Annotated in this window: 87 protein-coding genes; 37 read left to right on the top strand and 50 right to left on the bottom strand. The window is 36.9% G+C overall.

Translation table 11 applies throughout. The features are described 5' to 3' along the window. The 5 genes from CY0110_RS13475 to hpf form a co-directional block, all read right to left on the bottom strand. On the bottom strand, positions 1–512 hold a 512-nt coding region (locus CY0110_RS13475), incomplete at its 3' end, for a CAP family protein (protein WP_008275999.1). 4 nt (positions 513–516) lie between these two features. Beyond that, positions 517–762, bottom strand: coding sequence for a hypothetical protein (locus CY0110_RS13470; RefSeq protein ID WP_008275998.1), 246 nt, complete (start codon positions 760–762; stop codon positions 517–519). 237 nt (positions 763–999) lie between these two features. Further along, the gene (locus CY0110_RS13465; protein ID WP_008275997.1) at positions 1,000–1,698 is read right to left on the bottom strand and encodes an HAD-IA family hydrolase; all 699 of its coding nucleotides are present in this window, start codon (positions 1,696–1,698) and stop codon (positions 1,000–1,002) included. A 33-nt stretch (positions 1,699–1,731) separates the two neighbouring features. Beyond that, positions 1,732–2,922, bottom strand: coding sequence for an NAD(P)/FAD-dependent oxidoreductase (locus tag CY0110_RS13460; protein ID WP_008275996.1), 1,191 nt, complete (start codon positions 2,920–2,922; stop codon positions 1,732–1,734). 248 nt (positions 2,923–3,170) lie between these two features. Beyond that, complete coding sequence (hpf, locus tag CY0110_RS13455) at positions 3,171–3,770, bottom strand: ribosome hibernation-promoting factor, HPF/YfiA family (protein WP_008275995.1); 600 nt, start codon at positions 3,768–3,770, stop codon at positions 3,171–3,173. 536 nt (positions 3,771–4,306) lie between these two features. Between hpf and lipB the strand changes: the two genes are divergently transcribed. After that, positions 4,307–4,966: a lipoyl(octanoyl) transferase LipB gene (lipB, locus tag CY0110_RS13450; RefSeq protein ID WP_035799380.1), complete on the top strand. Its 660-nt coding sequence runs from the start codon at positions 4,307–4,309 to the stop codon at positions 4,964–4,966. A gap of 151 nt (positions 4,967–5,117) precedes the next feature. Further along, the gene (locus CY0110_RS13445) at positions 5,118–6,950 is read left to right on the top strand and encodes a vWA domain-containing protein (RefSeq protein ID WP_008275993.1); all 1,833 of its coding nucleotides are present in this window, start codon (positions 5,118–5,120) and stop codon (positions 6,948–6,950) included. 13 nt (positions 6,951–6,963) lie between these two features. Here the strand turns inward: CY0110_RS13445 and tgt are convergent, their stop codons facing one another. After that, entirely contained in the window at positions 6,964–8,076 is a 1,113-nt protein-coding gene (gene tgt / locus CY0110_RS13440; protein ID WP_008275992.1) for a tRNA guanosine(34) transglycosylase Tgt, read from the bottom strand. A 26-nt stretch (positions 8,077–8,102) separates the two neighbouring features. Next, positions 8,103–8,897, bottom strand: a complete 795-nt coding sequence (locus CY0110_RS13435; RefSeq protein ID WP_008275991.1) for an MOSC domain-containing protein — start codon at positions 8,895–8,897, stop codon at positions 8,103–8,105. Between the two features lie 381 nt (positions 8,898–9,278). Here CY0110_RS13435 and CY0110_RS13430 point away from each other — a divergent pair, with 381 nt between their 5' ends. The 4 genes from CY0110_RS13430 to CY0110_RS13415 all read left to right on the top strand — a co-directional run bounded on the left by CY0110_RS13430 (position 9,279) and on the right by CY0110_RS13415 (position 13,749). Next, the gene (locus CY0110_RS13430) at positions 9,279–10,052 is read left to right on the top strand and encodes an ABC transporter permease (RefSeq protein WP_008275989.1); all 774 of its coding nucleotides are present in this window, start codon (positions 9,279–9,281) and stop codon (positions 10,050–10,052) included. 341 nt (positions 10,053–10,393) lie between these two features. Continuing rightward, the gene (locus CY0110_RS13425) at positions 10,394–11,596 is read left to right on the top strand and encodes a sensor histidine kinase (RefSeq protein WP_008275988.1); all 1,203 of its coding nucleotides are present in this window, start codon (positions 10,394–10,396) and stop codon (positions 11,594–11,596) included. A gap of 234 nt (positions 11,597–11,830) precedes the next feature. Further along, complete coding sequence (larE, locus tag CY0110_RS13420) at positions 11,831–12,661, top strand: ATP-dependent sacrificial sulfur transferase LarE (protein WP_008275987.1); 831 nt, start codon at positions 11,831–11,833, stop codon at positions 12,659–12,661. A 203-nt stretch (positions 12,662–12,864) separates the two neighbouring features. Continuing rightward, the gene (locus CY0110_RS13415) at positions 12,865–13,749 is read left to right on the top strand and encodes a lipid kinase (RefSeq protein ID WP_008275986.1); all 885 of its coding nucleotides are present in this window, start codon (positions 12,865–12,867) and stop codon (positions 13,747–13,749) included. Positions 13,750–13,781: 32 nt separating this feature from the next. On the opposite strand, the gene CY0110_RS13410 is transcribed toward CY0110_RS13415, so the two are convergent. Next, positions 13,782–14,000: a Calvin cycle protein CP12 gene (locus tag CY0110_RS13410; protein WP_008275985.1), complete on the bottom strand. Its 219-nt coding sequence runs from the start codon at positions 13,998–14,000 to the stop codon at positions 13,782–13,784. Between the two features lie 210 nt (positions 14,001–14,210). Between CY0110_RS13410 and CY0110_RS13405 the strand changes: the two genes are divergently transcribed. The 3 genes from CY0110_RS13405 (at position 14,211) to hemL (ending at position 18,270) form a co-directional block, all read left to right on the top strand. After that, on the top strand, positions 14,211–15,017 hold the full coding sequence (locus tag CY0110_RS13405; RefSeq protein WP_008275984.1) for an EI24 domain-containing protein: 807 nt from the start codon (positions 14,211–14,213) through the stop codon (positions 15,015–15,017). A 79-nt stretch (positions 15,018–15,096) separates the two neighbouring features. Continuing rightward, positions 15,097–16,629: a bifunctional aminoglycoside phosphotransferase/ATP-binding protein gene (locus CY0110_RS13400; RefSeq protein WP_008275983.1), complete on the top strand. Its 1,533-nt coding sequence runs from the start codon at positions 15,097–15,099 to the stop codon at positions 16,627–16,629. A gap of 339 nt (positions 16,630–16,968) precedes the next feature. Continuing rightward, positions 16,969–18,270: a glutamate-1-semialdehyde 2,1-aminomutase gene (gene hemL / locus CY0110_RS13395; protein ID WP_035799368.1), complete on the top strand. Its 1,302-nt coding sequence runs from the start codon at positions 16,969–16,971 to the stop codon at positions 18,268–18,270. Between the two features lie 54 nt (positions 18,271–18,324). On the opposite strand, the gene msrB is transcribed toward hemL, so the two are convergent. Beyond that, entirely contained in the window at positions 18,325–18,741 is a 417-nt protein-coding gene (msrB, locus tag CY0110_RS13390; protein ID WP_008275981.1) for a peptide-methionine (R)-S-oxide reductase MsrB, read from the bottom strand. 81 nt (positions 18,742–18,822) lie between these two features. Continuing rightward, positions 18,823–19,614, bottom strand: coding sequence for a glutathione S-transferase (locus CY0110_RS13385; protein ID WP_008275980.1), 792 nt, complete (start codon positions 19,612–19,614; stop codon positions 18,823–18,825). 268 nt (positions 19,615–19,882) lie between these two features. Between CY0110_RS13385 and CY0110_RS13380 the strand changes: the two genes are divergently transcribed. Next, the gene (locus tag CY0110_RS13380; protein WP_008275979.1) at positions 19,883–21,241 is read left to right on the top strand and encodes a cyclic 2,3-diphosphoglycerate synthase; all 1,359 of its coding nucleotides are present in this window, start codon (positions 19,883–19,885) and stop codon (positions 21,239–21,241) included. Positions 21,242–21,296: 55 nt separating this feature from the next. On the opposite strand, the gene CY0110_RS13375 is transcribed toward CY0110_RS13380, so the two are convergent. Further along, positions 21,297–21,677 (bottom strand): CsbD family protein, encoded by a 381-nt coding sequence (locus CY0110_RS13375; protein WP_008275978.1) that lies wholly within the window; start codon positions 21,675–21,677, stop codon positions 21,297–21,299. Positions 21,678–21,809: 132 nt separating this feature from the next. Then, entirely contained in the window at positions 21,810–21,992 is a 183-nt protein-coding gene (locus CY0110_RS13370) for a CsbD family protein (protein WP_008275977.1), read from the bottom strand. A gap of 438 nt (positions 21,993–22,430) precedes the next feature. On the opposite strand from CY0110_RS13370, the gene CY0110_RS13365 reads away from it, so the two are divergent. The 4 genes from CY0110_RS13365 to CY0110_RS13350 all read left to right on the top strand — a co-directional run bounded on the left by CY0110_RS13365 (position 22,431) and on the right by CY0110_RS13350 (position 26,270). Then, entirely contained in the window at positions 22,431–23,243 is an 813-nt protein-coding gene (locus CY0110_RS13365) for an SH3 domain-containing protein (protein ID WP_008275976.1), read from the top strand. Between the two features lie 72 nt (positions 23,244–23,315). Further along, the gene (locus tag CY0110_RS13360) at positions 23,316–24,587 is read left to right on the top strand and encodes a phospholipase D-like domain-containing protein (protein WP_008275975.1); all 1,272 of its coding nucleotides are present in this window, start codon (positions 23,316–23,318) and stop codon (positions 24,585–24,587) included. Further along, positions 24,587–25,027, top strand: coding sequence for a hypothetical protein (locus CY0110_RS13355; RefSeq protein WP_008275974.1), 441 nt, complete (start codon positions 24,587–24,589; stop codon positions 25,025–25,027). The genes CY0110_RS13360 and CY0110_RS13355 overlap by 1 nt, the downstream gene beginning before the upstream one ends. Before the next feature lie 94 nt (positions 25,028–25,121). After that, positions 25,122–26,270, top strand: coding sequence for a SpoIID/LytB domain-containing protein (locus CY0110_RS13350; protein ID WP_008275973.1), 1,149 nt, complete (start codon positions 25,122–25,124; stop codon positions 26,268–26,270). A 233-nt stretch (positions 26,271–26,503) separates the two neighbouring features. Here the strand turns inward: CY0110_RS13350 and CY0110_RS30895 are convergent, their stop codons facing one another. The 3 genes from CY0110_RS30895 to crcB all read right to left on the bottom strand — a co-directional run bounded on the left by CY0110_RS30895 (position 26,504) and on the right by crcB (position 27,466). Next, on the bottom strand, positions 26,504–26,779 hold the full coding sequence (locus tag CY0110_RS30895) for a toxin-antitoxin system TumE family protein (protein ID WP_232285719.1): 276 nt from the start codon (positions 26,777–26,779) through the stop codon (positions 26,504–26,506). Beyond that, positions 26,722–27,012, bottom strand: a complete 291-nt coding sequence (locus tag CY0110_RS13340; RefSeq protein WP_008275972.1) for a hypothetical protein — start codon at positions 27,010–27,012, stop codon at positions 26,722–26,724. Before CY0110_RS13340 ends, CY0110_RS30895 begins: the two co-directional genes overlap by 58 nt. A gap of 76 nt (positions 27,013–27,088) precedes the next feature. Beyond that, positions 27,089–27,466, bottom strand: coding sequence for a fluoride efflux transporter CrcB (gene crcB, locus CY0110_RS13335; RefSeq protein WP_008275971.1), 378 nt, complete (start codon positions 27,464–27,466; stop codon positions 27,089–27,091). A 111-nt stretch (positions 27,467–27,577) separates the two neighbouring features. Here crcB and CY0110_RS13330 point away from each other — a divergent pair, with 111 nt between their 5' ends. After that, entirely contained in the window at positions 27,578–28,537 is a 960-nt protein-coding gene (locus tag CY0110_RS13330) for a LysR family transcriptional regulator (RefSeq protein WP_008275970.1), read from the top strand. 478 nt (positions 28,538–29,015) lie between these two features. Continuing rightward, complete coding sequence (locus CY0110_RS13325; protein WP_008275969.1) at positions 29,016–29,171, top strand: hypothetical protein; 156 nt, start codon at positions 29,016–29,018, stop codon at positions 29,169–29,171. Positions 29,172–29,294: 123 nt separating this feature from the next. Here the strand turns inward: CY0110_RS13325 and CY0110_RS13320 are convergent, their stop codons facing one another. After that, entirely contained in the window at positions 29,295–29,477 is a 183-nt protein-coding gene (locus tag CY0110_RS13320; protein ID WP_008275968.1) for a hypothetical protein, read from the bottom strand. 457 nt (positions 29,478–29,934) lie between these two features. On the opposite strand from CY0110_RS13320, the gene CY0110_RS13315 reads away from it, so the two are divergent. From CY0110_RS13315 to CY0110_RS13305, 3 genes are read left to right on the top strand one after another with little or no spacing between them, the layout of a single operon-like run. Continuing rightward, positions 29,935–30,255, top strand: coding sequence for a DsrE family protein (locus tag CY0110_RS13315; protein WP_008275967.1), 321 nt, complete (start codon positions 29,935–29,937; stop codon positions 30,253–30,255). Between the two features lie 21 nt (positions 30,256–30,276). Further along, positions 30,277–30,687, top strand: coding sequence for a DsrE/DsrF/TusD sulfur relay family protein (locus tag CY0110_RS13310; RefSeq protein WP_008275966.1), 411 nt, complete (start codon positions 30,277–30,279; stop codon positions 30,685–30,687). Positions 30,688–30,696: 9 nt separating this feature from the next. Beyond that, positions 30,697–31,077: a DsrE family protein gene (locus CY0110_RS13305; RefSeq protein WP_008275965.1), complete on the top strand. Its 381-nt coding sequence runs from the start codon at positions 30,697–30,699 to the stop codon at positions 31,075–31,077. A 36-nt stretch (positions 31,078–31,113) separates the two neighbouring features. On the opposite strand, the gene CY0110_RS13300 is transcribed toward CY0110_RS13305, so the two are convergent. Further along, a complete protein-coding gene (locus CY0110_RS13300; RefSeq protein ID WP_008275964.1) occupies positions 31,114–33,210 on the bottom strand; it encodes an Ig-like domain-containing protein in 2,097 nt (698 codons plus the stop codon). A gap of 254 nt (positions 33,211–33,464) precedes the next feature. Between CY0110_RS13300 and CY0110_RS29275 the strand changes: the two genes are divergently transcribed. Further along, positions 33,465–34,413, top strand: a protein-coding gene (locus tag CY0110_RS29275; protein ID WP_085961785.1) for an IS630 family transposase whose coding sequence is annotated in 2 segments (ribosomal slippage) — positions 33,465–33,805 and positions 33,804–34,413 — 951 coding nt in all. Because the reading frame shifts where the segments join, the coding sequence is not laid out codon by codon here. Here CY0110_RS29275 and CY0110_RS13280 read toward each other — a convergent pair. The 5 genes from CY0110_RS13280 to thrC form a co-directional block, all read right to left on the bottom strand. Continuing rightward, the gene (locus tag CY0110_RS13280) at positions 34,398–37,004 is read right to left on the bottom strand and encodes a beta strand repeat-containing protein (RefSeq protein ID WP_008275963.1); all 2,607 of its coding nucleotides are present in this window, start codon (positions 37,002–37,004) and stop codon (positions 34,398–34,400) included. The genes CY0110_RS29275 and CY0110_RS13280 overlap by 16 nt on opposite strands. A 462-nt stretch (positions 37,005–37,466) precedes the next feature. Further along, positions 37,467–39,140 carry an alpha-glucosidase gene (locus CY0110_RS13275; RefSeq protein ID WP_008275962.1) on the bottom strand — a complete coding sequence of 558 codons (1,674 nt, stop codon included), beginning with the start codon at positions 39,138–39,140 and terminating at the stop codon, positions 37,467–37,469. 101 nt (positions 39,141–39,241) lie between these two features. Further along, a complete protein-coding gene (locus CY0110_RS13270; protein ID WP_008275961.1) occupies positions 39,242–40,966 on the bottom strand; it encodes an alpha-glucosidase in 1,725 nt (574 codons plus the stop codon). 82 nt (positions 40,967–41,048) lie between these two features. Next, positions 41,049–42,800: an alpha-glucosidase family protein gene (locus CY0110_RS13265; protein ID WP_008275960.1), complete on the bottom strand. Its 1,752-nt coding sequence runs from the start codon at positions 42,798–42,800 to the stop codon at positions 41,049–41,051. 406 nt (positions 42,801–43,206) lie between these two features. Next, entirely contained in the window at positions 43,207–44,337 is a 1,131-nt protein-coding gene (gene thrC / locus CY0110_RS13260) for a threonine synthase (protein ID WP_035799355.1), read from the bottom strand. A gap of 106 nt (positions 44,338–44,443) precedes the next feature. Between thrC and CY0110_RS13255 the strand changes: the two genes are divergently transcribed. Further along, positions 44,444–45,946, top strand: a complete 1,503-nt coding sequence (locus CY0110_RS13255) for a UDP-N-acetylmuramoyl-L-alanyl-D-glutamate--2,6-diaminopimelate ligase (protein WP_035799394.1) — start codon at positions 44,444–44,446, stop codon at positions 45,944–45,946. 168 nt (positions 45,947–46,114) lie between these two features. Here CY0110_RS13255 and CY0110_RS13250 read toward each other — a convergent pair whose 3' ends face one another. From CY0110_RS13250 to CY0110_RS13205, 11 genes are all read right to left on the bottom strand, one after another. Further along, positions 46,115–46,687: a hypothetical protein gene (locus CY0110_RS13250; protein ID WP_008275957.1), complete on the bottom strand. Its 573-nt coding sequence runs from the start codon at positions 46,685–46,687 to the stop codon at positions 46,115–46,117. Positions 46,688–46,775: 88 nt separating this feature from the next. Further along, the gene (locus CY0110_RS13245) at positions 46,776–47,990 is read right to left on the bottom strand and encodes a type II secretion system F family protein (RefSeq protein WP_008275956.1); all 1,215 of its coding nucleotides are present in this window, start codon (positions 47,988–47,990) and stop codon (positions 46,776–46,778) included. A gap of 39 nt (positions 47,991–48,029) precedes the next feature. Then, positions 48,030–49,136 (bottom strand): type IV pilus twitching motility protein PilT, encoded by a 1,107-nt coding sequence (locus tag CY0110_RS13240; RefSeq protein WP_008275955.1) that lies wholly within the window; start codon positions 49,134–49,136, stop codon positions 48,030–48,032. 30 nt (positions 49,137–49,166) lie between these two features. Next, positions 49,167–51,200 (bottom strand): GspE/PulE family protein, encoded by a 2,034-nt coding sequence (locus tag CY0110_RS13235; RefSeq protein ID WP_008275954.1) that lies wholly within the window; start codon positions 51,198–51,200, stop codon positions 49,167–49,169. A 135-nt stretch (positions 51,201–51,335) separates the two neighbouring features. Continuing rightward, on the bottom strand, positions 51,336–51,506 hold the full coding sequence (locus tag CY0110_RS30420; protein ID WP_008275953.1) for a hypothetical protein: 171 nt from the start codon (positions 51,504–51,506) through the stop codon (positions 51,336–51,338). Positions 51,507–51,698: 192 nt separating this feature from the next. After that, positions 51,699–53,186: a circadian clock protein KaiC gene (gene kaiC, locus CY0110_RS13230; RefSeq protein WP_008275952.1), complete on the bottom strand. Its 1,488-nt coding sequence runs from the start codon at positions 53,184–53,186 to the stop codon at positions 51,699–51,701. Positions 53,187–53,348: 162 nt separating this feature from the next. Next, entirely contained in the window at positions 53,349–53,663 is a 315-nt protein-coding gene (gene kaiB / locus CY0110_RS13225) for a circadian clock protein KaiB (protein ID WP_007304489.1), read from the bottom strand. A 93-nt stretch (positions 53,664–53,756) separates the two neighbouring features. Continuing rightward, positions 53,757–54,662 carry a circadian clock protein KaiA gene (locus tag CY0110_RS13220; protein ID WP_035799393.1) on the bottom strand — a complete coding sequence of 302 codons (906 nt, stop codon included), beginning with the start codon at positions 54,660–54,662 and terminating at the stop codon, positions 53,757–53,759. A gap of 115 nt (positions 54,663–54,777) precedes the next feature. Continuing rightward, on the bottom strand, positions 54,778–55,695 hold the full coding sequence (locus tag CY0110_RS13215; RefSeq protein WP_008275950.1) for an alpha/beta hydrolase: 918 nt from the start codon (positions 55,693–55,695) through the stop codon (positions 54,778–54,780). A gap of 14 nt (positions 55,696–55,709) precedes the next feature. Continuing rightward, positions 55,710–56,348, bottom strand: coding sequence for a phosphoribosylglycinamide formyltransferase (gene purN, locus CY0110_RS13210; protein WP_008275949.1), 639 nt, complete (start codon positions 56,346–56,348; stop codon positions 55,710–55,712). A 105-nt stretch (positions 56,349–56,453) separates the two neighbouring features. Further along, a complete protein-coding gene (locus CY0110_RS13205; protein WP_008275948.1) occupies positions 56,454–57,488 on the bottom strand; it encodes an aromatic ring-hydroxylating dioxygenase subunit alpha in 1,035 nt (344 codons plus the stop codon). A 40-nt stretch (positions 57,489–57,528) separates the two neighbouring features. On the opposite strand from CY0110_RS13205, the gene CY0110_RS13200 reads away from it, so the two are divergent. The 3 genes from CY0110_RS13200 (at position 57,529) to CY0110_RS13190 (ending at position 58,924) form a co-directional block, all read left to right on the top strand. Beyond that, positions 57,529–57,990 carry a hypothetical protein gene (locus CY0110_RS13200; RefSeq protein WP_008275947.1) on the top strand — a complete coding sequence of 154 codons (462 nt, stop codon included), beginning with the start codon at positions 57,529–57,531 and terminating at the stop codon, positions 57,988–57,990. Positions 57,991–58,004: 14 nt separating this feature from the next. Then, the gene (gene scpB / locus CY0110_RS13195; protein ID WP_008275946.1) at positions 58,005–58,481 is read left to right on the top strand and encodes an SMC-Scp complex subunit ScpB; all 477 of its coding nucleotides are present in this window, start codon (positions 58,005–58,007) and stop codon (positions 58,479–58,481) included. A gap of 83 nt (positions 58,482–58,564) precedes the next feature. After that, positions 58,565–58,924, top strand: a complete 360-nt coding sequence (locus tag CY0110_RS13190) for a DUF760 domain-containing protein (protein WP_008275945.1) — start codon at positions 58,565–58,567, stop codon at positions 58,922–58,924. Between the two features lie 87 nt (positions 58,925–59,011). On the opposite strand, the gene CY0110_RS31395 is transcribed toward CY0110_RS13190, so the two are convergent. Further along, entirely contained in the window at positions 59,012–59,143 is a 132-nt protein-coding gene (locus tag CY0110_RS31395) for a hypothetical protein (protein ID WP_008275944.1), read from the bottom strand. Positions 59,144–59,475: 332 nt separating this feature from the next. Further along, complete coding sequence (locus tag CY0110_RS13185) at positions 59,476–59,850, bottom strand: hypothetical protein (protein ID WP_008275943.1); 375 nt, start codon at positions 59,848–59,850, stop codon at positions 59,476–59,478. A 481-nt stretch (positions 59,851–60,331) separates the two neighbouring features. On the opposite strand from CY0110_RS13185, the gene CY0110_RS13180 reads away from it, so the two are divergent. The 3 genes from CY0110_RS13180 to CY0110_RS13170 all read left to right on the top strand — a co-directional run bounded on the left by CY0110_RS13180 (position 60,332) and on the right by CY0110_RS13170 (position 62,920). Then, positions 60,332–61,675 (top strand): type IV pilus twitching motility protein PilT, encoded by a 1,344-nt coding sequence (locus CY0110_RS13180; RefSeq protein WP_008275942.1) that lies wholly within the window; start codon positions 60,332–60,334, stop codon positions 61,673–61,675. A gap of 99 nt (positions 61,676–61,774) precedes the next feature. Next, a complete protein-coding gene (locus CY0110_RS13175) occupies positions 61,775–62,536 on the top strand; it encodes a circadian clock KaiB family protein (RefSeq protein ID WP_008275941.1) in 762 nt (253 codons plus the stop codon). A gap of 63 nt (positions 62,537–62,599) precedes the next feature. Then, on the top strand, positions 62,600–62,920 hold the full coding sequence (locus CY0110_RS13170) for a TMEM14 family protein (RefSeq protein ID WP_008275940.1): 321 nt from the start codon (positions 62,600–62,602) through the stop codon (positions 62,918–62,920). Here CY0110_RS13170 and CY0110_RS13165 read toward each other — a convergent pair. Further along, a complete protein-coding gene (locus CY0110_RS13165) occupies positions 62,917–63,306 on the bottom strand; it encodes a hypothetical protein (protein WP_008275939.1) in 390 nt (129 codons plus the stop codon). The genes CY0110_RS13170 and CY0110_RS13165 overlap by 4 nt on opposite strands. 276 nt (positions 63,307–63,582) lie before the next feature. On the opposite strand from CY0110_RS13165, the gene queA reads away from it, so the two are divergent. Continuing rightward, positions 63,583–64,665, top strand: a complete 1,083-nt coding sequence (gene queA / locus CY0110_RS13160; protein ID WP_008275938.1) for a tRNA preQ1(34) S-adenosylmethionine ribosyltransferase-isomerase QueA — start codon at positions 63,583–63,585, stop codon at positions 64,663–64,665. 73 nt (positions 64,666–64,738) lie between these two features. On the opposite strand, the gene CY0110_RS13155 is transcribed toward queA, so the two are convergent. Then, positions 64,739–65,869 (bottom strand): SUMF1/EgtB/PvdO family nonheme iron enzyme, encoded by a 1,131-nt coding sequence (locus CY0110_RS13155; protein ID WP_008275937.1) that lies wholly within the window; start codon positions 65,867–65,869, stop codon positions 64,739–64,741. A gap of 182 nt (positions 65,870–66,051) precedes the next feature. Here CY0110_RS13155 and CY0110_RS13150 point away from each other — a divergent pair, with 182 nt between their 5' ends. The 3 genes from CY0110_RS13150 to CY0110_RS13140 are packed head-to-tail and all read left to right on the top strand — an operon-like array spanning position 66,052 to position 67,790. Beyond that, positions 66,052–66,999 (top strand): undecaprenyl-diphosphate phosphatase, encoded by a 948-nt coding sequence (locus CY0110_RS13150; protein ID WP_035799353.1) that lies wholly within the window; start codon positions 66,052–66,054, stop codon positions 66,997–66,999. Between the two features lie 31 nt (positions 67,000–67,030). Continuing rightward, a complete protein-coding gene (locus tag CY0110_RS13145) occupies positions 67,031–67,282 on the top strand; it encodes a CopG family antitoxin (RefSeq protein ID WP_008275935.1) in 252 nt (83 codons plus the stop codon). Positions 67,283–67,298: 16 nt separating this feature from the next. Next, entirely contained in the window at positions 67,299–67,790 is a 492-nt protein-coding gene (locus tag CY0110_RS13140) for a YcxB family protein (RefSeq protein WP_008275934.1), read from the top strand. Positions 67,791–67,950: 160 nt separating this feature from the next. On the opposite strand, the gene psb29 is transcribed toward CY0110_RS13140, so the two are convergent. The 6 genes from psb29 to CY0110_RS13110 all read right to left on the bottom strand — a co-directional run bounded on the left by psb29 (position 67,951) and on the right by CY0110_RS13110 (position 74,870). Then, a complete protein-coding gene (gene psb29 / locus CY0110_RS13135) occupies positions 67,951–68,691 on the bottom strand; it encodes a photosystem II biogenesis protein Psp29 (RefSeq protein WP_008275933.1) in 741 nt (246 codons plus the stop codon). A gap of 171 nt (positions 68,692–68,862) precedes the next feature. Further along, positions 68,863–69,561 carry an LmeA family phospholipid-binding protein gene (locus CY0110_RS13130; RefSeq protein ID WP_008275932.1) on the bottom strand — a complete coding sequence of 233 codons (699 nt, stop codon included), beginning with the start codon at positions 69,559–69,561 and terminating at the stop codon, positions 68,863–68,865. Between the two features lie 104 nt (positions 69,562–69,665). Further along, entirely contained in the window at positions 69,666–72,362 is a 2,697-nt protein-coding gene (locus CY0110_RS13125) for a methyl-accepting chemotaxis protein (protein ID WP_008275931.1), read from the bottom strand. Between the two features lie 99 nt (positions 72,363–72,461). Continuing rightward, on the bottom strand, positions 72,462–72,992 hold the full coding sequence (locus tag CY0110_RS13120; protein WP_008275930.1) for a chemotaxis protein CheW: 531 nt from the start codon (positions 72,990–72,992) through the stop codon (positions 72,462–72,464). Positions 72,993–73,026: 34 nt separating this feature from the next. Continuing rightward, on the bottom strand, positions 73,027–73,392 hold the full coding sequence (locus CY0110_RS13115; RefSeq protein ID WP_008275929.1) for a response regulator: 366 nt from the start codon (positions 73,390–73,392) through the stop codon (positions 73,027–73,029). A gap of 257 nt (positions 73,393–73,649) precedes the next feature. Beyond that, on the bottom strand, positions 73,650–74,870 hold the full coding sequence (locus tag CY0110_RS13110) for a response regulator (RefSeq protein WP_008275928.1): 1,221 nt from the start codon (positions 74,868–74,870) through the stop codon (positions 73,650–73,652). A gap of 857 nt (positions 74,871–75,727) precedes the next feature. On the opposite strand from CY0110_RS13110, the gene hmpF reads away from it, so the two are divergent. Further along, positions 75,728–77,335 (top strand): pilus motility taxis protein HmpF, encoded by a 1,608-nt coding sequence (gene hmpF, locus CY0110_RS13105; protein WP_008275927.1) that lies wholly within the window; start codon positions 75,728–75,730, stop codon positions 77,333–77,335. A 104-nt stretch (positions 77,336–77,439) separates the two neighbouring features. Here the strand turns inward: hmpF and cbiB are convergent, their stop codons facing one another. The 3 genes from cbiB to CY0110_RS13090 are packed head-to-tail and all read right to left on the bottom strand — an operon-like array spanning position 77,440 to position 79,302. After that, complete coding sequence (gene cbiB / locus CY0110_RS13100; RefSeq protein ID WP_008275926.1) at positions 77,440–78,411, bottom strand: adenosylcobinamide-phosphate synthase CbiB; 972 nt, start codon at positions 78,409–78,411, stop codon at positions 77,440–77,442. Positions 78,412–78,441: 30 nt separating this feature from the next. Next, entirely contained in the window at positions 78,442–78,846 is a 405-nt protein-coding gene (locus CY0110_RS13095) for a GFA family protein (RefSeq protein WP_008275925.1), read from the bottom strand. Positions 78,847–78,858: 12 nt separating this feature from the next. Beyond that, on the bottom strand, positions 78,859–79,302 hold the full coding sequence (locus CY0110_RS13090; protein WP_008275924.1) for an Rrf2 family transcriptional regulator: 444 nt from the start codon (positions 79,300–79,302) through the stop codon (positions 78,859–78,861). A 314-nt stretch (positions 79,303–79,616) separates the two neighbouring features. Between CY0110_RS13090 and CY0110_RS13085 the strand changes: the two genes are divergently transcribed. Beyond that, complete coding sequence (locus CY0110_RS13085; protein WP_008275923.1) at positions 79,617–80,000, top strand: AbrB family transcriptional regulator; 384 nt, start codon at positions 79,617–79,619, stop codon at positions 79,998–80,000. Positions 80,001–80,229: 229 nt separating this feature from the next. Here CY0110_RS13085 and CY0110_RS13080 read toward each other — a convergent pair whose 3' ends face one another. Together CY0110_RS13080 and CY0110_RS13075 are read right to left on the bottom strand one after the other, a co-directional pair. After that, the gene (locus CY0110_RS13080; protein WP_008275922.1) at positions 80,230–80,502 is read right to left on the bottom strand and encodes a DUF3143 domain-containing protein; all 273 of its coding nucleotides are present in this window, start codon (positions 80,500–80,502) and stop codon (positions 80,230–80,232) included. Continuing rightward, on the bottom strand, positions 80,499–81,074 hold the full coding sequence (locus CY0110_RS13075) for a J domain-containing protein (RefSeq protein ID WP_408605574.1): 576 nt from the start codon (positions 81,072–81,074) through the stop codon (positions 80,499–80,501). Before CY0110_RS13075 ends, CY0110_RS13080 begins: the two co-directional genes overlap by 4 nt. Before the next feature lie 67 nt (positions 81,075–81,141). On the opposite strand from CY0110_RS13075, the gene CY0110_RS13070 reads away from it, so the two are divergent. Beyond that, positions 81,142–81,777 (top strand): thylakoid membrane photosystem I accumulation factor, encoded by a 636-nt coding sequence (locus CY0110_RS13070; RefSeq protein WP_008275920.1) that lies wholly within the window; start codon positions 81,142–81,144, stop codon positions 81,775–81,777. Between the two features lie 95 nt (positions 81,778–81,872). Here the strand turns inward: CY0110_RS13070 and CY0110_RS13065 are convergent, their stop codons facing one another. Then, positions 81,873–82,250: a hypothetical protein gene (locus CY0110_RS13065; protein ID WP_008275919.1), complete on the bottom strand. Its 378-nt coding sequence runs from the start codon at positions 82,248–82,250 to the stop codon at positions 81,873–81,875. Between the two features lie 193 nt (positions 82,251–82,443). Between CY0110_RS13065 and CY0110_RS13060 the strand changes: the two genes are divergently transcribed. Beyond that, on the top strand, positions 82,444–83,208 hold the full coding sequence (locus tag CY0110_RS13060; protein ID WP_008275918.1) for a chitin deacetylase family protein: 765 nt from the start codon (positions 82,444–82,446) through the stop codon (positions 83,206–83,208). Between the two features lie 31 nt (positions 83,209–83,239). Here the strand turns inward: CY0110_RS13060 and CY0110_RS13055 are convergent, their stop codons facing one another. After that, entirely contained in the window at positions 83,240–83,992 is a 753-nt protein-coding gene (locus CY0110_RS13055) for a class I SAM-dependent methyltransferase (protein WP_008275917.1), read from the bottom strand. A 147-nt stretch (positions 83,993–84,139) separates the two neighbouring features. Here CY0110_RS13055 and CY0110_RS13050 point away from each other — a divergent pair, with 147 nt between their 5' ends. Both CY0110_RS13050 and CY0110_RS13045 read left to right on the top strand, forming a co-directional pair. Next, positions 84,140–84,694, top strand: a complete 555-nt coding sequence (locus CY0110_RS13050; RefSeq protein ID WP_035799383.1) for a DUF2808 domain-containing protein — start codon at positions 84,140–84,142, stop codon at positions 84,692–84,694. Between the two features lie 16 nt (positions 84,695–84,710). Continuing rightward, positions 84,711–85,087: DUF6629 family protein (locus CY0110_RS13045; protein ID WP_008275915.1), on the top strand; the 377-nt coding region annotated here is incomplete at its 3' end.

Genomic DNA, 85,087 nt, shown 5'->3' with positions numbered 1-85,087 from the left:
TAAATTCGTTGACCAGTAATATTCCCTGGAGGACTATAACGACAGACTAAAATATCATTATTTCCTGCCGTTGAGACAGCACATCCTACTTGTTTAGTATTCTTCCAAACCATTTGAGTATAATGAGCAACATCAGACCAATTTCCTGTAGAACTAACAGTTTCGAGGTTAAATTGTGTTGAATTCAAATATTGCTTTTCTTGTCCCCAATAGTCAACCATTTGCTTATAAGTAAAGCGGTTTGACGTACCTAACCAGAGATTTTCTCCTTGTCTTTTTATGTTAGGATCATGTTGTAATTGATTACCTCCTAAACTAGCTAAATGATTAGACCAAGTTTGAGCATCATTCGCTAATTGATCAGACCAACTTAAAGAAGTAATATTAACTTGTTGGCGATATTGATTATGAGCAGTTAAAATCTGTTCCTTAAAGTTAGTTTGACTAACAACAGATTCCCTAACAGTTAATAATGAAGTAAAGATAATAAGTGATGTTAAAATCGGTTTCATTTGTTTAATTAATAGCTTTTACAATTAATCCTTGAGTCTTTTCTATCATAGCTATAGGTTGAGTCCAGATGATTGTCCAAGTATCACCAGTTCCCATCATTTCCATATCATTATCAATTCCAGGTTTTCCCAATAAATCAATCATTAATCTAGCTAAAATACATTGAGAGGAAACTTGATTAATAATAACAGTAGTTAAAACATTATCAGTACCTTCAATAGGTTCATGAGAGATAGATTTAATATTCATAAAAATTAATATACTTTCTTAATATTATGGAGTCAAGTCGAACAATTAGCGAACTTACAATATTAGTAAATTTCAAATTCCATGTTAATATATATTTTAATGGTCATGAACTAAATCTATTGATAACTATATAATTTTTCTATGAAACTCATGTTTATTCATGTATAAAGCAATCACTAGATCAAGAAGTTTTTCAACTAACACAAGAATTGTATCTTTAGCATTAGTGAATAATTTTCAGTTAATCAACCTTTCCATAGAATTAACAATAAACTTTGATTGAATTTGATCATTATTTCTTTCTAACAAAAAAGGATTAAGTCCAGCAGACTTTGCCCCTTCATAATCTTCTTTTTTGCTATCTCCAATATGCCAAGCTTCTTCCGGCTTACATTGATGTTTTTTTAACGCTTCAATAAAAATATTAGGATCAGGTTTAGCTATTCCTGTTGTAGAAGAAATTGTGATAGTTTGAAAAAAATTGGTTAACCCAAAAATATCCAGTACCTCATAAATTCTGCTATCGAAATTTGAGATAATTCCCAAGGGAATACCTTGTTTTTGCCAATGTTGTAAAGCAGGAAAAACATCTTTATAGAGAAACCAAGGATGAGGGGTGGCAAAATAATTATAAAGTTGACGAAAAAAGCCAGCAAAATCTTTAAATTGATCGATAACTTCAGCTTCTTTATAAGTATCATAAGCCACTCGATACCACCATTCATATTCTAAGTCTGGAATAGCCATGATCTCAACCCCAGGAAAAGCTAAAGGTTCCGCTTTTTTAAACTGCTTAAAAAATGAGGTTTCTAATGTCTGTGGATCACATTTTATACCCACTTGTGAAGCAAGATAGCTATAGACTTCTCCGACAGATCCCTTAACGCCAAATAATGTACCAACAGCATCAAAAAAAATAACTTTAGGTTGTTTCATAAATCTCTAATATTTTATTTTCTTTGGTAATAGCTATGAAAAAAATTCAGTTAATGGTTTAGTAATCCAATTAATTCCTACATTGATTTGATGTTTTAGAGTAGGTAAACGATATAGATAAATTAATCGTCTGGCCATATAACCAAATGGGCCATCTAAATTAACGCCTAACCCTGATAAAGTTGCATTATCTACTCCTAAAGCCATCATTTCTCCTAAAGGTTGATAAGCAAAAGGTAATAGAGGACGATGGGTTATAGAAGCCCAAAGATTCCAAGCACAATAATCAGATTGTTGAAAAGCAGTTTGCGCGGTTGCAGGAATTAAGTTTTTTGATTCATCGTAACAAGCAGCTAAATCACCAACTGCAAAAATTTCAGGATGATCGATTACTTGTAGATGGGAGTTTATCTTTAAGAGTTCTTTAGATGTTTTTTCTAGCGGTAACTCTTTAACCATGTCTATAACTTGAGTTCCCACAGTCCACAATACCAAATCGACAGGAATTGTATCAATTTTTCCTTTGTAAGCTAAAGAAATACTATCAGAAGTAACTTGAGTAACTTCTGTTTCTAAATCGATAAATACTCGTCTCGATTCTAAAGCTGTTTGAGCAACTTCTTGATTAAATTCAGGAGAACTACTTAAGATTTTTTCTCCTCTTTCCACTAATCTGATACGTCCTTTATCTCCTAAGCGATCCGCTAATTTGCATCCTAACTCAACTCCACTATACCCCCCACCAACGATGGCAATACGGATTTTTTCTGCTTCTTTTTCCTCTAATAATCGTAATCTTTCTTTGATGCGATAAGCATCTTCTAACGTGCGAAAAGGAATGGCATAATCTTTAACTCCACTAAAATTATCTAAGGGAGTTTTACCACCCATTGCTAACACTAAGCGATCGTAATGTAAGCTATGATGATTATCTAATTGTAATTGTTGGTTTTCAATATCAATGTTAGTAACACATCCTTGATGGAAACGAATAGCTGTGCCTGCCAAGAGTTCTTCATAAGGTGGGGCAATTTCCCAAGTTTGCATCTCCTCGGTAATTAATTCATAAAGAAGAGGGGTAAATAAAAAGCGATCGCTTTTATCAATTAAGATGATTTCAGGCGTTTGATCCCCCTCCCAAGGGAACTGGGTAAGACGTAAAGCAGTGTATAGTCCCCCAAACCCTCCCCCGACAATGCAAATGCGTAATGGTTGTTCACTCATAAGTTGGGTTAATGATGCGGTTCATAATATATCTTAACATTTTAGAGAAGAAATCATTAATAATTGATAGTTAATCAGGGTATTTGTCTCTCATCTTTTTTTTAGTTTTGAAAGCAAATATTTTAGTCTTAAGCAACAGGTAGCCAAACAATAGATAGTGATAAGGTTTAATGAGCAAAAAAGGGGAATCAATGACTTCATTCCCCAAAAATATTTACGCTAAGTCCCACTGAAAAGTCTGTTAGTCATTAAGCACTTGTGTTATTATTTTCATGAGTTTCACGAGGTTGTATAACACCAAAACCACCATGATTTCTCATATAGATGACGTTAATTTCATCGGTGTCTTGATTGCGAAACATATAAAAGTCATGATCCACTAATTCGAGTTGATGTTTTGCTTCTTCAATAGACATAGGAGGCATAGCAAAATATTTCATTCTGATCACTTCTGGCGGTAACTCAACTTCGCGATCGCCGATCAAATCTTCTTTCACTTCTGTCTCAGGAAGAACATCGGGACTCTTGACAGATGACTGAGGTTTATGATTATTGATTTTCTCTTTATATTTACGAAGCTGACGGGCAATTTTATCAGAAACTAAGTCAATACTTGCATAGAGGTTTTCACTACCTTCTTGGGCGCGAATCACTGTCCCATTAGCATAAACTGTCACTTCTGCCTTATGCTTATCGGTAATTCGTGCATTCTTGGCTACGGATAAATGAACATCAACTTTTGTTGTGAAAGTTTGATAATGTTTCACTGCTTTTTCTAATTTTTGTGTGACGTAATCATTAATCGATTCGGTTACATCAATATTATTGCCTTGAATTAAAAGCTTCATACTTAATACTCCATTTTTTGTGTCATTGTTGTAGAATTAAAAGAGAAAAATGAGGATATTTCTTATCCTTATTAATGAGATATATAAATCTCTATCATTGAATTAATTCAATAACAATGGAGTTGGATATCTTTGTTTATTCATAAAATTCCTTGACCTCTTTTTAATTATCTCAACGGGGGTTAATTTATTTCTTAATGTCCCCTCGATTAAGATATTCTAATGATAGAAGGGCGAGAGTTTAACACTAGCTTAAATATTCTTATTTCTCTCCCTACTGAATCGATCATTTTTACTATGATCTTATTTCCCAATCTTTACCCTACAGGATTCATTACTGGTTTCAGGGAAGAATTGGCGAGAAAAATCTGTTTTTGGGTGGAGTTTCTTTCAATCCTTTTCTCCAAGATAAACTCTGTATACTTTTAGACTAACACTTTGTATTGCTCTAAACATCGGTCTTTGTCTTCTTTTTATTTTCCTTAGTATCTCTTCATATTTCTTAAACATTTTGTCTTAAAACTTTGTTATTGATCATGTCAAGTTCACCTTTATTGCAACATAGACAGTGTATACTGCAAAATTTAGGAATAATACCTTATCATACCGCTTGGGAGATGCAGCGATCGCTGGTTAACCAACGTTTAGAGAATCCTAACCTGGAGGATACCCTATTATTATTAGAACATCCTCCCGTTTATACATTAGGAACAGGGTCTCATATTAAGTTTATTAAATTTGATCCTGAACACAGTTCTATCCCAGTTTATCGTACAGAAAGAGGAGGAGAAGTAACCCATCATTGTCCAGGTCAATTAGTCGGTTATCCTATTCTTAATTTACGTTATCATCAACAGGATTTACACTGGTATTTAAGGCAGCTTGAAGCGGTTATCATTGAAGTGTTAAACGATTATAAACTTCCAGGAAAAAGAATTCCAGGATTAACAGGGGTTTGGGTTAATAATTATAAAGTAGCAGCCATTGGTATTAAAGTTAAACGTTGGGTTACTATGCACGGGTTTTCTATCAATATTTGCCCTGATCTCAAAGGGTTTGATAAGATTATTCCTTGTGGTATTGAAGATAAACCTGTTGGTACTTTACAGCAGTTTTTACCTGAAATCACCCTAGAAGAAATCAGACAAAAAGTTACCGAAAAGTTTGCCCAAGTTTTTCAGTTGATATACGTTTGATTGGCAAACGATAGAAGATAAATATAATCATATCTACATTGAAGATCATGGGATACCCCATGAGTTATTTAACCGTATCAAAGACAAACTGTAATTTCAGAAGTAATCGGGGTATTCTAAGAAAGTAAATAAGAATATAGAAACAGTTTAGATGAAAGTTAGCTACACCCTAAGTCAGTCTTTAATACCTATACAAACACCTACAACTGTAGACCTACTGGTTAACTTTAAACCAGAAAGCTCTGTTGAACTTGTACCCCGTCGTCCTCTTAATCTTAGCGTTGTTTTAGATCGTTCAGGATCGATGGCTGGTTACGCCTTGAGTAATGCCATCCAAGCCACAGAAAAATTAGTCGATTTTCTCTCACCTGATGACCTTTTGTCCGTCATTATTTATGATGATGTAGCTGAGGTAATTGTTCCTCATCAAGCTGTCACTAATAAACAAGAAATAAAAGCTAAAATAAAAAAAATACGGGCTAGAGGATGTACTAATTTAAGTGGTGGTTGGTTGCTGGGATGTTCTCAAGTGAAATCTCACTTATCTACTGATAAATTAAATCGAGTTTTATTATTAACAGATGGTTTAGCTAATATTGGGGAAAGAAAACCAGAAATTTTGCTGAAAACGGCAGCAGAAAAAGCTCAACAAGGTATTGTTACTACTACTTTGGGCTTTGGCAGTAATTTTAACGAAGACTTATTAATAGGAATGGCAGATGCTGCTGGTGGTAACTTTTATTTTATTCAATCCCCAGATGATTCTGCTGATGTTTTTCACATTGAAATGGAAAGTTTATTATCCTTAGTTACTCAAAATTTAATAGTTACTTTACATCCGCAAAAAAACGTAACCATAAAAGAAGTTTTAAACAATTATTCCACAACAATCAAAAAAGAAAAAACTGAAGTTATTTTAGGGGACGTATATCACACTGAAAATAAACCTTTAGCACTATCATTATCTATTGAACCGCAGAAGAAAATTGGTAAATCTGAAATTCTAACCCTTTCTTATCGTTATGATACTGTAATTAATGATAGTATTAAAACCTTAGACGGTGAGATTCCTATTACGATTGCAGTTGACGACGAAGAAGCATCCAAAAATTTACAACCTAATCCAGAAGTTATCGAAAAAACCAGTCAGTTTCGGATTGCACAAGTGAAAGATGAGGCTATTCAATTAGCTGATCAGGGAAAATATCAAGAAGCTTCCAAAAAATTACAAGAGATTATCGAAGGATTAAAAGAAAAAGCCTTAATCGAATTTTTTGAAATAGCTGAAGAAATCAGTCAATTAGAATATTATTCTCAACAATTAAACCAGGGTTATTTTAACCGTTCAATTCGCAAAGAAATGCGGGATCAATCCTATCAAACTCGCAATCGAAGCCGAAACGATTTACAATTGAGAGGAACAACAGCAGGAAATGCTGATAGTTTAGAAGCTATTTCAGATTCTGGTAATGGTATTTTATTACAATGTATAAGAGTCGGTGGAAAATTACGAATCAAGGTTATTTCTGAGGGTTATGATCCTAACTTAAATGTCCAGTTTCCCCGTAGCATTCGAGAGGAAGGAGTAACTTATATTGTCGATGAAATTACCTTATCCGCTAATCAATCATTTTATCGAGTCTCAGGCAATATCCGACGATTAGTTAAACCTGGAGAAGAAAGACAACCAAGGCAAACTTATGAAAAACCCCAAAACTTAAAGGCGGTTAAATCCTCCTTAACTTTAGCTGATTTAGAAACCACTGATACCGTAGGAGATGGGGTATTAATTCAATGTGTACAAGAGGGAAAAAAACTCAGAGCAAGGGTCGTTTCTGACGGTTATAATCCCGATTTTAATGTTCGTTTTCCTCGCAGTATTCGCCAAGAAGGAATACTGTTTGTCGTGGATGGAATTAAAGAAACAGCAAAGGGAGACTCCTACATCGCTTTAGGGAAAGTTCGCCGTTTTCTTCAAACATAATTAATAACAAAAATTAAGGAGAATCTTCTTTCAACCAAGTAGCAAACTCCTGGGTAAAATTATCCCTTAAAATGCTTTCTCGGATACGTTGCGTAAACCTGACCAATTCCGTCACATTGTGCAACGATAGAAGAATATAACCGAGCATTTCCTGCGATCGCACTAAATGATTCAAATAGGCCCTCGAAAACGTTTGACAGGTATAACAAGGGCATTCAGGGTCTAAAGGGGTAAAATCTTCCCGAAATTGAGCATTCTTCAAGTTCCATCTTTCCCCTGCCACCAATGCCGTCCCATGACGACCAAAACGAGTAGGAATGACACAATCAAATAAATCAATCCCAGAGGCGATGGCCATCACCATTTCTTTATAAGTCCCTACTCCCATCAAATAACGAGGTTTAGACTCAGGAAGTAAGGGAGTGGTCAATTTAACGATATCCCGTACTAACGCAGGTTCTTCTCCCACACTTACCCCACCGATAGCGTAACCTGGCAAATCTAAAGGAATTAAAGCTGAAACTGCATCCGATCGCAACTTAGGATAAATCCCCCCTTGAACAATACCAAATAACGCTTGATCGTGGGGTCTTTGATGGGCTTTAATACACCTTTCTAACCAGCGATACGTCCGATCTGTTGCTGCGGCTACCGTGTCATAATCAGCGTTTCCTGGGGGACATTCATCAAAGGCCATAATTACATCCGCACCCAAAGCATTTTGGATATGGATGGACCGTTCAGGGGTTAACTCAATAATGCGGCCATCCCTGGGAGAACGAAACGTAACACCGATTTCTCGAACTTTTCGCAGTTCACTAAGACTGAATACTTGAAAACCTCCAGAATCAGTCAACATCGGTCCATTCCACCCCATGAACTGATGAAGTCCTCCGACTGCTTCGACAATAGGTTCCCCTGGTTGTAAATGGAGGTGATAGGTATTGGCTAAAATCATTTGTGCGCCGGTGGTTTCGAGTTGCGCTGGAGTTAACCCTTTTACCGTTGCGAGGGTTCCTACAGGCATAAATCTAGGGGTTTCTACGATTCCATGAGGCGTTGACCAAGTTCCAGCCCTAGCTTTGGTATGACAGCATTTTTTTTCTAGTTGAAAGGAAAAGACCACAATGTTTAATTATCAATTATCCATTTTTAATTATCCATTATTTCAAGTTTATCTCCAACTTTTATGGGAGTTTCTTGTGTTAAGTTGGTCACTTTTGTATTGACACTAACACGATAAAAATGATTAAACTGACTAGGATTAACCCAAGAAGGTAAGGTTTCTTTTCTTTTATTGATAAATTGTTGTTGAAAGTTATTCGTTTTTTCTCCTGTATAAGAATCTTTCGTAGGAACAATACATCTTTGACAGGGCTTGATTCCTTGAAAATCCACATCCCCAATACGAAAGTCAACCTTTTGCCATTTCTTTGCAAATAATTTATCTTCCCAAAAAGCGGGAACTCCGTTGATTTCTAAGTTAGCTCGAAATCTTCTTCTTATTTCTTCTACTGTAAGATCGGGAAACCATTGAGCAATCATTTCTAAAGTTCCTTGACTAATAATAGTTGGACCTGACGCTCTAGGATCATCAGGAAACCCAGTTTTTAGGTTTTCTTTTAAAGTAACGAAACGCCCAAAATACTCACTTAAAAATACTTCTAGCTCTTTTATTTCTCCTTGTAAATTAAAAGTATTTTTAAAATTATTTTTCTCATCACTTAAGGTTACTTGAGTCAAGGTATCATTATAAGTTGCTCTTAGCTGATAAATTTGGTTATTACTTTTGCCATTAATCAATCTCTGATTCTTATCAAAAATTGCCCATTGTCTATCATATTTTAACGCACCACTTTTAAGAAGACTTCCTTGAGACAGAGATAACCCATCTAAAGATTTAATAGGATAAACAAAAATTTGACTAAGACAAGGTTTTAGATTCATTTTTATCTCTCTATTAATTAGTATGAAAAATTTATAAATTTAGTTGATCAATTTCAACAATGAAAAATGAACAAGGAATAAGTGAAATGGATAAAAAAACTATAATTGACTTCTCTTTTGCCTTTTGCCTTTTGACTTTTGCCTTGCTAAAACGCACTTAAAATGCGTTTTAGCCTATTATCCCTGAGTTTGCCATCCTACTAAACAAATAGCTGTAATTAAACTTAAAATGGGTAAAATGATCCAGGGCTTTATTTTGTATCTTTTCATGACAATTATTGCTAAAGGGTTATCAATTTCTTGTAAGCTTATGATAACAGTCAGGGGATACTGGGGAATAATAAGAAAGTTAACAGCAGTAAGAAAGATATTGTAAAAACAATGAATTTAATCAGAATCTGGATCATTGCTAGTAATGGATTTCGAGAAGTTATCCGCGATCGCATTCTCTATGTGATTGGATTTTTTGCCGTTGTTTTAGCCCTATCTTTGCGCTTACTTCCTGAAATTTCAGTGGGAGCAGATGGTAAAATTTTCCTTGATGTTGGTTTAGGACTGACTTCTTTTTTAGGGGCGATCGTTGCTATTTTTGTGGGAACGGCTTTAATTAATAAAGAAATTGAAAAAAGAACAGTTTTGATTTTAATTCCTAAACCCATTAGTCGCAGCGAATTAATCATCGGTAAACATCTAGGTTTATGTGGGGTCTTAGCGGTTGTAATTGCTATTATGACTGTGCTTTATTTTGGAGCATTAACTTGGGCTAATATTACCTTTTCTCCTGTTAGTTTATTAGTTTCGCAAGTTTATTTACTCTTAGAATTAGCGGTTTTAACGGCAGTTGCTATAACCTTTGGGGTGTTTACCAGTTCAATTTTAGCTACCTTACTCAGCTTTGGTATTTATATTATTGGACATCTGAGTAGCGATTTACTAGAATTAGCAAAATTGAGTCAAAATCCTAGTATCACTGCCTTAACAGAAAGTATCTATTTAGTTGTCCCAAATCTGGAGAGATTTAATCTCAAGAATACAGCCGTTTATGGCATTCTTCCTAGTAGTTCAGAGTTATTGATTGATGCCGTTTATGGCATCATTTATATTGTATTATTGTTGACGATTTCTAGCTTTATTTTTTCCCGTCGGCAATTTTAAGAAATGAGTGAAGAGACATCCTTAATTAGATTAACAATGGGATGTTCTCTTGATTCAATAGTTTTCATTGAGAATTTTACAGAAAGAAATTTATCTATATAATTAGATAGAGGTAATTTTACCTGTATAATTGAATAGAAGTAGCTAGTGAAACCTAGCGAGTCGGTCATTAATCTCCGTGTCTGTGTTAAAAAGCATTACACAAATTTCTACTCCTTTACGACTTTCCATTCTTTGATTTCACAGGTAACTCTCAATGTGTCCGATCATCAAACAAAGTAATAAGACTGATGTATACTTCGACCGACCGATATTTAGAGATTTTTCCACAAGAGACAACAATGTCTAAACCCGTATACCATCAACATTGGTCACAACAGTTAATTCGACAAATTTATTGTCTCTTAAACTCTGATCTTGATCTTAAAGAAAAAATTGTTGATGTATTAGCACTCATTGGGGAAGCATACTACATTGATAATGTGGTTTTGTTAAGCATAGAATCATCAGTGTGCCAAATTTACAAGAGTTGGGGAGTCAGAGATCAAAAGTGGCTGGAAAGCTTTATTTATCAGCAATGGTTTCCTTTAGTTAATTGTAAGCATCAACATCAAATTTATCAATTTCGTCAATTTCACTGTTGTCTTCTAAGTCTTCCTTTATATATAAGTCAGAAATTTTTTGGTTATTTGATTTTACAAACTGAACAATCTGAGAGAAACTTTAGCCCAGAAGAAATAGGTAGCTTAGAAATTGTGACTCATCAAATTGCTATTGCTATTCAACAAATTCAATTAATAGAAAAATTAGATAAAATTCAATCAGATAATCAGAAATTGCAATCTTATAGCGATCATAAAAGCGATTATCTTTCCCATGTTAGTCACGAATTGAGGACTCCTCTAGCAGGGATTTTAGGATTTTCTAAGATGTTAAGAGAAGAAATTTATGGAACTTTAAATGACAAGCAAAAACAGTATGTTAATGGAATTAGGATATCAGGAGAACATTTATTAGCATTAGTTAATGACTTTTTGGATCTCTCAAAAATTGAAGCTAATAAAGAAGAATTATTTTTAGAAACTGTTGCAGTTGAAGATATTTGTTTAGCAGCAATATCGATGGTTCAACCCAAAGCAGATGAACAAAATCTAAACCTCCTTTTAAAGTTAAGTGATCAAGTTGATTTTTGTAAAGTTGATCAAAGAAAAATCAAACAAATTCTGATTAATTTGCTTTCTAATGCCATTAAATTTACAGAAAAAGGTTCAGTGACTTTAGAAGTTGACAAAATCGACTGTTTGCTTACTTTTTGTGTAGTTGATACTGGTATTGGAATTAAAGAAGAAGATCAACAGAAATTATTTCAACCTTTTCAACAAATTCATAGTAACCTCAGTCGCAAGCATAAAGGGACAGGGTTAGGGTTAGCATTATCGAAGAAACTTGCTCAACTTCATCAAGGAGACCTTACCTTGCAATCAGAATATGGCAAAGGGAGTTGTTTTACTTTAGAATTACCCCTTAGAGAAGTCAAAAATTAGCTTTATCTAGTTTCTAATTCTAATCTTTCTTTGACTCAGTTGTTTGAAATCAAACTTGATCTACTATTAGTTGATATAAATGACAGTTATTAATAAATATTTCCGCAATTAATTAAGTTTTTTCGTCATACAGATAGTAGGGGTTAACAGTGGTTAAACCCTATCATTGTTTAGGGATGATTACCTGATTTGCTAAAATGACAGTAAGAGCTTAAAAGATGATCTTAAAATTAAATGCTGACGGATAAACTAAACCAATTAAAAACAATATTTGCAGAAATGGAAAGGGCATTAATTGCCTATTCTGGAGGAATTGATAGTACCTTAGTGGCTAAAGTAGCCTATGATGTCTTGGGCGATCGCGCTTTAGCTGTAACTGCCGTTTCCCCGTCTTTACTCCCCGAAGAATTAGAAGACGCAAAAATTCAAGCAGCAACCATCGGTATTCCCCATGAGTTGGTCAATACCCATGAAATGGATAACCCTAATTACACCTCAAACCCTATCAATCGGTGTTATTTTTGTAAAAGTGAACTGCATGATACTCTCAAACCCTTAGCCTTGAAACGAGGTTATCCCTACGTTGTGGATGGAGTCAACGCCGACGACTTACAAGACTATCGGCCTGGTATTCAAGCAGCCAAAGAGAGGAGCGCGCGATCGCCTTTAGCAGAAGTGGGGATCACTAAATTAGAAGTCCGTCAACTGTCCCAAGCATTAGGGTTATCCTGGTGGGATAAACCGGCACAACCTTGCTTAAGTTCCCGTTTTCCTTATGGTGAAGAGATTACTATCGAAAAGTTACAACGAGTGGGACGGGCTGAAATTTACCTACGAAACTTAGGTTATCATAACTTAAGGGTTCGGTCTCAAAAAGATACTGCGAGAATTGAATTACCCCCTGAAAAGATTAAAGAGTTTGTCGCGACCACAGATTTAGATAAATTAGTCGCTAAATTGCAAAAATTAGGATTTATCTATGTCACCCTTGATTTAGAAGGCTATCGCAGTGGTAAATTAAATCAGGATATTTTAGGAAAAGACGTGGTAAACACGCTAAGCTAACGAGTAACTAAGTCAGAAGTTCCTCGCTACGCTCCGGCGCTATCGCACAGAAGTCAGAAGTTCCTCACTCCGTTCCGGCGCTATCGCACAGAAGTTGTTTTTGTCACAAGGTTATATACCTCGCGCCAAAAACTTTTTGCTTATGATAGCCAGGTTTTTGCTCCTGTTATCTGGATAATTATTGGTCATAAACGAATCCTATTATGACAAAGAAGGCCCTCCTTTTAATTAACCGCCACTCCCGCAGGGGTCAACATAGTTTTGCCCAAGCGGTGGATATTCTTAACGATCTGGGTTTTGAATTAATTGTTGCTCCTATCAAATCCTCTGAAGAATTACCCCGACTGGTACGCCAACATGGCCACAAAGTTGATCTCGTCATTGTGGGAGGAGGGGACGGAACCCTTAACGGGGTGGTTGATAGTTTAATGGATATGCACCTTCCTTTAGGCATTTTACCCCTAGGAACAGCCAATGATTTAGCCCGTACCCTCAAAATTCCTTTTGGTATTCCTCAAGCGTGTCAGGTGATTGCAGAGGGACATCTTAAATATATTGATCTCGGTTGGGTTAATGGGAAATACTTTTTCAACGTGGCCAGTTTAGGATTAAGTGTGGATATTACAGAAAAATTATCCAAAGGGGCCAAACGTCGTTGGGGTGTTTTAGCTTATGCGATGACAGCTTTACAAGTGATGAGTCAAACTCGCCCTTTTCACGCCCGTATTATTATGAATGGGGAACGAATTGACGTAAAAACCATCCAAATTGCAGTAGGAAATGGACGGTTTTATGGGGGAGGAATGGCAGTAGCAGAAGATGCAACTATCGATGATCAAAGATTAGATTTATACAGTTTAGAATTGCAATATTGGTGGCAAATTTTTCCTCTTTTATGGCGACTTCCCCAAGGACAACATGGAGACTTACATTGGGTAAGGACTCTAGAAGGGGAACACTTTGAAATTAATACCCGCAAAGTCCAAGAAATTAATACAGATGGGGAAATTGTGACAGGAACCCCTGCTGTTTTTCGAGTTATTCCCCAAAGTTTAGGGGTTTTTGTGCCGAAAATTGTCAATCCTTGAACCAGTTATCAATTACTGTTCACTGTAAAGGATTATACGTCATAAATTCTGCATTCTTTTGCGTCGGGATTGTCTTGACAATATTGTTGGAAGTTCGTACGCTGTTTTTTATGAGACGCTTCGGCAAAGAGTTCTTCTACTTCATCCCAGGCTTCTGCTGCTTGTGTCGTCTTGCCTTCAGAAGATAGTTTACGCGCTTCTTTGATAGCTTCGTCGATACGTTCTTGTAGTTCAATGTTAGTAGTAGTCATAATTGTTTTTTAGATTCACACCAATTCAATTAACTTACTTTTACCCTAACGTGGACAACCTTGATGTTACCTCGCTTAACTGGTTCACCCAGTTGAGTGAAGTTTGTTTCCTACTGATTAATTAAATAAGTTTTTCGTTCTTTTCTCAATACTATTTTATAATTGATTGTACTTACACAATATTCCTGTGAAACAAAATAAAAAATAATTATGTTACAAATTCTCACAGGTTTCGGTTTTCTTTCGGGAATGAGTTATCCTTTTCGTTTATTACGACTATTTAAGTCTAATCCTGGTCTCTTATCTTATATTATTGTTCCTATTTTAGTTAATATTGTTATCGGAGTTTTTCTTTATATTGGTTTATTTTTCTTTGGTTGGCAAGTTACCCAACTGTTAACGAATAGTCTCATTAATCGCCTTGACTTACTATTAGCTGATCTTCCAACTTGGTTGAATAGTTTGGATTATGTTGTGATAATTTTAGGTTGGTTAATTAGAATTATTTTAAGCTTATTATTATTAATTTTAACGGGGTTTATTTTAGTTCAATTCGGTGTACTTTTGGCTGCCCCTTGGTACGGTAATTTATCAGAAAAAATAGAGAAAATAAGAACTAATAAAGTAGAAATCGTAGAAGTGGGAATGGTTCGAGATATTTGGCGAGCAATTTTATTTGAATTAAAAAAAATAGTCTTAATTTTGGGTTGCGCTGTCTCAATCTTTTTGTTGAGTTTTCTTCCTGTTATTGGTGCAATTATTTCTACAGTAGGCGGTATTACAATTACAGGAACAATTATCTGTTTAGACTTTTTTGATGGTGCATTAGAAAGAAGACGACTAAAATTTAGAAAAAAAGTTAACCTCGTTTGGAAATGTTTTCCAGCAAGTGCAGGGTTTGCTATTATTTGTTTATTATTGATTAGTGTTCCTTTTATCAACTTAATTACTATTCCTTTTTGTGTAGGAAGTGGCACGTTATTTGTTTGCGATCGCATTCTTCCAAAGTATTTATAAAGGGAAGTTACTGATCAATTAAAACAACTACAAACATTTCAATTTTCTGATTATATTAGAGTAAGCTAAAGAAAGAATTATGGATATTTCAAACCTTATTAAACAACTACAAAATCCGAATAGTTATTCCCATACTGTACAAAATTCAATCAAAGTAATTCAAACCCATGCGTCAGCTATTTTCTTAACAGGAAACTATGCTTATAAAATAAAAAAGCCTGTTGATTTTGGTTTTTTGGACTATTCGACTCTCGAAAAGCGTCAACATTTTTTAAATCAAGAGTTGACCATGAATCAAGCGATCGCTCCTGATATTTATCTAGAAGTTTTACCCATTACTCTAGACAATAATCAAGTCAATATAGGAGGAAAAGGAGAAATTATCGATTATGTTCTCAAAATGAATCAGTTTCCTCAAGATTGTTTATTTATCAATCTATTTAAAGCAGGAAAACTAGAAAAATATCACTTAGAAGACTTAGGAAAAGTAGTTTCAGAGTTTCACAAAAACACAATAACAAATGATTATATTCGTGGTTTTGGTGATATAGAAGTTATTAAAAAGTCTATTGATGAAAATTATGAAAGAACAGAAAAATATATCGGTATTGCTCAAACAGAGAAACAATATAAAGAAACAAAACAGTTTACTGATCGCTATTTTGAACTCAAACAAAGCTATTTTAAACAACGACAACAAGCAGATAAAATAAGAGAATGTCACGGCGACTTACACTTAAAAAATGTTTGCCTATGGAATAATAAAATACAGTTATTTGATCGCATTGAATTTAATGAGGAATTTCGCTACGTTGATGTGATGTTTGATGTAGCATTTACTGTCATGGACTTAGATGCCAGAAACCGCCAAGACTTTAGTAATATTTTCCTCAATACTTATTTAGAATATACGGGAGATTGGCAAGGATTACAAGTATTACCCGTTTATCTTTCCCGTCAAGCTTATGTTAGAGCAAAAGTTAATTCGATGGTACTTGATGATGCTAATATTTCTGATGAAGAACATAAAAAAGCCCAAGAAGAAGCTAAAAATTATTATCATTTAGCCTGGAAATATACCCAACAACATCAAGGAAAAATTATCCTGATGTCAGGGTTATCAGGATCAGGAAAAACTACTATAGCAAAATATCTTGCTCAACAAATAAATGGAATTCTAATTCGCTCTGATGCTGTCCGAAAACACATAGGAAATATTCCCTTAGATGAAACTGGAGACAGTGAACTTTATAGTGAAGAAATGAATAAAAAAACTTACGAAACTTTGATATATTTAGGGGAAATAATTGTAAAAGAAGGATTTTCAGTGATTTTAGACGCTAAATTTGATCGTCATCAATGGAGAGAAACTGTAATAGAAATAGCTAAAAAAAATAACATTTCCTTGACAATTTTGTATTGTCACGCACCATTAGAGATTTTAAGCGATCGCCTCTCAAACCGCCAAGGAGACATTTCTGATGCAACCGCCAACTTATTGCAACAACAACAAAACAACGCCCAAGATTTTAATCAACACGAAATGAGTTATGTTAAGACAATCGACACCACAAACAACTGGGAAGAAAAACTTAAGGAGATCAGATGGTGAAAAGAGGATAAAAAAGCAACCATCATCGTATAATAAAACCAATAAGGATTTGATCTTTAGTCCCAAAAGAAAAAGAATCCTAGACATTTCGACAGAATCATCAAAAGTCGATACACAACTGAGATGTCAAGCCAAAAGAAGGGGGATAGACACATTTTAAATAGATATAGCTTGCATCCTCTCAACAGAGACGGTTAAAGACGGTTTTTTGGGGACGCAGAACAGACCATACTTGATGCACTAAGGGGATCATCTAACCTCATTTATAGACAAAAAAGCCCCCATTGTGTCCTATAGAAACCTCATCAGAAGTACGTCACGAACAATAAGGAGATTAATTTGGTTAGTACAACATCATTGAAAACCACAAAGTCAGAAGACATTTTTTCTGCTGCTCAAAAATTAATGCCAGGGGGCGTAAGTTCTCCCGTGAGGGCGTTCAAGTCCGTTGGAGGGCAACCTATCGTCTTTGATCACGTCAAAGGGGCTTATATTTGGGACGTAGACGGCAACCAATACATTGATTATGTGGGAACCTGGGGTCCGGCGATTTGTGGCCATGCTCATCCTGATGTTATTGGGGCCCTTCATAATGCTTTAGACAAAGGAACCAGTTTCGGCGCACCTTGTTTATTAGAGAATGTTTTAGCAGAAATGGTCATTGATGCGGTTCCTAGCATCGAAATGGTTCGGTTTGTTAACTCCGGTACCGAAGCTTGTATGTCAGTGTTACGGTTAATGCGGGCGTTTACAGGCCGAGACAAAATCATCAAATTTGAAGGCTGTTATCATGGCCATGCAGATATGTTCCTGGTTAAAGCGGGGTCTGGCGTTGCTACCCTCGGTTTACCAGACTCTCCTGGGGTTCCCAAAACCACTACTGCTAACACCTTAACCGCCCCTTACAACGATTTAGAAGCAGTCAAAGCTCTCTTCAAAGAAAATCCTGATGAGATTGCAGGAGTTATTTTAGAGCCTGTAGTCGGTAATTCTGGTTTTGTTGTGCCAGATGGCGGATTTTTACAAGGATTACGCGAATTAACTCAAGAAAACGGTGCTTTGTTAGTATTTGATGAAGTCATGACAGGTTTCCGTCTCTCCTATGGTGGGGCTCAAGAAAAATTTGGAGTGACTCCCGACTTAACCACATTGGGCAAAGTCATCGGCGGTGGTTTACCTGTCGGGGCTTATGGTGGCCGTAAAGATATTATGTCAATGGTTGCTCCGGCAGGTCCGATGTATCAAGCAGGAACCCTATCTGGTAATCCCTTGGCTATGACTGCAGGCATCAAAACCCTGGAATTACTGCAAAAACCAGGAACCTATGACCAATTAGAAGAAATCACTAAACAGTTAAGCGAAGGCTTATTAAAGATAGCTAATGATGCTGGTCATAAGGTATGTGGTGGCCATATCGGTGCAATGTTCGGTCTATTCTTCACAGAAGGACCGGTACGAAGCTACGATGATGCGAAAAAGTCTGATTTAGCTAAATTTGGGCGTTTTCATCGCGGGATGTTAGAAAAGGGTGTTTATCTGGCTCCTTCTCAGTTTGAAGCTGGTTTTACCTCTTTAGCCCATACCTCAGAAGATATTGAGAAGACTTTGGCTGCAGCGAAAGACGTACTTTCTAGTCTGTAGGTTTATTTCTTTTGATGGAAATTGTAAGGTGGGCATTGCCCACCCTACTATTAATTATTCCTCGGTTTCTGAATTAAAATCCAAAGAAACCCCATTCATACAATAGCGTTGTCCCGTGGGTTTGGGTCCATCAGGAAAGACATGACCTAAATGACTACCGCAACGACTACAATGTACCTCGGTTCTGGTCATAAATAAGGAACGATCCACTGAGGTTTCAATGGCACCCTCGATGGGTTTATAGAAGCTTGGCCACCCCGTACCACTATCGTATTTAGTTTCAGAGGTAAATAAAGGTTGTCCGCAAGCAGCGCATTTATAAACCCCTTCTCCATATTCTTTATCTAGGGGACTGGTTCCGGCTCTTTCGGTGCCATGTTTTCGTAAAACGTTAAACTGTTCTTGGGTTAACGTTTCTTTCCATTCTTGTTCGCTTTTATTAACTTCAAATTGTTTGTCTGATGTTTTCATGATGTTTTGTTCCTAAATAACTAACAACAAATATTTAAGGGTGGTGAAGGTTAAATAACCAGTCACTGTTCACTGTTTCAACTACTCTATATCTATGGTAGTGGGAGAGTCCCCTGAAGAGGGTTTAAAAGAAAGGGGTTTTCTATAGTCCATATATAAGCGATCGCGCCATAAGAAGAAAGCATCATAAGTGGTGTTATCCGCTAACCCAGGAATACCTTTTCCTTTTAGGGTATCAGGAATGTCTAAATAATCCCCTGCTGGTTGCTTTAAAATAATACTTAATCCGGCAACCGCTAGATCCGCTAACGTGATTTCATCCCCCACTAAATAGGGTTGATGTTCTAAGATAAGACTAAGAGCTTCTAAGTCTTGTTTGAGGGCTTTTGTTGCTTCTTTTACCGCATCCGGACCAAAACCAACACCAGTCCCTAATGCACTTAACACATCTCCAGGAACCGCACCAATTAACGTTTTTAAAAAATCAGGAACTTCTTTTGGTAACACCGAAGTCCGAAAGTTTGGGTTTTGGTTTAAAGCACCAATTAAAGCAATTCTTCCTTTGGTTCCGATGGATTCATCTGCCCATTCTTCGATTAATAAACATTGTCCTCTTTTAACGGGATCGGTAGGAATAATAGGCTTTTCTGGATATTTTCTATCTAAATAAAAGGCGATATCAGTTGAGTCAGCAATGATAGTATCCCCATCTTTTAAAACAGGAACTTGTCGCTGTCCTGACATTTTATAAAGATCCATTTGACCCACTCCTGGGGTAACTTCTATTTTACGATATTCTAAGCCTTTATAGTCAAGAATTAAACGCACTTTCTCAGAATACTGAGAAACCTCAAATTGATACAGTTCTATCATTCGCTGTTCTCTCCCCAACAGTCTTTTTAATCTGTTTATACTGTAACGTTTTTTTACAATTTTGTCATAATTTTCTTGGTAATTAAGTTATTAATCTTTTGCAAATAATAGAATTAAAAATAAAAAATTTGTTATAATAAAAAGATCAGGTTTATAGATTATAAACTATTCGTGAACTTGATTGAGTTGCTGTTAGTAAAAAAGTATTGTTTTTTTACAAAACTAATATTAATTACCATCAAATTATTGATAATCGGAGGCTAAAAAAATGAAATCAGAGCGATCTCGAAGAGATCCGCATGGCGGTGCGCAAACTCGCATCATCATTATGGGGGCAGCAGGACGAGACTTTCATAATTTTAACCAAGTTTATCGTCATAATTCAAACGTGCAAGTGGTGGCTTTCACCGCAGCCCAAATATCGGGCATTGCTAACCGCTTTTATCCTCCTTCCTTAGCTGGTCCTCTTTATCCTGACGGTATCCCTATCGTGGATGAAACGGAACTAGATAGCCTCTGCCAAGAAAAAGAGATTGATCAAGTCATTTTTGCTTATAGCGATGTAACTCACCGTCAAGTGATGCACCTTGCCTCTCGCGCGTTGGCTTCAGGGACTGACTTTTTATTACTCGGCCCACAACAAACCATGTTAAAGGCAACTGTTCCCGTCATTGCTGTGTCCGCAGTACGAACAGGGTGCGGAAAATCTCAAACAAGCCGGTGGTTATCCAAATTATTGCAAAAAAAGGGTTTAACTGTAGCAGTGATTCGTCATCCCATGCCCTACGGAGACTTGGAAAAACAAGCGGTGCAAAGATTTGCAACCCTCGATGACTTAACTCAAGCTAATTGTACCGTAGAAGAACGGGAAGAATACGAACCCCATATTAATGTTGGTAACATCGTTTATGCAGGGGTAGATTACAAAAAAATTGTCAAACAAGCTCAACAAGAAGCCGATATTATTCTCTGGGACGGAGGAAATAACGATTTTCCCTTTATTTGTCCCGACTTACACCTGGTTTTAGTCGATCCTTTGCGGACTGGGGACGAAACTACCCACCATCCAGGAGAGGTAGTATTAAGGATGGCTGATATTGTCATCATTGCCAAGGTAGATGCAGCAGAAGATGCCAATATTCAAAAGGTTAAGGAAACAGTGCAGCAGGTGAACCCCAAAGCGTTAATTATTCGAGGAAAATCTCCTATTTTTTTAGACCAACCCGAATCAGTTCGCGATCGCCGTGTTTTAGTGGTAGAAGATGGACCGACTACGACTCATGGAGGAATGGCTTATGGGGCCGGTTATATCGCAGCCACTCGCGCACAGGCTAAAGAAATTGTCGATCCTCGCCCCTATGCGGTTCCTGAAATTAGCAAAATTTACGAAACCTATCCCCATATTGGGTCTGTTTTGCCGGCCATGGGTTACTTTTCCGAACAATTAAAGGCATTAGAAACAACTATTAATCAAGCAGAAGTTGATGTCGTAGTGGCAGCAACCCCCAGCAACTTAGGAGAATTAATTCAGGTTAATAAACCTATTATTCGTGCGAGTTACGAGTTTGCTGAAGCTCAAAGTCCAGGATTAACCGAACAAATAGAAAAGTTCTTAGAAAAAGTCTAAAATATAAACAAAGTAGAAAACCTTAGTATTAAGATTTTCTACTTTATCAACAATATTAAGAACCAAAGAAATCCTTAACTGCATCAACAACATTATCAGAAGTTTCTTCTATATTAGATTTAGCTTCTTCGACCCCTCTTTTTGTTCTGCCAATGTCTTGTTTAGCACGGCCTTTAACTTGGTTAGTTGTTCCTTCAATATTATCCTCTAAGTCGTCGCCCACTTTCTTTTGAACAGTTCCTGCATCTTCTTGGGCTTTACCTTTTATTTGATCAACAATTCCTTCTGCTCCAGCGCTGTTAACTGCTAGATATTGGTTAGTAACAGCATAAGAGGAAGGAACATTATAAGTTAGTGTTCCTAGAAAGAGTCCAGAAACTAATAATAAAATAGCTAATACTCGATTGATTTTCGATAACATAGATTGAATTGTCATAATTACAATTAATTATTGCGTATTGCAGAAGTGATGAATGTAGATGGAACTCGATAAACAAAACTTTTATCAAAGAAAAGAAGATTATAAGTTAGTTTTCCTCTCTTTGATAATAATCAAATTATTTATCTATTAGTCAATAGCTTGCTTGACTTTCTCTTTAGCATCTTCCACAGAATGTTTTGCTTCTGCTTCTGCTTGCTTCATTTTTCCTTCTGCTTTGTCTTCAGGATCGCCTGTAACTTCTCCGACCATTTCCTGAGCTTTTCCCTCAAGATTTTTCATAGTCGCATCCACTCTATCTTCTGTACTCATGGTATTTCGTGCCTCTTAAATTTATGATAGATAAATAATTTAATTTACCTATCAAAGATTCTACATAAAACAATCCTCATAGTACGTCTCTCAAAGGATAGATTGTTATTAATAGTATAAACAAGTTATCTATTTCTTTGGATATACTTCAATTAGGTCTATCTTGCGACAGATGTTTTTTTAGCTAGTTTTTAGTAATTTTGTGAGTAAGTCTGGATTATAAAAAACAGATATTTTTATTGCACATAATGTTTAAAAAGATAATAAAGTATCTAAGTATAGAAGAAATGCAGACGATAAAAAAACCACCATAAGAGCCACGCTTTATGTTATAGAAATGGCTCTTATCGCTGGAGTTAACAAGAGTTAAATAATTCAAAAATTTATTAAAAAAGTAAACAGATTTATAGCTTTATAATAGTTACGAGGTAACAACTAATGATATTAAGAAAATTATCAGCTTTCGCTAGTATACTACCACTTTTACTAACCCAAAGTTTAGTTAATCCCCTGAAAGCGTTAGAAACAAAGCCAATATTAATAAGTCAAAACAAAACTTGTCGGCAAGTAAACTCTGATACATCTATTAATGTTAGAAATGCACCTACTGGCTTGATTGTGGGTCGTTTAGAAAATGCGGATCAAGTTTATATTATAGATGAAGTTGAAGATGGATGGGTACAAATCAGTTATCCTATTGCCGGATATGTTGATGCAGGTAATTTAACATATTGTGCTGGTGATAGCTCTAGTAATCAGCCTAGTGATTATGATAACCCAACAGCAGCAAACCCTACTACAGTTTCAGGAAGTAACTGTCGACAAGTGAATAGGGATCAATTATTAGTTAGACAAAAACCAAACGGTGAAATCGTTGGACAGTTAACAGATGAACAACAAGTTATGATTGCCAATGAAGGGTTCAATGGTTGGGTTCCCATTGAATATCCTATCAATGGTTATGTTGCGTCTCAATATTTAACCAATTGCGAGAATACTGCTAACCTTCCCACTTCAATTAGAGAAGGAAATGTTTCTACAGTATCCGGTAGTAATTGTCGTCAAGTTATGTCACCTGATGTTCCTGTTAGATCAAAACCTATGGGAGATATAATTGGAAAATTAGAGCAAAATAATCAAGTTTCTATTGCCAATGAAGGTTACGATGGTTGGGTTCCCATTGAAAGTCCTGTTAGTGGTTATGTAACATCAGCTAATCTCGGCAATTGTACCTCTTTAAATAATCAATAAAAACTTAACGAAACTATATACAAGTGGGATCTTAACTGTGTTAAGATCCCATTTTAATTAATAGGACTAAATATGGTCATTATTATTCAGATTCTGTGCATCATTATTATTGTTATTTTAGTAAGTTTATATTTGCAAGGCTATTTTCAACCTGAAAAAAACTATTATTTCGAGAATTTTCCACCATCAGACTCAGAGTATTTTGGCTTGACTGTAGCTAATTTTTCTGATTCATTTATTGTCTCAGGTAATATTATTAACTTTTGGGTAGGAGCAAACGAAATTTACTCAGCTAGACTAAAAGCTATCGAAAAAGCTGAAGAGTTTATCCAACTTGAAACCTATATCATGACCCCAGGAAATCGCGCTGATGAATTTGCCCAAGCCATTATTAATAAAGCTAAAACAGGGGTAAAAGTTCAATTGGTGGTGGATAATTATGGTGTTAAATCTATGCCAGATTCTTACTGGAATAATTTTAAAAAGGAAGGGATAGAAGTGTGGAAATTTAATAAATTTCAGTGGCGAAATCCTCTAAAGAATTTAAGACGAAATCACCGTAAACTATTAATTGTTGATAATAAAATTGCGCTAATTGGAGGTGCAGGAATTTCTGATCGGTGGGATGGTTGGCCAGAAATTGGAGATCAAGAACCTTGGTTAGATTATGAAATAGCTATAGAAGGTAATGTCTTAACAAGACTTTCTGGCTTTTTTTGGCAGCATTGGTTAGATACCAAAGGAGTGATCAATTTTGTTGATATTCCCTCTCAGCAAAAAGAAGAAAATTTGCCCAAAATATTGGTCACAGCTAATGATTATCCTAGTTATAAAGATTCATCTATTCGTTCTCTATTTCAAACCTTAATTTTAGGTTCAACACAAAGACTTTGGATCGCAACTCCTTACTTTTTACCTAATTCTAATTCTTGTCGAATGTTACGGGATGCCAAAGCAAGAGGCGTTGATGTTAAAATTCTCACTATGGGCAAACATTGTGATAAACCTTTTGTCCGTAAAGTTGCCCGCGAACGTTATGATAAATTATTCAAGGGAGAAATACCGATTTATGAATATCAACCCAGTATGATTCATGCAAAAATGATTTTAGTTGATGATCAATGGGTTAGTTTCGGGAGTGCTAACTTTGATCCTCGTAGCTTTTTTCAAAATGATGAATTAAATTTGTCTCTTAAAAATTCTGACTTTGCTGCTCAAGTTGAGGCATTTTTTATTAAAGCTTTTGAAAAAAGTCATCTAATTACATTAAAAGAGTGGCATAAAAGGCCTTTAGGCGATCGCTTAATTGGTTCATTCTGGTTGTTGTTTTATTGGCAACTCTAATGATGAATTGGCTTCTAACTCTTCTCTGTTTGATTTTTCTAGTAACTAGCGTTTGCTTCGGAGTGTATAACTATCAATTTTTGCAAAAGTCTATCCCCATTGAAGGCAAAGTTATTGGTGTCGATAAAAGCATTACCAGAAACCATGACGGAGGTTTTAGCAAAAATAGTTATCCCATCATCGAATATATCCCTCCTCATACTAAGGAAAAACAGACATTTAAAGCATCAGTCGCAGCTTTAAACGTCAAAACACGAAGCAAAGTATGGGTAGCTTATCATCAAAAAAAGCAAACAGCAAAAATCATTTCTTTTGGTGAAATTTTCTTACTTTTTACGCTATTTAGCTTATTTGGTTTAACCTTGCTTTTAATTCTGGTTCCTTTATCAAAAAGTAGTCAAATGCTTTACACCCTTTTAAAACTATTACATATTTTTTAGATATTATAATTTTTTAAACCCCTTAGCCCACCCCAAAATCATCTAAGATGCGATAAGATTTTTCTATCGATAAAGGTGTGTGAGGAAAATAGTAATGACAGCGCAGAATAAAGTCAATACTCAAAGGAAAATTACCCAGACATTTTGGCTAATCTTAGGACGATATGGTGGATTAATTGGGTTAATTTGGCTTATTCTTTGTTTACCGGCACAAGCAACCAAAGAACTGCGTATTGCTGTGAAAAAAGGTGTTAGCGCAGTACAAGTAGGCAGTTCAACCCCCGCTATTGTTAGAGATGCTGGAGGACGGCCAATTGGAAATTTAGCTGCACTGGATGGCTTTACGGTTAAACCGAGAGGCAGTGGTGTTAATCTCAATCAATGGAACTCTAGTTATCTGATTATTGAACCAAAAGATGACGGAGTGGTTTGGATCGGCGATCGCTGGTATCGGGGAAAAGTTCGGGTTATCCGTCAAGGTAGTGGGGTAACAGCCCTTAATTTAGTGGATATCGAAGAGTATTTATACAGTGTCGTCGGGGCTGAAGCTTATCCCACTTGGCCCCAAGAAGCCCTAAAATCTCAAGCAGTGGTTGCTCGTACCTATGCCCTCTACCAAGCTTCTAAGGCTAGTAACCGTTATTATGACTTGGATACCACCACAAACACCCAAGTGTATAAAGGGTTAGAAACTGAGTTTGTGACTACCCACGACGCAGTTAAAGCCACTTTAGGGCAAGTTTTGACTTATGACGGTAAAGTGATTTTATCCGCCTTTCATTCCTCTTCTGGAGGTCATACAGAAAACGTTGAGGACGTTTGGAGTTCTCCCTTACCTTATTTACGGGGTGTGGTAGATTACGATCAAACAGCCCCTGTGTTTCAATGGAGTCGGTCTTTTAGTGCTTGGGAAATGGGCCGTCTCATTGGCAGTGTGGGTTCAGTGCGATCGCTCGTTCCGGAAAAAACCACACCTCACGGACGAATTATTACTTTAAAAGTCGTAGGTAGTGCCGGATCTCGTCGTATTACGGATGATCAACTCCGCAAGGCATTAAAGCTTAAAAGTACCCTATTTACTGTCTCCAATAATAATGGAACTTTTACGATTCAAGGAAGAGGTTATGGTCATGGTATCGGTTTAAGTCAATGGGGAACCCATTACCTAGCTGAACAAGGTATTCCTTATCATCAAATTTTAAGTCATTATTATAAAAATGCTCGCTTAAGCAGCTTAAATTAATGAACAGCGAATAGTTACTTAATGGCTTAGTGACTGTTCGCTGATAAAAGGAAAAAAACTCAGAAAAAGCTAAAATAATGAGGTATAGTTTTTACATGATTTAAGAGGTTTAAATTCCTACAGGATCATTGTGTTTTAAATTTCTTGTAAAATATCAGATAGTTTAGGTACATTTGACGCAATAATATTATCTTCACTTCCATCCTGTTTATGGTGAGGAAAGCTGTATAAATTTAACTTTTTTTTTGATGATGAGGTGCGTTATCATACCGAAAAATCAACTTATTCTTTTCATTCATGTATTGATATGAATATTTGCCCCGATTAATTTTATATTCTACTTCAATGTATTCAGTTAGATAAAGACAACATTTATTGAGAAACTGAATTTTACCTTTAATATAACCTAAAAATTGATCTCGTCTTTGATAAATTATATTGTGGGATTGAATTAACTGGTTAGAGTTAATAATTTGCTGAATTTTGATAAAATAATCTTCAAGTAGCATAACTCTATTTCTTGTAATTCTTGATACTTATTTTGTAACTTATCTAACATCCAAGCTTCTCCCATCCATTCATCAAAATCCATATTTAATTGATGTTCTAATTGCTCAGTTTCAAAGTGATTAAGAAATTCTTCTGTCGAAATTTTATATTTTTCTTCAAACCCTTGTAATCTCTCTTGAGTCTCTAAAATACTGTTTTTAATTTCCTGTAATCTATCAGTTGTTTTAACCATAACAATACCTATTTTGTGAATTCTTCAATTCTATTATATTGCTTTTTCTGTGATCGCCCTCTCTCTGCTCGAAATTTTAAATCTTTTTTACTACCATTAAACCGATAAAAGTGCCAGCAAAACCCCACAATAAACTCATAAATGTATAAATGAATAATAAACAATATTCTTGATTTCTTAATAATAAATTATTTTCTAAAGAAAAAGATGAAAACGTTGTAAACCCTCCACAAAAGCCTGTCACTAATAATAGTCCCCAATAAGGATGAATGGGAAATCTTTCAATTAAACCAATGATTACACCAATCACTAAACAACCAATTAAATTAACCGTCAATGTTCCCCAAGGAAACATTATATCAATTTGTTCATTAATGATTTTACTAATTAAATAACGTCCACAACTACCTAAACCTCCTCCGAGAAAGACCATTAACCAAGACAAAAACTCCATGTCAAAAAACTATTAATTGTTAATTATTAATTAGTTTAGTATCAATTTCTACGAAATCGATAGCAAAAATAAGATAAGGTTAAGATAAATAAGATATTCACAGCCTTATCAATGCGAATTGAGCAACTACAAGCATTTTTAGCGATCGCAGACACGGGCAGTTTTGGCCAGGCAGCGAGTCAGTGTGGTATCACTCAATCGACCATTAGCCGACAAATACAGGCCCTAGAAGGGAATTTAGGAGCATTATTGTTTCATCGCTCCACTCAGGCTAAATTGACGGTAGCCGGGGAAAAATTGTTGCCAAGGGCGAAAAAAATTTGTCAAGAATGGGCAACGGTTGGGCAAGAAATTAAAGATTTACAAGCAGGAAAACAACCAGAATTATGTGTGGCCGCCATTCATTCGGTTTGCTCCCATTTTTTGCCCCCAATATTACAACAATTTTGTTTAGATTATCCTCAAGTCCAGTTACGAGTCACCGCGTTAGGCAGCGATCGCGCCTTAAAGGTATTACGAGATGGTTTAGTGGATATTGCGATCGTCATGAATAATCGTTTTTTGACCACTAGCCCTGAGATGACTGTCGATTTATTATATGAAGAAAAAATTGATGTTTTAATGTCCGTTAATCATCCGTTAACTGACTATGATCAGGTTCCTCATACAGAGTTGATTAAGTATCCTCAAGTCGTGTTTAAAGATGGTTATGGAATGCAAAGATTACTACAAGAATGGTGTTCTATTCATAATTTAAGTATTAATGCAGTGATGGAATTGAATACATTAGATGCGTTTCGTGGAGTGGTTAGACAAGGAGAAATTATTGCATTATTACCAGAAACGGCATTAATTGAAACCAAAAAAGATAATAGCTTAACTGTTCGTTCTTTAGCCCCTATTTCTGATGAATTTAATCAAAAATCTCCTACACTTTTAACCCGTCAAGTGGTTTTAGTTTCAACTAGCGATCGCATTAACATTCCTCCCATTGCTCATTTTTGTCATCTTGTTCGTCAGGGAGTGACTCGGTTTAATGAACAAACTATCGGCAACTCTCTTTCTGCTTAATCTAAATTGTTAACTGGTATTTTGTTTATTTTGTCAAGACCAGCTTTACATTGCTTTACTTTTGTTTAGTATATTTGCTCAAAATTTTTTAAATTTATGGACTTTAAGAGCTTATTTTTGGCTGTTGCGCTTCCTTGGTTAAAATAATACTGGGAATACTTAGGGTTATTTTTGCGATCGCCTTTAAAAGATAATCTTTACTCAAAACTGTTGCCAAATTTCTGAAAAATGGGATAATAATTAATAGGTATTTTCACTATAGTTTATCGACAAGACATATTTCTTTATACAAGTTCAAATGATCCCTCATGGTTAGCAAAGTATTATAAAGAAAATTAAATATTTATTACTAACATAGCTAAACATTAATCATCTTATTACATAATCGGAATAGAGAGGAGGAAAATTTTACTCTCTTTGAATTGAAAAGTAGTAAACAAATTCATAATTCATTTAATGAAGTTTGGAGGCAGATGGTATGAAACTGAATAATATCTTACAAGAATTTGTCCAGTATTTGGCAGAAGGCTTTGCTAAAATTTTTAGTCCGGCTAAAGACGACTATCAAGATATGGGAATACAGCCTTATGACTGTAAACCTTATATTAAAGCAAAAGCTAATAAAATCCTTTAGAGAGAATCACTCATCTTTTTTGTCATTAATTAAGGGGCAAACAAAAGTTTGCCCCTGTTATTCTGTTGTAAAATTTTTGGTGTGTGAGGTAAGTATAAGCATTTTAGGCTTCAAGCATAATCCTTATTTTTGAGCAACGGTAAAATCGCCAAAGTTAGGATCATGAGAAGGGGTTTCTGACTGTTCAACGGGAACATGAGTCGCTGTTTGATTCATTGTGTTAGGAGTCATGGGAGACTGGCCTAATTGCAATGATATATAAAGCAGCCACGTTACCGTACTAGCTAATAAAAAACGTTCTAACATCTCACACCACCTAGAATCAATTGCGCTTAATAGAGAAGATCCATTGAATTAGAGTTTGGCTGCCGAAGGCTAGAGATATCAGACCATTTCCCTAAATTATGACAGTGAATACTGCTTATTATCTTTACTCTATTAACATCGATTGTCTTTTAAGATTTTCTAGACGACCTTGCTGCTAAATAAGCTCAAGGTGTTTAACATCTAGGGAATCAACCTCCGTAAGACATCTCAATTGTAGCAAACCATCACAAAAATTATGAGCAAAGCTTGAGTAATTTGGAAATATTAACACTTATCCTTAAAGTTAGTGATAGGGTTGTAGGAGAAGTCGCCGGTCTGAAGAAAGTATCGTGATAACCCTAGACTTCAATAATTTTGAGAACAAGAAATGTTCTTAATTATCTCACTCTGAGATGAACGATGATCACTCCTCAAATCAGTTACAATCTAGCAATCAATGGCTAAATATTTCCTAATTGAATCACAAAGTCCCTTTGATTATCCAGAGGTAAATAATAATTATAATCTCGCCTCTGATCTCGCTGATGCTGGTAACGAAGTTACCTTATTTTTAATCGAAAATGGTGTATTAGCAGCCCGTTCTACTGTAGCGTCTCAAGGATTAACAAGTCTGGAAAAAGTCAAGTTATTGGCGGACGAATTTTCCTTAGATGAACGAGGCATTGATACCACAGAGTTAGGAACTAAAATAGAAGTTTCTAACGTTGCATCTATCGTGGATGCCATGAGTCAAGGACAAAAAATGATGTGGTTATAATTAATAGGAGAATTTAAAAAAATGAGTAAGACAGTTTTAAGTTTTTTGTTGATGGACGGACCTTTTGAACAGGCCAGAACCACCACAGCTTTTCGTATGATTGATGCTGCTTTAGAAAAGGGATACGATGTTAAAGTATTTACCTATGAAGGGGGTGTTTCTTTAGCCTTTGCCCATCAAAAACCCCATGCCAATAGTGTTCATGGTCGTACTTTTGACGAAGAAAATCACCCTTTAACTAAAGATTGGATCACAGCTTTATTTGATAAAGCAAAAAATAAAGGTTGTGAATTAGAATGGGTTAATTGTGGGCTTTGCGTCGATGAAAGAGGAGTTAATGATGCGGTAGAAGGCTGTCGTCGTGGCGCACCTAAAGATTTTTGGGAATGGTCTAAAGAAGCAAACGGAACCTTAGTTATTGGCACAAAATAAGGAGCAAATATGAAAGTATTACAAGTGATTCAGTCCGCTTATCGTTGCACCATTGAAGAACAAGATGATCCCGTGGTTTGGTTTATTCAAGTGTTAGAAACCATTGGCGGTGACGTTGATATTGTCTTACGAGCAAATGCGGTTAATTACGCTGTTAAAGGTCAAGTTATCGAAGGGCTGTCTTTTGGTGAATGGAAACAAAGTTTTCCTGCTAAACTTGATGACGATTTGCAACAATGTCTTGACAAAGGCATTAAAGTTTATGCAATTAGTGAAGATATTTCTAAACGAGGGATTCCTGAAGATAAATTATTAGGAGGAATTGAGAAAATATCTTTTAAAGAATTGCCTAAATTGTTTGATAATTATGAACAAGTTTGGCATTGGTAATTCTATCGGTAGGGTAGGCATTGCCTACCTTACTAACTATGTCACTTCGGATAAAACAAGATTTCGGAATTGACTAGAACTGCCCAAATTGTTAATTGTATCATTATCATTCATAAAGACTAAACGGTCAAAATTGCCCGTAAAATATTGACCAAGATTAATAGAATAATCTTTCCAACCATTAACGGCTTGGGAATCATTTAATCCTTGATAATCATTGAATGCTTGATTAGCAAAGGTTTGGGTTCCATACAATTGAAAGAGGGTATTAGTATTATTAAACAAATCATCATCATTATCAAAACCAATTCCTTGTATTTCCCCTTCATCTACGCTACGGAATTGGAAACTTAGACGGGTATTGGCTGTAATATTATAGTTGCCTAAGTCCCAAGATTTCCAAGCATTATTTTCAACTTTTACTTGATTTCCATGATCGAGATAAGTGACAGTTGCTTCTGAGGTATCTTGCGGTAAATTGTTACCATTTAAAACAGAAGCATCACCATAGGTTTGAAGAGATTTACTAATGGTTGTTCCGTTAATGGTTAGGTTGAGTTGATTAGTAGGAGGTGGGGGTGTATTTTCTGATAAAATTAAATTACGAAACTGACTAGAACTGCCTAAATTATTAGGAGTATCGTTATCATTCATGAACACTAAACGGTTATAGGTTCCTGTTAAAAAGTCTCCGACATTAATGGTATAACTTTTCCAACCCTCAACCGTATTGTAATTATTGAAAGTTTGATTGCCAAAGCTTTGTGTTCCAAACAGTTGAAAGAGAGTATTGGTATTATCAAATACGTTGTCATTATTATCAAAACCAATTCCTTGTATTTCTCCTTCACTATCGCTACGGAATTCAAAGGTTAAAACCGTATCACTGGTAATGTTATAGTTACCTAAATCCCAAGATTTCCAAGCATTATTTTCAACTTCAACTTGATTTCCATTATCAAGATAAGTAACAGTTGCTTCTGGGGTATCTTGCGGTAAATTATTACCATTTAAAACAGACGCATCACCGTAGGTTTGAAGGGATTTACTTTGATTGGTTCCGTTAATAGTTAGGTTAAGTTGATTGGTGGTTGGTGGCGAAGATAGACCATTAATTGTTACAGTAACAGTACCATTATCACTATCTTGTCCATCACTGATAGTATAAGTAAAGGTATCGGTTGCTGTTTCTCCTGCTAATAAATAATCAAACTGACTATTAGGATTATAGCTGAATGTTTGATCATTATTAATGGTTAATAATGCACCTGATGATAAAGTAATGGGATTACCTTCTGTAAAGATTGAACCATTAATTTGAGTGATGATTAATGGATCATTATCTGTATCTTCATCATTAATTACGAAGTTTTCATTAAGAATTGTCGCTTCATCAGTGGTGTAAGAATCGTTGTTAGCAACGGGTGGATTATTCGTAGGAGGTGGAGGTGTATTTTCCGATAAAATGATGTTCCGAAACTGACTAGAACTGCCTAAATTATTAGGAGTATCGTTATCATTCATGAACACTAAATGATTATAGGTTCCTGTAAAATAGTCTCCTACATTAATCGTGTAACTTTTCCAACCCTCAACCGTATTGTAATTATTGAAGGTTTGATTACCAAAGGTTTGTGTTCCAAACAGTTGAAAGAGAGTATTGGTATTATCAAATACGTTGTCATTATTATCAAAACCAATTCCTTGTATTTCTCCTTCACTATCGCTACGAAATTCAAAGGTTAAAACCGTATCACTGGTAATGTTATAGTTACCTAAATCCCAGGATTTCCAAGCATTATTTTCAACTTGAACTTGATTTCCATTATCGAGATAAGTGACAGTTGCTTCTGAGGTATCTTGCGGTAAATTATTACCATTTAAAATAGAAGCATCACCATAGGTTTGAAGAGATTTACTAATGGTTGTTCCATTAATGGTTAAATTCAGTTGATTGGTTGTTGGTGGCGGTGTGGTTTCGCTTAAAACAAGATTACGAAACTGACTCGAACTGCCTAAATTATTAGGAGTATCATTATCATTCATGAAGATTAAACGATTGTAACTTCCCGTAAAATAATCCCCTACATTAATGGTATAAGTTTTCCAACCATCAGCAGAATTATATAGCATTTCCCATACCCATGAGGTACACTAAGGGAGAAACTATATTATGCGATCGCTTAAAAAATGAGACCTTACTCAATAGACCTAAGAAATAAGATTATAGAAATTTGGAAAAAAGAGAAAATTTCTATAAGAAAACTAGCTCAACACTTTGGAGTATCGAAAAGTTTTATTCAAAAATTAATTAAAAAATATATAGCATTTCCCTGACTCATGAGGTACATTATAGATTGTAATATCTATTACTGATGTACTAAAAAATGAAGCCTTATTCTATAGACTTTAGAGAAAAAATCATAGAAGTGTGGAAAAAAGAAAACCTCTCTATCAGGAATCTAGCTAAGCGTTTTGGAGTAGCGAAAAGCTTTATTCAAAAATTGCTTAAACAATATCAACAAACTGGAGATATTAGACCTTTACCGCAAGGAGGAAGCCCATCTCCTAAGCTTAATAGTGAGCAATTGGTTATTTTAGTGGAAATCATGGAAAAAAATAATGATGCAACTCTCGAAGAATTATGTGAGTTACTCTATAAAGAAACAGGAGTGCAAGTCAAAAAAACCACAATGGGAAGAATCAGCCAAAGATTGAATTATAGTGTCAAAAAAAACTTTATATGCACCTGAAAAAGACAATGAAAAAGTCCATCAAAAAAGAGTGAAGTTTTGGGAAACCATTCGAGATGTAAAGACAAATAATTTAATTTTTATAGACGAATCAGGAGTGAATTTAGCAATGCTGAGACTATACGCTAGGTCGCTAAAAGGCACGAGAGCTAGGGGAGAAAAACCCCAGAAGCGAGGCAAAAATATTTCTATTATTAGTGCATTATCCTTAGATAAAGTTCTGGCAACAAAGAATATTTACGGGTCAGTAGACGGAATTACATTTGAAGCTTTTATCCTCACAGAATTAGTACCAAAGCTATGGAAAGATGCTTGTGTTGTTATGGATAATGCTAGAATTCATCTGGGAGAAATGGTCAAAGAATCTATTGAAAAAGTCGGGGCTAATGTAATTTACCTACCTCCTTATTCTCCTGAATTTTCTCCGATTGAAAATTTCTGGTCAAAAGTCAAAGCTATTTTGAGAAAAATCAAAGCAAGAAACTATAAAGACCTAATAGAAGGTATTACATCAGCTATGTTACAAGTTACCAAACAAGATATTCGTAACTGGTTTACTCATTGCTGCTACTGTACCTCATGACTATGGGAATTGCTATAATTATTGAAGGTTTGATTACTGACGTTCCAGGTTTGGGTTCCAAACAGTTGGAATAAAGTGTTAGGAGTATCAAAAACATTGTCATTATTATCAAAACCAATTCCTTGTATTTCTCCTTCACTATCACTGCGAAATTGGAAGGTTAACACTGTATTGTCAGTAATGTTGTAGTTACCTAAATCCCAAGATTTCCAAGCATTGTTATTAAGTTGGACTTGATTCCCATTATCGAGATAAGTGACCACAGCTTGTGAAGTATCTTGAGGCAGAGAGTTACCATTATTGACAGAAGCATCACCATAGGTTTGAAGGGGTTTACTTTGAGGTGTTTCATTCAGATTAATAATTAATTCGTCTACTAAATCATTAATATTGATAGTGAAAGCTTCCGAATAAGTATTGTTAGCGGAATCTCTCGTTTGTACCCGAATACTGTAACTATTTTGTGCTTCAAAATCAAAGATACTGTTGGTTTTTAAAGTATTCCCATCAATGGTAAATAAGTTATTATCAGTATCTCCCGTTCCTGAAACTAAACTATAAGTAAATGTTTCCCCAGTATCGGGATCTGTAGTGGTGAACGTTCCTACTGTCGTGTTAATGGGTTCATTTTCATCAACATTGTTATTGCTTAGGGAAATATCTGTCGGTGCTTCATTATTTTCATCGACAAAAACGAAGACATTTGAGTTAATATCGAGTCCTGTAATGCCCTGTAATAAAGCAATTAATTCGTTAGGTTCACCATTAGGTTTGTTGAGATAGATACCTGTGCCTGAAATGCTACCAATGGTGGTATCCACGAGAGAATAATCTGCTGTTGTCCCGTTAAGTTGTATGGTATCTTCAACAACATTAAGATCCGTAATTAGGGCATAATCGGTTAAGCCTGATGTGGTATTGTTGTCATCATCATAGTAAGGGTTAGCAATGTCCCCTAAAATAAAAGCATCTGCGCCTATTCCCCCTGTTAAGCGATCAATTTCGTTAATTCCAGGTAAAGCATTGCCTGCGTTTACCCCAGAAATGCGATCGTTTCCGTCACCACCGTTTAAAGCATCATTACCTTCTCCTCCATTTAAAGTATCGTTGCCAGCAAAGCCTCGTAAATCATCATTTAAGTTTGTTCCTGTAATATTTAATTGTTCAAAGTTAGAGTAACTTAGAAGAAATGAATTGCCAGAACGGGTGAAGATTTGAGTATTAGAGGGATTATCAATCCCAAATCCATTGACGAAATTAGGATGAGTTGCATTGGTGTAGTCAAGGTTGAGGGTATCGTTTCCTTCTCCTCCATTAACACTTCCAGTAATAACGCCACCATCATGAATGAGGGTAACAGTATCATTTCCTAATCCAGTGTTGATGGTGACAGCATCGTCTTCTCCACTCAAAATTATATTGTCATCGCCATCTCCTGTGGTAATTGAACCAATCAGTTCAAAATTTTTGGCTTGAGTATTACTATCTCCTTGCAGTTGAGAATCAGTATTGCTTAAATCTAATGTCCAGTTAATTGTATTGGTTGCGTTACTGAGGTTAAGATCAAGGCTATCTTCCCCTGCACCACCATCAAGAACATCTCCTGCTTCTCCCCTGAGAGTGTCATTTCCTTGACCACCATTCAAAGAAGAATTGCCACTACGATCAATTCCTGTAAGAACATCGTTTAAACTTGTACCCGTAATATTAATTTGTTCAAAGTTGGCATAACTTAGAAGAAATAAATTGCCAGAACGGGTGAAGATTTGAGTATTAGAGGGATTATCAATCCCAAATCCATTGACGAAATTAGGATGAGTTGCATTGGTGTAGTCAAGGTTGAGGGTATCGTTTCCTTCTCCTCCATTAACACTTCCAAAAATATTAATAATAACATCGTCTCCATCTCCCCCTCTAATGGTATTACTACCCCCCGCACCATCTAAGGTATCATTTCCCCCCAACCCGTCAATCACATCATTCTCTGCCGTCCCCGTAATATTATCATCGCCCGCAGTTCCCGTAAACGTCGCCATTTCTACCGCAACCATCTCCCCGTCAATATTTACCACCCCGTGATCATCTTCTGCTTTCAACTGTGCCAACCCTTCAGTTGATAAATCTTCACCCATTACCAACGCCGAAAAAATAGCCCCTTCATCTCCCTCACTGTCTTCACTACCATTCAGCAAAACATCTACATGATGACCATATTCTTCTAAAAATAACCTTGCTAACCCTTCAACACTACGAACTTGCTGTAGATATTTATAAGCAAGATAGATCACCCCATTAGAGGCACTATAAGCTCCCACTGCTCCATTTAACTCAGATTGATAACGCACCTCAATAGTAGGAAAACTACTAAAATCACCCTCAGACCAAGCTAACTGTAAATTAGAAAGTTTTGTCAAATTTTGTGAATAATTTCCAAAAGGAACCACCATTTTTTCCTGAAATTCTGACTCCGAAGCAAACTCCTGTAACTGAGTTTGACTCAAAAGAATAGCTTGCTCTAAAGAAGCTAAAAGTTCTTGATTTCCTAGTTCAGCAATCACACCAATAATAGAAACAAAATAATTAGAAGACATGAAAATTATTCCAACCTTGCTAGATTTCGCAGTTAGCTATTAGAGAAAAACTAAAAATTTTTCTCTTAATCAAAAATTAAGTTTTAAGAAAATAAAAAATTAGGGAACTTTATACATAAAGAAAACTGGAAAGAATAGAAAGATCCAAATCTTTATAATTGTTAAAGAGCTATCTTTTACTCGCTAAATTTCCAGTCACTTTAAAGTTAGCATACATATCAAAATAGGTGTGTTATTTTTAATGTATAACTTCACGTATATCTTCGTGTATATTTTTTAAACAAAAATTTATCACTTTTGTCAGTTAACAATAAATAAAAGCTTTTCTGGTCGCCAAATTTATCTTAACCTAAGTAAATAACCTTTAAACTTAGATAAATTCACGGTTTTAGCGTTTACAAAGTAGAACTACCAGTCATAATAATAAGTATAGGGTGAGCATTACCCACCCTACTAACTTGATTAACTCAAACAATCCCCAAAAAAGACCCCATAACCAGGAATTTCAATGGTATGGTCATATCTACGATTGGTAAAATCCGATTCATCAGACTCTTTACAATTAGGATAATTAGACAAGTCGTGACGAAGTGCCACAGGACTTAAATTGAATAAACAGATTAGATGTTGTTCTTTGCATTTACGAGCGAAACCTAATAACGGTTCCGGCGTATCAAGTAACGTTAGATCCCCATTGCGTAAAGCCGGTTGTCGGTTACGCCAACTAAATAAGCGACGGTATTTATTCAATAATGACATTGCTTCCTTTTCTTGGATATCTACCGCCATCGGACAATGTTCAGCAGGAATAGGTAACCAGGGTTCTTTGGCTGTGGTAAAACCAGCTTGATGGGAAGAAGGTTCCCAAGGCATGGGAGTTCGACAACCATCTCGGCCTAAAATATCGGGATAACCTTGTAACCCATAGGGATCTTGCATTTTTTCATAGGGAATGTCTGCTTGAGTTAACCCCAACTCATCCCCTTGATAAATACAGCAACTGCCTTTGAGAGCGAGAATTAAAGCAACTAATAAATGCTCAAACGCTTCTTCGGTAAAGTGATCAATTTCTTGATGTTTTTGCCAACGACTCTTCAGACGAGGGAAATCATGGGTTCCGGCTGTCCAACAAATGACCCCGTCTTGAAAATGGGTTTCGATGCGTTGAATCATTTCTCGGAGTCTAGAGTAACTAAACGGCTCATCTTTCATTAATTCCGAGTTATAAGCCATGTGAAGTTTATCATCACCCGAAACATATTCACTGGCCAATAGCAGGGGATCTTCTGCGCTACTAATTTCAGCTAAAGTCGTGGTTCCAGGATATTCATCCATTACCTGACGAATGGATGTAAGAAGATCGGTGATTTCCGGTTGACAGAAATTATGGACATTTAAGAAATCAAAAAACGGATCTTTAGGATCAGCACCAGCCGGCCGTTTCATTTCTGGGGGACGGGGAGGATTATCCCGTAATTGGCGATCGTGGAGATAAAAATTAACCACATCGAGTCGAAACCCATCCACCCCCATATCTAACCAAAACCGAGCCACATCAAAGATAGCTTCTTTCACCTCTGGGTTATACCAATTCAGATCCGGTTGAGATACTAAAAAACTGTGTAAATAATATTGCTGTCGGGTTTCGTCCCATTCCCAAGCACTACCCCCAAAGGTGGCACGCCAATTATTGGGTGGGGAACCATCGGGTTTAGGATCTTCCCAAACATACCAGTCAGCTTTAGCATTATCCCAACTACTCCGACTTTCAATAAACCAAGGATGTTGATCAGAGGTATGATTCCATACTTGATCGATTAAAATTCTTAAGTTGCGATCGTGAGCTTCTTTAAGCAATAATTGGAAATCTTCCATCGTGCCAAACATCGGTTCAATGGCTCGATAGTCAGAAATATCGTAGCCAAAATCCTTCATTGGCGATTTAAAAAAAGGAGAAATCCAAACCGCATCCACTTCGAGTTGAGCAATATAGTCTAATTTGTGAATAATCCCTGGTAAATCTCCAATACCATCTCCATTACTATCGAAAAAGCTTCGAGGATACACTTGATAAATGGCAGCACTCCGCCACCAATCTTGTGCTTGAGATTGTTTTGATGCAACAGATAAATTCATACAGTCATGCTATTTAAGGTTTACTGAAAATATTGTTTAGTCGGAAGTGATAGGGATGACGAGATAACTTTCCTTACTCCCTACTCCCTCATCAACCCTAACTAAGAGGATATCGCCTCTTTAGCAACAGGAGGACTAAAGGGTAAGCGATCGCTTTGCTCGCTCACAGAGAGTAAACTACCAAAAAATACACCATACCCTGGTAGATGAACTTTTCCATCTTTGATGGTCAACTTTTGTAGGTAAGGAGTCCGAAAAGGACGACAAGGATCATAAGCCGATAAATCGTAATCAACGGGTTCATTACTCATATTGAATAAACAGAGTAACTTTTGTTCTTCGGTTTCCCGAATAAATCCAAACAATGGGTCTGGAGTTTCCATAATTTCGCAGTTACCGTGCATCATTGCCGGTTGTCCTTTGCGCCAGTGTAACAGTCTGCGCCAGGTATTCAGCAGGGAATTGGGTTGATTATCTTCTATATTCACTGCTCGTTCTAAGTGACCTTTAGGAATGGGTAACCAAGATTGTTCTCCTGTGGTAAATCCAGCATTAGGAGCATCAGCCACCCAAGGAATGGGGGTACGGGAGCCATCTCGGCCTTGAATAGCGGGATAAAGTTCTTTACCGAAGGGATCTTGCATCGCTTCAACGGGAATATCTTCTGGAATGCGAGCCACAGGTAACCCCAATTCATCCCCTTGGTAGAGACAAAATGCCCCTGGTAAGCTCACTAACACACCAGCCATCATCTGATAAAACTCATCCGAATAAGGATTCCCTTCTTCATCTTTCCCTGTCCAACAAGAGCGTAACCGTCCATAGTCGTGGTTTCCCACCATCCAACACATACCGTCGTCTTCTTGGAACTTGTCAATAACCCGTTCTAGGGCATGACGAATGCGACTGGCTGTCATCGGTTCTTCAAATAAAAGTGCGCTATTGTAAGCTAAATGGAGTTTTTCATCGCCAGCCGTATATTCAGCAGCCAGGGCGACGGAATCTTCGCAGAGGGTGACTTCTCCCAGGGTAATGACACTGTATTCAGCCACCAGTTGACGAATGCGGTTTAAATAGTCGAGGGTTTCGGGACGACAAAAATTATAGACGAACAATTGACGAGCAAAAGGATTTCGCATTGATACCCCTTCTGGAATAGGATCATCAGGCGATCGCACGGGATTATTCCGTAGTTCAGGATCATGGATGTAAAAATTAACTGCATCGAGACGAAATCCATCAACCCCTCGCTCTAGCCAAAAACGGGCTTCTTCAAACACCGCATCGATCACTTCAGGGTTGTGCCAGTTAAGATCCGGTTGACTCTTCAAAAAATTGTGCATATAAAATTGTTCTCGTTCAGGACACCAGGCCCAAGCACTACCCCCAAACGCAGATAGCCAGTTGTTGGGAGGGGTTCCGTCTGGATTAGGATCAGCCCAAATATACCAGTCTGCTTTAGCATTGGTTCTATTTTCACGACTTTCTAAGAACCAGGGATGTTTATGGGAAGTATGACTCCAAATCTGGTCAAGAAAGACTTTTAACCCTCTTGCCTGTGCTAAACTGACTAGACGATCAAAATCGTCTAAACTGCCATAAACGGGATCGATATTTCTTAAGTCCGTTGGGTCATAGCCTAAATCTTCTCTGGGAGATTCATAAATGGGACACATCCAGATGGCATCTACTCCCAAAGCACAAATATAATCTAATTTGCTAATAATGCCATTGAGATCCCCTTCTCCATCTCCAGTGGTGTCCATAAAACTACGGGGCAAGATATGATAAATTACGGCGTTTTGCCACCATTTAACAGTTTGCATAGGTATTGACTCAGTTTATTGTCTCTCTGGTTTTTGGATGATTAGGATAAAAGTCTTGACTTATGTTCGACTCGTCCCTTTGCTACAAGGATAAATTAGCAAAAAATATCCCATAGCTTTGCAATTTTAGGGTATCTCCTTCTAAGTCAAATTCAAAACCTAAATCTGTTTCTGCTAAATAGTTCCCGTGCATGGATAAGTCATATGTTGTTGGGTTATGACTGAGATTAAATACACAAAGTAACTGTTGAAATTTGCATTGGCGGATAAATACGAGCAGGGGTTCTTCGGTGTCTAATAATTTAACATCTCCTTTGACTAGAGCAGGTTGTCGTTTACGCCAGTGTAGCATTCTGCGCCAAGTATTGAGCAAGGATTTAGGGTCAGCATTTTGACGATCAACTGCTTGCCGTAGATGCTTTTGAGGAATCGGTAACCAAGGTTCATCCCCATCGCTAAAGCCAGCATTAGGTGCATTTTCTGACCAAGGCATAGGAGTCCGAGAACCATCTCGCCCTGGTACTGTTGGATAGAGTGCTTGACCAAAGGGATCTTGAATTTTGTCTTCAGGAATATCTTTGGGAATTTTGGCTTCTTCTAACCCCAGTTCGTCCCCTTGGTACAGACATAATGCTCCTGGTAAACAGATCAAAAGAGCAGCAATGGCATGATAAAATTCGTCAGGATAGGGTTGACCTTCGGCATTTACCCCTGTCCAACGCGATCGCAAACGTCCATAATCATGATTGCCCACCATCCAACATTGACCCCCATCGGGAAAATGGGTCTGAACTTTTTGGAGGATTTGGCGCATTAAAGTAGCACTAATGGGTTCATCCACTAATAACGCACTGTTATAAGCTAGATTTAGGCGATTTTCTCCTGTAACGTATTCACCCGACAGAGCAATGGAGTCTTCGCATAAAGTGACTTCTCCTAGGGTGACTGCATCGCCATAATGTTCACACAACTCTCGAATAGGGTTAATTGCCTCCAAGTTTTCAGGACGGCAGAAATTATATTGAAACATATGATCAACCATAGGATTATTGGGATCAACCCCATCAGGAAAAATGCCATTATCAGGACGAATGGGATTATCTCGCAGATGTTTATCGTGAATATAAAAGTTGACTGCATCTAAGCGAAAACCGTCAATGCCTAAGTCCAGCCAAAACTCAGCTTGTCGCAGCAGTTCGGCGACAACATCTCGATTATGCCAGTTTAATTCTGGTTGACTGGGTAAAAAGTTATAAAAATAATACTGTTGTCGAACGTCGTCCCATTGCCAAGCACTTTCCCCCATAAATGCCGATAGCCAATTATTGGGAGGGGAACCATCTTCTTTAGCATCAGCCCACACATACCAATCTGCTTTAGGATTATCCCGATTTTTTCGACTTTCTACAAACCAAGGATGTTGATCAGAGGTATGATTCCAAACTCCATCCACTAATACTTTAATGCCAAAACCGTGAGCAATTTCTAACAGACGTTTAAAATCTTCTATTTCCCCAAAAGTCGGATCAACTTCTCGCATATCAGTAATGTCATAACCCATATCTTCCAAGGGAGATTCAAAGAATGGCGATAACCAAATGGCATCCACTCCTAAAGAGGCGATGTAATCCATTTTGGCAATAATGCCATCAAGATCACCCATGCCGTTGCTGGTGGTATCTTTGAAGCTAGAAACGTAGATTTGATAGATTATTGCGTGTTGCCACCAATGATGATCCGATTGTTGATTATTGGTTTCTTCTAACGTTTGAACATATCCATCAATTATGAAATTCTTCCACCATTTTGTATCAGTATTTTTTTGAATTATCATATTCGTTATAGAGATTTTAAGACATTTTGAGACAGTAGGAATTGCACAGTTAGTCTCAATATGAATGGTTTGACGTGAGATTCGACCGATATATATAGCAACAGATATCGACTCTATGCCCATCCTACTGAATGATATTCCAATATTACCATCTTAATTTCTGCCTCTTAATCTATCTAGGGATGTAGGTTTTTTTATCAAAATTTTTCTTCTGAGATGGTTTTATACTGAAATAGAATGATATTTACATTCTCTATTTTTAAGTGATCACTTGATTACGATAGTCAATATTACCCAGTTTTTTTAAAGCATTGATCTCGATTATTATATTTATTATCTTGATATTTTTCTTGATTTTTAAGCAGGAAGGTGAGCATTGCCCACCCTACAGTTTTTTTATCGTTCCTCAAAAACCCATTACTTTAGCGACTTGCGATAATTCAGGTTTAATGCCAGACTTAACTTGATTATCGCTATGCTTGATGGCACAGTCAGGATCTTTTAAACCATTACCTGTCAAGACACAAACTATAGTAGACTCAGCCGGAACCTGATCTTTAACTTTCAATAACCCGGCCACCGAGGCAGCACTAGCTGGTTCGCAAAATACCCCTTCATGGGCAGCCAAAATACGATAAGCTTCTAATATTTCCTCATCGGTAACCGCATTAAACTCTCCTTGACTAGCATCTTTTGCTCCCCAAGCTTTGTCCCAGTTGGCCGGGTTACCGATACGAATAGCAGTAGCGAGGGTTTCCGGTTTTGCTACTGGTTGGCCACCAATAAATGGGGCTGCTCCAGCTGCTTGAAAGCCCATCATTTTTGGCAATTTACTGGTTTTCCCTAAACTATGATATTGACAAAATCCCATCCAATAAGCACTAATATTCCCTGCGTTGCCCACTGGGATACATAACCAGTCGGGGGCATTTCCCAACACATCTACTACCTCAAAAGCTGCGGTTTTTTGTCCTTCTAAACGGTAAGGGTTAACTGAGTTAACTAGGGTAACAGGATAATTCTCGGCCATCTGTTTAACTACCGTCAACGCATCATCAAAGTTCCCGTCAATGGCAATCACTTCCGCACCGTATAATAAGGCTTGTGCTAGTTTTCCTAAGGCGACATAACCGTCGGGAATAATCACAAAGGCTCGCATTCCGGCGCGTCTAGCGTAAGCAGCAGCAGCAGCAGAAGTGTTGCCGGTACTGGCGCAAATAACTGCTTTTGCCCCGTCTTCTTTGGCCTTAGAAATCGCCATAGTCATACCCCGATCTTTAAAACTGCCAGTAGGGTTTAAACCATCATATTTAACAAAAACTTTAACTCCTTTGCCCACTTGTTGAGAAATGTAGGGGGCAGGAATAAGAGGGGTATTGCCTTCTAAGAGGGTCACAACTGGGGTGCTTTCCGTAACGGGAAGATAAGGGCGATAGGTTTCTATTAACCCCGGCCAAGGTTTAACGTCTGATGAAGGTACGATCACTTTTGTCGAGGGGGAGACTGAAGGGAACGACGTTAACGATTGAACAGCCATAGGGTTCTAGGTGACAGATTTTGATAAGTTAAGCCAAAGATGCTTATATTATCTATTGTACCTTATCTATTTCAAGCACGGATCAGTGACCAGTTATATGCCTAATATGTTTACTACAAGGAAACTCTACGACTTGTTGAATAACGTTCCAAGTATTTCTACGCTTCCTCAACATCCTGCTTTAGAAAGGGACGTTAAGGGAATCTCAACCAATTCTCATGCTTGCCAAACAGGAGACATCTTTATTGGTATGCCGGGGACTCGTGTCGATGGGGGTGAGTTCTGGCAAAGTGCGATGGAGGTGGGGGCAACGGCAGCTATTATTAGTCCTCAAGCAGCGGAGAAATTTCCTCCTAATGACGACCAATGTGTAATCATTGTGGATGATTTAATTACGGTTGCTGCTGAAATAGCGGCTGCTTTTTATGGGCATCCGGCACAACAACTAAAGATGATCGGGGTAACCGGAACTAACGGCAAAACGACTACAACTCATTTAATTGAGTATTTTCTGGGCCAATCTCAAAAACCTACGGCTTTAATTGGCACATTATATACTCGTTGGCCAGGGTTTGAACAAACAGCTATCCATACCACACCCTTTGCCCCTGAATTACAAGAACAACTGGCCCAAGCAGTGGCAGCGAATAATGAATATTGCGTCATGGAAGTTAGTTCCCATGCGTTAGCTCAAGGGCGAGTTAAACAATGTCCTTTTAAAGTGAGTGTGTTTACCAACTTAACGCAAGATCATCTTGACTTTCATAAGGATATGGAAGATTATTTTTCAGCAAAACAGTTATTATTTACGCCAGATTATTTACAAGAAAAAGCGATTATTAATTTAGATGATCCCTATGGTAAACGATTAATTGAAAGTTTCAAGCCTGAGCAAGTTTGGAGTTACAGTGTTAGCAATGCTGAGGCGGATTTTTATACCAGTGATTTAACCTATCGAGGTAATGGAGTAACAGGAACGTTATATACACCTTTAGGAAGCGTTGAGTTTAGCTCTCCGCTAGTGGGACAATTCAATTTATCTAACGTTTTAGCAGCCGTTTCAGCAGTCTTACATTTTGGCTTAGACTTAACAGAAACTATAGAAAGTTTACCTCACTTTTTGGGAGTTCCTGGACGCATGGAACGGGTACAAATTAACGAAAAACAAGATATTAGTGTCATTGTTGATTATGCCCATACTCCTGATAGTTTAGAAAACTCTTTAAAAGCAGCCCGTCCTTTTGTTAAAGGTAAACTGATTTGTGTGTTTGGTTGTGGGGGCGATCGCGATCGCACAAAACGTCCCTTGATGGGTCAAGCGTCTGCCCAATTAGCTGATGTTTCTGTTGTCACTTCTGATAACCCCAGAACTGAAGATCCCCAGCGAATTTTAGAGGATATTTTAACAGGAATTTCTCAAAGTGTGGAGCCTTTAGTGATTAGCGATCGTGCCGAAGCCATTAAAACAGCTATTTTACAAGCTAAGCCAGGTGATGGAGTTTTAATAGCAGGAAAAGGCCACGAAGATTATCAAATTTTAGGGACAGAAAAAATCCATTTTGATGACCGAGAAGAGGCGAGAAAAGCCTTAGAAATGCGATTTGAATAATCAAAAATGGATAATTGATTATTGAGCGTTAATTATCCATTATTTTCTAATAACGACCAACAAAACTAAATATTTTGTTGCAATTTTGAGATTCTTGAGCAGATTATTGTCTTTGAGTATTATTTTAAGTTGAAAAGCTTAAGAAAAAGAGAATTGCTATTTAAAATTCTAAATTTTCAAAGATTCTACATTTTCCTCAATTTCTTCAGGAATAGACTGTTGAACAATATAAGGTAAACAAGCACCTTTTAATCCTTTTTTGATTCTATCTAAGGTATGTTCAAAGACTACAAATAAAGGATAAACTTTCTCGCCCCCTTCACTTAACATATGAGCTTCTTTCATCGGCATTAACCATTCATAATCTTTATCTAAATGAATTTGCGTTTGTCGCCAACGGCCCAATAAATGGGAAAAATCTTCGTGGGGACGATGAATAAAAATGATAATTTCTGACCCTAGTTTAATTTTCCATTCTGGATCACACATAATAATAGCAAGATCACAAGGTAATTGAATTGCTTCTTGAATATTAGGAGATGTAAAACGACTTTCGCTTAAAGGTTTTGGTTGGCGAACTTTAACAACAGGTAAAGGCAGCGTAATCAAACTTTCTTCAGGACGACGTAAACTAGGAACCATTTCTAAATAAGAACGATGCTGCTTTAAAAGGGAAATAGCGGATAAGCGATCGCTATATTCACATAAAAGTTGTTCGTAATGAGAGGGTTTAATCGACATAACACAGTTAATAATAAAATAAGCCCTAAAACTATTATAGAGACGTTAGGGAAAACGCCTCTACAAATTTGAAAAATTGACCAATTTTTTACACCAGTTGGTCGAAAATTGAGAACATAGGTAAATACATAGATAAGAGAATCACCCCTACCATACCAGCAATACCAACCATCATTAATGGTTCAATAATACTGGTTAACGCTTTTACCGCTTGTTCAACTTCATCCTCATAAAAATCTGCTACTTTCATCATCATGGCATCGAGTTCCCCTGTTTCTTCCCCGATACAAATCATTTGAATGGCTAACTGAGGAAAAACGTTAGCATTTTGTAGAGCTAAACTCATCATACCCCCTTGTTGAATTTCCGCCTGAGCTCCGGCTACTGCATTGGAAATAACCTTATTTCCAACGGTATTACAAACAATTTCTAAAGAAGTTAAAATAGGAACACCAGAACGAGTTAACGTTCCAAAAACCCGACAAAAACGAGCAACTGCAGACTTTTCATTTAAGTCCCCAAATAGAGGCATTTTTAGAAGAAATTTATCAATTTGTAAGCGTCCGACGGGAGTCTTATAATATTGTTTGATACCAAAAACTAATCCCATAGAACCTACAATTGGAATCAAAATTTTCCAACTCCTCATAATACTACTGAGATAGAGCATAAATTGCGTTAAAGCCGGTAATTCTGCCCCTAAATCTTCAAAAATTCCTGCAAAGACAGGAATTAAAAAGATAGTCATAGCAAAGAAAACAATCACCGCCAAAATACCTACTGTTACAGGATAAGCCATAGCAGATTTAATTTGGTTTTGGAGTCGGGCCATATCTTCTAAAAGTTTCGCCAAACGGTTTAATACTTCATCGAGTACCCCCCCAGTTTCTCCTGCTTCGACCATACTGACATACAGTTGGTCAAAACAGCTAGGATGTTTTTCTAAAGCTTCCGATAAACTAATCCCTTGTTGTACTTCTGCGCTAATAGCTGATAAAGCTTTTTTTAGTTTAGGATTTGTCGCTTGCTCTGACAAAACGCCTAAGCAACGAACGATGGCAACACCAGCATTAATCATTACAGAAAATTGGCGTGAAAAGACTGCTTTATCTTTAACACTAACATTATTTAAAGCTCCTCCGATACCTGAAAAATCAAATTGCATTCCAGCTTCACTGATTTTTCCAATAGCAGGATATTGCTGTCTAAGCATTGCCCGCGCTTGTTCAGGGGAAGTGGCTTCCACTTTTTGCTTAGAAATTTTTCCTTTTAAGTCTTTAACTTGAGCAATGTAAGTAGGCATTTTTTTTCATAAAAAGTAAACAGTAATGAACGATGTAATTTAACGGCGAGATTTCGATTTTGTATTCATACTTGCACCACCGATTAAGCGTTGTAACTCATCGGGTCTAGCACTTTTAGAAACGGCTTCTTCAAAGGAAACTGAACCGCTAACAACTAAGTTAGCTAACGCTTGCTCCATGGTTTGCATTCCTAATTTCATTCCTGTTTGAATCGCTGAATAAACTTGCCCGGCTTTTCCTTCTCGCATTAAGTTAGCAATAGCAGGGGTAACAACCATAATTTCTTGGGCCATTGCCCGACCAAATTCTCCGGGTTTAGGGTTCTTTTTCTTCACTAAACATTGACTAAAAACGGCGATCAAAGAGTTAGATAACATCGCCCGAATTTGAGCTTGTTGGTTAGCTGGAAATACATCAACAATACGATCAATAGTACCGGCAGCTGAATTGGTGTGTAACGTACCAAAAACTAAGTGTCCTGTTTCTGCTGCAGTGATGGCTAAACTAATGGTTTCTAAGTCCCGCATTTCCCCTACTAGAATGATGTCAGGATCTTCCCGTAAAGAAGCTTTTAAGGCATTAGCAAAGGATTTAGTATCTTCTCCTTTTTGTCGTTGGTGAAAGAGGCTTTTAACATTAGGAAAAACGTATTCAATCGGATCTTCAACGGTTAAAATATGTTCTTGTCTAGTGCGATTAATTAAGTCTAAAATCGCTGCTAAGGTGGTAGTTTTCCCCGATCCCGTTTGACCCGTAACCAACACCATCCCCCGTGGTCGTTCGGCCATTTCTCGTACAATATTGGGTAGTCCTAACTGTTCAAAGTTAGGAATTTTCGAGGATAAAGCCCGTAAACAAGCAGCGTAACAACCCCGTTCTTTATAAACATTGACCCGAAACCGTGCCAACCCTTTGACCCCATAGGAACAGTCTAATTCCCAGGTTTGCTCTAACTCTTTACGTTGACTATTATTGAGCATACTGAAAATTAATTTTTGACTTTCTTGAGGAGAAAGGGGTTCTTCATCAATCGGGGCTAATTTACCACTAATACGAAAATAAATGGGCGCACCAGCTTGAATGTGCATATCGGAACCCCCCATTTCCACAAGTTGTTCCATTAAGTCTTCAATCATCATATCCATTGGATGTTTGCTCCTTAAAATAAAATTGAATTAGGTAAATCTGGGAGTCATACAATAGGGACAGTCAACCCACTCCGGTTCGAGGCCTGCAGAACAGGTTTTACACTCAAGAGAACTCTTGCGCTTGGCTTTTAATTCTGCTTCGAGTCCGGTATCGGTAAACGTCACCCGTTCCACTTCTTCAAGGGTGGTATGACCTTCTTGAACCAGTTGTAAACTGTAAGCGAGGATGGTGATCATTCCTTCTTCCACTGCTGCTTCTTTGATGCGATCGGTCGTTGCACCTTCGTTAATAAGGGTTTGAATGCGCTCTGTATTCCGCATGACTTCATACACCCCAACCCTTCCCTTGTAGCCACTACCGCCACATTTTTCGCAAAGGTCTCCCGTTTGTTTCGCTTCGGTGATTTCCTCTGCCGTTAATTTATTAGCCTTATAAATGGTCATTTCATCGTCACTCGAAGCAGATAAGCCAAAACGAGCTAATTCTGCTTTAGTAGGGTTGTAAGGAACACGACATTCACTACATACCCGACGCATTAACCGTTGTGCTAATACACCTAATAACGCTCCAGAAATCATAAAGGGTTCAACCCCCATTTCATCAAGACGAGCAACAGCCCCAGGGGCATCGTTCGTATGTAGGGTGGTTAAAACAAGGTGTCCCGTTAAGGCTGCTTCGATCGCCGTTTTTGCTGTTTCTACGTCCCTGGTTTCCCCGACTAGAATAACGTCAGGATCTTGTCGCATGAAGGCCCGTAAAATTGAGGCAAAATTCATCCCTTTTTCTCGAATCACCTGTACTTGAGTAATACCGGGTAACGAGTATTCAATGGGATCTTCGGCGGTGCTAATATTCACCCCTGGATTGTTTCGTTCGGCTAGGACAGAATATAAACTGGTAGATTTACCTGAACCGGTTGGTCCCGTCACCAACAATAATCCAAAGGGACGACTGGCTAAGTCTCGGACAATTTGTAAGGTTTCTTGGTTAGTAATTAATTTATCTAATCCTAACTGAGTGGCCGAGTTGTCTAAAATCCGTAAACAGACCTTTTCCCCATAACGACTGGGTAAGGTATTTACCCGAAAATCCACTTTTCGACCTTGATAAATGCGTCGAATTTTACCATCTTGAGGAAGACGGCGTTCTGCAATATCGAGATCAGCCATAATTTTGAACCGCGCTACCACCGCAGGGGTTACTTTTCGGGGGAGGGGATCGAAAGCTTGTTGAAGAACCCCATCTTTACGGAAACGAACTCTTAAGGTTTCTTCTTGGGGTTCAATATGAATATCTGAAGTGCCTTCTTGGAGGGCTTTGGCGAGAATTTTATTGACTAAATTAATAACTGGGGCTTGACCTGCATCATTGGCATCAAGAGCATCATGACTTTCATCCTCTGCTTCAGACATTGTGGCATCTAAGTTACCCACAATATCGGTCAGATCAGCCATCTTGTTCATGGCTGCTTCTTGATTAAGCCGTTCATTTTCTGCGTCAATTTGCCCTTGAAGTTCATGATACTGTTCTAATAAACGATCATAATCTTCTTGAGTAATGACCATACGCCGTAACTCTAGGTTTCTCGCCCTCAAGATGCGGTTTAAATCATCTTGGGCTGCTAGGTTATCGGGATCAACCATGGCCACTAAGACGGATGGTGGTTCCCCGCTATGCTCGGATAAAGGTAAAATTTTATGACGACGACAAATATCAAACGGAATTAAGGAATTTATTAATTCAGCCATCTGGCGATCCGCGACGGGGGAAACTTGGGGATCGATAGAGTCGACACCATAAAGAATTTTGAGTTCAAATAAATGGTGTTTTTTATATTGTCGTAATAAATCGGGGGATAAGGGTTCCCCAGTCATCACCTGTAACACTTCTGTTATGGGACGACCGCTTTTACGGGTTTCGACCAGGGCTTGTTTCATCTGATCAGGGCCTACATAACCCGCTTCGATCAGTTTGTTGCCAAAGGGTGAAAAATAATTACGCAGGGCAACCGCCCGACTGCGTTTGGAAGAAGACAAATTGGAAGAAGACAAAGAGGACATAAGGCAGTAGATATAAGCTGCTTACCTTGTTATTATTCCCAAAGCTGTGATTAAAATTACCACGCTGAGAAAAATTCTTTTTGTTAAAGTCTAAATCAATTAAAAATATGTATTATCTCTTCGTCAATGATCGCTTTAACTAACCACAAGATAGGCGATCACTGTTGTCATAAAAATAGTTTCTTTTTGTTTAAAAATAAATTCACTATAATCAGCCAGATTATCCAGTCCAATTAAATTGAGTAAAATTTCGCTGGCTATCCAAATAGAGGTTTGTAGGAATAGTTTTTTCCAAGACACTTTCATTGTTTTCCTCTCACATCAGAACGATCACCTAAATCAGTCATACTTTACGGTAGTGTGAAGTAAGGGGTTATGTCAGTCCCAAAATGATTAGAATTTTAACAGATTTGCTATTTTCTTGTTAAAGATTAAAGTAGAAAAAAATAGAAACTACGGGAAAAATATAGTAGTTTCCAAAAGTTTCTAAGACCTCAATTACTCTTCTGTTTTATCCTTTACCCCTCGAACAATACGGGATAATTCACTTTTCTCATCTATCGTAATACGACTAGGAGAACCACTAATAATCCGTTCATAATTACGGAAAGAATCTTGAATAATGGGACCATCTTGATTAATCATATATTCTCGGATACCTTTATCGTGCCAAGAGCCTCGCATTTTAAATACATTGATCGCCCGCGACATTTCCCCACGAATTTCTACATATTGCAGCATTAAAATGGTATCTGTAATCGTAGAAATATGGGATTCAGTGATAGAATGACCCCCCATAAATTGATCAGTAGTATTGGTAAAAAATCCTGTAATTTCTTCTTGTTTGGCATATCCTGTGACCCCAATCACAAACTGACGAAAGGCATTATTAGTCACACCTCTGGCTAAAGCCGATAAAGAATCAATAGCAATTCTAGAGGGTTTAAATTCAGAAATTTCTGATTTAATAATTTGTAAATGATCTTCTAAACCGGCTGATTCTGGATAGGTACATAATAATTTTAAGAGTCCTTTTCTTTCCATTTCTTCAAAGTCAATGCCCCAAGAAAAAGCATTACGAGATAACTGGGCCCGAGACTCTTCATAAGCAAACAAAATCGCCCTTTCTCCTTGACGACAACCCTCTTCTAAAAATTTACTGACTAATAAGGTTTTACCGGTTCCGGTTGCCCCCGTGGCTAGAATAATAGAGTCTTTAAAGAACCCACCACCACACATTTCATCTAAGGTTGCAACACCAGAAGAAACTCGCGCATTGGATGAGCGTTGCGTCAATCTCATTGCTCCTAATGGGAAGATATTAATTCCATCATTAGTGATAGTAAAAGGATATTCTCCTTTCATATGAGTTGTCCCCCGTAATTTAAGAATTTCAATGGTACGGCGACGACGTTCCCATTCTAAAACATTACGGACAATAATAACATTATCAGAAACGAATTCTTCTACTCCAAATCGGGCAATTTGTCCATATTCTTCTACTCTTTCCGTGGTTAAAATTGAGGTAACTCCTAATAGTTTTAAACGGGCAACAAGGCGAAAAATTTCCCGTCTTACCACAGAAGCAGCGTCGTATTGTTGAAAGACTGCGGTGACAGAATCAATGGAAACTAGCTTAGCTTTATATTTATTAATGGCATATTGTATCCGTTCAATTAAAGCCGATAAATCAAAATTTCCAACAACTTCTTGACCTTCTGGATCTGGGGACGCATCTAAAATAAACAATTGACCTTCATCGATTAATGCTTGTAAATCCCAACCAAAACTATAAGCATTTTCGATAATATCATGGGGAGATTCTTCAAAGGTAACAAACAGTCCAGGATAATCAAAATATTTAATACCATGATATAAAAATTGGACTGCTAAAAGGGTTTTTCCTGTTCCCGATGTTCCACTGGCTAATGTTGTTCTTCCTAAAGGTAATCCTCCATGAGTAATTTCGTCTAATCCTTCAATCATTGTGCGAATTTTACGAACACTTTAGGGGCTAATGGTTGTGGTCTATTTTCACGGGGAAGAGGTTGATTCATGACTGCTTTATAATCGTTTTATAATTAAATTAAAAGTGTGAAAGTTTATGGAAAATTGAAAGCGAAACCTTGAATCGAGTCCTACTATTTTTTAGGGATCATTTTCCCTTTCTCTAATTTCTTCATACAAAAGATCCAAGCCAATTAAGACTTTTTCTCTATCAGAAAGATCCCCAATAATTTTACGGACAGGGGGTGGTAAAATTTTTGCTAGGGTTGGGGTAGCCAAAATTTTGTCTTCTTCGGCCAGTTGAGGATTTTTTAAAACATCAATAACTTTCAAGGCATAAACCCCCTTAAATTCATCTTCGAGAATATTTTTTAAGGTTTTTAAAGCTCGCACGGAGTTAGGGGTATTACCTGCGACATAGAGTTTGAGAACATAGGTTTTTTTGAAGTCAATCATGGCTATCTATAGAGGAAGATCCTTTAAAAATATATCTCAGGTTTAAAGAATAGCAAGATTTATCTTAGTAGTATTTTATAATCTTTAACTACTTTAATCGATTTGATTTAATAAATCAAAAAGTAAGTCTCCTCTAGGAATGCAGCGACGATACATTTCTCCTAAGTGTGCTAAAATGTCAATAATGGTTAAGCGATAGTCTAAAAGAATTTCCTCGCTTCGTCCTTCCAATTTTAGTTGTTGAGAAAATTCGTCCATTAGTTCCATATGTATTTCTAACACGCGAGAAACGGAAATATCTGAGAAAAAAGCTTGGTTCACAAATTGATCAATGGCTTGATTAATGTCTGTTTCTTCGTCAAAATAATTCAAAATGATCTCCCGATAACTTGCCATTAATTGTTTCAGTAACTCCTGTTTATCTTCTGGAGAGAGATTTCGATAAAAATACTTAGGATTACGTTTATAATAAACCCCTAAATAGCCTAATCTTTCTTTGAGTTTCTCTGCTAAACGGCGTTGTTGAAGGAGTAAAAAACTTTGATTATTTTCTACTCTTATATCCCGTTGAGAAGATGAGGGTTCCTCACTAAGAAAACAACTCGGCCCTAAGTGTAAAAATTTGGTAATGGCACGATCAATAATCACTTGAATGTCATCCCACTCCTTCGCTTGATGATGCACTTCCGCACTATGATACAAAAAAGTGGGGGAGTCAACATTAACTGAAGATGCTGATGAGTCTTCTTCCTCCTCAAAAATAATGATGGGTAAGAGGGTTCCTTGTTCATACAGTTGGTTAAATAAAGGAAAAATAGAGGGTTCTTGTCTAACAATCAAACAATCTATGGTTTCACTATGCTCCTTTAGGAAAGGTACTAAGTCTTGTAGTTGATCGATGATATGTAAACGATAGCGATCGCTACTCAGATGATGGGTCAACAACTGAGTGAGATGTTTATCGCTGCTATAAAGACAAATTGATAGTCTGGTTTGCAATGGTCTGTCGATAGATAAAAACAAAGAGTGAGAGTAAAACTACTCTATAAGAAGTTAGCATAAATGTCTCTAGCTTGTAATTCTATTAGTCAAATTTCTCTACCCTACCATATTCTTAATCTAGTCCGTGGATTACTAATTCATAATAGTCTTGATGAATGGCTTCTAAAGCTTGATATAATCCTTCTGAATGTATCCATCCCACAAACCCGGCGTATAAACAGTCTTGTTGTTCACTGGCCACAAAAACATGAAGAATATTTAAGGGATTTTTCCACAATTTAATAGAAATTCCTCTTTCAAAATTTAGATAAGCTTTGGCTTTTTCAAAATCTCTGGAATGACCATCTGTCATCCCAGGAATCAATTGCAGTCTTTCAATCAAAACTGTGGGAAAATCTTTTTCAAATAAGGCAGGTGTTGGAGATGTTTTCCAAAATTTTTGAATAACATCTACTAAGATAGGATGATTCTTTAATTGACTATGAGAAATATTTGGTAAACAAACAAAATGACTATAGGATAATTTGGTCGATGAAATGGGAATAGTGCCATCACTACCATTATCAGTATTACCTGCTATTACCAATGTAGGCACAATCTTTGTGATTCTGTCTGCTTTTGAACGGCGACTTTTTCCTAAGTCTGAAGCAATACCAACTCCGATGGCCAACGGATCAATAATTCTGGCTAAATCCGCCCCACCCACGGGACAAGCAATTAATACTAAAGAGTGTATTTTTTCCCACCATTGAGGATTTTTGTGCAGCACTTCGAGCCAAATTAATCCCCCCATTGAATGACCAATAATTCGCCAAGGAGTTTGGGGATATTTTTCGATAATTTCTTCTGCTTTTTGGCTAACGATTTCAATTAATGGATCTATACTTAACCAAGTTTTTACCCATCCTAAATTGGGACTAATCATGATTGTTTTGTCATTGCCTAGTGTAGTGGCTAATTGACTTATTTCTTCATTGGTATCAGCCCATCCATGTTGGGTAAAAAGAATAAATTCAGGCAAATTATTCATAATTTATATATTTTTTATGGATATAGTTTTGCAGCTAAGGCAATAGCAAGGGGAAAAATTTTATGTTCTTGTTGTTGAATTCTAATGTGTAATGTTTCTGGGGTGTCGTTAGGTAAGATGGGGACAGCAGCTTGTAATAAAATAGGACCACTATCTACTGCTAAACTAGCTAAATGAACGGTACATCCTGTTATTTTAACCCCTGCTTCTAAAGCTTGTTCAACTGCTTTAATTCCCTTAAAACTGGGTAATAAACTAGGATGAATATTAATAACATGATGGGGAAATGCTTCTAGTAAGACAGGGGTGACGATTCTCATCCAACCTGCCATAATCACCCAATTAACTTGATAAGATTTAAACTGGTCTACAATGGCTTGATCTAAGTTTTCTCTACGCTTAAATTCTCGATGATTGAGTAATTTAGATTCAATATTGAAAGCTACTGCTTTTTCTTTGACTTTAGCTTGAGGATTATTATAAATCACAAGAGGTATTGTCGCGTTTAATTGTTGTTGATCAATAGCTTTAGCGATCGCTTCAAAGTTTGTCCCACTTCCTGATGCTAATATCCCTAATCTTAATGGCTTTTCTAGTTTCATATCTTCGCTATTTATTTGAGGAGAAATAAAACTAGGAGTGCTATTTTCCATAGTTGATTAATATTTAAAATTAAATTCTCTTTTTTTATATTACCATTTTTATTTTCCTTATTTTGCTCTTGATGTACATTTTTTTAAAATTCCATTAATGTTATTTTATTCTTGTTGTTCGACTTGTTTTTTGATCATTCTTTGAACAGCAGAAATTGTTGGATTAATTTCATACGTTGGTTTTAGTACTTGTTGAGTATACGCTTGTTGTTCTTGTTCTATCATGATAATATCTTGTTTCACTAATCCATCTAACATACTTTGTGCTGTTCCTGAGAGTTTATCTTTGATAAATTGTCGAAACCATCGCGGTAATTTATGTAATCGTCGAAAGGTATTTAAAGAAGTAAAATGAACTAAATAAGCTTTTGTATGGGTTAGACTGATAGGACAGAATAAACAATAAAGGGTAAAATCTTCTCCCAAAGTTGAACGCCAATGGGGATAATAATAAGTCACTATTAAAGGTTCAGGATGTAAAGAACGAAATTGAGTAAAAAATAATTGAGAAATCGACCAAATCTTATCAATTTTATAATAACTTTTAGCTTCATAAATGACTTTTACTTTTTCTTCATCAGTTGTTAATGTTTTTAGTTTGGCTTCTGTCCAAGCTTGATAATCGTTATGGAGATGACCATGATACATATCCATTAAATTTTCAATTAGAAAAGAAAAATGAGCCTGACAGTCAATGACAGAAATCGTATTAATATAATTAAGCTGTTCCCATTCAGGAATTCGTATTGGTTCAATTTTTTGTAATCCTAAAATTTGTTGACTTCCTAAATAAATCCAAATAAATCCATAACATTCTTTGACTGGATAAGCACTAATTTTACAATTAGGCAAGACTTGATTATCTAATAGATAAGGAATAAAAGTGCAGACACCCTTACTATCAAATTGCCATCCATGATAAGCGCATTCTAAAGAATTTTCAACGACTTTTCCCTCACTCAGTTTAACCTGACGATGAGGACAACGGTTATCTAATCCATGAATCTTTCCTTTACTATCTCGATAAAGTACAATGGAATGATACCATAACCTAACTTCAATTGGTTTGTTAGTCACTTCTATACTTTGTGCTACTACATACCAATGGTTTAAGTTAATTTCGCAAGTTCTAACATCCATGATTCAAGCAATATTAAACAATTAAACTGACTATAAAATTATGATTCAGGAGTGGATAAACGTTACAGGAATTATCACGAAAGGCCATCAAGTTGCATCGGGAATGACCAAAGATAGTCCTTATCCTCTAGGAACCATTGAGATGCAAACCCCTTGCTTTAAACAATTGGGGTTAGATATTTCTCGTTTCTTTCGAGGAACCTTAAACATTAATATTCGTCCTTATAAGTTTAAATTGTACAATCCTCAATATACCTTTGAAACTGTAAAATGGAATCCTAACTCTCCTTCTGAAACCTTTTCTTTTTCTTATTGTCAGGTTATTTATTACAAAGCAAAATATATCGGACTCCTTTACTATCCTCATCCTGAAACAAAACCCACTCATTTTCAAGATGATTCAACCCTAGAGATTTTAACCCACCCTCTTGATGGTATTAAATATGGTCAATCCATACAACTCAATTTGAATCCTAATGAAATTGATATTTTCTCTAATTAGAGGTAAATTAAAATATGATGAAATTAGCAACAAAAATTGAAGCAATTCTCTATCTCAAAGGTCAACCCTTAACCTTAATAGATATTGCTCAATGGGCTAACTGTGAAGTTGATACCGCGCAAGAAGCAGTGATGGAATTAATCTCTGATTATTCTTATCGTGATAGTGCCTTAGAAGTGGTAGAAACTGAAGCAGGATATAGTTTGCAATTACGTTCACTTTTTGATGACCTTACTGATAATATTATTCCAGCAGAACTAAGTAAAGGCGTTCTCAGAACTTTAGCAGCCATCGCTCTGAAAAATCCTATCGTCCAAACTGAATTAATCGAACTCAGAGGCAGCACAGCCTATCAGCACGTTCAAGAATTAGTTGAACTAGGTTTTGTCCGTAAACGTCGCCAAGAAAGCGGACGCTCTTACCTTTTAGAAGTTACCACAAAATTCCATCAATATTTTGAAATTGACCAATTTCCCCAATCTACAGATTAATTTTTAGCGATTTTTCCCAGTAGGGTTTATAGTGGGAAATATATAATAGTGGAACATAAGTCAACCCCAATTTTGGAGTTCTAATGGTATTCAACTTTGATTTTTTCGCTTCTGAACCAGAAGAACAAAACCCTAACACCCTAATTCAATACCTACAGCAACAGCATCCTGACACACTTTCTCGCATTGCTCAATCAGCTAGTCCTGAAATTCAACAAATTATCACACAAAATGTACAGGGATTAGTGGGAATGTTACCCTCAGGAGATTTTAACATTCAAGTCACCACTGATCGAGAAAATTTAGCTAATCTTCTTGCTTCGGCTATGATGACAGGGTATTTCCTCAGTCAAATGGAACAACGGAAAAACCTAGAAGCTAATCTATCTAATGTAGATTCTGTATCCTCTCATCCATCTGATGACTACAAAGACAAGGATTAATGGTGAGAGATGATCAACTTAGAGAGACAAGAAGTGAAGTTATAGCCTATCAGCTTCTTGTCCCCCGAAACAACCCCTGAACAGGGGTTAACCCCCTTTAGCAAAGCTTCCCATCACTAAGGCAGATAATAAAATTCCGGGGCTTAATAAAGCAATAAGTAAAAGTAGTTGGTCAATGGTCATAGTATACATCCAAACGTCAATAAGTTCTCCTGTCACGGTAACCTATTTTTCAACAAAATCTCCCTAATTAACTAAGTTTTAATATCAATCGGTGAAATATAATATTAGTATCAATAAAGTTATCAATTTAAGAATAAACGTAAACAAATGTAAAAAAAATGATTCAATGTAAACAAGTTATTCCCCTAATAACTAGCTTACTCAGTGTAGCTGTTATTACCTAGATACTATATCTTGAAAAAAACAATATTGACTCAACGACAAATGACAAATAATGATCATGAAAAAACCCGGTTGATAACCGGGCTGCACTAGCTTTTGGCTATAAAAAACGAAATCACTATCTAACAGATATTGCTATCCAATTCCTATTTAGCTAAATTACAAGTCAAGGGACAAGCAGCATAAATAGAAGTGTGAGAGGGAGTTGCGTCGCCGTGCAGCCATCTCAACCAATCAACCTCTTGGGGGTGAATTCCTTTAGCTGTCAATAGTGCTGCTCCCAAGAAAATCACTAATAAATTAATACCAACTAACGAGCCAACCACTAATAAAACGGCACTTACCGGTAAAACAGATTGTAAAACAACTGATGCTAATGCCCCAAATGTTGCCATTAAAACAACGAGGGGAAAGCCAACAACCAATAAGCAAACGATTAACGTAAAACTCCAAAGTAAGAAGCTCTTAACGAATGTTAAAGAGTCAACTTTTCCTAATCCAGTTTTTTGTGCAATTTCCATATCTTCCTCCAAAGCAAACCAGTAACTTTATCTATTTTTGTAGATAACGCTGTGTCAATCAGTATAGATAATCTCAGAGATAAAATGAGCTTATCGAAAAAAAAATTTACATTCAAAGGTTACTTTATGGGTTAAAGATTGCAAAATGTTGCAAACACATTTGATCTCAACGAAATTATCGGGGATCAAGCTTATCTTTATAGAATTGAATGTAATCTTTTGTAATAGTCATTGATATTGAAAGAACTGTAGCTAATGCTACAACAGTCATTTTTTCTTTTCAATCATTCAATCAAAGGACTAAATTAATATTTCTTAAAGTTGAGCAGGAATTTTTTCAGAAATAAAAGAAAGATTGAGCAAAAAACAGCCCTGACCTAACTTTTTTCAGAAATTTTGGGAATACTATCTATACCAGATCACCTGACACAAGATTGTAAAGAACTGTTCAACCTAACGTATTTTTAAGCAAAAAAAGATCATGACCCAATCTCAACGTCCTTCCTTACCCCCTTTGCCTCCGCCTCCCATGCCTCCCGTTAAAGATTTGGCAGAACCTAACATGGACATGATGGAAATAGGAGAAGCCTCAGATGATATAGGCACCCAATTTATGCCAGCTTCTCCTATGACTCCAGATGTACCAAGTCCGGCAGCAGTGGCTACAGCCCCTAAAACCCCAACAGAAACACCTCCGCCCCCTGCGATGCCATCACCACCTCCCTTACCAACAACCCCCCCAAAAAGTTTTGGTCGTTCTCCTGGCCAACCCAGTTTGGCTGAATTAGTTCGTCATGCTTTTGATGAAGGATTTTCCGATGTTCACCTAGGAGTCGGAGAAAAACCCCGAATGCGCGATCGCGGTGAAATGGTGATTCTCGAATATCCAGAAATTGACGAAAATACCTTTATGAGTTGGTTACGAGAAATTCTCAAAGAAGATGAAATTCAACGCTTTAAAAAGGAATTAGAGTTTGATGGGGCAACCCAGTATGACTTTGCTAGGGTTCGGATCAATATCTTTGATAGTTTACGGGGAGCAGCGATGGTACTGCGTTTAATTCCCCTGAAAATCCTCACCATGGAACAATTACGTTTGCCTATGGTATTTCAGGATATTTCTGATTCTCATAAAGGGTTAATTCTAGTAACGGGGCCAACCGGTTCAGGTAAATCTACCACCATGGCTGCGATGGTGGACTACATTAACAAAGAACATCCTAAAAATATCATTACTATTGAAGATCCGGTGGAATTTGTCCATCAAAGTCGTCGCTCATTGATTAAACAACGGGAAGTAGGGATGCACACCCTCAAGTTTGATAATGCCCTTAAAGCAGCCTTACGGGAAGATCCAGACATCATCCTGGTGGGGGAAATGCGAGATAAAGAAACGGTCAATACAGCACTCAAAGCAGCCCAAACAGGTCACTTAGTCATGGGAACCCTCCATACGAATAGTGCGGTGAAAACTTTAGAACGGATTTTAAGTTTATATAATGCTGAAGAACGGGAAGCGATGCGAGTGGCGATCGCAGAATCTTTGGTGGCTATTATTGCTCAAGGGTTATGTCGGACAACTGACGGAAAACGGGCTGCTTACCATGATATTTTGATTAACACAGAAACAGTTAAAGACTACATTATTCAAGGGAAAAACGACGAAATCCTTGAGTTAATGAAGGATGGTGAATTTGATGGCATGATTACCACTAATCAGGCTCTATTCAATCTCTATCAAGAGGGACGAATTACTGAAGAAACCGCTTTAGAATTATCTCCAACCCCCAACGAAATTGCTATGATGTTAAGGGGTCGAATCTAGAAAAAACCCTAAAGAAATTGGGATGAAGGATAAATATGGGTTATAAAAGAATCAAGTCTTCCTTCATCCTATCTGTAATTCCTCTAGAAAATAACGAGCATGGCCGAAACAACAAAAGTTGTACCGGACTTGTTTAAAGGTATTGCTCTTTTTACCCCAGGTGGTGATCTCGTTTATTGTCTCGATAGCAACAAACAAGTTCATTGGCATTCTCAATTATGCCTAGTTTTACAAGAATTATTGAAGTTACCAGAGCCACCTCATTTCCTTGTTCCTGGCTATACGGCTACTGTTGACCGTTGGTTTTGTACCAGGGAAAAGAAGATAAAAACAGTTGCAGAGCTTTATCCTGCAGTCCGTCGGTACGAACCGTTATTAAATGTTCTTTTTAATCTCAAGAACGTGACTTGGCAAACAGCAGATTGGCAAGAAGAAGCGTGTAATCCTGTTGTTGTTGAAACCTATTGTTCTCGCTTCCCTCAACTTTGGGAAAACCATGATTTGTTGGTGCGTTTAGACGAACGTTGGGAAAAGGAGCTAAAAAACCAATTTAAGCCTGTCAATATTCAGCAAAAAGATCAATTTGAAAACAATCAAGGCTATATATTGCGCCTTTTTGTGTCAGGTAATCATCCTTCTACTAAGCAAACCTTAAGAAAGATTCATCGTTTACTTGAAACACAATTAAGCCATCCTTACACTCTAAAAGTCATCGATATTGCTAAACACCCGGAAATAGCAGAAACCCATAATGTTTCTGCAACACCTACTTTGGTGCGTGTTTGGCCGCAACCAACAAGACGTATTGTCGGAGAATTAAACAATTTATCTAGGATTTTACAATTAATTACCACCAATTAGCTTAGGTCAGCTATTATTTATCGGTTCTAAACGATTAGAAGAACTCTATCCCACCATTATTTGATGGATAATCTAAATTTGACAACAATAGCCACCTTAATTTACGGAATTTTGTTATTTATCGGTGGCATTATCGGTTATATCAAGGCTAGGAGCAAACCTTCTTTAATTTCTGGTGTTCTAAGCAGTTTACTCTTATTGCTAAGTGCTTTTCTTCAATGGCAACAAGTAGCAGTAGGATTGATTCTGGCTCAAATTATCACCATTCTCCTAGCGATTGTCTTTCTCATTAGGCTATGGAAAACGCGAAAATTGATGCCAGCCGGATTAATGGTGATGATTAGTGTAGCTGTGTTAATTATTTTGTTTCAAACAACGAGTTAAGCTAAGGTTTCGGGACAATAACCTAATCCTCTGGTAAATTGCTGGCGAAACGCTTCAATATCACTGCTATCTGGTGAACCATGAGAGACAATCGCCACTTGATAACGACTCATAACATCAATAGGAGATTGGCCAGTTTCTAAACTCCAGAACACCATTTGTAAGCGAATTTCCAACTCGTAAGGAATGCCTAATTCATTCATAAAAGCTTTGAAGTCACCGTGTTGTTGCGGAGTCAAAGGTTGTTTAAACTTAATTTTGATAATCCAACCATTAATTTGATGGATAACCGTCATTAAGCAAAGAGACGAATCATACTTTCGTTGTAAATATTCAATCACTCGTAGCGTTAGACTCGCATTGGCTAAAAAATAAATATAGTCCATTATTTTCCCCCTTAATTTTTCTGCTAAACAATTCCTCTAGCTCTAGTGTGCCAATGATCGTTCGATTTGTTATAGGGGAGTCCCCCCCTATTTTCCTTATATTCTATGGGGGAAACTACCCAACTAGGTAACAATTCCCATAGGTATATGTAGATAGTGATAGGAAGATTAGCTTATTATGGGGAAAACACCGAATGGATTCCCAAATTGTGTATCTTATTTTACATATTCCTTTTAGCATATAACACATGAACCTGTTTTGGGAACTGTCATTTTATGAGTAGTGATTATTTATTATCGAGTTACGATTATTATTTACCCCCAGAATTGATTGCCCAAAATCCCATGACTCCTAGAGACGAGTCGCGGTTATTGGTGATTAATTCTCTCAGAACCCATACCCATAGTATTTTCCGAGACTTACCTGAGTGGCTATCCCCTGGGGATTTATTAGTTTTTAATAATACTCGCGTTATTCCTGCACGACTTTATGGAAAAAAAGCGACAGGTGCGCCGGTGGAAATTTTATTATTAGAAGAGAAAGAGCCTTTATGTTGGTTAGCTTTAGTTAAACCTGGAAAACGCTTTAAGATTGGCAGTGAAATTTATTTTTATTTAGATAATAATGATTGTAGTCAAGATAATTTTTTAGTCGCTACTGTTGTAGATAGAGATGAAGAAACAGGCGGAAGGTTATTAAAGTTTAAGGTAAATTCTCTTGATGTATTTTGGAAAAAAATAGAAGAACTTGGTCAAATTCCTTTTCCCCCTTATGTGACTGAATCTAAGGCTGCTCCTTCTCAATATCAAACTATTTATGCTCAAAAACCAGGAGCAGTTGCTGCACCCACAGCAGGGTTGCATTTTACCGATAAACTATTAGAAAATTTACAACAAAAAGGAATTAATCAAGCTTATATTACTCTGCACGTCGGTTTAGGTACGTTTCGTCCCGTTGACATCGAAAATATCAAAGAACATAAGATGCACCAAGAATGGATAGAACTCCCAGAAATAACTGTCGAAAAAATAAAAGAAACAAAAGCTAATGGTGGCCGAGTTATTGCAGTAGGAACAACTGTAGTAAGGACATTAGAAGGGGCTGCAAAAGCAGCAGAAATGGAAGGCAAACAAGGTTTAATACCTTATAGAGATAAAACAGATATTTTTATCTATCCTGGTTATTCTTGGCGTGTTATCGATGGGCTAATTACCAATTTTCACTTACCAAAATCTAGTTTATTGATGTTAGTCAGTGCCTTAATTGGTAGAGAACGATTGTTAGAGTTATATCAAATAGCTATCGAAGAAAAGTATCGTTTTTATTCTTTTGGAGATGGAATGTTGATTCTATTATAGTTTTATTAAAAAATCAATTGTAGTATAAAGTTAGAATTTAGAATTGATGTTTTGCGCTAATTCTAAATTCCTTTTATGCCATCAACATCACCCGAAACCCAATTTGACTAACCCCAACCCCTTGAGGATGATAGGCGTAACGAGAAGCAGAACGACAATGATAAGCATCCTCATCCCAGGAACCTCCTCTTAAGACACGGCGAGTTTCTTGTTGAGAAGATGAGCGAGGTTTTCCTGATTTAGAAGCATCTTCATAGCTAGAATACCAAGCATCAGCGCACCATTCCCAAACGTTACCATGTAGATCATATAACCCGAAACTATTGGGATAAAATGCGCTCACTGATGTGGTTTCTTGACGATAAATACTAGAACTTTCCCCTGCATATAAACGTTTAGCCATATAATTAGCCAAATAACCCGTTAACGTTAGTCCAAAATAAAATGGAGTGGCAGTGCCTCCCCGACAGGCATATTCCCATTGTGCTTCGCTGGGAAGTTGATAAAGACGTTGAGTATATTGAGTGAGGCGATCGCAAAATTCTACTGCATCTTCCCAGGAAATGGACTCGACTGGGCGATCAATTCCTTTAAAACCAGAGGGTTCAAGGACTAAATCTCGGTTAACTTTAGGATATTGAGCGACAATTTCCCATTGTTTTTGGGTAATGGGAAATTTCCCTAAGAAAAACCCTTCTAAAGTAACTGAATGTTGGGGTTGCTCACACACTTGAGATCCAGGTTCATCAGGTGTTGATCCCATCAGAAACGTTCCCCCAGGAATATAAATCATCTCTAAAATATTCCCATCTCCCAAATCTTCCTTAAAACCTTGGGACTCCCCCTTAATCCGTTCTAAAATAGTTCCCGTTTCATCAACAATTGGTCTTTCAAAAGAAAATTCTTGTAGCGGAGGTGTTTTAACCGATAGGATAGGTTGAGATTTTTTCTCTTTTTCTTTGGGAACAATGACCTTAGAAGGTTTATCAGATATTGAAGAAGATTCTAGACTATCAAGCCGTTTTTCAATGTTCAACAGTCTTTCTTCAATTGAAGATGGTTTTTCTTTTTCATCTGTTTCTAGATATTGAGATAAAGCATGAGTGATCACCTTAGACTTAGGAAGACCAACAGCATTAGTATGAGCTAATAATTTTTCATATAATTTCGGCGGTATTCTCACACTAACCTGAATATTACTCATAAGAATGAAGAGAAGAACTTAACAATTAACGATAACGATCTGCAAGCATAACAAATTTTTCTCAATTTTTACAATCGTTTTCCTTTTCTTAATGTCAGTTAAGAAAATTGATTCTTAGTTGAATCCGATTTGACCAACTTAATGATAGAATCTCTGAGACTTTACCCCAAAAATGCGAAGCCATGATGCAACTTAAACCCCGAACCCTCAGACTATTTAATCTTATTGCTTTGAGTAGCGGGTTAATTTTCCTCTTATCTCATGTTACCCTTGCTCAAGGAGAATCCTCTGATCATGCGATCGCTAAATTTAATTGGTTTCAAGCCGTTATTTTGGGCATGGTACAGGGATTAACGGAATTTTTACCTATTAGTAGCACTGCCCATTTAAAAGTGGTTCCTGTAGCGTTAGGATGGGGTGATCCAGGGGTGGCTTTTACAGCAGTGATTCAGTTAGGCAGTATTGCTGCGGTGTTATGGTATTTTTGGTCAGATTTAAGTCAAATTACCAAAGGAATGATAAAAGCGATTCGCAAATCTGATTATCAATCCCATGATTTTCGGTTAGGGGTAGGTATCGCTTTGGGAACCTTACCCATTGTCTTTTGTGGTTTATTAATGAAACTGTTGATTAGGGATTTAGATAACTCCCCTTTACGCAGTATTGGAGTAATTGCTGGTGCTTCTATCGTAATGGCTTTGTTGTTAGCTTTATCGGAAAAAATAAGCACCCATAAACGCAGTTTTAAGGAATTAAGTTGGCAAGATGGACTATTAATGGGTTTAGCTCAATCCTTAGCTTTAATTCCTGGGGTATCTCGTTCGGGATCAACTATAACCTCTGGTTTATTTCTCAATTTAGAAAGAGCAACCGCAGCGAGATTTTCTTTTTTATTAGGAATTCCAGCGATTACTTTAGCCGGGTTAGTGGAGTTAAAAGAGGTGTTTGATGTGGGACTTTCTAATGATATTATTGTCCCGTTGATTGTGGGGGTTATTTCTTCTGCTATCTTTTCTTATTTAGCGATCGCTTGGTTAATTCGTTATTTACAAAAACAAGATACTTGGATTTTTGTTTGGTATCGTTTAGGATTTGGTATATTTATTTTAGGTTCTATGTTTTTTAGTTAAACAAAAAATGTTATCAAAAATGGAGGAAATCATGAACTCTAATCAAATTCTTAAAACTGACTCAATTGAAGAACTAGCTAATTTTTGGGATAGTCATGATCTAACAGATTTTGAAAATCAATTAGAAGAAGTAAGAGAGCCTGTTTTTGAAAGAGAAGCATTAATTTCTATTAGTTTACAACCTCAGGAAATGGCAAAGATTAAAGAAATAGCTAAAGCGCAAGGAGTTAGTTATAATGATCTGATTAAACAATGGGTTGCAGAAAAAATGTCTCAAGTTTAATTTTTAAAATAAATCTATGGAAAAACTCACTATTACTTACCGTTTACAAGACTACTTAGAAGCTAATATTATTCATAATAAGCAGTTATTGATATTGTATAAGATTTTTGGTAGTTTAATGTCAATTATAATTTTTCTTCATATTTTATATTTATACATATTAAAAGAACCAATTGGCTGGATTAATGTATTCTTTTTAGTATTTTTTCTATTGTTTATGAACTATGAAAAAACATTTTTTTTATTACAGATTAAAAGTCTATTTAAACAACAAAAGAAATACTTTGAGCAAGTTGAGATTGTGTTAACAGAAACAGAAATTGTCGAAAAAACTTCTTATTCTGAGTCTAAATTTTATTGGATATATAAACATAATAAAACGCCTAAAATGCTTCTCATTTATATAAATTCACAAGGATTTATAATTATTCCCAAAAAATATTGTTCAAACGATCAACAATATGAAAATATTTGTAATCTAGTAGCGAATTTTCCTCAAGGTAATTAACATAATTAATTGATCTTGATATGGTATGAACTCTCCTTTTCCTTTTTGCTTCAAATAATATTCTTCATCTTTATATGAAAAGTAGGGTGGGCATTGCCCACCTTATAATAACACGATAGTCTTCTATTTACTATTTCTATCAATCTTTTAAGAGATTAGCTTATCCATTACTTGATTGTTGTTGTTCTTCATTTTCTTTGTTTTCTTTGTCTCCTTTTTCATCAACCACTTCTGGTGTTTTTTCAAGCTTTTGGGACATTCGTTTTTTGCGATCAGCTTCTAAAGTATCTTCAATTACTGTTAATAATTGCTGCATTTTATCTAAATTGCTGCGATAAAGATCGAGATCCTTTTGTAGCTTATCTGAAGAAAATTGTAGAGCCTCAGAGACTTCTTTAATGGTTTGATTCCGTTTTTCTTCCTCTTTGACTAACTCAGGATCAATCTCCATTAATAGCGTATATAAACCGACTCCAAAAAGGCGACTATATTTGAATTTAGGGTTTTGCGCGATCGCATTACAAGTTCCCCATAATATCCCGTCTCCTCCTTCTTGGCCGAGTTTATCTTTAAACTCAGTCATAGAGAGTCCTTTCGCTTCGTTTATTAAAGCTTCTGCTTCTTGATGGTATTGTTCACTATTACCATCCACTGCTTGACACAAGGCGTTAAAAATAGACGCTTTATCACTTTCAGGACGATACCCCTGCATAAACCGTTCAAAGGAAGTAACGACCCCTAAAGCGTAAATGGGATCATATTTAAAATCCACATTTACCGACAGTAGGTGCATTTCTACTAGCAATTCTTCCACAAACCGCCGATAAATCGAATTTATAGGTCGGGTGTGATAGCCATAAAATTTACGCTTGGTATCAGAAACTGTACGAATATTATCCACGAAGTAGAATTAAATTAATTTTCAATAGTAACTCTTATCTATTGTCCCTTGTTAGGAGTCCTTTGCCAAGGGGGTTATTTTTGACAGAGGGAGCGGAGAGAGCAGAGAGAGCAGAGGGAGCAAGGGAGAAAAGTTCCTATCATGTAAGACTTTGCTCACCTTTGTGATTTACTAAGGACGGATTAAGAGTTCTCCTTGACAGATTAATTTATCAGCATCGAGATTGAAAGAATTAATAGAAACATCCGATCCCAAATCTACTGAAAATGGTTTGATTTCATGACTATTTAGCTCAGGAATTCCTTGTATTTCAACTTCAGATAATTGTAAGGTTTGGGGAGGAATGATACTTAATTTTGCTTTAATTTTTAGAGGAGTGGTTTCGCCATTGTGGGTTAAATTTCCCTGTAAAATAAAATAAGAATTATCTAAATAAGCCCCTTGCCAATTAATTTCATAACTGTCTAATAACTGAGATACTTCTGTGACACCTTGATGTTCTAATAAAGTTTCTAATAATCCTTTAAACCCTTCTCCTAACAAAGCCGACGAAATAGATGCTTGTAAATTTTGGTTAGTAATAGCCACGGCTCCTGATACACGAATTGCCTCTAATAACTGCAGGGGTTTACCTCGTAAAACTTGGCCAATATTAATACGAATATTTTCCCCTTTTAATTGGATTTCTCCGAGGTGTAATCCTTGATAAATAGCTCGATTACTATTTAACATCACCCCAGAAACATGACCTTTTAAAATTTGGCGATCGCTTCCTTGAATAGACAATTCTAAGGTTTCTACCTGCTCCACTTGGGAGCGTAACCAAAGCTGCATAGCAGGAGATAGCACTTTACTAATCACACGGCTCATACTGACCCATCCTCACACAGATATTAATAAAACAAGATACAATTTGCTCAACTTATGAATTATATAACAAAGATTTTTTATCTTGAGTTTGCCGTGATTTTAATTTAAGATTTCTCTGCTTCTTCGATGTGGAAACGTTCTACAGAAGTTAATAAATCACGGGAAATACCCACTAGATTTTGTAATGCTCCTGCCACCCGTTGAGATTCTTGAGACGTTTCTTGGGCGGTTAATTCCACAGACTGCATAACTTGACTCACTGCCTTAGAATTGTCTTGTTGTTGAACGGTATCTCCTGTAATCGACCGCACTAAAGTATTGATGTGATTTGATACATCGATGATATCTTCTAAGGAACGTTTTGCCTGTTCTGATTTATCGGTTACATCGATTACCTGTTGAATTCCTTCTTCCATTGCTGTCATTACTGAACCCGTTTCACTTTGAATTTGTAATACAATTTGCTCAATTTCTTTCAAAGATTTGGCCGAGCGATCAGCTAACTGACGAACTTCATCCGCAACGATGGCAAAACCCCGTCCTGCTTCTCCTGCTCTAGCTGCTTGAATGGAGGCATTAAGAGCCAGTAAGTTAGTTCTAGAGGCAATTTGAGAGATTAAAGCCACAATCTTCGAGATTTCTTGAGACGCTTCTGCTAAGCGTTTAACCTTACGAGTAGTTTCTGACACCGTTTCACGAATTTGCAGAATACCAGCCACTGTTCGTTCTACAGCTTCACCCCCTTTTAGGGCGGTTACAGAGGAGGTATGAGCGACTTCTTCGGCTTCACGGGCATTTTCTGCTACCCGTTGAATCGATTCGGTCATCACTTGTACTGAATTTAAGGTTACTGCTAATTCTTCTGCCATGCGTAAAGCATCACGGGAATTATTGCGAGCGAATAATTCACTATCCGTTGAACTCTTGTTGACTTGCTTGGCGGTGCGTTTTACTTGGGCGACAATTTCCCGTAGATTATGAATGGTTAAGTTAAAGGCATCTGCAACCGCCCCTAATACGTCGGCTGTTACTTCTGCTTCTACGGTTAAATCACCTCTTGCAGCCCCTTCCACATCGTCCAAGAGGCGAATCACTTGTCTTTGTAACTCTTCTCTGGCTTGTTCCATTTCCGCAGCCCGTTTTTGTGCTTCGCTAGTAGTGGTAAGAATCACACGGGAGAGTTGGTTAAAACTATGGGATAGCTGGCCTAATTCATCTTCAGAGTAAATGGTGGCTTTAACATTATAGTCACCAGCATACATCGAATCAAATTGAGTTTGGAGATCATCAATGGTACGTTTTAGTTGATAGGAACTGATCAGACCAAAAAACAGTGTTCCTCCAAATCCTACTAAACCCCCTGTTAAAGCCAATAACAAGATAGGATTGCCAGATTTGGCTGGTTTTTCATTTTCTTCCGTTTCTTCTGATGATGTTTCTGTGGTATCAGACTGTTCAACTTGTTCTGTGGTTGCTTCTTCTTCACCGACTTCCGTTGCTTCTGGTTTAGGGGAAACGAGCCAAGCAAAACTACTGACTAAGAGAATAGCCATAAAAGAGACTAATCCTGTACTTCCAGCGGCCATCCAAGGCTTTATTTTCAAAGGTGCGTTAAAAAACCAACGTAAATAACCCTGTTGTCTTTCGGCAGTTGGTTTAACGATTTTAACCTCACTATCGGATAAAGACGTATTGGCCATATCGTCGGATTTGACCCAATTAACTGTTTGTGGTCCTGGTTCTGATAAAAGATCCCCCGTTTGTAAACCGATGCTACCACTACCGTCTTCACTGGCTTGAGTAAACAGATCAGAATCGGGTAACTGATCGCTCATCTCAGTAAAATCAAAATTGGATAAATCTTCTAACGCCTCTTCTTGAAAAGCATCAAACTCATCTAAAACTCGATTATGTTCTTGGACTTGGTCAGATGACATCATCTGGGGGGTAGCATGAACAGTGGGGTCATCCTGAGCAGGAGAATTAGACCAATCATGGGAGGAATCTTGTAGAGGAGGTGTGGAGCCACGATTACTCAAAGAAGGAGGATTAAGACTAGAAGAGACCACAAAAGTATTTTCTTCATCCCCTGCTCCCGTATGAGCTTCAGTTTCTAACCCTTGCTCATCACCAAAGGAAAAATCAGGAAAATCCTCGTCAACAAAATCAGTCCAACCTTCTTCCTCTGAGGCGTTGGTATTCGGGATATCAGTTTGAGAGTCAAAGGGTCTGACTTCGCTTAAAGTAGTAAAAGGATCAACGGGCATCTCAAAGCTATTTTGTTTCTCTGGTTGCTCCTCTGAGGACTGGCTTGCATTTCCTTGATGACCAATAGTAGGTTCTCCTAAATCGTCGTCATCAAAAATACCACTATCCCAGTCTAGTCCATCTACAGCAAATTCTTCACCCTGCCAGTCTCCTGATACTTCTCCAGAATCAGACCACTGTTGTTCAATCTTCATCGATTCACTGTTTATCATTGGTTGTTGGAGATTATCATCAGTTTTATGGTTATTCCCTGACTGATGAAGAAATTGTCGTGCTTGTTGTAATCCTTGATTAGCACATTCGACTAAATCTGGGCGATCAGCGCGGTTAATGACCGATTGATATTGTTGACAAGCAGTTTCATATCTTCCCAGACTGAAATAGATATGACCCTGTAGTAATAGAACATCAGGATCTTCTGGAAAAGCCCCGGCCATCGGTTCAATGAGGGTCGCGGCTTCTTCATAGTTTCCCTGTCCATAAGCGATATAAGCTTCATTATATAATTTTGCGTAGTCTGTCCCTGATGCCATTGCCTTTCTCCTATTGGTTAAATCTTGTCAGTTATGAGTTAGTTACGAGTTATCAATTAGATATATTTATAGAAATAAATTAAGGGTAGAATCATTGTTTTAGGTTGCCCATCGGGCTGAGCGTAAAATCGCTACTTGGTCTAATAATCGCAAGACTTGGTGAGAATTTTCTTCAACCAGCCATTCTCCTTGAACATAAGGTGCAATGTGATCGGCTACATTACTGGGGGCGTGTAATTGTTCAATGTCTAACCATTCCATATCCCCTAACTGATCAATAGCTAACCCTAAAATGGTTTCTTGCTCTTCGACAGCAATGACTGGAATTTCAGGGCGATCAGTTCGTAAGGGAACCGTATTACCCAAAAACTGCCCCAAGTCAGCTACCCAAATTACTTGCCCCCTTAAATTGAGGGTTCCTAAAAGTAAGGGTGAGGCATTGGGAATGGGTGTAATTCTGTCTGGACTTTGTTGCATCACCTCTCGAATGGCAATGGCTGGAAGGGCAAACTCCTCTTTTGAGGGTAGATGAAACCGTAAGTATAATTCTCCTTCAGGGGTTTGTAATGCCTGAAGTTCAGGAGAAATGTCTTGTCTGTTGTCTTGACCTAAATCTAAATTCCCAACCATATTGTTTTCCCCGTATATATAAATGATTGTTTATTTACTGCCGTAGTAGTTGTTGAATAGTACCGATAAGTTCAATATCTTCAAAGGGTTTGGAAATGTAAGCATCTGCTCCCTGTTTAATCCCCCAGTAACGATCAAATTCCTCTCCTTTTGAAGAACACATGACAATGGGAACATTTTGGGTACTAGGATTTGTTTTAATCCGACGACAGACTTCATAACCATTCATTTTGGGCATGACAATATCTAAAACAATGAGATCTGGACTCGAATCTTTAATACTTTCGAGGGCTTGAAAGCCATCTTCTGCAATAATGACTTGCCAACCATTCTTTTTGAGAATCGTCGCAATCATTTTTTGCTGCGCTGGACTATCTTCTACCACTAAAACTGCTCTCATAACGTTTTCTCTATAGATTGGGTGAATCACACATAGAATTTAGCTTACTAATTAACAAACCTGAGAATGATTTGTTTAGTAATATTTAATAGATCACAGACTGAAACCTTTTAACTTAACCCTATTGTTAAGGACAGGTGAATTATGAATTAATCAATAATTCTTCTCCTCAAGTGTACATACTTAATTTGCCCAAATTTTCTGAGAAAACAACAATACAACTAGAGAAATTTTTGGGGTTATCCCTATGTACTCGTTCAATCACTCCTGGTTTTAGGTTTGATATATTTTTCGATCAACAACAATAATTCTTGTTCTCCAAAGGGTTTGGTGAGGTAATCGGTTGCTCCCATCATGCGCGCTCGAATGCGATCAATAAAGCCTTCTTTTCCTGTGAGCATGATGATAGGAGTATATTGAAATGCCTTGGAATGTCTTAACATGGCGCAAATCTCATAACCATCTAATTTGGGCATAGCAATGTCACATAAAATAAGATCGGGATTAAGTTCAAATATCAGAGTTAATCCTGAGAGAGGATCGGTAATTAAGGAGATATCGTAGCCATTTTCCGCTAAAATCGTTTCTACGGTTTTGCCAATGGTTAGATCATCATCAAGACAGACGATATGAGAACTATCTCTGGTGGTGGATTCGTCCCAAAGGTTTTTAGGCACAGATACAGAAGAAGTCATAGCCATGACTGGATGCAACCATCCTCGTTCAACGTAAGGATAAATACCCCGTGCCAAAGTACCTAAATTCCTTTGTAGGCGACGGGAAAGCCGTCTCAGGGAGGTTTTGCCATCAGCCCAGTGTAACAACTGTTCATAGGCTTTTTCGGGTAAAGTATTTTGTAATTGTTCTTGATCGGCAATGGTTAAGACTTGTTGGGGACTCTCAAAGTAAGGATGTAACTGTTTCCACTGTTGTACCTCTTTCATCATTTCCATCAATAATGGACTGACTTCTACACTGGTCAAAAGAGGATCTAATCCTAAACCCATTTCAAAAATAAATGCCCCTTGTCGTAAACTTAGTAAATCAAAGAGGGTTTCTCTAACCATTTGTTGAATAATATTTTTTCCCTGCTCAGGAGTTAGGCGATTTTGTTTAATTAATTGCCACAAGTAAGCATATTCAATTTCGTTATGACTAATTTTATCGATATTTTCAAGTTCTTCGGGGATGAGTTTAACTTGATAACGAGATAGATAATCTCGTAAACGACGACACCCTCGGTTTTTACTGTGGATGGTGTAAACGATTTGTCCGTTCACAAAAAAAACTAACCAGAATATTCTAGGAGCCTGAATTTTAATCGGTTGAAATGAACTGAGGTTAGCTCCCTCAAGAGCATCACCCTGGTTCCCTAAAGAGGTTTGATAGGCTTCGATCAAAAGTTCTCCCGTTCGTTGTCCGACTTCGATCAGTTGCAGGATGCTACGTATATCAATTTCGTTTAAAGTTCCCTGCATAATGATTTACGAATAGTGATAATTTTGACGATAAACGAAGAGATAATCACAAAAGTCAAATTAAACTAAATCCTAATATTCTGCTAACTCTAATTAGAGATATTAAGCCAATTAATGGAATTTTTAAAACCCTGATTAGGTCTGATTTAACTTACTGAGGCTTTTGGCTATTGTCTATTAACTCTTGCCTTCAAGGGTTGGACATTATAGACTTTTCTAAAGTATATCATTAAGACTTCCCTAAAACACTGACAGGGGTTTTTCCATCATTGAAGGTTAAGATGAGAATTGATAATAGTAAATATTTTTATCGTGAATCTTGTTGGAATATCTTCATCTAGAATGAACTGAGTCTAGCATCAAGATAAAAGCTAGGCTATGATTAAAATAAGGCACTGTTAAAAGACGAAAGACACAACTGCCACTAGTACCTATTGCAAAGTAGGGAAAATGGTTAGGGGTCAAAATGAAGTTAGCCTTCAGCGTAGCCGAAAAGCTAACCATCACTCCTAATGAGTCCTTCAGCTAAGCTTCAAGACTTAGTTTCTAATTAAAATAGAAACAGAAGAGTAAAGCCAATCCTAGTAGGATAAGGTATTAGAAGCAATTGAATTGGTTGAGTGCTTTTTTCGCCTAAAAAATTCCTAACCGTCTATAGGATAGGATTATTTAAAAACTATTTAATTAGGTTGTGTAGATATGCGACAATGATAGATTCAGGTAATGCCATAAAGGCTATCTGGTAATCACAGGGAATATAACCGTTGGAAATTTTATTCCTACATTTAATTACGTTCCTCAACATTATCCCCATGTTAACAATCTAGGCAACAGCAATATCGAGAGGGTTGTGGCTCGTGCTATATCTTGCAGAAGTCAAAAAACAGACAAGAGGTTTCATTGGTGGTTTTCGGACAGAAATCAAACTCCTAGCCTGTCAACATAATGATCAAACTTGGAGCCCTGTTCCTGGTGACGAAGTAATAGGCCTTGAAGAAATAGATCAAGTTGGGGAAGGAACCCTCTTGATGGTTAATTTAGGTAATAATCGCCAACTTCAGGGAGAAGCTGAACTGGCCGCCCCAGAATTGGTTAGACAATTACAAAAGTTATCCCGTCTCTCAGAAAAGTTAAAAACTCAACAAGAAGAGATAGAACAGTGGAAACAATCTCTTACTTATCAAAGTCAAGAGTTAACCCGTCGCGAAGCAGAGATGGAAACTCGTCTCGAACAACTAGAAGAAGTCGAAAAAGAACTCTCTCAAATTGAACGCCGTCGTCAAGAAGCAGACTCAGCATGGAACCGAGTTGAGCAAACTCAACAACAACTTCAAGACTTCCAAGGTCGTTTTGGAGCAGTGTTAGAACTTCCCGATGCCGAAGCTGAGAAAATTCAGGAATTAATTGCTCGCATTGCTCAAAGTTCCATAGGACTAAAATCTCTAGAAAAACCTTTTGATGGTGCTATCGATGCCTTAGAAGCACAGCAAGCAATTCTCAATCAATTTTGGCAACAACTCGATACCCTTAAAGCACAAGTTCAACGCCAAACCAGAGAAGTGCAGCAACAAGGAGAAATTTTAAGCAATCGTTTTCAAGCGTTAGAAGAAACACAAACTTCCCTAGAGGAAGCCAAAATTCAATGGGGAGTTCAACAGAATATCCTCAGTAATAAACAAGACAGATTACAAAAGGTTAATGGTAATTTACGAGGGATTCAAGAATTACAACAAACCTTAGAACAAACCGCTAGTGGTGTAGGGGATGTTACTGCTGAGACCAAAGTTGATGTGGTGTCTTTAGAAAATATGCCCCTAGGAGAACTTGAAGAAAAAGTTAACAATTTGCAAGGGGATTTAGACAAATTAGTTCGATTTGTTAATGATCAAGAAGAAGAATTGACTTTGCAGTGTCAAACTGTTCAGGAGTTACACGATAAGTTAGCACAAGCCGGAGATTTCGAGCGTATAGACCTAGAAAACGAACTAGCAGAAGAACAAGAAAGAAAACAATTTTTAGATGAAACCCTAGTGGGTCAAAGACGTAATCTCAAAGAAAGACAAGAAGTTCTCCTACAATATTTACGGGTCTTGCGTCGTCGTCAAGGGGTAATGAACTTTGAGGATCATACCCCTACAGTCAATTTAGACCCTCTCTTAATTCAATTAGAAGAATGGGAAAATAATACCACTCAAGAGAAAGAAACCCTAGAAACTGAAATCCAACATTTACATAATAGTGTTCAAGAAATCGAGGCTATGATCAAACAACTGGATGCAGAACAGGCTCAAAAAACTAAGCAACTCGAAGGAGAACGGGCAAACTGGCAGCAAGCACAAATTGAAGTGGGTCAATTGCAAGCTCGCCTCGATATTTACGAAAATAGTTTAAAGCCTTTACAACAAAAACTCGATGAAGCCAAGCACCAACTTGGAATTCTAGGAGAGTGGTTGAATCCTTCTTAATAACAGTGAACAGTAAGCAGTTACCTACGTCATTGCTCTCTACTCCCTTGTAGCCCACACAAACAACTTTTTGATCGACTGAAACTATTATAATTGTTTGCCTTTCAGGATAATAACCATAACCCAGTTACCCCTAAACTCAGCCATAGTAAACAACAAATTCGAGTCAAATTTAATGCCTTTTCAATGGTTTGAGAGGTAATAGAATGGAGAGGATCTCCTAATAGTGGTTTTTCTTTAATGATACCCTGATAAGTATTTTTTCCCCCTAATTGAATCCCTAAAATAGCAGCATAAATACATTCGCTCCATCCTGAGTTGGGGCTAGGATCTTTGGGCGCATCTCGATAACAAATAGATAAAACAAGTATGGGTTTTCTTGATAGTATACTCAAGGTTAGAACTGTGAGACGACAAGGAATCCAAGTCAAAAGATCCTCAAACTTTGCACTAAACCAGCCTAAATCGGTAAACGGTTCTTTTTGATAACCGATGGTAGAATCAAGGGTACTGGCTGCTTTATAAGCCAAGGCTAATGCAACACTATTAACTCCAGGAAAAAAGCCTCCAGCGATCGCATAAAATAAGGGGGCTGTAACCCCATCTATGGCATTTTCTGACACCGTTTCTACAAGGGCTCGCCATATTTCTTCTGGGGAAAGATTGGCTGTATCACGGCCTACATATTGACTTAGTTTCGTTCTGGCCGAGTCAATTTTTCCATTTCTTAACGGGAGCAGGACATCAAGAGCTGCTAGTCTTAAACTACGTCCTGCAAAGCAACTTGCTAAGAGAATAATCTCGAAAAAAATGCCCAAGAATGGATCTAGATGATATTTAATTAAATTGATGCTCCATCCAACAATTCCACTGGCAACAATTAACCCTAATCCTAAAATAACTCCGGCACAACGTCGTTGGTTCTTTGTATGACAAATAGAAAGAACAAAATTAGAGTAGATTGAGATCAACCACCCCATCACTTCCACAGGATGTAACCATCCCCAAGGATCGGCTATAAGATAGTCAACAATCGCAGCAAAGATCAGAATAATTATGGTAGCATTATTATCCAAATTAGGTCTTGATCCTCAGTCTAGTTCGGCTTAATTATCAGGGCGGGTTTGTTTGATTTTGTCGACATTTTTTTCCCAGTTTTGCCCATCAAAGGATTTCATTTTAAAGTCTGATAGATTTACCTGATCAAGACAGTTGAGATTAATATCAAACCACCCTGGATGGGAACGGGGACGATAAAAAGAATGAATACCACAAATAGAACAAAAAGTGTGTTGTGCTGTATGGGTATTAAAGGTGTAAGTTGTGAGCATTTGTTCTCCCTTAATTAAGGTAAAATTTTCAGGGGGAACCAAAAGATGAAGAAAGCCTTTTTTCCGACAAATAGAACAGTTACAATTAATGGCTTCAAACTTATCAATAACCGCCTCAAAGCCCACTGTTCCACAGTGACAGCCTCCTTGAATTTTAAAGTAAGATTGTGAATTTACCATAAAAATATTTCCTTAAACCACAAAACTGACTGCTTCTCCGAGGGAAGCTTTCCAGCTACGAGCATCATAATAAAGATCGGCTAAAGTAATCTTATAAAGAGCTTCTTTAAGCTTCTCATGGAGACGTTTCCAAAGGCTAAATGTTACCCAATCTTCTACTTGCTCAATATCAGGGTTATAGTAGGGTAATGGCTCAATTGTATCCCCAACAGCGTCTAATATTTCCCCTAAAGAAATTTGACTTGGTTGACGAGCTAACTGATAGCCACCTTGCGATCCCCGTAGGGAATTAACTAATCCACTACGACGCATTTCAATCAGTAATTTTTCTAGATATGGAGCGGGTAAATCTTGTCGCTTTGCGATCGCTTTTACTGATGTTGGACCATAGTTCGGCTGTAAACTTAGATCCAGTAAGGCTTTAACGCTATAATGACTACGAGTTGTTAGTTTCATTTGGTTTATTTTTCTCAAAATTTTACCGTTATTAGCATAGGACTGTGATAGATTGTTGTTGAATTTATAACATTTTTATGAAGACAAAAGGGAGCAAAGTCAAACATTTGTAAATTTGATCAGCATTATAGTCGAAACATTGCAAACAATGAATTATTATTGATCTTGTCGAATGGTAGATAAATTTTACAAATTGTGTGTAAGATAATGATAGAGACAGTTAGTAACTTGATCATTTTTTTGATTGTTACTGTAGTCTAAGTTAGTTACCATTCGGTTAACCTTATTATTCACTTTAGTTACTGTTGAAGTTAATGACACAAGATAAACCCCTAACCGGCCACGCTTTAGTAGATAAAGTTAAAGAGCTAGGTGACCTCAGTAAAGAAGAAAAAGCAAGAGCTTGCGGCTATTATACCCAGACAAAAAATGGGGTAGAGCGCGTTAATATGATGAAATTTCTTAATGCTTTAATAGATGCTGAGGGCATTGAACTTGATAGTAGTGCTGAAGGACAAGGAAGAGGTGGACGTTCAGCCAGCTATAAAATTAGTGTGCAATCTAATGGTAATCTTTTGATTGGTTCAGCTTATACCAAAAAAATGAATCTACAACCAGGAGATGAATTTGAGATTACTTTAGGCCGTAAACATATCCATCTCAAACAAGTTGGCGCACCAGATGAAGATGAAATATAACTATTATCTTCTTCTTTTGTTTAACAGACGAAAAAATAGCGTCGCTTAGCCTCTAGCTGAGCAACGCTAACCAAATCAGTAAAAATGTATTGTGCAAAGCGAGGGTTGCTTTCCCGAACAGGGAGAGTAGCCCTCATATTTTTATTGTATTAGTAAAGAGGTTTTTCTCTGAATCATTTAAGTATAGCAAAGGTAGGTTATGGAAAAGTTAGGGACGCACAAGCTGAAGCTAAGGTCCACTAAAAATAGCAGCTTCAACATCTTCACGGGAGAGAGAATATTTAAAAGCCCGTGTCACATCGGAACCATCGGCACCAGCTTTGAGGTAACAAACAATAATTTCTTCAACATCTAGGCTAAGTTGTGCTTTCCAGTTCGGTTTAGTTACTGTCCAACAGTTTAGATTTTGCTGATCTTGCTGGCAACCTAAGTCGGATAGCCATTGTTCAATAACAGGAAGAGAATGGTTATATAAGGGGGTATCAGGAGCAGGAAAGGTCATAATAGGGTTATTAGGGTTTGAGTCGTGTAATATACCTTAGAGGCAAAAATAGGAACAACTGAAGCATAATTTTGAGATAAGGCGGTATTAGGAATGACTTCATCGCCCCTCAGAATAGCAATAAAAATGGCTAAAACCAAACAACCCATTAAGGTTAATCCTAAAATAAAGAGAGCGAACAATTCGCCCCCTGATAAAGGGCGATCGCTGGCATCTAAGTAAGCCGAATTAGACCATTGACCCGTTTTAGGATTTTTTCTCTGTATTGAGGGATCTTGAATCACATTCAACCGAGAATAACCAATTTGAAGATCATACAGCGATCGCTTTTGAGGGTTACTCAGTACCCCATAAGCTTCATTAAGACGCTGAAACTTAGCGGTTGCCATAGCTGAGGGTAATTCTGTAGTATCAGGATGATAACGTTTGCTCAACTCTCGATAGGCGCGACGTATTTCGATGACAGAAGCGGACGGATGAAGTCCTAAAATAGCATAATGGCTATTAGCAAACGGCATCTGAACGGGAATTTTTCGTGAGGTTGATTGTTTCGTAGTCTGCTGCTCAGTCACAGGATCATTTCTATCATTCCTTGTGAACTTATTGTAACCAAACTTACCAGAAGGTTTCTATATCGTTATGAGATTACTTAATTGCATCAGCGAACAGGTTTACACTGAGCTTAGTCGAAGTGGAACAGGGAACAGAAAACAGTTCTCAAAGTTATTGATTAAAGTTTGTTTAATTGGTTTGTTATCTTTTGTAATTAGTTTTAACAGTTGGGGCGTATCTTCTGCATTAGCTGCTATTGATGACGATCGCTTAGATGGTAACATTTTTGTGGTTTATGCAGGGAATGGTTCTTTAGTGCCGGCTAAATTATCTTTAAAAGGATCTTTGGACAGAGAAATGCCGACAGTGCTTGTTTACTATTTGGATGATAGTCGAGATTGTAAACAGTTTGCGATCGTGGTTTCTCGCATACAAGAATTTTATGGTCGAGCTGCTAATATTATTCCTATTAGTGTTGATGCTATTCCTGTTAAAGATACTTATACAAAAGAAGAACCAGGTTATTATTATCAAGATATTATTCCTCAAACGGTTATTCTTGATGGTGAAGGAAACAAAGTTTTTGATGGTAAAGGTCAAGTCAAATACGAAGCAGTTGATGATGTGTTACGGGAAGTTTTTGATCTCTTACCTCGTTCTGAGTCTCTAGAGTTAAGACGACGCACCGTTAATGAATTTAATGACGAATTAGTGACACAATAGAATAAAATAAGGGTCAACGATTGTTGACCCCCACGGAGATTCTTTGAGAAACTTAATGTCAAGAGAAAGAGTATTCGTTTCCGTTGATCAAAATCCTAATTCTGAGCTCTAATAAAGTCCTGAACCTGAGTTTGAACATCAGCAATGTAAGCACTGTTGCCTTGCATACCATATTTATTGCTTAAAACACAGCCTTCAATTGCTGCTTTGACAATACTATCTCCGGTAATTTGTCCCGAATTAAATTCAGTTTTAAAAACAATATAACCAGGAATTCCTTCTTTTTCAAAAGCACCTCGAAAAGCCATCATTGCCAGGGTATTCGGTGGAATAAAATCCTGAGGGGTCATAATACAATTTGCGTTAGAATCTGATTGTGCAATTGCGGATCTTGTATCGAAAGGTAACAATGTCATAGCTGTGGTCGTAACAATTGATAACAACAACACAGACTTGGTAACCATTGATTTCATGGGAAATTCTCCTGTAAAGATTTAGGATATTTCTTACTTTAATAGACTTAAATGAAAAAATTCTGAAGATTTTCTGATTTTATCCAGTTATTTTACTGAAATTTCCTTATTAATTATTAATAATCGGGATTAATATTAAAAATTAACCAGTTCTTAATCTTAGACTCAGATAAATCTGATAAATCATTAAAAAATGTTGAATTTTAAGACTTTTCGATTAAGCTTTATACTATTACCCACAGTTTTCTTACTTTGTTTAGGATTAATTGCTCTAAAACAACCCCAATGGTTATTTAGAATAATCATTAAAGTTGCTCCTGGTGTTCACTATTTTGCTGAAACTGATGATAAGGTCATTGCCATTACTATTGATGACGGACCGAATTCTATAACAACCCCGAAAATTTTAGAAACTTTAGAAGAAAATGATGTAAATGTGACGTTTTTTCTAATTAGTGAACGAATTGAAGATAATGAATTAATTGTACAAAATATCATTAATAATGGTCATGAAGTTGGTAATCATATGGTTAAAGATAAGAAAAGTATTTTTTTATCTTTAGAAGAATTTGAGCAAGAATTTTTAACAGCAGATAAAACATTAAATCAATTTTTATCAGATGATTCATCAAAGGTTAAATGGTTTCGTCCTGGTGGCGGTTGGTATAATTCTCAGATGTTGAATATAGTTAAAAAGTATAACTATCAAACGGTTTTAGGATCAATTTTTCCTTATGATACTCATATACCTTCTTCTAAGTTTGCCAGTTATCAGATTTTAACTAATTTACGACCTGGCGCAATTATTGTTTTACATGATAGTGGTAGAGATGGTCACTCAGGAGAGTGGGGAAAAAGAACTAATGTAACCTTAAAAAAGATTATTCCTGAAATAAAAAAAAGAGGTTATCGTATCGTTACTCTATCAGAAATGCTTTCTCCTCACGAATATGAATAAGATCATTATTTATTGTAATCATGGCAAAGATTTATAGTTTTTTGAAGACTATTAAATGTTGTTGGGGTAAGAGTTCTTCTGTTTTTTCCCAGATTAAACCGACAATATTCATTTCTTTTTTAACTTGTTTTTCTGTCATTTTATGTAAAGTCTTAATAGGGATTAAAGGGTTTTCACGGCGATATTCTGCTAAGACAACTTTTCTCCCAGGTTTTAAAGATGTCACAATATTTTCCATCATTTCTCTAGGATATTCAAATTCGTGATAAGCATCGACCATTAAGACAATATCAACAGTATTCTTAGGTAAATTTGGATTTTTTATAGTCCCTAAAATAGTTTCTATATTGTTTACTTTGTTCTCTTCTTTTAGGAAATCAATGATGTTTAACATTTCTGGTTGAATATCAACAGCATAGACTTTTCCTTTGGGAACTAAAGAAGCAAGACGAAAAGAAAAATAGCCACTTCCTGCACCAATATCAGCGATAGTATCTGTCGGTTTTAGGTTTAACGCTTCAAGCAGTTGTTGGGGTTTTTCTTGTTGTTCTCTGCTAGGTCTTTCTAACCATAAAAACTCTTTATGTCCCATTACTTTAGCAATTTCTCGACCTAAATAAAATTTTCCTATTCCATCACGACTATGTAAAGCATGATAGTTATAGTAAGGATTACTATTTTTTTCAGAGATAATAGAGGCATTGTAAGTAAAAAATTGACTACCTAAGAGAAAAAAAGCCACTAATAAGATTAAGCTAAAAATAAAGATTTTTAAAGATTTCATTGATATTTAAGTATTTTTTAACAACTAATTGGTTATAATATAGAGTATAGCTTATGTATCAAGTCAAGTATCATAAATTTCCATAATAAATCCTTGGGAGATTTTGAATTAAATAAGCTCATCAGTTATAAATTAGGGATTAAAATAATGAATAAACTATTTTGGGGTGTTTCTCTTGGTTTAATGAGTGTTTCAGTTGGTTTATCTCCTATTATTGCCCAGGAAAATCAATCATCTATTAGTTATTTTAGTCGTTCTCCTCGTCTTATTAATGTGATGACAACTTATCGAGGTGCGAGAGTTGGCAGTCCTAGATATTACTATACTATTGAGTTACCCAATGAAAGTGGAGAAGCTTTAAAAACAATCACCATTAATAAGCGTCAAGGATTTGAAGAAATTGACTATTATCCTAAAGATACCATTGCATTTCAAGGAACCCCAAATCATCGAAATAACCCTTTAACTATTGAAGAAACCACCTGGGACAAAACCACAGAAACCATGACCATTACTTTTGATCCGCCTGTGTCTCCAGGGACAACATTTACTGTAGGATTAAAAGCGAAACAAAATCCAGATCATGGAGGAACTTATCTGTTTGGTGTAACAGTATTTCCCGCAGGAAATAACCCTAGGGATTTATATTTAGGCAGTGGACGTTTATACTTTGATGGGACTGATAGTGGAGATTATGATTAAGTAAAGTGTCAAAATTATGTGTTTTTCTGCAACGGTAAGCTTTACAGCAGCAGCAAGTTTATCATTATTAGGAATCGGAACAATTAGACAAACAAGATCGAAAAGAGAAGCATTGTTAGCTTCATTTCCTTGCTTATTTGCTTTACAACAAAGTTTAGAAGGATTAGTATGGACTGGTATTAATCATAGTTCGTTCAGTCAATTGACTATAATGGCAACTTATGGCTTTTTACTGTTTGCTATATTTTTGTGGTTAATATTAAGTCCTCTTTCTATTTACTGGTTAGAGAAAGATAAAAAGAAAAAACAGCGATTAATAGGATTAACTGTTTTGGGTTTTTTATTAGGGACTTATCTATTAACCTGGACAATTTATCATGGAATTGAGCCTCA

It is taken from the genome of Crocosphaera chwakensis CCY0110 (genome assembly GCF_000169335.1).
Lineage (GTDB): Bacteria > Cyanobacteriota > Cyanobacteriia > Cyanobacteriales > Microcystaceae > Crocosphaera > Crocosphaera chwakensis.
This window is presented reverse-complemented; position numbering and strand designations above follow the sequence as displayed.

Excerpts from the sequence above, each read along its gene's own strand:
- CY0110_RS13470 (WP_008275998.1), bottom strand. The coding sequence starts at position 762 with ATGAATATTAAATCTATCTCTCATGAACCTATTGAAGGTACTGATAAT.
- CY0110_RS13465 (WP_008275997.1), bottom strand. The coding sequence starts at position 1,698 with ATGAAACAACCTAAAGTTATTTTTTTTGATGCTGTTGGTACATTATTT.
- CY0110_RS13460 (WP_008275996.1), bottom strand. The coding sequence starts at position 2,922 with ATGAGTGAACAACCATTACGCATTTGCATTGTCGGGGGAGGGTTTGGG.
- hpf (WP_008275995.1), bottom strand. The coding sequence starts at position 3,770 with ATGAAGCTTTTAATTCAAGGCAATAATATTGATGTAACCGAATCGATT.
- lipB (WP_035799380.1), top strand. The coding sequence starts at position 4,307 with ATGTCAAGTTCACCTTTATTGCAACATAGACAGTGTATACTGCAAAAT.
- CY0110_RS13445 (WP_008275993.1), top strand. The coding sequence starts at position 5,118 with ATGAAAGTTAGCTACACCCTAAGTCAGTCTTTAATACCTATACAAACA.
- CY0110_RS13435 (WP_008275991.1), bottom strand. The coding sequence starts at position 8,897 with ATGAATCTAAAACCTTGTCTTAGTCAAATTTTTGTTTATCCTATTAAA.
- CY0110_RS13430 (WP_008275989.1), top strand. The coding sequence starts at position 9,279 with ATGAATTTAATCAGAATCTGGATCATTGCTAGTAATGGATTTCGAGAA.
- CY0110_RS13425 (WP_008275988.1), top strand. The coding sequence starts at position 10,394 with ATGTCTAAACCCGTATACCATCAACATTGGTCACAACAGTTAATTCGA.
- larE (WP_008275987.1), top strand. The coding sequence starts at position 11,831 with ATGCTGACGGATAAACTAAACCAATTAAAAACAATATTTGCAGAAATG.
- CY0110_RS13415 (WP_008275986.1), top strand. The coding sequence starts at position 12,865 with ATGACAAAGAAGGCCCTCCTTTTAATTAACCGCCACTCCCGCAGGGGT.
- CY0110_RS13410 (WP_008275985.1), bottom strand. The coding sequence starts at position 14,000 with ATGACTACTACTAACATTGAACTACAAGAACGTATCGACGAAGCTATC.
- CY0110_RS13405 (WP_008275984.1), top strand. The coding sequence starts at position 14,211 with ATGTTACAAATTCTCACAGGTTTCGGTTTTCTTTCGGGAATGAGTTAT.
- CY0110_RS13400 (WP_008275983.1), top strand. The coding sequence starts at position 15,097 with ATGGATATTTCAAACCTTATTAAACAACTACAAAATCCGAATAGTTAT.
- msrB (WP_008275981.1), bottom strand. The coding sequence starts at position 18,741 with ATGAAAACATCAGACAAACAATTTGAAGTTAATAAAAGCGAACAAGAA.
- CY0110_RS13385 (WP_008275980.1), bottom strand. The coding sequence starts at position 19,614 with ATGATAGAACTGTATCAATTTGAGGTTTCTCAGTATTCTGAGAAAGTG.
- CY0110_RS13380 (WP_008275979.1), top strand. The coding sequence starts at position 19,883 with ATGAAATCAGAGCGATCTCGAAGAGATCCGCATGGCGGTGCGCAAACT.
- CY0110_RS13375 (WP_008275978.1), bottom strand. The coding sequence starts at position 21,677 with ATGACAATTCAATCTATGTTATCGAAAATCAATCGAGTATTAGCTATT.
- CY0110_RS13370 (WP_008275977.1), bottom strand. The coding sequence starts at position 21,992 with ATGAGTACAGAAGATAGAGTGGATGCGACTATGAAAAATCTTGAGGGA.
- CY0110_RS13365 (WP_008275976.1), top strand. The coding sequence starts at position 22,431 with ATGATATTAAGAAAATTATCAGCTTTCGCTAGTATACTACCACTTTTA.
- CY0110_RS13360 (WP_008275975.1), top strand. The coding sequence starts at position 23,316 with ATGGTCATTATTATTCAGATTCTGTGCATCATTATTATTGTTATTTTA.
- CY0110_RS13355 (WP_008275974.1), top strand. The coding sequence starts at position 24,587 with ATGATGAATTGGCTTCTAACTCTTCTCTGTTTGATTTTTCTAGTAACT.
- CY0110_RS13350 (WP_008275973.1), top strand. The coding sequence starts at position 25,122 with ATGACAGCGCAGAATAAAGTCAATACTCAAAGGAAAATTACCCAGACA.
- CY0110_RS30895 (WP_232285719.1), bottom strand. The coding sequence starts at position 26,779 with ATGCTACTTGAAGATTATTTTATCAAAATTCAGCAAATTATTAACTCT.
- CY0110_RS13340 (WP_008275972.1), bottom strand. The coding sequence starts at position 27,012 with ATGGTTAAAACAACTGATAGATTACAGGAAATTAAAAACAGTATTTTA.
- crcB (WP_008275971.1), bottom strand. The coding sequence starts at position 27,466 with ATGGAGTTTTTGTCTTGGTTAATGGTCTTTCTCGGAGGAGGTTTAGGT.
- CY0110_RS13330 (WP_008275970.1), top strand. The coding sequence starts at position 27,578 with ATGCGAATTGAGCAACTACAAGCATTTTTAGCGATCGCAGACACGGGC.
- CY0110_RS13325 (WP_008275969.1), top strand. The coding sequence starts at position 29,016 with ATGAAACTGAATAATATCTTACAAGAATTTGTCCAGTATTTGGCAGAA.
- CY0110_RS13320 (WP_008275968.1), bottom strand. The coding sequence starts at position 29,477 with ATGTTAGAACGTTTTTTATTAGCTAGTACGGTAACGTGGCTGCTTTAT.
- CY0110_RS13315 (WP_008275967.1), top strand. The coding sequence starts at position 29,935 with ATGGCTAAATATTTCCTAATTGAATCACAAAGTCCCTTTGATTATCCA.
- CY0110_RS13310 (WP_008275966.1), top strand. The coding sequence starts at position 30,277 with ATGAGTAAGACAGTTTTAAGTTTTTTGTTGATGGACGGACCTTTTGAA.
- CY0110_RS13305 (WP_008275965.1), top strand. The coding sequence starts at position 30,697 with ATGAAAGTATTACAAGTGATTCAGTCCGCTTATCGTTGCACCATTGAA.
- CY0110_RS13300 (WP_008275964.1), bottom strand. The coding sequence starts at position 33,210 with ATGCTATATAATTCTGCTGATGGTTGGAAAACTTATACCATTAATGTA.
- CY0110_RS13280 (WP_008275963.1), bottom strand. The coding sequence starts at position 37,004 with ATGTCTTCTAATTATTTTGTTTCTATTATTGGTGTGATTGCTGAACTA.
- CY0110_RS13275 (WP_008275962.1), bottom strand. The coding sequence starts at position 39,140 with ATGAATTTATCTGTTGCATCAAAACAATCTCAAGCACAAGATTGGTGG.
- CY0110_RS13270 (WP_008275961.1), bottom strand. The coding sequence starts at position 40,966 with ATGCAAACTGTTAAATGGTGGCAAAACGCCGTAATTTATCATATCTTG.
- CY0110_RS13265 (WP_008275960.1), bottom strand. The coding sequence starts at position 42,800 with ATGATAATTCAAAAAAATACTGATACAAAATGGTGGAAGAATTTCATA.
- thrC (WP_035799355.1), bottom strand. The coding sequence starts at position 44,337 with ATGGCTGTTCAATCGTTAACGTCGTTCCCTTCAGTCTCCCCCTCGACA.
- CY0110_RS13255 (WP_035799394.1), top strand. The coding sequence starts at position 44,444 with ATGTTTACTACAAGGAAACTCTACGACTTGTTGAATAACGTTCCAAGT.
- CY0110_RS13250 (WP_008275957.1), bottom strand. The coding sequence starts at position 46,687 with ATGTCGATTAAACCCTCTCATTACGAACAACTTTTATGTGAATATAGC.
- CY0110_RS13245 (WP_008275956.1), bottom strand. The coding sequence starts at position 47,990 with ATGCCTACTTACATTGCTCAAGTTAAAGACTTAAAAGGAAAAATTTCT.
- CY0110_RS13240 (WP_008275955.1), bottom strand. The coding sequence starts at position 49,136 with ATGGATATGATGATTGAAGACTTAATGGAACAACTTGTGGAAATGGGG.
- CY0110_RS13235 (WP_008275954.1), bottom strand. The coding sequence starts at position 51,200 with ATGTCCTCTTTGTCTTCTTCCAATTTGTCTTCTTCCAAACGCAGTCGG.
- CY0110_RS30420 (WP_008275953.1), bottom strand. The coding sequence starts at position 51,506 with ATGAAAGTGTCTTGGAAAAAACTATTCCTACAAACCTCTATTTGGATA.
- kaiC (WP_008275952.1), bottom strand. The coding sequence starts at position 53,186 with ATGATTGAAGGATTAGACGAAATTACTCATGGAGGATTACCTTTAGGA.
- kaiB (WP_007304489.1), bottom strand. The coding sequence starts at position 53,663 with ATGATTGACTTCAAAAAAACCTATGTTCTCAAACTCTATGTCGCAGGT.
- CY0110_RS13215 (WP_008275950.1), bottom strand. The coding sequence starts at position 55,695 with ATGAATAATTTGCCTGAATTTATTCTTTTTACCCAACATGGATGGGCT.
- purN (WP_008275949.1), bottom strand. The coding sequence starts at position 56,348 with ATGGAAAATAGCACTCCTAGTTTTATTTCTCCTCAAATAAATAGCGAA.
- CY0110_RS13205 (WP_008275948.1), bottom strand. The coding sequence starts at position 57,488 with ATGGATGTTAGAACTTGCGAAATTAACTTAAACCATTGGTATGTAGTA.
- CY0110_RS13200 (WP_008275947.1), top strand. The coding sequence starts at position 57,529 with ATGATTCAGGAGTGGATAAACGTTACAGGAATTATCACGAAAGGCCAT.
- scpB (WP_008275946.1), top strand. The coding sequence starts at position 58,005 with ATGATGAAATTAGCAACAAAAATTGAAGCAATTCTCTATCTCAAAGGT.
- CY0110_RS13190 (WP_008275945.1), top strand. The coding sequence starts at position 58,565 with ATGGTATTCAACTTTGATTTTTTCGCTTCTGAACCAGAAGAACAAAAC.
- CY0110_RS13185 (WP_008275943.1), bottom strand. The coding sequence starts at position 59,850 with ATGGAAATTGCACAAAAAACTGGATTAGGAAAAGTTGACTCTTTAACA.
- CY0110_RS13180 (WP_008275942.1), top strand. The coding sequence starts at position 60,332 with ATGACCCAATCTCAACGTCCTTCCTTACCCCCTTTGCCTCCGCCTCCC.
- CY0110_RS13175 (WP_008275941.1), top strand. The coding sequence starts at position 61,775 with ATGGCCGAAACAACAAAAGTTGTACCGGACTTGTTTAAAGGTATTGCT.
- CY0110_RS13170 (WP_008275940.1), top strand. The coding sequence starts at position 62,600 with ATGGATAATCTAAATTTGACAACAATAGCCACCTTAATTTACGGAATT.
- CY0110_RS13165 (WP_008275939.1), bottom strand. The coding sequence starts at position 63,306 with ATGGACTATATTTATTTTTTAGCCAATGCGAGTCTAACGCTACGAGTG.
- queA (WP_008275938.1), top strand. The coding sequence starts at position 63,583 with ATGAGTAGTGATTATTTATTATCGAGTTACGATTATTATTTACCCCCA.
- CY0110_RS13155 (WP_008275937.1), bottom strand. The coding sequence starts at position 65,869 with ATGAGTAATATTCAGGTTAGTGTGAGAATACCGCCGAAATTATATGAA.
- CY0110_RS13150 (WP_035799353.1), top strand. The coding sequence starts at position 66,052 with ATGATGCAACTTAAACCCCGAACCCTCAGACTATTTAATCTTATTGCT.
- CY0110_RS13145 (WP_008275935.1), top strand. The coding sequence starts at position 67,031 with ATGAACTCTAATCAAATTCTTAAAACTGACTCAATTGAAGAACTAGCT.
- CY0110_RS13140 (WP_008275934.1), top strand. The coding sequence starts at position 67,299 with ATGGAAAAACTCACTATTACTTACCGTTTACAAGACTACTTAGAAGCT.
- CY0110_RS13130 (WP_008275932.1), bottom strand. The coding sequence starts at position 69,561 with ATGAGCCGTGTGATTAGTAAAGTGCTATCTCCTGCTATGCAGCTTTGG.
- CY0110_RS13125 (WP_008275931.1), bottom strand. The coding sequence starts at position 72,362 with ATGGCATCAGGGACAGACTACGCAAAATTATATAATGAAGCTTATATC.
- CY0110_RS13120 (WP_008275930.1), bottom strand. The coding sequence starts at position 72,992 with ATGGTTGGGAATTTAGATTTAGGTCAAGACAACAGACAAGACATTTCT.
- CY0110_RS13115 (WP_008275929.1), bottom strand. The coding sequence starts at position 73,392 with ATGAGAGCAGTTTTAGTGGTAGAAGATAGTCCAGCGCAGCAAAAAATG.
- CY0110_RS13110 (WP_008275928.1), bottom strand. The coding sequence starts at position 74,870 with ATGCAGGGAACTTTAAACGAAATTGATATACGTAGCATCCTGCAACTG.
- CY0110_RS13095 (WP_008275925.1), bottom strand. The coding sequence starts at position 78,846 with ATGGTAAATTCACAATCTTACTTTAAAATTCAAGGAGGCTGTCACTGT.
- CY0110_RS13090 (WP_008275924.1), bottom strand. The coding sequence starts at position 79,302 with ATGAAACTAACAACTCGTAGTCATTATAGCGTTAAAGCCTTACTGGAT.
- CY0110_RS13085 (WP_008275923.1), top strand. The coding sequence starts at position 79,617 with ATGACACAAGATAAACCCCTAACCGGCCACGCTTTAGTAGATAAAGTT.
- CY0110_RS13080 (WP_008275922.1), bottom strand. The coding sequence starts at position 80,502 with ATGACCTTTCCTGCTCCTGATACCCCCTTATATAACCATTCTCTTCCT.
- CY0110_RS13070 (WP_008275920.1), top strand. The coding sequence starts at position 81,142 with ATGAGATTACTTAATTGCATCAGCGAACAGGTTTACACTGAGCTTAGT.
- CY0110_RS13065 (WP_008275919.1), bottom strand. The coding sequence starts at position 82,250 with ATGAAATCAATGGTTACCAAGTCTGTGTTGTTGTTATCAATTGTTACG.
- CY0110_RS13060 (WP_008275918.1), top strand. The coding sequence starts at position 82,444 with ATGTTGAATTTTAAGACTTTTCGATTAAGCTTTATACTATTACCCACA.
- CY0110_RS13055 (WP_008275917.1), bottom strand. The coding sequence starts at position 83,992 with ATGAAATCTTTAAAAATCTTTATTTTTAGCTTAATCTTATTAGTGGCT.
- CY0110_RS13050 (WP_035799383.1), top strand. The coding sequence starts at position 84,140 with ATGAATAAACTATTTTGGGGTGTTTCTCTTGGTTTAATGAGTGTTTCA.